Below are 115,343 nucleotides of genomic sequence, written 5' to 3'. Positions count from 1 at the left end.
CGCAGCTTGCTTTCTCTGGCCGCAGCTTCACGGCGGATGCGGTCGGCATCGCGGTCTGAGCGGTTGCGGTCATCGCGATCACCACGACGGCGCTCGTCTTGCTCGCGTTTCAGATTCACGAGATTGGCATGGCGGGCTTCGCGGTGCTTGCGCTCACCTTTGTCCCAATCACTGCGGTGGAAGCGGTTCTTGGTCAGGCTGCTGTTGTCATCCTTGTACTGGGCACGCAGTTTGTCTGCGTAGTCCTTGCGGCGCTCCAGACGGACTTTGTCCAGCTTGCGCTTCACGCCATCAAGCTTCTTGCGGTCGTGGTCGACTTTGAGCTGCGGGGCGTACTGGTGGACGACTCCATTCTCCACACGGTGGCGACGGTCTCCGCGCCAGTCATGGCGGTGCTCACGGTCCAGCCTGTAGTGGGCTACCCTGCGGCCTCCGTGACGATGGCTCAGCCAGTCCAGACGAGGACCACATTCGTGATAGTGGCGGCGGTTGCCATGCAGGTGGCGGGTCAGCCTGTAGAGCAGACTATTGCGATGGCGTGAGATCCTAGAGTACTTGCGGCCGACACCGAAGTAACGGGTCTCCACGTAGCAGTAAGAATTCCAGCTCAGGCCGTAGTCATTGTAAGTGACGTAGACATTGTAATCGAGCGTCTCCGGAGGCAAGGGTGCCCAGCCGATGTAGTCATCGCTATAGCGCCAGTCCACCCAGGCAGGTCCCCAGACTTCACCGGGTATCCAGACCCAGCCGTCGTCGACTAACAAAGCCCAGCGGCCATAGTGATAGACGGCCCAGCCGAAAGGTTCGTTAGATATCCAGGTCCAGCCTTCATCGGTCCACACCCAGTAGCCATCAACATAGGGCTGCCATTCAGGGTTCTGCGCCTCATGGGGCTGCCAGACGTAGCCCAACTCATCGGTATAAAACCAGACACCGTAGGGGGCGAGATCACGATAGAACATGCCCAGACCATCCTCGACTACCGGGTAAGTCTCCTCCTCCACGACGATGGCCCGGGGAGGTGTGGGCTCCGGCGCAGGCTCTTCCACGTAAGGTTCAGGCTCCGGCTCTGGAAGTGGCTGCGGCATGGGCTCAGGGAGCGGCTCGCGGTCCATTTCAGCCAAGCGGCTATCAATGCCGTCCAGGCGCTCTCGCTGGAGTCTCAGCTCTTCCTCGAGGACAAGTTTCTCATCTTTCAGCGCATCCAGCTCAGCCTGCTGGCTGGCGATGACTTCCGCTGAGTCGTCCGGGCTGTGACTGTCCTCGGGCAACTTATTGGGCATCTCATCACAAGAGGTCATCAGACCGCCGGCACAGAGAACCAAGGCAAAACGTTTTAAAGGGTACATGGTTGGTTTATTGGGTTTCGTTGTCACTTGGACGCAAAACACAGCAGATCCATTCACAATGTAGCACTCTTTTTTCTGTGCCTCCACAAATCCCCTGCTCCCAGACGCAAAGAAGGCCCGGAACCCTGTTCAGGTTCCAAGCCTTTTCTCACACAACCCATATGTGTACTAAAATGATCTATACCATGGCTTAGAAGAGCGTGACGAGGGCTTCCTTGTTCGCCTTGGTCAGCATGAGGTAGGCACGGTCCTCTTCCTTCCAGCTGACGATATTGAACTTCGTCGTGCTGCAGGATTTGCAGGACTTCATGCAGATGGTCTTCTTGCTGGCGAGCTTCTCAAAGCCATCGATGTTTTCCTGGTCGAAGACGAAGAGGTGGACAACACCCACGCCTTCTTTCTCAAAGCAGAGGAGTGAAGCCTGGGCACCGCACTTCAGGGTGACTTCCTTACAACCGATGATAGTGGCATTCTCCAGACCAGCAGGAACCTGTCTTGGTACCGGGAGGGACTCGCTCTCCAACCATGCGTAGGCGTCTTGCCTACTGAGGCCCTGGGCCTCCAGCTTCACCTTGGTGGTGCTGTTCATCACCTGGGCCAGCTCGATCTGAGCCGACTGCATAGGGATGCGCGGGGCGATGCTCACCGGAGTAGTGGTAGCCACGATCGGGTCACTGTCATTGATGGCTCCGCCCGGAGTGTCCAGGCTGACAAAGACACCGACAGCCAATACGGCGGCTACTGCAGCGGCCGTGATCCAGCGCCACATGGAAATGTCTGAAACCTTGTCTGCCACGGAAGGCTTTTCTGCGGTCTCCATTTCCATGGCAGCCACGAGCTGCTCACGGAATCCTGCCGGCGGTGCGATGCTGGCCAGCGCTCCTACGAAGGAAGCATCCAGGTCTTCATCCAGATTCGCCGGACTACCGTCAAATTCTAACACAGCGAGTATTTCCTGCCTCAGGCCCTCGGGAATCGGTGCTCCGCTGAGAGCAGCGGCAAACTCCGCATCCTGGGCGCGTTCATGGGCTAACCAGTCTCCGAGCTCACGGTCCTCGACCGCCAGCTTGAGAGCCTCTGCAAATTCAGGGGCATTGGCATCCGCACCGTCCGGGCGGAAACACTGAAGCATAAATTTGGCTTTCTCCTTATCCATGGCTTTTTTTGTTGGTTTGCTGTTGAATGGAAATGATTTTGGTCGGGACGTCATTAGCCTCGTCACGCATTTTAGAGCGAAGCTGTTCCTTACCCCGGGAGATACGGGACATCACGGTGCCCATGGGCACGTCCAGAATCTCGGCGATCTCCTTGTAGCTATGCTGCTGGAGATAAAAGAGCGTCAAAGGCGCACGGAAGGTCTCGTCAAGCTGGGAGAGAAGCTCCACGGCACGCTGGCCGTCCATCTTTCTCGCCGTCTCGCGTTCACCGTCATCCGTGGAGAGCTGGTAGTCCACATCATCCAGATCAGTCTCTGGAAAACGGGTCTGTCTCCGCGCATGGCCCAAGTGCTCGCGGTAAAGTGTGGTGAAAAGCCAGGTCTTTGCCTTGGACTTGTCCTTGAGCTGGTGCCCCTTCTGGGCCCAGATACAATAGGTCTGCTGGACGAGGTCCGCCGCTCTGTCAGGGCTCTTCGCCAGAGAATAGGCGAAACGATAGAGCGCCTGATAATGCTGGTCGACTAAGTCTTGGAATTCACTGTTACTCACTGCTTTGATGAGAGTACCTCAAGCAGGAGTTTATTCCATCCTATTTGAAAACTTATCCGACGTCAGGAACCTCCAGTCTGTTCACGACCGTAGAAAAACGTCTCTTCCACCTACGGGACCCTGAAAAGGTGGGTCTCATCGGGGTCCGCAGGATCACGGACCAAGGTCATCGACTGGATGTCCCTGACGTCGACCAAATTTCCCGTGTAGGGATTCAGCACAAAGCCGGGTCTGCCCTCCACAGCCACGGCTACCGGGTACTTTGGCTTATCGACCGCAGGATTGCCTGGATCGACAGGCTTGTCTCCGTCAGGTTTATTCGGTGGATCGACGATGCCAGCCCCCGTGGTACCATGACCACTAGGCTGCGTACCGTGGGGATTTTCCCAGGTATGAGCCGGGTAAGGTCTGAACACTTTGCTCAGCCAGGCACACGAGTTCAGGCCAGTCAGCATACAGACTGCCAGCGCTACATTTCGTACGACGATCCGCTTCATGTGCTACTTTTACAACACTTGATCCAGCAGCACAAGAGCGAATGTTAAAAATCCAGCATTTTAAATAACACACTTCCCTGTTTACGAACGGGGCGTATTCCCCTATTTCGAGCGTATGCCGACTGTCCATGTGAACCTGGGAGACCGCTCCTACGATGTGATCTGTGAATACGGGGTCCTGAATCAGGCCGCCGAACTCATCTCTGCCACCGGCCTGAAGGGCAAGGTAGCCGTCATTTCTGATAGCAATGTGGCTCCTCACTATTCCGACGGTCTACTAGCGAATCTAAAGACCGCTGGCTTTGACCCGAGCCTGCACACCGTACCTGCGGGTGAGGCCTCCAAGTCGATGACTCAAGTCGAGTTGCTCTGCCGCGAAATGACCCAGGCAGGCCATGACCGCAAGTCTTTCGTCATCGCGCTCGGCGGTGGCGTGATCGGTGACCTGGCCGGATTTGTGGCTTCCATTTTCTACCGTGGCGTTCCCTTCGTGCAGATCCCGACGACCATCGTTTCTCTCGTGGACAGCTCTGTGGGCGGCAAGACCGGTGTCAACATCGCCGAGGGCAAGAACCTCGTCGGCGCCTTCCATCAGCCGCGTCTGGTGATTGCTGATCCGGCCACTCTGGCTACTCTGGAAGACCGCGAGTACCGCGAGGGCTTTGCCGAGGTGATCAAGCACGCCGCGATCCGCGACGAAGCCATGCTGGCTGAGATCGACAAGCTCGACCCCGCCGACAAGGCACCACCAGCTGAACTCATCGCCCGGAACATCGCCATCAAGGCCCGCGTGGTGGAAGAGGACGAACAAGAGACCTCCGGCACACGCGCCCTGCTGAATTTCGGCCACACCATCGGCCACGGAATCGAGGCCTCAGTGCCCTACGGCGAGCTTCTCCACGGTGAAGCCATCTCACTGGGCACCCGCGCCGCGCTGCTTCTCTCCGTGAAGCACAGCACCCTTTCCCAAGAAGATGCCGACCGCATCCTTGCCCTCTTCGAGAAATTCCAGCTTCCGCTCGTGCTCCCGCAGCACATCAGCACGGAGACCGTGATGGAGAAACTCCTACGCGACAAAAAGTTCAGCGCCGGTGCCATCCACTTCGTCCTGCTCGATGCAGCAGGCAGCGCCTTTGTGAGCCCAGACCTCACCCTCGACGAGCTCCGCGACACCGTGGAGCTACTGCGCTCCTAGTCGATCATCTGCCATCACCTCGCAGTCTAACACTGCGGGCTGAGCGTACTTTCCAGACACAAAAAAACCCGGGCTATGCGGCCCGGGTTTTTGCTTTTGAAATCTTAGTAGTCAGCGTGCTCACTATCCATGACGCGTTGTACCACGACGAGCCAGTTCATCAGGTTGATCGGTGGCAGCTCCGCCGGGTGAGTAATCTGAGTCAGGTTCGCCTTGATCTTGCTTGCCTTGACCTGCTCAGTGGTACCGAGCTTAAAGTCGAGCACATTGATACCAGCTGTTGTTTCATCACCAAAGGAACCAACCTGGCCTGTGAGAGTGAATCGGGTATTGGAGGCATCCAAACCGACACGCATCTCGGGACAAAACAGGGAGAATGGAGGTCTGAACTCTCCAGTCAAACCAGAGTTAAGTGGAGGTGTTGTAGTTACCGTATTTACATCACTCATCAGATAGGTTCTGAAATTCGTGACAATAGAAAGACCTGTCGCAAAATCGGTGAAATCATCAGCCTCTGCTAACAAAAGTGAAATGTCTCCGCTTTGTGTCGGAATATTAGGAACGGCTACATTGTTGCCAGACTGAGTGTAATCCGCGTTGATGACGATCGAGTTGTTCACACTGGTAGCATCTGGAGCTGATGCCAAAGTCTGCATCCAAGGCCAGAGTCTAGCCATATTCAGTTCCAGAGAAGGTCTACCTGGCACCGTCGAGAGAACATGGAACGGGAACGCATCCCCTTCGTCTGTTCCAGGCTCAGGCCAGTTGCCATCTGTTTTGGAAAATTTGTACGAGACATCAGAACCTCCGGATTTGTAGGTGAAGAGAATTTCGGTAGGTGTCTGATCAGTCGAATCACGAACGGTAATCACATCGAGCTTCATTGCACAGCGATGACAACCCATGGAGTACTGGTACCAGCTCTCGGCACTCAGACGGCTGCCTTTGCCCGAAACAGGAGATTCCTCAAAATCATTCACTGTCGCGTAGCGGTCAAAGAACTCGTTTCCAGGATTGATGGCAATGAACATAGCACGTGCCGTGTCTGATGATTTAGAGATTGGGTAGAATCCTTTAGAAGTAGCCTCGAAGGTTTCTCGGTCTACCCCACTACCCCCTGTATAAGTCTCACCGTTAGTACCCAGAGTTGTCCCACCAGAGATGGTGGCACCCTTCCTAACAGCCAAACGATCAGCTGTCACGGTATTGACGGTTGTGACCTTGTTGGCTGAGATACCCCCAGAGATCGTCACATCCGCCCAAGCTTCTGCGCCAATCTGTCCAAGAGTAATCGCTGTCGCTGCGTTGATGGGCAACTGAGCTGGCAGTTCATAAATAGATAGGACATACTCGCGGTCCAGGTAGTAACCGTTATTGACTTCACGAGTGAGCCCGGTCGCATTCATGTGCTTGATCTCCGGATGAAGGAAAAGCCTCCACCAGTTGTGCTTGCCCACAATAGGTTTTCCTGCCTCACCATAGCCAAAGTGAATGTTTGGATAGTTGATGACGTTATACTGATTGTACACATCGTCGTTAGCAAACAGGCCTTCATGTGGAGTACCCGTGGTGCTATACGCCAGAGCTGAAGACAGCAAAAGATTGTTTGAGGCGTATGTCTTGGAAGACGTGTCCACGGTAGTACGACTCGTCAGACCGCTGGAGCCTTGTCCACGAGCATAGAGTGGCGGAGGGTAGTTTCCCTGGGCCGTGGATTCCACTGCACCGGGAGTACTGTAGCTATCTGCTGCCGCACCTACGTAATCGAGTACCGAAGTGTAAGTTGCATCTGCTACGTTCAGAGACCGAGCTTCAGTCAGGTTTAGCTTGGTCTTGATAGCCGGGTAACTGTCCGTATCGATGGTTTTGGCAAAGCTCGAGAGTTTGCCTGCCTCAGTGTACAAGGCCTCAAAAGAGGTCGCGTTCTTCGAAAAGGTTGAATCCTGTGAACCGTCTACCATGGAGTTTGCAGCAACGACGGGAGCTAAGCTCACTACAGCCCTGAGAAAGGCCTGCTCTCGAGCCTCGTAGTCCAACTGCAGCTGAACCTTACGCTGGGTATCTAGGCTGCGGACCGTAGACTGGAATGTAGCCGCCATGAGGCCCAAACAGAAAATCCCGACAACGACGACAACGGTAATGTTTACAAAACCTTTTCGCTGAGTCTTGAATGGATAAGTGGTAATCTTCATAGCGATGAACTTGCTGCGTATTGAATTTGTCCCCCGTAAGGGCCTGTCAAAGTCATGATCAGAATCCCGTTCTGGATTCCAAACGTAACGTTACTCGCACCACCGGTGATGGTCCAACTGGAAATAATGGTAGAAGCGTCCGGGCTCAACTTATGGAACTTTAATGTCCCCGTGCTAGCTCCGTCAGCCTTGGTAAATTCGATAAGTCCAAATTCGCGCGAGCCGTCCGGCTGGGCAAAACCAATGACCATGGTGGAACCATTGGCGACCAGGCCATTTGTATCAGACAGCGCATCCGCCTGACTGCCGTGAATGCGGAACGCATCTGCCTGAGAGAGGATGCGCACCATCATGCTGTTGGCCACAGGAGCCTCTTCAAGCACGAACTTCTGGGAGTTCAGCATGGTATAGAAATTGACCTGCTGGCTGAGCATCATGGTGCTCGTCGTAGCCAACAAGAGTCCCAGCATCATCACGACAACAAGCTCGATGAGGGTGTAGCCCTTGCGCAGACCTCTCATTAAGCGGGTGTTTTTTTGGCATGAAATTTTCATTGCGATCTGATGACTATTCTGGATTTAACAAAAGTATCACCGTTGACGGTGTACACGAGGTGACTCTGAAGCTTCCATACTTGGATACCTAAGTCAGTGAAGCTGATGGCGCCTGTCCCCGTAGGAGTCCAATCATAGGCACTTCTGGTACGGCGGACATCCCCAGTAAGCACGATACCGGAATTCGGCAAGGTTCCCAGATTGACTTGGGTTTCTTGGTATAGCGGATACTCAGGCCACTCACCGCTATCACTGATGCTGTCAAAGTCCACTCGGTTTGCATAGGCAAGCTCGTAGGATAGATAGGCGTCTGCCATGTTGTGGCCAATCGTTTGGGCTCGAGGTTTTACGATCGTTAGGGAGCCCTGCAGCATGACAAGCATCAGAGAAACCAGTACGAAGAGAGCAATCGTGCCTTCTACCAGAAAGTCACCTTTGCGCTTTCTTAGGAGCGCGCGGCCAAGCAAATCCTTCCGCTGGCCGCGGTTTGTAGGGTTTTGAGTGTATCTCTTCATTAGACGGGAAAAATATACATTGGGATTCCAGCAGACTTCCTCAAAGTTTCAATGAAAAAATTGTAATCTTTCTTCACATTTAGAAGTTCATCCACTAATCACCAAGGGGTTTAGCATATCGCTAGGGACTCATTTTATAGAAAATTCTGACGCGAGAGTCAATCTATTTCCCCTAGGCCTCGATGGTCTCTCCACCCACGTGGAAGCCGATGGTACGCCTAGGCTTCTCCTCCTCAATGGTACGAGTGTAGCAGAGAATCTGCAAACTCGCCTGGTGCGAGATGAACATGCAGGGGGAATCCCCCACCATACCTTCGATCACCACACCTGAGTGGCCATCTTCACCGATGGTCATGACTTCCACCACGTCTCCTGTCTGCAGGAATGTCAGTACGACGGGCGTCTCTCCCTCAGGCAGGCTATCGCGCCATTTCACCACACGGTCAGCAAGACGGCGGATAAACTCCCCGGCCGACTCGAAACGGTGCTCCCTTTCCTTGGGCACCGAAGAAAGGATGTCTTTCAAATTAGGGATACCATGGGTGGCCCCAGGAAGACTGATATAGGGTTTTCTGAAATGCTCGTCGATGCGGTCTTGCTCCATACCTTATGAAACAAGACCAAATCTGATATCAACGAAAGCCCTTTTGATAAGAACTAAGCAAAAGCACTACTCCGCGTGCTTCTCGATCATCGCGTAGGCATTGTGGTTGTGGATAGACTCAAAGTTCTCCGCCTCCACGCGGTACCACACGATGTTATCCTGAGCGTTTGCCTTACTGGCCACGTTACGCACCAAGTCCTCTACGAAGACTGGATTATCGTAGGCACGCTCGGTCACGTACTTTTCATCCGGGCGCTTCAGTAGACTATAGAGCTCACAGCTGGCTGAAGACTCTACGAGGTCAATGAGGTCTTCCACCCAGATCGGACGCTTGGCACGCACAGCGAAAGTCACCAGACCGCGCTGGTTGTGGGCACCGTAGTCGCTGATCGCCTTGGAGCATGGGCAAAGCGTCGCCACAGGCACCATCACGGTGCAGACGAAATCTGAATCACCGTTAGCACAGGCCTCGACCTCGAAACGCACGGTGTAGTCCAGCACGCCACCTTTGCCCGTCACAGGAGCCGGCTTGGTTCGGAAGAACGGGAACTCAAATTCCACGTGAGCCTTGGAAGCTTCCAAGCGCTCTAGAAGTTCCTCGGGAACCTTCTTCATTTCACGTACATCCAGGCAGTTGCCATGGGAGTTCAGCACCTCCACGAAGCGGCTCATGTGTGTGCCTTTGAAATGTTCCGGCAAGTCCACGGCAAGCGCGGTGGTAGCCACGGTACGCTGGGATCCGCCTTCTTTCTCTCGAACCTCTACAGGAAAGCGAAGCGCTTTCACCCCTACCCTGTCGATCGCGATATTGCGGTGATCGCGCTCGTTCTGGGTATCCTTCAGCGGCATGATTTGTTCTGGCATCTTAAAAACTAGATCTTGGTTTCTCAGTAAACCGATTTCACAAAGCCATTAGGGAAACAAAACGAGCCTGCCCAGAATTGACTAGGCAAGCTCGAAAAACCATCTATGTGAGATCAGCATCCCGTCTTCCAATTATGGAAGAAGGTTGCAAGAACGTGCACGCTTGATCTCGCGTGTAATCTTGCGGTGAAGCTTGGCGGAAACTCCAGTCACACGACGTGGGAGGATCTTGCCAGTCTCAGAAGTAAACTTGCTAAGAATCTCTGTGTTCTTGTAGTCGATCTGCTCTGCAGGAAGGTCGATACGACGACGTGGCATCGTACGGTTGGCCTTACGGAAGGCGATGCGGCGTTCGATTGTTTTAGGCTCGGACATAATAAGAAAATCTGTGATGTATCTTGAATGCGTGATTAGCGAAGCTCGCGGTGTACAGTACGGCGCTTGAGAGCTGGGTTGAACTTAACCTTCTCAAGGCGGCCTGGTGTACGAAGGCTCTTCTTGTTGCGTGTAGTCACGTAGCGGGAAGGAGACTTACCTTCGGCGCGTGCTTCGGTGCATTCGAGGATGATGATATCGCGTGGCATGGTTTCTTAAATGGTTGAAATCGGGAGGCGGAAGCTACTCAATTTGGGGCCAGCGTCAAGCCAAACCGTGATTTTTTTAACACTCTCCCTCGCCTTATTGCCATTGAAACTGCCTGCTGAGAGTAAAAAACCTCCACCCTTCACGAGCGGAGGTTTACGTTTCCTAATGATATTCTAAGCCTTAGAAACCCTCCAGACCACCAATGTAGCCTGGCTCGTCTTCACGGCGATAGCGCTGCTTGCCGTATTTTTCTTCCCACTTTTCCTGACACTCCACGGTCAGACGACAGAACGGGATGGCTTCCAGTCGTGCGTTCGGGATACGCTTTCCGGACAACTCACAGATGCCGTAGACACCCTTCTCGACCCTGCCCAGCGCATCTTGCACCTCATAGAGGGCGTCTTGCTCCTTGGAGAGGATATTCAGGGCCAAGTCGCGGTCATAGGCATCGCTACCCGCATCACCTTGGTGCATTCCCGAACCGTTTGCCTCACTACCCTCAGGGCCGGACTTCAGGGTGTCCTGGGCCATGCCATGAGTCGTATCCAGCAACTCATCCAGAAGCTCCAGCAAACGTTCGCGCTGCTTCTTCACAAACGCACTCAGTTTCACTGGCTTCTTAGGATCAGCTTTCGCTGGGGCCTTCTTGGCTTTGGCAGCCGAGCTCTTGGCTACCACCTTCTTCGCTACCTTTTTAGGGGCTTTTTTTTCTGTCTTACTCACAACTTTCTTCGTGGCCTTTTTGGCGGGCGCTTTCTTAGCCACCTTCTTGGCGACCTTTTTCACTACCTTCTTGGCAGCTTTCTTAGTCGCCTTTTTGACCACCTTCTTCACCGCTTTCTTTGCGGTCTTCTTAGCAGGCTTCTTCACCACCTTCTTTTTAGGAGCTACCTTTTTGGCTTTCTTTGCCACTTTCTTGGCTGCCTTCTTCACCACTTTCTTGGCTGATTTTTTGGCAGGAGCTTTCTTGGCGGTCTTTTTAGCGGCTTTCTTCACCGCCTTTTTAGCCACCTTCTTGGCAGTCTTTTTCACCGCTTTTTTAGCGACTTTCTTAGCGGCCTTTTTCGCAACCGTCTTCTTGGCTACTTTTTTTGCTGCAGATTTCTTGGAGGTTTTCTTTGCAGGTGCTTTCTTGGGAGCTTTTTTAGCGCCCTTTTTCACCTGTTTCTTTTTGGCTGCCATGGACTTAGATGGTTCAGTAGTTTGGTTTTATTAGAAATATCGCCCATTACATTAACACAATAGGCGAGCTTCAAATAGACATTCTTTTATTATCTTCAAGCTAAATCGACTGTACCCAAGGAGTTTTGTGACATTCCTAACCGATTTTCAGGTATTTTTTTAGCTTTGAAAAGCTGCGTATTTGACACACTCCCCCGCGCCATCCAATCTGCCGTCATGACTTGGAATGACCACTTTCTGAAACTGTTCCGCAGATGCCTGGAAGCCTACCGTGGAGGCAACTCCGACTTTAACACTTACTACAGCGATGACGACCTCACCTTTCTCGCTTCTATCGGCTATAAGCCACGCGAACTTTTTGACTTTGTCGAAGACCTAGCAGATGACGGCGAGCCTACAGAGTCCACCGCTCTGCTCATCGCCGCAGTACGCCGCGACTACCTCATGGTCGTTCAAAACAACATCCTCAGTGAGTACGAAATCACCATGGATGAACTACCAGGCAAGCAGGAAGAGACGGATGGCATCGCCTATCTACCACGCATCATCGCCAAGGCTGAGCACAAGCTGCGCGGCGAACTCGATCCTAACATCATGTTCGGCTGCGGCGGCGACCGCAATTTTTTCCGTCGCCATGGGAACATCCACCCCGCTGACTTCCTCCGCCACGTCTGGGCCGCTGATGGCGACCACGACCACATTCTGGATTACGTGAAGTCCCAGCCAAACCAAGACTAGTAGCACCCATCTAACATTTTTAACACAATGTCCAAATACGCAGGCGAACAAATCCTCGTCATCAAGCGCGAACTCTTCGACTCCCTCGGTTCCTTCCAAGGCATCCAGACAGACGTCGAGAAGTACCTCTCCACCATCATCAACCCATCCAATAACTTCTTTATGGACAGGGCAGAGGCCGAAGAGGACCCAACTCACAAGCAGCTCATTCCTTACGCCCTTTTCCGCCACAACGGAAAAATCATCAACTACATGCGCAGCAAATCAGGCGGTGAAGCCCGCCTGCACGCCAAGCGCTCCATGGGTATCGGTGGCCACATCAATCCAGAGGACGAACGTGAAGACCACCTCGGCATGGAAACCTACCTAGCCGGCGTGGAACGCGAAATAAACGAGGAGCTTAATATCCAGGGCAACTACACCCAGAAGATTGTGGCCCTTCTCAACGATGACTCAAACGAAGTAGGCAAGGTCCACCTCGGCGTCGTCCACCTCTTCGAACTCGAGACGGACCAAGTCACCTCCAACGAGGAAGCCATTGCCGATCTCAAGTTCAACACCATCGAAGAACTCCAGGGCGAAATGCACGAAAATCTCGAGAGCTGGTCTCAGATTTGCGCTGATATCTTGAAGGAACTTTAATTATCACGAATCCTATCCTTTTAACCAAACGCCTCCTATCAGCAGGAGGCGTTTTTTTATTCAGCACGCGTAGATGCCACCCCTGCAGAAGTGAGCGTAATTTGATAAAGTTTTTTGTAACCTTGGCCCATTTTGTGCCAGTATACCCTGATGGGTATATTCTCCGGCAGCACCGACGATGCTATTGTCACGCAAATAGCAGTCCACCAGGCAGAACTGCTTGCCTATATCCATTCGCTCCTCCCCGGTGACCCCTCAGTGCAAGATGTGCTTCAGCGCACTAATCTCGTGATATGGAAAAAGCGTAAAAACTTTGAGAAAGGCACCAATTTCCGCGCATGGGCATATAGCATTGCCCGCTGGGAGGTAAAATCCTACCTCAAGGAGTGTCAGCGCAAGGACTGGCTGGTGATCCATGATGATCTAGCGAAGAAAATCACGGAGTCCATGGAAGAATCCACCGAGGAAACCCCCACACACGATCTCCGTGTCGCCCTAGACCACTGCCTCCAAAAACTAAACCCCAGCGAGCGCGAGCTGATTACCCATCGATACTACTCAGAAACCCCCCTCAAAGAATACGCACAAAGCTCAGGTAAAAGCGTAGGCTCTCTGAAAGTCACCCTGAGCCGCCTGAGGACAGCACTCAGACGCTGCATCGACGAACGACAAACTTTAGACAAGATTATCCCAAGCTAATGCCCATGAGCCCTATTCAGCTGGAAACTCGCATACAGGAACTCCTAGATGGATCCCTGTCAGAGGAACTATGGCCGGAACTCATGCATGAGCTAGATAACTCCGAGGAAGCCCGCGCCCTCTATTGCAAGCACGCACGCATTCACAGCCTTCTCGGTCAGAACGCGAAGGGCATTAGAGCCCTGACCACTCCCGTTCCGACCATCTCCGTACAGGAAATCATCAAGAAAAGGCGCAAAAAGCTTGTAGCCTACTCCTCAATGGCAGCCGCAGCGATGGTTCTCCTGACTTTGGCAGTGATGCAGTTCATCTTTGTCTCCCCAACGGACAGACCCCTCACTTTGAGGGCTTCCCCTGGAACCGACTTTGCCATCACTCATGCGGACAACGCCCAAAAGCACCATGAACTAACCCTCAAACCTGGATCCAGACTCATCGTGAACCAAGGCACCGTCGAACTCAATTTTGAGAGCGGTGTACAATCCATTCTTCAGGCTCCAGCAGACATCACCCTTCTCACAGAGAACAGCATCCAAATGAGAGAGGGCTCTGCCTGGTTTAACGTTTCCAAACAAGCCAAAGGCTTCAGCGTCATCACCAATGACCTGAACATTGTTGATTTAGGCACCGAGTTTGGAGTCATCAACACCCCCGGCGGCCAGGAAGAAGTCCACGTATTCAAAGGCAAAGTCCAGGTAAGCGCCAGACACCACCGAAAAGACTCACAGAAACTGATCGCCGATGAAGCCTGCCGAGTCAGCAATGTTGGCACTCTTGACTCCATCACCACACAACCCTCCCGCTTCCTCACAACCCTTCCTGATCAACTTCCTTACATGCACTGGTCATTTGATGGAGACGATCAACTAGCATGTTCTGGCACCCACCCATCCGCCGCCAACACCACAACCAAAGTCATTGATTCCTATGACGGGAATGACTTCCAAGCCGTTGAAGGCAAATTCGGCAAAGCGATGCAGGCTACAGGCACATGCGCCTTTATTGAGACCGACTGGAAAGGCATCGGTGATGACTCCCCTCGTACGATGGCCTACTGGATCAAGCTACCTAAGGAAGAAAACTACGGTATCAGCTATCAAACTATCGGCTGGGGCAGATTCTGGGGACACCACGATCTCACCACCAATCAATTCTACTCTTACATTTGCTCTTTCGATGACGGAACCAGTATCAGCGGAGTCTCCCTGGGCGGCCACTGGGTGGGGGGATACACCAATATTGGAGATGGAGAGTGGCACCACATAGCCCATGTATTCACAGGTAAACACCTGGAAGACGGAAACCCTGAAATCTACAGCTATGTCGATGGAGAACCTGAGCACATCCAACGCAACACAAACGAACACCTAATCAGGCACAGCAACGGCAACATCCCAGTCAATACCAACATTTACGACAAAGACTCTAAACCACTCTCTCTTCTAGCACATTCTTGGGACGACACTCGCCACGGCTGGCCCTTCCAACCCAGCATGGATGAGATCTACATTTTCGCCGCCGCACTCTCAGCTGAGCAGATCCAAAACCTCTACCGCTACAATACCTACGAGGGACCACAATAGACCAAGCTGACTACCAAAGGCGAAGCCCGAAACACTTTCAAAAACACTGCATTAACCAACCAGCACTGCGGATCTCGCGGTGCTGGTTTTTTATATCATTCGGCAGACGATCAGCGAGAATAGTTCCTAGCCCCAAAGATAGAACTCCCCACACGCACCATCGTAGCGCCCTCCTGGATAGCCACCTCAAAATCCCCACTCATTCCCATACTCAGCTCAGGCAGATTCATCCCATACTGCTCCTGAAGACGTACACGCAATGCCACCATCTCTTTAAAATAGATTCTAGCATCATCCGGATTCTCCACCGCAGGCGGAATACACATCAATCCCCTGAGGTCCAGATGCTCCAACTGCAGGATTTCAGCGAAGCTGTCCTCCAACTCATCAACCTCAAATCCTCCCTTGCTCAACTCGCGGCCAATGTTCACCTGCAACAGCACCTTCGGACGAATTCCCATGTCTGTAGCCACCCCGTTCGCATAACGGGCCAGCTTCAAGGAATCGATACTGTGTACCCAGTGAAAAAGACCAAAGACTTTACGCACTTTGTTACGCTGTAATCCACCGATGAAATGCCACTCCAGCTCATCACTCATCGCCGGAATCTTGTCTTGGCCTTCCTGAAGCTTGTTCTCACCAAAGACACGTTGCCCGGCATCCACCGCCTGCTGAACATGCTCGGCAGGCCAAGTCTTGGAGACAGCCACCAAACTCACCTCGTCAACTCCACGACCACTGCTCTGCGCCGCAATTGCCATCCTCTCCTTCACTTCCGCCAAGTTTTCAGCAACTTCATTCATAGCCCAATCCTCCAACCTAACGAACAAAACTCAATTCTAAATCCAAGTATAAGCTGCAGGCATCACAAAAAGCATTGCAAGTCTGACAACGCACCCCCTCTATATAACCTCACCATAAACCTTAACCTTCATGCATCGCACAAACAAACTCAACTCCCTCTCACTCCTCTCTGCCAGCTGTCTTCTACTGACGCTATCTTCCGTCAAAGCTGAATTCCAAGATTGGACTAGAGAAAAAGACTCCGCCACCATCTCTGCCGAAATTATCAAGTACGACACCGAGACCGGGAAGCTAACTCTGAAGCTAAAAAACGATAAGGAAGTCGTGATCGAGAAATCCGTACTCATTGCTGAGCACCAAAATCGCCTCGAGGAGTACGCAAAAGAAATGGCGAAACACGCCGAGGAGATGGCTAAAAAAAGAGAAGCCGCCAAAAATGGCAGAATGGAGACCTTCACCCCTGAAGGTGGCGGCGGACATAAGATTCACATCTACTATCCAGCTGGTTACATCAAGGGCGACGAATCTAACAAGAAGCGACCAGCTGCATACGTCTACTCCCCTGGAGGTCACTCCAAGAGCCTTGTGAACATGATGAAGCCTGGAGCGGACGAGCTAGGCTGGGTACTTATTGGAGTTGATTGCTATCGCAACAAAAAGGACAGCGAGACCATCAAGAAAGAAAATCTCGCTGCACAGGCTGAAGCCAAGAAGCAGGTCAGCTATGACACCACACGTGTAGTCTTCGGCGGATTCTCTGGCGGAGGATCATGGGCATTCATCAGCTCCAGTTTTTTGAATACTGAAGCCGCTGGCATACTCTCTTTTGGTGGCTGGATGGGCAATCACTACGACCTCAAATATTCCAAGAAAATGGCCGTCGCGATGATCAACGGAGACTCCGACAAGAATGCCCAACACTACGAAGAGCCCGATGGAGATTTCCTAAGAAAGAAAACACGAGCAAAAATCAAAGTGTTCCACTTTCAGGGAGGCCACAAACTTCCAGAACCCAAAACAGCCACCGAGGCCATGCGCTGGGTACACGAAACCAAGGAATTCCCGGAAAAATCCTCCTACTAGATCCAGCCCCGCTCTCACCAGCGCAGAAGCCCTCTAGCCCCTGTTTTTTGACGTAAAGCGAAGCGGTATGTGAATATGTGCCCATAAGCACAAACTGCCACAATTCCTTCTTTCCAAGGCTATACAAGCGCATTACATTCGCTCCCCCGGGCAGCAGCCCTAGCGGGACCGCAAGACATTTTAGAAATTTTCAAACCGTAACCTTCTAAATATCAAAACATGAAGTCACCATACGACTCTCAATACACACCGGATACCACCGGATCACTCCACTCATTTTCCAACGAACGCGACAACTGTGGCATGGGCGCCATCGTCCAGATCCACGGCAAAGCGTCGAAGAAAATATTGGATCTAGCGGTAGAGTCCGTCTGTAACATGACACACCGTGGTGCCGTGGACGCAGACATGAAGACTGGTGACGGTTCCGGTATCCTCTCCCAAATCCCTCGCAAACTTTTTGCTCGCGAAGCCGCAGCTCTTGGTAATTCAAGCGTAGCAGCTGAAGACATCGCCGTTGGCGTATTCTTCATGCCACGTGGCAATGCCGATGCTGAGACCCAGATCAAGAGCCTCGCGGAAAAGACAGTTAGCGACCGCGGTATTGCAATCATCGGCTGGCGTGAAGTCCCCGTTGTTCCTGAGGAACTCGGTGAACTCGCCCAAAAGACCCAGCCCCACATCCTTCACCTCCTCATGGCCAAGCCATCAGGCTGGGATTCACTTCAGTTTGAGCGCCAGCTCTACCTCTGCCGCCGCGCTGTCGAGCACGGCACCAAGGATATTGATAACTTCTACATGCCTTCCTTCTCTGGCCGCCTGATCTCCTACAAAGGCCTTGCCATGCCAGCCACCCTGCGCGCCTTCTACAAGGACATGCAGGACGACGACTTTGAGACAGCAATCGCTCTCTACCACCAGCGATTCTCCACTAACACTTTCCCAGCTTGGCCACTCGGTCAGCCATTCCGCATGATGTGCCACAACGGTGAAATCAACACCGTCCGCGGTAACCGGAACTGGATGGCTTCCCGTGAAGAATTCTTCGAATCAGACGTCTGGGGCGACGACGTAAACCTCGTCAAAAATCTCCTTTCTGATAACGAGTCCGACTCCGCGTCTCTCGACCATGCGCTCGAGCTACTCACCCTTTCCGGCCGCTCCATCGAGCACTCCATGTGTATGCTCGTGCCACCGGCCTTCCGTAACGACCCGGACATCTCCGATGAGCTTCGCGGTTTCTACGCATACCACCGCTCCTTCGCAGAGCCTTGGGACGGCCCAGCTGGTCTCGTCTACACAGATGGCACCAAAGTCTGCGCCTCTCTCGACCGTAACGGCCTGCGCCCATCCCGCTACGCCCTCACTGAGGACGGCCTACTCTATATCGGCTCCGAAATCGGCGCGGTCGAGCTCGATCAGTCCACCATCATCCGCAAGGGGCGCCTCGGACCAGGCCAAATGCTTCTTGCCGACCTCTCCACTGGCGAGCTCAAGAATGACCGTGAAGTCAAGGAAGCCCTCGCCAAGCAGGCTCCTTACGCTCGCTGGGTAGATGAGAACCAACTCAACCTCCGTGACTACATTTCCCCGGACCCTCAAGTCCCAGCTGTAGATTTTGATGAGACAACTCTGACACGCCTTCAGATCATGAACGGCATCAGTGAGGAAGACCTGGACATGGTATTTCCTCCTATGATCAAGGGAGCTCAAGAAGCCGTCTTCTCCATGGGTGATGATATCCCTCTGGCAGTTCTCTCCACCTACCCGCGTCTCCTCTACACATACTTCAAGCAACTCTTCGCACAGGTAACCAACCCACCGATCGATCCGATCCGTGAGTGGGCCGTCATGTCCTTGGCTGCCGGCCTTGGAGCAGAACGCAACATGCTTGATGAAACTCCAGAGCACGCCGCGGTCCTCGAACTCGAGTCCGCTATCCTGCTCGAACAGGAAATGGAGAAGATCAAACAAATGGGCGAGCATGGCTACCCATCCCGCCAACTCGATACCACCTGGAACCTCTCTGAAGGTGCCGATGGCATGCTCAAAGCTATCCAGCGCGTCTGCAAGGAAGCAGAAGAAGCCATTGAGGAAGACATTTCCATCCTGATCCTCTCCGACCGCGCCTCAGCCCCAGAGCGAGTCGCCATTCCAACACTTCTCATTACAGGCGCCGTACACCACCATCTCAACCGCGCACGCAAGCGTCTCCGCGCCTCTCTCGTGATTGAAACAGCAGAAGCCCGTGACACCCATCAGATTGCCTGCTTGTTCGGCTTTGGTGCTACCGCCGTCTGCCCATACCTTGGCTATGCGACTGTCCGTCAGGTCATCGCGAACGATACCAAAGGCAAGCTCGAAGGCGTCACTCCAGAGATTGGCATGGCCAACTACCGCAAGGCACTCGAAAAAGGCCTACTGAAGATCATGTCCAAGATGGGTATCTCCGTACTCAACTCCTACCAGGGTGCTCAGATCTTCGAGGCTGTCGGCATCGGTTCCGATGTTGTCGATACCTGCTTCACTGCAACCAAGTCCCGCATTGGTGGTATTGGTTTCGCAGAAATCGCGGAAGAATCCATCATCCGCCACAAGGCTGGTCACAGCGACCTCACTGAAGGCGAGCCACTCACTCTCGGTGACCCAGGCTACAACCGCTACCGTAAACAAGGTGAGCGCCACGCTCTCACCACAGACGTGATCAAGAATTTCCACACCTTCGTAAAGACTGGCAAAGCTGAGGACTACGAAGACTACGTGAAAGCCTCCCTTGAAACTACTCCGGTAACCATCAAGGACCTCTTCGACTTCGTGCCACTTTCCAGTGGCCCAGTACCGATCGAAGAAGTTGAGCCAATCGAAGACATCCGCCGCCGCTTCACCACAGCAGCGATGTCCATCGGCGCTCTCTCCCCAGAAGCTCACGAAACGCTTGCCATCGCCATGAACCGCATTGGCGGCCGCTCTGACTCTGGTGAAGGCGGTGAAGATCCTAAGCGCTTCACTCCATACCCGAACGGCGACCTCGCGAAGTCCCGCATCAAGCAGATTGCATCCGGTCGTTTCGGTGTCTCCGCTCACTACCTCGTGAATGCGGACGAACTGGAAATCAAGATGGCCCAGGGCGCCAAGCCTGGCGAAGGTGGCCAGCTGCCAGGTCACAAGGTGAACGGCATCATCGCCCGCCTGCGCAACACCCAACCAGGTGTCCAGCTCATCTCACCTCCACCTCACCACGACATCTACTCCATCGAGGATCTGGCTCAGCTCATCCACGACCTGAAGGAAATCAATCCGAAGGCCCGCGTAACTGTGAAGCTCGTTGCCGAGAACGGTGTTGGCACAGTGGCAGCAGGTGTTGCCAAGGCCAGTGCAGACGTCATTCTGATCTCCGGTCACGACGGAGGTACAGGCGCTTCCCCGCTTTCCTCCACCAAGCACTGTGGTCTCCCATGGGAACTCGGTCTCTCAGAGGCACAGCAGACACTCCTACTCAACGGCCTCCGCAACAAGGTCACCCTGCGTACAGACGGCGGCCTCCGCACAGGTAAGGACATCATCACCGCAGCTATCCTCGGTGCTGAGGAATACAACTTCGGCACCATCGCGATGATCGCCATGGGCTGTGTATACGTCCGTAAGTGCCACCTCAACAACTGCCCAGTGGGCGTAGCCACTACCGATCCGAAGTGGCGTGCCAAGTTCAAGGGCACCCCAGAGCAGGTCATCAACTTCTTCAACGCAGTTTCCCAGGAAGCTCGTGAGATCATGGCCTCTCTCGGTGTACGCAAGCTCGACGAGCTCATCGGTCACCCCGGATTCCTTAAACAGCGTCACGTACCTGAGCACCCGAAAGCCAACATGATTGACCTCGGCCCTGTGCTCAAGGACGTCACTCCAGAGCTCTCCAAGATCTCAGGCACCCCTGTGGACCAGATCTCCCGCATTTGCACGCAGGAACGCAACGACGGCTTGGACAAGCCAGCCCTCGACCTACAGATCCTTGAAGACCTCAAGAAGGAACTCGCTACTGATGATTTCAGCGCCCTGATGGACCGCGCACCTATCTGCCTGGACTACAAGGTGGTCAATACAGACCGTAACATCGGCACTCGCCTCTCCGGGCGCATCGCCGAGGTCTATGGCAACACCGGCCTACCATGCGGCACCATCACACTCAATATCAGCGGATCAGCAGGTCAGTCATTCGGTACATTCCTAGCAGGAGGCATCCACCTCAACCTCGTAGGTGAAGGCAATGACTACGTAGGCAAGGGCATGGCTGGCGGCCGCATCACCGTCCGTCCTGTTGAGAACCACAAGTTTGAGGCTGCGAAGAATTCCATCGTCGGTAACACCTGTCTCTATGGTGCCACTCACGGTAAACTCTTCGTCAACGGCCGTGCTGGTGAACGCTTCTGCGTACGTAACTCAGGAGCACAAGCGGTTGTCGAAGGCGTCGGCGACCACGGTTGCGAGTACATGACCAACGGCCTCACCGTGATCCTTGGCAAGACTGGCAAAAACTTTGGCGCTGGCATGTCCGGCGGCACCGCCTACGTCTATGACGAAGACGGCCGCTTCCAGTCCCGCATCAATACCGAGATGGTAGCTCCACTACCAATCAAACGCCCTGAGGACATCGCCGAGTGCAAGGCCCTCATCGAGGAGCACGCCGAGCTGACTGGCTCCTCACGCGCCAAGGAACTTCTGGCCGACTGGGAGAACACCGTACACAAGATCGTACGCGTCATTCCTAAGACACGCGCCATGCTGGAGCTAGCCGAGTCAGAGCACGAGGCAGCCTCTACACCGAAAGCAAAGGCCTAAGCTTCCTTACTAAAATTTGTTTTTTACATCCCCGTCAGCTAGCTGGCGGGGATTTTTTCATCTCATATTAACGGCAGCAAAGTTCATTGACCCAATTATCAGGAATATTTATCCATTAACTTGTTCACTTCGTCCCACAAACATGTCTCTGCTTAGAACCCTAATTATCCCCACCCTCATTCCACTAGCTTTGCTAACAAACTCCTGCATGGAGCAAGACCCTGAAAAGAAAGCCAGACTCGAAGAAAAAGAGGCCATTCGCGAGGAACGCAGACTCGAAACGAGCAGAGGCACCAACGAATATATTGAGAGAAAGTATACTCAGATTGCTGAGCGCAAAGCGAAAGCACAAGCTAAAGCTGAAGCCGAGAAGGCCCAACGTGAAGCAGAGCGTATCTCCAAAGAAGAGCATATCAAAGAGCTCGCTGCCATTGAAGCCGCTATCGACGCCAAGCAACAAGCTGAAGCCGAGAAAGAGGCCAAGCGCCTAACCGCTTGCCAAAATTACAAAGGCACCACATTTGAAACTCTCACCCTTAAAGACGGAACTGAGTACAAGGACGCCAAGGTCACCAGCGCAGATGCCATCGGTGTAAGCATCATGTACGAGCATGGTCTCAAACGTATCCCGTTCACCAATCTCCCTGATGAGATTGGCAAAATATGTCACTACGATCCGGAAGCTGCAACCCGACGACAACAACTCGAAGCCAGAATCATCCAGAACCAATACGCTACCATGGAGGCCATCGAAGAACTACAGGCTATGGCCAAGAGAGAAGCAAACTCCTCGTCCCCCGACAAGAAACCCAGGCTGCGCAAGAAACCCCATACTCAAAATAGCCAGAAAGGAAGCATTTCAGCGCACATCACTAGCGGAGAACAAGACATCGTGTTGAACAATGGCCAGAACATGCGCATATACACCAAGCCTCGGCTTATCATTTACGCCACGTCCACTGTAGAAGCAGTTGTCTATCTGGATAACAAAAGGATACTTGGATCTGTCACCCCAGGCAAAACGCGTACACTCAAAACCTCCATCTTCAACAAAAGCGGTTCTGTAGTAACCCTCAGAGACAGGAGGACTGGGGACATCCTAGCCAAGGCGCTAACTCAATCGTTAGACTCTCCTGGTGAATAGGCTCCATAAGAAAGCACACACGCCCCCCTAAAAGCCGGTATGCTTCTCCCCTTTAGTAGATGTAAAGTTTATTGACCTCTCCATCTCCCCCTTTTAGCAATAGTGCAACTTACTTTGCTGATTACCTATGTCGTTGCGTAAACTTTTACCTATCACCCTGCTCCTCCCTGCTATCTTGATCAATTCCTCATGTATGGAGGAAGACCCCAAAAAGAAGGCAAGACTGGCAGAAAAAGAAGCTATCCGAGAAAGACGAAGATTAGCCAGAGAGCAAGCGAACAAGGAATATGCTGCTGAACAAGAAAGACTAGCCGCCGAACGTGCGGCAGAAGCAAAAGCCCGAGAGGAAGAAGCAAAGGCCCAAGCCGAAGCTGAGCGCCTGGCTGAAGAAGAACGTCTCAGAGAACTCGCAGAGATTGAAGCTCAAGAGAAGGCAGAAGCTGAACGGGAAGCCCAGCGCGCCGCCGCCTGCAAAAGCTACAAGGGAACCAAACTCAAGAAACTCGTTCTCAACGATGGAACTGAGTACAACGACGTCAAGGTGACGAGTGCCGATGCCATCGGTGTAAGTATCATGTACGAGCACGGCCTGAAACGCATTCCTTTCACGAATCTCCCAGAAGAGATTCGGGAGCGCTGCCACTACGACCCGGATGCCGCTGCCCGCAGAAAAAAACTCGAGGCCAAGCGTATTGCTAACCAATACGCCAAGGTGCACGCCATCGAGGCAAGCAAATCAAATCGTCCTCAGAGCTCCCCATCAGAGGATTCCTCATACTCACGCCCCTCTTCGGACGACACGAAAAAGAAGAAAATCATCCCTCGTGGCTCCATTTCCGTCAAAGTGACTCGGATGTTCAAGAAAAGATACCCTGAGTATAACGGCGCAGAGTTCCACACAAAAACTCTCTCCGTGAAGGTTGTAGCCAATGTAGATGCCAACCTTTATTTTAGAGGATCTATGCTTGGCAGCATTAAGGCTGGTGAGAGACGCACCTTCACCACGGATTCCTGGATCAAAGGGCAGTATGAGCTCGTTCTCAAAGACAAGAAATCCGGCCGTGTCCTCGACAAAGAAACAGACAAGTCCAAGACGAATCTCTGATTCACGCTGACCATCATTAGTATATGCATATCCCAGCCATCCCAATGGCTGGGATTTTTTGTACCCACGCACGCTTTTATTGCACGTCAGTCATCCTGACGGCTTTCCCCATGATACTATCTTCGTCTCCGGACTAGTAGACCTGCGCCAGCCAGACCAAGCATTGTCAACTGACTCGGTTCAGGAATGATAACCACTGTCCCTGCTTCACCAAGATCATTCTCAGGGCTATCCGCACGAAAAAACCTAAGCTCCGAACCATCGGCCGTTTTTAAGTAATCTATCTGAGCCTGACTGAGATTATTAAAATTGATACTATAAGTAACTCCATTACCTGTGACTGTGATCTGAGAATCACGATTACCAGGCCCATCATTATCAATAATATCAACGACTCTAACTCCAATCAACATAGGAGAGTCATCAACATAGATTCGTTCAGAATTTGGAGCCTCAGAGATACTTCCATTTGATATACCGTTAATAGTCACATCAACGGCGAAACTACTGGGATCATTATCGATATAACCTGCAGTCACAGGTATATCAAGCTGAGAACTAGCTATGTAGATATTAGCAACATCGCCATCAAGTGTCCTAATATCTAAAACGGCAGAACCAGTCCAAGTCGCGGTCAAATTTTCAACATCTAGCGTCAATGTCAAAGCCGACCATGCCATCTGAGATGATGTGGCCAATACGCCACAAAAACACAGAACATGCCGTACGCTTCTAGGGGGGTGCAGGGTAGACATAGCTTTCAACATACAACAATCACCCAGCAAGAGTCAAAAACATAATCAACTCTATTTGTTATCATTACAAAACAACTACTCCCTCTGAATCCCTAAGCCTTGGAGACCCGAATCCAGTCTAGGCAGCCTCACTCTCTCCTTTAGAGGTATCGCTTTTTTGCCCAAACTTCCCTGTTTCCTGTACCACTGAATGGACCGAGCAATACCATTCTCATAGGCGCGGCTGATCTCTAGCATAAAGGTATTCTTCACGCTGCACTCAAAGAAATAAGAACGCGTGTACATTCTATCTTTAATGGCACGCGTCTGGCGCTGAGTATACGCCAGGCAATCGCGATAAGCTGATGAATAGAGCTTGAGTAGATCCATGTTGCTTATCCGGACTCCCCTGTTCCCCTCCCGGATCTCTTTATCGAGTTTCAGCAGACGTTTGACAATGTAATGATCGGGAGACTCTGCTAACAAATCCTCAATGGTAAACCCACCCATGACCTCAACAGAGGTATCCACAAACAAGCCCTCGGCGCTCGGCACCAGTGCATCCATCAAGCCTAACAACCTGACACTACTTTTCATTCGGTTGATCAAGAGACGCTCTTCATAAAGCTTATCAAATGAGGAACTGGAAAATGTGATTCGCGAGAGGGAAGCTCCACTATTAATCCCTTCACGCTCCTCTTCCCCGACCTTGCTCCACACTCTTCGCACTGGATCAGGAAGGCGCATCCCCCAGGTGAGTATCCCAATCACCTTCATACTATCCAGATCGATAATCGGACTACCACTATTTCCCGGCTCAGTACGCGCATTGTGCATAATGATATCATGTTTCTCTACCGCCGTGAGCTTGCCAGTTAGCTTGGTAATCGCACCTCTTCCCCCCTGATTGCCAACCACGGCAATATCCTTACCCACAAATCTCGTACTCAATAACGTGCGATCCAGTTGCAGGGCTTGAGGGTAAAATTTTCTCAGCCGAATCCTGACCACATCACCACCCCAGCCATGCGGTAACCCATAGGACTTCACAAACAGACCATACTTGCCGTCCGCCACCTCCACTCTCCCCAAATGAGCTTCAGGAATCACCCTGCCGTCCTGATAGACAAATCGAAATTCCTTGGCTCCGAAAAAATTGTGCAGGTTACTGTAGATATAGGTCACCCCCTGCTCATTGCACAGAAAAGCCGACCCCACCCATTTGACTTTTCTCCCAAACTCATCAACTCCTTTGCTGATCTCAACTTTCAGGCAAACCGTCACTATATCATTCAGTGATTTTGGCGCCCACTCCAGCGGCAAATCCTCCGCAACCAAGGCCTCCAGATCTGGGTGACTGACCTCTCCTTGCTTGATCGACTCTTCAGAGGCGATCTCCCTCTCAGCCTCCCCCGCTGCTGTATCAAATTTCCTGAAAATATGCTCGTATCCAGGAAGCTCGGCCCGTGGAATCCTCGTGACCCCTGTACTAGAAATGACCGTTACCCCCTTTGCGGAAATCGTCGAAACCCGGACATCCTTGTGGACCTTGCCCGACTTCGTAGTCAACTCACTAACCTCATCCCCCTTACGCAAAAAGATCGGATTTGCGAGAGAAGGCAATATCAGTAGAGCGGAAAACACGAGGGCAAGCAAACGCATGTCCGGATACCAAGCTGGGCCAAGGTTTTGATCAAGCCTATTCAATCAATATTCTACCTCTCCGTAGACTCATTGAGTTTCTCCCCCCAACCGAAATAAATATAGTTTTCATCTTCATCAAAACGGCTGGGAATATGATCATAGCCTTGATCAACCGCTGACGGCCCCACAGACCATAACAAGGGCGCTCCCTTTTCATCTATCCTATACTGAATCACATCATCAGAAAAAGGGTCGCCAAGTTCAGCATTCAGATACTCAGGTATGAGTTGAGATAGCTCATCTGGATACCTGCCATGATTCAGATAATATTTCTCTGCTGCTAAACTAGCTTTCACGATCTGCTGAATCGCGAGAGCTCTGTAGGCAGTCATCTCTTGCTTCGCCAAAGCTGTATACAATGATTCCGCCATATCATCATACCAAGCCCATTGCTGTGCACCTCTATTACGATAATCCACAATGGAACGATCATTCTGAAAACTTTCGAAATGAGACAAGAGGAGACTGTACACCTTACTCGTTTGATCCATTGAGTAATTTTCAGGGACCAAGTGGAGCATCATATCTGCGATAAAATATTCAAGCCCATACCCCTCTTCTACTACCTCTTGATCGAACACAGCCGCCAGCACTTCATCCCGAGTGTCCTTAAATGACTCATGAGCCATCTTCAGTAGCTTCTTTTGTCCGTGCTCCCGAACCAGAGCCATCATATCCTTGGTATGGTAGTATTCACCTTTGATCGACTCGATGAAGTAAGCGTGCCAATCACGCGCTGGTAGAAGCTTCTCCAGCCTATTCAGCTGCTGCAAATCCCAGACATGGGACTCAAAGCCAATCTCTAACACATCCATCCACCCCGCATCCAGTGAGGCCGTGACAAGATAAGCAACCAGATTACCCTCCTGCCTCTGTAAATCTGACACCTGTGCATGTCTCCGCATATCCTGAATAGCAGCTTCACCATCGCCCACATATATATGTAGCCTAGCACGACTCTCGTAAAATCTGCTGAGCGGCATCAGAGCCATGGAAGCCATTCTCATGTCCACTATTTCTCTCACATCCATCTCATCAGCACGGTTAGCCCGTAACTTTACCCGAGTATCCAGGGCTTCCTCTATCCCCATGATCTGTTCTTCCTTCTCCTTGAGTGCATCCAGCAAAAATTGAGCCGCTTCCCTGCGTGAAGAAAATTCCTGGCCCTCCACCATATACTTCCAATCTTCCTCTGATCTCGGACGGAAATAGTCATCGCGATAATCAAAGCCCTCAAACTTCATATCCCAGATAGTCGCCAAACCTGCTTCGTCAGGCTTTAATTGAGCAATAACCGCAGGGTGCAGGAGAAAATCCTCTTCCGCTTGCACATCCGGGAATCGCTTCTCGCGGTCTCCTTCACCCAAATACTCAGACCACGCCTTCTCCGTCTCCACCCAGCGCTCTTCCGCCTGTTTATTGAATACCACATGTGTGATCACCACAGTCGCCACCAGCAGCAGAAGCAGACAAGCCGCCGTCAGAAGAAACCGCTTACTAAAGACCTTTCTCAACACCCATTTCACGCCTGCCCAGAGCTTCTTAACGAACATGAAAATTAAGCTATTATAAGCCATCTGGGAGGACAATTACGAATCCCCTCGGCGATTGTAACCCAGCACATTCTCGCAGGATTTACTGGACAAATCGCTAAATCTGGCGAACACACAACACCGTGAGCCTTAAGCAACAACCTCTCCCGGGCATCCTCGGACTGACCCAAGACGACCTGAACGAACTCTTCGCAGAATTCGGTGAAAAGCCGTATCGAGCCAAGCAGGTAATCGAGTGGATCTACAAGCACCGCACGATGGAATTCGACGAAATGTTGAATCTCCCTGCTGCTCTGCGTGATACGCTGAAGGAGAGATTCCGTCTGCGCACCGTAGAACATGTCCGCACCCAAGGCTCAGAGGACACTACCCGCAAGTTCCTCTTTAAGCTTCATGACGGACGCTATGTCGAGACCGTCCTCATTCCCGCTTCACCGGCTCTCTATGGCGAGAAGTCAGACCGCCACACCGTCTGTGTCTCCTCGCAGGTAGGCTGCGCCTACGGCTGCAAGTTCTGCGCCTCCGGCTTGGACGGTTTCACCCGTAACCTCACTGCGGACGAAATCGTCGGTCAGCTAATGGCCATCGAGGAACTGGCCGATCGTCGCATCAATAACATCGTCTTCATGGGCATGGGAGAGCCTCTCGCCAACTTCAAGAACCTCAACCAGGCTCTGGACGTCATCACCGGCCAGTGGGGCATGAACATCGGCGCGCGCCACATCACCATTTCTACCTCTGGTCTGGCTCCTATGATCAAAAAGCTTGCGGACCGCCCGCAGCAGATCCGCCTAGCTATTTCCCTGCATGGTGCCACAGATGAGACACGGGATAAGATCATGCCTGTGAACTCCAAGTGGAAACTCGCCGAACTCACCGAGGCCCTGCAATACTACAAACAACGCAGCAAGAAGCGCATCACCTTTGAGTACATCCTGATCAAAGGCATCAATGACAATCTCGACGAGGCCCATATCCTTGCCAAGAGAGCCAAGGCTCTCGGCTGCCTGGTCAACCTTATCCCTTATAACAAGGTTGAGGGGCTCGACTGGGAACGCCCCGCGGAGGAGCATTGCTACAAGTTCCGCGATATCGTGCGCAGTCACGGGGTGGTCACCACCTTACGCATCGAGAAAGGTCACGATATCGATGCCGCCTGCGGCCAGCTCCGCCTCAAGCAGGAAACTGCCGAAGGCATCATCAAATCCGTCTAAGCAATCATGGCTGAGGAAAACGAAAGCCCCCTCGCACCTTACGCCACCCCGTCCTCGGATCCAGTCCACCAATCGCTGGAGCAAAAGGAGGTACCCCTTGCCGTGATCGAAGCCTTGGGCGCCACCAAGATCACCACGATGATCTGTTCGGTTGCGGGCTTTATCGCTGTGGGGCTGATGCTCTGGGCCGCCTTCACAGCCATGCCCTATGACGCGCCTGGATTCGCCATCCTTCTCCTGATCGCCACCGTCAGCTTCTTCGCACCCTATTTTGCATTCCGTTACTCCAGATCTGTCACCAGAGTCACCAAATCATTAAAGGAAGAAGATCTCGTTAAGGCGCTCAAGAACCAAAGCCTATTCTGGGGCTACATCTGTATCCTGGCATGCCTCTGGGGCTTCCTCATGCTGCTCGCGTTGCTCGGCGCCATAGCTTAACCGAGTAGGATAAAGCTAGCGCCTACGGCGCAGGATAAAGCCGAGCCCACCCAACCCGATCAGGGCAAAGGAAGAAGGCTCAGGAATGGCACGAAGCTGGTAGGCATTGAGCTGGGAACCTGCGGAAGATCCGCCAACATTGAAGGTCTGGATGGAAATTTGCTGCGTGGTCGCATCCGCGGTAAAGGTGCCACGAATAATCCGAGCCGGCCAAAAAGTATCATTCCCATTGTAAGCAAACTGGATCGGGTCCTCGCCATCCACCACCACTGTACGGCCCTCCTGGGCTGCTCGTGCATCAGCCAACACCAATTCCACCAGATAAGTCTGATCAATCACCAAACCACTCAGGTTCAAATTAGCGGCGCTTCCAGAATAGGTACCCGTATCAAACAGCTGGTTGGCTGCGCTATTATTGTAGAAATCAGCATAGGTACTCCCAAAGCTCGTCGTCCCAGCGGCAAAATCTACTCCATCCCAGGTAATGGCATTCCCGCCGAGATTCTCCGCTACTACCAGAGTACCTGCCGTAGAAATGGCACCCTCACCCTCATCAATGAGTCCATCAATTGGGTTATCCTCCGCCAAGAGCGAGCTCCAGCTAATGGAAGCAGCCTGAAGAGAGCACACCGCTCCAAAAGAAACGGACAAACATAGAGGGATAAAGCGGGATTTCATAGTGATGTGATTGAGTAGTAGCCATCTACTCAAGAGCAAATTTCTGTGCACTTCAATCTAAAACCCACCCATCTCAATCTTTAGTCCAAATCCTGGTGTTCAGATTCATCTGCTCCACGATGCCACAGCAGTACTGCATCTCACGCACAAACTGAGCCAGCTGGCTAAAATCCCCGCTGGGCCTGAAGTAATCCGGCTCGAACCAATTTCCGTGATTCTCAAAGCTGAGATGCAACTTCGAATTTCTGAAAGCCATACATAGGCTGCCACCCAGCACCGATCTCAATTGCAAAATGCGCTCCTGCATGTCGGGCGTCAGGATATAGCGCGCTTCTACCTGATCACGACCTCGCACCACGAACTCCCGCTCAAAGTCAGGGCTCTCCAGACGAATTACATTGCCCCCGATGTTCTGCATCATCTTACCCAGCCAGCCAAAATGCTTCTCGCCCACATCTGGCATCACGGTCACATCGGAGGCAAAATGCTTGTGGAAATCCGCGATGAACAAAATGCCTTCGAAGATCGTCACCCAATAGGTTTCCGTATTCCCTTTGGAGTTTGTACGGGTGCGCTTGTCCTCCGCTTTCACCTCTGCAAACCACACGTCTGTGTCCCCGATCTTTCCACAAAAGAGATCTTCGGTATGATAACGATCGATATCCCCGCTGTGTAGCCCAGCTGCCTCAAAGACATATTGGGGCAGGCCCTCACCAGGCCTATATTCCAGCCCCGGCTGCACCTCCTTGGTCAGCTGGGTCAACACCCGGTACTTGAAAGTCTGTTCATAGTCTTTACGAAAACTCGCAAAATACCTGCTGTAGATGACCGCACAGGCTATCGCCGTCACAATCCCCCCGAGCACCAGCCCAAAAGGCCCCAAGATAAGCAAAGGCAAGCAGCAGAGGACCGAGATCCACATGTACTTAGTACCCTTGGCACGCTGCCCCAGCGCATGCACCCGCATCCGCTCTAACTCCGAAAGCAAGGGATTCAGATTCGCCACGGCGCGGCTAAAGACATCCGATCTAGAGCTGGACATTTCTTACCCCCCTCTCACTCGCATCATTATCAAAGTACTCCTTACGCTCAAAGTGGAACATTCCAGCCACCAGACTCCCTGGGAACATTTGTATCCCGTCATTATAGGCATTCACGGCAGCATTGTAGGCACGTCGCGCTGCAGAAATCTGACTCTCGATTTCAGTCAAATTCCTCTGTAGCCAGAGAAACTGTTTGTCCGCTTTCAAATCAGGATACTGCTCCGCCAAGCCGATCAGATTCGGCAAATCTCTGGAAATCTCACTCTCGTGCATGAAGCGCTCTCCCATGCGATGCTCGGCCACCTTGGCCAGCTGCCTGGCTCTCACGATCCGCTCCAAGGTCTCTTTCTCATGCTTCGCATAGCCCTTTACCGTCTCTACCAACTGAGGCACCAGATCCCAGCGCTTCTTCAGCTGGACATCGATCGAGCTAAAGGCGTACTCCACCGCATTGCGGCGGCTGACGTGGCCATTGTAAATGATCACCAGCACCAGCAAGGGCGCAGCTAAGATGACGAGGAAGAAAATCACGCACATTCTCATACCTCATCTCTCTGGATCTCGGCGATGATAAGTTTTCTTTAAATTTCTACCGCACTAGCTGGCGCACCTGATAGAATACTCTGGCGCACTAGCACACACAGACTCCTCACCCCGCACCGCTAAACTGGAAACAACACACCATGCCAGAATCTCGTAACGCCAAGCCCACTGCTCTCAAGCTCCTCCAGTTCACCACAGGCCTCTTTATTACGGCCTGGGGCTTCAGGGCCTTTCTGATGGAGAATTCCATTCTCTCTGGTGGGGTACCAGGCCTCTCGCTACTACTCTTCCGCTTGTTTGAGCTCAGCCCATCTATTACCCAATGGCTCATCGGTATTCCTATCCTTGTCATCGCCTGGCCACTCCTCGGGAAAAAGGCCGCACTCGCCTCCATCGCTGGATCCATCCTTCTTCCTGCAGCCATCTACATCGCCCAGTGGCTACCCGTCGTCCCATGCCAAGAGCCCATCCTCGCTTCACTTTTCGGTGGCTTGATCATCGGTCTCGGTCTAGGCATGATCTTCGCCTCAAACTTCACCGTAGGTGGCTTCTCTCTGGTCGCCCGTATGCTCAACCGCTACCTCGGCATCACCATGGCCAACAGCATGCTCATCCTGGATGGGCTGGTCATCATCGCCACCGTATTCTTCTTCGGCCCTGAAGCGGCTATGCTCGCCATGCTCAGCATTCTCGCCATCAGCAAAGCTATCGATATCGTCCTAACTGGTCTGGGCCTTGCCAAGTCGATCACCATCATCACCGACAAAGCGGATGAAATGCGTGAAATGCTTCTGGAAAAATTGGACTCAGGCGCCACCGAGCTACCTGCCACTGGCGCCTACTCTGGTCAGAACAAAACCGTCTTCCTCACCGTCATCCCCAGAGCCAAGGCTGCCCGCTTGCGCCGCAATATCCTGCGCGTCGATCCTCAGGCCTTCACCATCATCTCGGATGCCTCAGAGGTTCTCGGCTACGGCTTCTCCCACCACGCTTAATTAAGCCTCCCCGCATCCCCGGCTTTAGGGCAAAAAGATGGGCCGCCTGCCCCGTCTACTAGCAAGCGGCCCTTGACATACAATCAAGTCCCCATTTGGGAGGAGCTTGATCCCATGAAATTTTTAGATTCAGTCGATAAACTTGATCTTCGCTCCGCCTTCCGGGAACTCGCCGCGGGCCATTGCCTCGTGCTGTTCGTCAGTGCAGGCTGAGTTGGTAGGCGCATCTGCCTCCGCATCGCTGCCTTGCAGAAGACCTTGCTCGATCATCCAGGCCTCCACTTCCTCACCAGAAACATCGGCAAGCATCGTGCCATTCACCTCCACACAGGGGCTCAGTGGCTGTCCGCTCTTTTGTTCCATTTCCCAGCGAAGTGCAGGATTCTTGATGATATCCTTCTCCTCGTAGTCCAGGCCATACTTGCGCATGATCGCACGGACTCCTTCACTCCACCCACAGTAGGTCTTCAAATAAGCTACAATCTTGATCTCTTGGCTCATATTTCGGTATAAAATCTTCAGGTTATATCTCTATAACCAAGCTTTGTTTCACGCACACTATAACCTATATAACGAAGCGCAACCCCTGATTTGTCCAATATCAAACGCGATTTCTATGCTTTCATAGAGGGCTTATCTCACACCCATGGCATAACAAGCTATCTTCACCCCATTTCGACAAAGCAGCTCAGCCAAACTACTTCAAACTCTTATTTCCAGAACAGTCACAAACCATCTATATGGAAGTCTCACACCACGCAGATGCTAAAAAAATCAACATTTCTTCGGTTTCCCTACCGATTTCACAAAAAACCAGTTGCATTTCCCCTAGAAATCCTATAGCTATCCGCCCCCGCGAAGTGCCATCCGGCACAAACGACTAATTTTCAAAGTAGGACCAGACCGATGAACATCATTGATAAAATCGAAAAAGAGCAGCTTAAGGATGAAGTTGCTGACTTCAACGTAGGCGACACGCTCAAGGTTCACACCCGCGTTGTCGAGGGTGGTAAAGAGCGTATCCAGATCTACGCTGGTCTTTGCATCGGCAAGAAGGGCTCAGGCGTAAACGCTTCCTTCACAGTTCGTAAGATTTCCTATGGTGAAGGTGTTGAGCGTGTATTCCCAGTACACACTCCACGTATCGCCAAGATCGAGGTTACCAACAAAGGTAAAGTACGTCGCGCTAAGCTTAACTACCTTCGTGACCGCGTTGGTAAGCGTGCTCTCCTCGTAAAATCCGCTGAGAAGAAGTAATTCCTCTCGCAGATCAGATTTAAAAGATCTCCCCGGAGTAAACTATTCCCCTCAAAAATGGCCGCAGCCTTCGAGTCGCGGCCATTTTTTATGCCCTCATCCAGGCCAGCTAGCAAGCTGGCCTTCTTTTTTGCATAAACCAGCCCCTTCCCGCACGTATGTCCTTTTAGCATGCACGGGAACTTGCTACATCATCCCCGCCCGCCAATCATTCACTACTAGCCACCACGCCAGACATCCTGAAAACAGAACGCTCCATACGCATCCCAAAGTATCTCGCTATACCGCTGCTGATTGCGGTTCCTCTGCTTGTACTCTGGCTGGGAGCCAAGGACAAAGACTTCACCACGCCACCCAGTGATGAGGAATTGGCGGACACGGTGAAAGACTGGCGCCGCAAGCACCCTCCATTACCACCTCGCAAGCGCCCGATGGAGCCCATACCAGACCCCGTCAAGGAAGCAGAAACTCCGGAGGAAAAGACCCCTGTCATCGCTACGGTTCCTCGAGGCGATCTGGAAATTTCACCAGCTCTGGATCACTTCATTGAGCACGCCAAGCTCGGCGCAGCCTCCTACATCCAGCTGGCCAAGCAACTAGAGGATGACAAGCTGAGCGACTTTGCCCTGCTGGCCTGGGAACGCGTGCTAGACTCCACCCAGCCCAACTCAGAGGAACTCTCTGTGGCAGCTCTCGCCAACCTACGCCTCCGACTGGAAGCCCCGATCTGGAATGCGGATCCGGAGAACAACATCGACATCGTTCTCCACCTCAATGTGCCGGAGGCGGTGAAAAAAGAAATCTCTGGCCTGGTGGAGCAAATGACCACGGAGATGCGCAATGCTTCCTCCTATCAGATTGCGCCGCAAATCCTCCTCACCACGGCAGAGCAGCGCCCGGGCTTCCCCCCTCCTCCCATGGCCATCTGGCTCAGCGGCACAGGGAAAGATGCTCCTGAGACTCCCAAACTAACCACCCCGCTGATTCCCGCACTGGGAACCGAGCAGTCACTCACACCACCAGAGCTAGAGGCCAAGGTCTACTCAGCTCTCTACCGCAGCATCACCAGCCACCTGAAGCAGCAGACACAGCTCACCCCACCGGCCGACCTCACCGCTGGCACCTCTCCCCGCCAGGCCCTCACTTCCCACATCACCCGCCTGCACTGGCACAAGCTCGCCCACACTCTCAACGGCGACTTCAAACCTAAGGCCCGCAAGAAGGACAAAGAAGAGGATCAGGAGGAACAATAAGACCTCTTGTCCTGCACTCATTTTCTCCCATTTACACATCCGATTACATGTTCCCAGATACCACTGCCACTTGCCACGTACTCGATAACGGACTCACCGTCATCCTCAATGCCGATTCCTCAGCTCCAGTCATCTCCACCCAGGCCTGGGTAGAAACTGGAAGCATCCACGAGGGCGACTTCATGGGCGCTGGTATCTCCCACCTGCTTGAGCACATGGTTTTCAAGGGAACCAAATCCTTCACTGGTGAAGAACTCTCCCAGACCGTGCAAGCCGCTGGTGGGCAATGGAACGCTTACACTTCATTCGACCGCACCGTCTACTACATCGACGGACCAGCCGAATCGGCCAAGACCTTCCTACAGGCAGTACTGGAAATGGTCTTCATGCCTTCCTTCCCGGAGTTCGAATTCGAGAAGGAAAAAGACGTCATCCGCCGCGAGATCGACATGGGCCTCGATGACCCGGACTCCCGCGCTTCCCGGCTGCTCTTCTCTACCGCGCTTTCCAATGATGGCCGGGCCGAGCCAGTCATCGGCCACCTCGAACTCTTCAACAAAGTCACCTACGAGGACATGTGCGCCTACCACGCCGCGCGCTACACCACTTCCAATACCTTCCTCACCATCTCCGGTGACTTTGAGGAAGAGGCAATGCTGGCCACACTCAAAGAACTTACCAAGGACATTCCCCGTTCCTTCACCAAGCACGCCTCCGTACAGAGCGAACCTCGCCAGCTAGGCCAACGCACTCGCCGCGACACCTTCGCCATTCCCGTCTCCAAGCTCGCCCTCTCCTGGCAGGTCCCTACGCTCGATCACCCGGATGCCCCGGCGCTCGACCTCCTCTCTACCATCCTCGGTGGAGGACGCTCCTCTCGCCTCTATCAGCGCCTGCGTGAAAAGCGAAACCTCTGCCTCCACATCGCCTCCTGGTCCTGGATCACCGCCATGGGGCCCGGCCTCTTCTCCGTTTCTGCGGAAGTCCCCACAGAAAAGCGCGATGAACTCCAGGCCGCCATCCGTGAGGAGATCAGCCATCTTCTCAATGACTCGCTCGACGAGGAACTCACCAAGGCCAAGCGCATGGCCCTCTCCTCCCAGTTCAAGACACTCACTTCCGCTTCTGGCCGCGCATCCGATCTCGGCTCCAACTGGCACGAAGCTCGCAACCTGAACTTCACCAAGGACTACCTCACCGCAGTCGATAAAGTCACCCAAGCCGACCTTCGTCGCGTCTGCGAAACCTATTTGTTAGATAGCACCACCCTCACCGTCACCTCCCTTGACCCTGAGGACAAAGTCGCCAAAACCGTTACTAACAAGAAAGCTCAATCTACCCGGGAAATCACCTCCCACACACTGAGCAACGGCCTCACACTACACCTTTGCCCGGACAATCGTCTGCCTACGGTTTCTTTGCAAGGAGCCATGCTCGCCGGCATGACTAGCGAGACCCCAGCAACCGCCGGTATTTCCGCCTTCCTTGCCAACATGCTGAGTAAAGGCACTACCAGCCGTAGCGGCGAAGAGATCGCTACAGCCCTGGAAAGCCTAGGAGCCTCACTCAAAGCCGGAGCTGGCAACAACACCGCTTCCATCGGCGCCTCCTGCCTCAAGCCGGATCTCGAAACCGTTCTCGAGATCATGGGCGACACTCTCGCCAACCCGGCCTTCCACCAGTCGAATATCGACTTCGAACGCCAGACTCAACTCGCCGCGCTACAGGAGGAAAATGAGGACCCAGCCTCTCTGGCCTTCCGAACTCTGCGTTCCACCATCTTCGAAGGACAAGGCTATGGCATCAATCCACTCGGCACCGAGGAATCACTCGCCGGCATCGACCGTCTCGGCCTCACAGCGCATCACGCACTCTACTACACCGCCTCTAACACCAATCTCTGCATCTTCGGCGACATCGATCCAGACGCCACCGTCGCCCTCGCAGAAAAGCACCTTTCCCAGCTCAAGACCGGAGAGAAGCAATCCCCGGCAGAACAGCCCCTCGGCAAACCGCAGGAGATTCACCGTACGCTGGACAAGCAGCAGGCCGTGCTCGCCATCGGCTACCCCGGTGCAGACATCGCCTCACCGGATATCCACGCGCTCGATCTCATCCACGCCTGGTGTGCAGACATGGCAGGCCCACTCTTCACGCGTATCCGTGAGGATCTCGGCCTCGCCTACTATTGCTCCGCCACCCAATTCCACGGCCACACCACCGGCCTCTTCGCCTTCTATCTGGGCACTTCCCCAGAGCAGCTTGAACTCGCTAAACACGAGCTTACCAACACCATCCACGAAATCGCCGAGAAAGGCATCCCCGCCAAGACGCTCGACTCCGTCAAAAACTCCTGGCTCGCCAAGCAAGCCCTCGCCAACCAGTCTAACGCCGCGATGGCCCGCCTTTGCGCCGTAGACACCACCCTCGGCTTCTCCCCCACCCATCACCGCGAAACCGCTGAGAAGATCAAAGCCATCACCGTGGAAGACACCCTCAAAGCCGCCCAAGCCTACTTCGCTAAGCAGCAACCAACGGTCGTCACGGTCACGCCCTAACAGTTTTTATTATCAACCACAGAATACACAGAAGCCACGGAATGCATTTTCCATGGAACGCAGGCACGAGGCGAGGCCTTGTGATGGATAACTGGTCTTACCACGAATAACACGAATCTCACGAATACCTACTAGCTGAAGCCTCACTAAATGCTTCAGTCACAGGAAAATACTGACCACAAGACCCACTCCAGTTGGACTGCGGAAGATCTTCTGGTCGCCTTAGCCATATCTTGAACTTCAGAGGAGGTAGGATTACAGTTTACTCCTCCTTAAGAATTGCTCCGGGATCAATGGCTTTAAGGTTCAATTTCACAACTTCCCTCCCCCCCTTCTCAGTAGTCACAACAATTATCCCATCCTTGAAGATTATCTTATAATCATCGTTCTGAAGCGGTGCCAAATCTATTAGCCATTTCCTCTTCTCCTCATCCTTCTCGTACCTATCAGTCGAATAACCAATGGAACAGTGATGCTCTGTCCAACCAGACTTTTCTTGGGAGTTATAATTTGAAAACACCTCGAGCTTGGTGCCTGGAATATTCACAATGGTGCATCCAACAGCGCTTTTACTTTTTCCCGTCTGCACTCCACAAAATAGAAAATCCTGCACCGCTAACAATCTCTCTACTGGGATCGACCTTGCTACCCTCTCTGTCAGTATACTTACTCAGCACAGCAACAAAACGCAGCTGGCGTTTCGCTTAGGCAACTTTTACAGCCTCTTCATGCTTGTACTTCACCTCCTCTGCCTGCACTGAACCAAGCTGTATAAGTACGCAGCCAATAAATCCCATCACCTTCATACCACCCTTACCTTAAGCCCCTCCGAAATCTCAAACAACGCAAAAAGCACAGCCTAGCCCAAAGCATATCTATCGCGTCAACCAGTGAATCCCTTGCTTAAGCAATGGCTGCGCATTCTCTGACACCTCCGCCACCTCACGCCAGTCGGTACTAGGATTCAGATCACCTGCCTGCACCCTCCCCAAATTCCACTGGATAATCCGCTTCCTATGCTGACCTCCACCATACGTAGCTACAAAGATCCTCCGCCACTTTCCCTTCTTCACCGCCTGCGGCTCCACCGCCAACTCCTTCACCAGCGTACTCCTTCCCATCACCTCCCACTCCCCTTTCACTTGCTGGCACACATACAGGCTCATACCTCCACTCCCGCCAGGAAACAGCATCAAAACCTCCCTCACACCATCTTCGTTCAGGTCCAGATACACCAGCGCATAACGCTCCCCCTCTCCCACACCAGCAACCTTCTCCAGCTCAAGGCTCCGCTCACGCGCAAACCCCGGCACTGCCGCGTTCTTCTCTGCACCCTCAGCCACCTCCACCATCAGTAAAACCGCCGCCAACTTACAAAACAAAATCTTCATACTCATTCTCATACTAAACTCCACTACTCCCCACATACTTTCATCCATCACCCAAAAAACCCTCCTCGATCAGCAACCGGTCTCTGCACCCTCCACACTCACCACCAGAGGCCTGAGCACCGTACGCTCCGCCCCTTTCACTAATTGTGTATCACTAGCCAGGGCAAACACAAGAACATCATAATCAGTAACAAACGCATGCCTCTTGATAACATCCCCGTCACCTCATCAAAAATTTCATCATCATACACCCTATCATTTCCCGCCTCCCCCACCCTATTGTGAATAACTTGGGAAAAGTGCCTTCAAATAGGCGCTTCATCCACTGTGAATAAGCCGTTAAAAACAGCCTTTTCATTGTGAATTAGAAACCTATGTCACTGATTGTCAGCACCCTAAATCTCAAGCCTATCAATCAACAAAATCTCTTCACAGGCATTGTGAATAACTCGTGGATAACCCGCGAATTATACTCCTAAGCCTCACCGAAACCCCTGTTAAATAAGCGTTTAAGTGACACCTACGTCACAACGGCCTAGCATCATGCACAGCCACCCGCAGAATCCACCGATTGTGAACAAGCCGTGGACAAGGCTGCCGGGCTCTGTGAATAAGCTGTCGAACAAGTAAGACCTTCCGTCTTCATCACGATGTGAAGTAGTCTTCTGTTCACAGGTCATCACATGATCGATTAAAGTACCCTAAGCGAGGACTCGAGCCTTTGAACTCAATGCTTGGGCTCAAAGCGATCAGCGATCTACATTGTGAATAAGTGGTGCATAAGCTGAGGAATAGCCTTCTCAACAGGATGTGAACAAGTCTGTGAATAAGCCCCTAGCCCCTGTTGAGATACCTTCCCTGAGTGAATATTCAGACACAAAAAAGGCCGCGTATTACGGCCTGATCAACTGAAGTCTGAACCTTTATTTCTGGTCTAGCGGCGCCTGCGGAAAAGCAGGGACACCCCCCGCCAGACCAAGAAGGCTCACTGATGAAGGTTCAGGGACTGCGACGAACCTGAACTCGGAGAGACCCACCCGGTCGCCACCGACCAGCTCGGCTGCAAAGTTATCGGTCACTGTCAGTCGTACCCGGTCAGCCATAAGAGCATAATCAGAGCTTATGGACCATACACGCTTGGGGGGCGTGGAAACTGGGGATCTATTTCTGGAAGCTCTTCACCGGCTGCACCTCGTGCTGCGCGGTTCTGGGCTTCACTTTGTGGGACGCCCAGAGACAACCTACGCCAAGTAGTGCCACCAGTAGTACCGCAAACCATTCTTTTCCGATTTTCATCACCGTAGATACTTGCATCAAGCGTGCCATATTTCAACAAATCTACGCTGATTTAGGGTGTCAGATTAGACACAAAAAGCAATCACCACTCACAATGAAACACTTACACATCCACTGGAATATCTACTGACAGTAAAAAACAGGCGCTCCAAGAGAGAAAAGCATGCAAAATGGTACCCCCCTATGCAGACACTAACGCTTCCTTCGTTAGCTGAGTAGCTGGAAATTTCATATATGACTCGTCAATTCAACGATGCTCCACTTAAACTAAAGACTTGGGACAGTCGTTTTCTACCAGCCCAGTTGCTTAGCAATTCATCGAAGTCTCTGAAGACCACAAAGCCCCTGCTCTAGTTCTGAAAGCCACAACTATTTTCCGTGAACAATAAATTGCCCACAACCCTACTCTCCATTCTTATACTGTCAGCCGTCATCTGGCTTTTGATCATCGCGAGGTCGGGGCACGTGATAGGCTATGTTTCTCATAAGTTCCGCTTCGATCTCTTGTACCAGGGTGAGCAAAGTGACAGCTGGGGCGACTTCTCCATCAGCGGCAAGTCTCCAAGCCAATTTACTACGAACCGCAAGAACGCTCCCCCCTTCCAGACAGTCAAGCTGGAGTGGATCTTCAAATTAAATGACCACGAAACCGTCGAGGGGTCACACATCATCGACCTCGAGAAAAAGGTAATCGAAACAGGGCAAGGCCAAATCCCTCTCAACCAGAGCAATCTTGCTCACCTGCTTCATCTACCGGCAGACTACGGCTCCGCCGACCATCTCGCCCAGTCACTGTTAGACATTCTCTCTGACTGCCACGAAGGCAAGATCCCTCCCCCGAGCCACCATAATTACACGAAGCTTCAAACTCCCCCCTTCCATAGCACCTTCAAGCACTTCACCACTGGCCCCACCCTGGCCGTAGGCCCAACCACCGCCTGGATCATCATCTTGAGCCTCCCTCTCATAGGCTGGAAATTCCGTAAATACTGGTTCAAATAATCCTACGCTTCACTCCTCAATCACACGTTGTTAGATACCGTTGAAATCCCTACTTATCATACTCGCACTCCTAGGTCTGGCTTGGGGAGTCACGTACTACCACTACAATTCGCTCATCGGTGAAGTCGATGCTTCAGAACTAGACTACACAAAGAACATCATTCTCACGAAGAAGGCTCAGTACGTAGAAGTGAAGCTCACCTGCATGCCCTATACGGGAGAGAACTACAACTTTGCTGGAGTAGACACCACAGAGCCTCCAGCATTTATCCTTTCGAAACTAGAACTTACCATCGAGGGTAAAGCTATAGAGATTCCCTCCAAGTACTACCAGAGACTTTCCAGACTCGTGACCATCATCCATGACCAACCACAGCTACTCGAAAACTGCTGTGAACTGATTCTGGATGACGGCGACCTCAGCGCCATTCAACTACGTGGCGGAGATGGCGCTACCGCATACCTAGCCACTTTCCATTTCAAGAACCGAAAATTCACACACAGAGAGTTACAAAGACTCTACTAGAAACAACTCTTCATCGTATGTTTCAAACTACGCCCACTTTCTGCACTCTGTCTATCCCTATACTCATGCGCTTATTAAACCTACAAAGACGACAAAGCCATTCTCTCGTCCTCTCCATCATCACATGGCTACTCAGTACTATCATCATTGGGAGCACTTCGAACCTTGCTTGTTAGCCTAATAGGCACCATCCGCCTGACCCCTCACTATACATAGCTTCATCTAGCCCAGTATTCGTTTGATTCGTGCCATTCGTGGTTCAAAAAAACGAACCAACCCCTGCACTTCGCCAGAGACACTTTCTGTGTATTCTGTGGTAGAAAACCTATCCCCTAACAGAATCCAAGATCACCTGAAAGACATCCTCCGCTTTCGTGATCTCGCCATGCTTGGCACTTGCAAGGATAGGCATTTCATCTTCACGTACTTTGTCACGACCATGGGATCCTTTCACGAGGGAAGCATCCAGCGGAATCACATCTAACAAACCACGGAAACCGAGTTTCTTCTTCAGAAGGAATTTTGCGGCTTTGACTTTTGGGTTCTTGATCGCGGGATCAAAGAAAAGCTCCACGGGGTCATAACCCGGCTTGCGGTGGATATCGATACAACGGGCGTAGTCCGGTGCCACGGCATCATCCGTCCAGTAGTAGTAGGTGAACCAGGCATCCTCCTCACTCACCGCCACCAGGTCACCGCCGCGCTCCGCGCCCGGTGTCCCTTCGCCCCACAGCTCCTTGCCCATGCGGACTTCCTCTACTCCCCCCACCTCTAACAAAGTTTTCTTCACCTCCTCCAGCAGGCTCATGTCATTCAGGTAAACATGCGCCACCTGGTGATCTGCGATCGCAAAGACCTTGCTCGCACCGCAGTCCAGCTGCTCCAGACCCAGCTCGTCCTTGATGGTGATCCAACCCTTCTCGCGGAAGATGCGGTTCAGGTGAATCGGCTTGCTCACCTTGGAAATACCGTACTCGGAAAGGAGAATCACCTCGATGCCGCGCTGCTCGTAGTACTCGATCAGTTCGCCAGCCACACGGTCGATATCCTGTAGCTCTTTCTTCATCTCCGGCGCACCCGGGCCGTACTTCTGCAGACCGTAGTCCAGATGCGGCAGGTAGACCAGACTCAGAGTCGGCTGATGTTTCCTCTCCACCCAGCGTGCGCTGTTGGCAATCCACTCGCTACACGGGATGCCCGCCATCGGCCCCCAGAAAGTCGGGAACGGGAACTCTCCGAGGTCGGCCTTGATCTCCTCACGCATGTCCATCGGCTGCGTGTAGACATCGAACACCTTCCTTCCATCCGCCGGATACATCGGGCGCGGGGTGATGCTCCAGTCCGCCGTAGAGTACATGTTGTACCACCAGAAAAGCTTCGCACAGGTGAAGCCCGGCAGCTCGCGCCGCAGCACATCCCAGACCTTCTCCCCCTTCACGATGTGGTTGCTCTGCTTCCAGAACTTATGCTCCGCTGCCTCGCGGTCATACCAGCCGTTGCCCACAATACCGTGCTCCGCCTCGCTGCGCCCGGTGACATAGCTTGACTGCGCCGTACACGTCACGGCAGGAAAGGCAGGAGGGAAGGCTGAGAGAGTACACTTCTCCACAAAAGCATTCAGCCTCGGCGTATCTTCGCCCAGCTGGCTCTTCGTCAGCCCCACCACATTGATCACGGCAACCCTGTTCATGCCAAAAACCTAGCACCCGCTAACACGCTGGCAATCGGGAAATGAGGCAGCCAGAAGCTACATCGCTACAGTGGTTGGGTCATCCTAAAAACCTTCCTCCCTGTAACAGATACAATCTAGCTCAGCTAAGAGCTAGATTGCACCATCAATGATTATGGTAGATAGCTTTCGCTGCTCTACTTTGAATCTTTCTCCAGCTTCACTTCATCTACCACCTTGTAAATGATCGGCTCGTCAATCTTGTAGAGCACCCGCACCTCCTGTTGGGGTACAGGTATATTCTTCTCTGTGTAAATATACTTCACCATGGGCCCCTTCATCGCCTCTCCGTCAGCATTCTTGATCCCAGTAGCCTCTGTCTCAACTATCTTGTAGCTCAGTTTATAGCCATAGGTACCCTTTGACACCTCCACGACATCCCCAATCGTCGCAAAGGCCAGCGCATAGCCTTCCGGGACATCCACCTTCTTCCGCTTCACCTCTTTCTCAGCTTTCTTTGCAGCAGCTGGCTTAGTGGCTGGCACTTCATCAGCCTGAGCAAGGCTCAGACCTAGCCCACCAAGGGCAACACTTAATAGGAGTAACTTGTGAGTCATAACAATCTCGTTATAAACCAACCGCAGACTTTCCAGTAATTAAGAATCTTAATGAAAACATCAAGTAGATCGATGATCCCCTCGTCTCGTCGAAACACTACATTTTACTTCAGCACATTCTCCACGATCACACGCTCCACTAAATTACCTGCATAGAGACTTCCGTACAACAAAACTGGGGTCAACAAGGCGATGACTAAGGCCTCCACCTTACCCGCCTTCAATAGCCAGCCCCCTAACATATACATCACCCATACCGCTATCGCTCCCGCCACAATCATCCCAGGAAGAGTCATCCCGATGGTAACTGCGAGCCCCACAAGGAGACAGGATAAAAGACTGAACGAAATATTCATACCCACTGAAGAGTCCACCTCCCAACGCTCCAGTAAATCGATCAACAGGTTAACGAGCAAGAAGTACAGAAACGCAGCAACAATAGCTGCAATTCCCATACGGGCACCGCCAAGCGAGGTGATAGCTACGATGTTGATTGGGTAATGCACAATATGTATCACTTTGTTTTCTGGCGAAACGGTCATGAAACAAAACCCTGCCATCAGGGCAAATTGTGGTTACGGGTGGCCTTATGATGCCAAGTTTCTTTGCCTTCTCTTTGAGCGCGTTCAAATCAGATCTCGCTGTATCAGCCTGTGGGACGAAAGCATGTAACCAATAGATGGCCATGTCCACCATCTCAGGGCGTGATTCGATACACGACTCTATTACTTTTACAGTTCGCCTAGCCCCAACCTTCTTTACTCCTAATTTCACTACAGCTCTGACCCTCTGAGAAAACACCTCATCAATCGCATCAATAGCCGCATTCAATATAGCAAAATTTTCTCTACGATCATTTACAACAGATATCGCTAAACGATATGTTGGTAAGAAATCCAAATGAGAGGTAATAAACCTTACACGTTGCTCACTCTCGAGTCCCTTCAACCACAAAGCAACCCTGTCAAAATCCCGCTGATGTAGTGGCTTTTGTACCAGACGGCTGGCTTCGGCTTCATCCATTGTCATAGTCTACCACTACCCCTCCACATAATAAATCCCATGCTTCGCGCTGATGTCGATGAGCTTGGGCATGTCAGGTTCGTCGCCTTTGTCGAATTCCTCGGCGCACTCGGCGAAGAACTTGTCGAAGCCGCCGGGCATGGTCTGGATCAGCATCTCCAGTGGCTCGATGTTAGGGTTGCGGAAGGTGTGGATGCTGCCGCGCGGCATAAAGACCGCTGTCTTGGCCGGCACCTGGCGCCACTCGCCATCAATAAGAAACTCCGCCGGACCACTCAATGGCCAGAACCATTCATCCTCGTTCTCATGGTAGTGCGGTGGCGGCCCACCGCCGGGAGGCGTAAAGTTCGTCCACATCGTAAACTTCCCCCCGGTATCCTCCGCGCTCAGGAGAAGATGCATTTCATCCCCAAAGGCCCGGATCACCCGCGCCTCGCCAACAGGATTCATCACTGCAAGATGCTCGTTCATCAATAGAGGTTGTTTCTAACTAACACTCCTTAGAGCATGTGAAAATGCAGTCAAGGTGTAAGGGCCATACCGCTCAATGAACACACCTCCCCTTGTTACGTCACCCCAAACCCATTCAGCCCCTGCACCGCAGGATCTCCTAATCATTCTCTATAGATATGCCCACCTCTGTATCCGTGTAATCCGCATGATAGTGGATCTCGATGCTCAGACGTGCACAATCACATGAAGGAACTAGTTCTCTTTTTGCTCCGGCCAATATTTCTCAATCAAAGCGGGGGGCAATTTCTCTCTAATCTGAATCGGCAGCTTTCGCCTACTAGGTTCGTGTATACCCGTGCTATCTATTTCCAGACGCTCCAATAAAAGCTTATCCTTGCCGTCAAATATCCAGAACCACACCCCGTCTTCTGTGTAAATCCACCAATCTTTCGTTGGCTGCCAGTCATCTCCTGGTGAAATCTTTGCGCTACCTTCCGCGCCCTTCTTACTGAACCATCTCTCGTAAGTATACACAGGAACCCCCTCTCTTTCCTCAATGATCAAGTGGTCAACACTACTGTGTAGAAAATATCGCCCCTCAGTACTAAATGGCTCAGAAGGAACAGCCTCATTCGACTTTGAAATTGTCACCCGCTCAGATCCGAGAAGCAACATTGCCACAAAACACACCGCTACTCCTGCAATCAATCCAACTATAAAACGCCCCATAAGATCTAACTCTTTAGTCGAGTTGACGCTTCCGAGTCGAGACTAAATACTGATACCCTACTTCCAAACAAGCCCAGCCTTGTCCTCTGCCTTGGAGTATCCCTTGAGCATTTCCATGCACTTCTCCATAATGATTGCTGGCTAGATCACTACCGCATACCTAACAACATCCTGAGCTAGAAGAGCAAGATGAGCTCTCAGATTGGGTGGAAGCTTCCGGTATCCCGCAAGACTCTTGAGCCAAGCAGGCGGTCTGCTTGTTAATGAGGATAAAATCCTTACCGTCGAAACTCAGGCCGAACTTACCGATCGTACTCTGCTGATATTCTACTTCGATCTCGTAGTCTTCTTCACCTAGCACCTTTTGACAGACATCCAGAATATGAAGAAATTTCTTCGGAGCAAGCCTGTGGTCGTAGTCGCCGGCTTCCCAAAGCTGGAAGTTCGCCACGGTCTCCTTGCGCTCCGTACCCCCGCAATCAATGAAATGCTTGGTCACCTTTCCCACTTCCGTCACGTGGAAATGCGACGGCAAAATGGTGCCGTCCGGCAGTTTGAAATTAACCGCGTCCAGCTTCGCCAACACTTCTTTCACTTCAGATATTTTCATAACTTTCTTTTTTAATATTATATCAGCTCTATCACTGAGCCTCCCTTTTTCTTATCTTCACGAATACTGGCGAACTCCTCGCTGCAGCAGTCTTTCACCATAAATCCTATTATTTTGCGGATGGCATCATAACTCGCCGAGTAAATGACTGAGCGCCCTTCCTTGCGCGATGCTACGACTCCCGAATTCGATAAATGGTTCAGGTGAAAAGACATCGTATTATGTGGTATTCCTAGTTTCTCGCTGATAGCACCAGCTGGGAGACCCTCAGGCCCCGCCTTCACCAGCAATCGAAATGCACTCAAACGCGTCTCTTGAGAGAGAGCTTCGAATACATGAATAGCCTCATTCATTTCCATATGTCCGGAATATTGGACATATTTAAACAAACGCAAATAATATTACTAAAAAGAGGAATTTTATTTCCAAACAAGCGCCGTCTTGTCCTCGGCTTTGGAGTATTCCTTGAGCATTTCCATGCATTTTTCTAGCAGGACTTCGTCCATGGCGTGGACGTCTTCGCCCTTGCCGATGGCGCGGAGGAGGAGAACGGTGAGTTCACCGCCGAGGTGCTCGCGGAATTCCTCTAGGCCGTTGAAGACGCGGCGGCGACCGTCGGCATTGCGCAGCTCGAAGCCTTCGTGCCAGAGTGGCAGCTTGAGTGCATCTAACAGGCGGAGCACACGGCGGGCATCCTTCTCAGTAAGGCGGCCGGTGCAGTAGGAATAGAGAGTATCCAGAGCTACGCCGATACTGACCGCCTGCGCATGAGTAAGCTCAAAGTCGGTCAACTGCTCGAGCTTGTGAGCAGCCCAGTGGCCGAAGTCCAGCGGGCGGCTGGAACCGTTTTCAAAAGGATCTCCACCGAAGGCGATGTGCTCGGCGTGCAGGGTGGCGGAGCGCTCCACGGCTTCCTCCAGCGCATGAGTCCGCAGCTGGGCAAGCAGCTGAGCATTGTCCTCCAGCCAGTCGAAGAAGGCGCCATCGCGCACGAGTGCCACCTTCACAGCCTCCACCAGACCATCCCTGCGGACGTCCTCCGGCTGGGTGTGCAGGAAGGCGAAATCATTCACCACCGCATAGGGAACGGCGAAGCTGCCGATCCAGTTTTTCTTCCCGTAGGCATTGATGCCATTCTTCACGCCCACGCCGCTGTCATCCTGACTGAGGGTGGTAGTGGGGAAACGGACGAGACGCACGCCGCGGTGGGCCGTGGCCGCACCGAAACCGATCACATCCAGAAAGGCGCCGCCGCCGATGGCGAAGACGTAGGAGTGGCGGTCCACTTTCTTTTCCTCGATGGCGTCCCAGACGCTGCGCAGGACTTTCTCGTTGCGCTTGCATTCCTCTGCTCCGGGAGCGATGCAGGTGGCCACGTGGTTCAGCCCAGGAGTGCTGGCGAAGTATTCCTCGATCTGTTCCTGCAGCTTGGGAAAAGCCTCGGCTACGGCATCCTCCAGGAAGACCAGCACCTTCGCATGGCCGTTGCTTTGCAGCAAGGTAGCCAACATGCGATTACCCGGCGAAAAGGAGTCTCGGGTGAAGCGGATGCGGTGTTTAAAATTGAGAGTGATGTTGTAGTCGTTTCCGGCCATAGCGTGTGTCTGAGAACTGGTAGTGCAGTAAACGAACTCATTCCACCCTTTCTTACCCTAAACTTGCGACATACATTCTTTTCAATCTACGACAGGACAATTTTTATCCACCCCTTTTAACCAGCAAATCTGGCTCAACTTACTCCCATTTTGCGCCGTGAAAGGCTTTTACGAGCAAGAGCTAACATCGTTTTTCTCTGGAAATCGCCAGGGAATCAGGCTATAGAATGTAGGATAACGCAGTCCCCCCCACCGCTGACGGAAACAAGAAGAAACATTCTATGCGCTCCTATCTCGCCATACTCCTGGCCTGTAGCCTAGCCTCCTGTGATCAGAAGGCTCAGCCGGATGTGCAGCAATCACCCGAGACCAAGGACATCGTTATCCAGGACCCTCAGTTCCAACAGCCCTACGCGCTCACGCTGGAGGAGGATACCGGCATCTCCGCCCACCTGCTTCCCCCCTACTGCTATCTTTCTATCAAAGAGAACGGCAGCCATGAGTACATCTATGTACTGGATGAGGAAAAGCGTCCTCAGTGGTCCATTCTCGTCTACAGCAGTGCGAACGCCAGTGGCGAAGCCTTCCAGATTTTCAAAGAAACCCCCACGGAGAACGGCGTCAAACGTTCCCCGATCACCGATAAAGAGCTTTCCACCCATCTCGACATTATTGAGCGCAAGCTCATCGCCTTCTATGGTGAGGATATGTACCTCCGCTACTACACGGGCGGACTTCCCTCTGAGAACGGCGATGCGGACGACGATCCCCTGCTCATCAGCATGGCCGATGACAGCAGCCTGGATGCCATCGAGCAACGCATGGCATCCGCCTTCGGCGAGAAGACCCTTTATCATATAGCCCATCTCATTCATTACCTCAGAGCCACCCTAAACAAGTGAACTGACCTCCCTCCCCCCCCCCAATAAAACAATGATGAGACCCGAGTCGTTTCGTCTGCTTGTAGGAGCAGGCGTCCTCTCAGCATGTGTATTCGGATACACGCTGAGCCTCAGGCCCGCTAACGAGCCTGCATTCGTGCATGATATTGTCACGAATATCGAGGAGTACAGGAAGGACAACCGTCTTCTCCCTGATCCGGCAAATGCCCACACCCTCCAGGAACTGGAAATTCTAGGTAACAAAGAAGGCGTCATGAGCTATCAGCTCATCGATTTCCAAAACTACCTTCTGATCAAGTACAACAAGAATGGCATAGGCCCCAGCTGGTACTATGATTCCCGCAGAAAGAAATGGTTCTACGGCACACCGAGTAATCCAGGCCTGGGTGCGCTGACGGCCCATAGTCAATTCGATTAAGGTCAGCCGCCATTTCACGATCTGTAGCAGCGTGCAGATCTGCCTGAGAATGGCTCCTGCCAGAACCGAAAAGGCTTCTGGACAGGGATGTTTTGTCTTTAGACACGTGGATTATCTTTTTGTTGGAGTAAGATGGCACTTTCGCGAAGCCACAAAAAAACTGGTGCTGTCCAACACAGGAGACAGCACCAGCTCATACTCACAGGCGGTTAGCAAGCTTAGTTACCAACCGTGATATTTTGTGAAAACACACAAATGAAAGCTTAGTTCCTGCGGCGTCTGAAGAGCATGCAGGCAAGGCCCAAGAAGCCCATCGTAGCAGTGGTAGGTTCAGGCACACTGGCGAAGGTCACGGAATTGACCACACCCATAGTACCCTGGGCGCTACTTAAATCAGCATCTTCTACACCGTAGTAGAAGTACTGCATGCCTGAAAGATCCGCATTTACAGTCTGCTCACTGCCGCCATAGTTGATCGTCACTTCCGCGTCGGTGAGAGAGTTGGAGTTGATCGTCATGCTTACGACGTAGGACGCATCATTGAAGTCAGACATGGTGGCATTGACGATGGTCTGGCTATTTGCGCCACCGACGCGATTCCAGATAGCCACGTCCTGGTCATTGGTAAACTCACGAACGCGAATCGCAAAGTTGTTAGAACCTTTAGTCTGTGCAGTAGAATCAGTTAAATTGGTAATAGGGTCTGGAGTGCTCACATCAGAGAAGCCCAAGAAGATGGCAGATTGCTCCAGTTGGCCGAAGTCAAGAGTCACCGTGTAGGTGGTATTGGTGGCAAAGATTCCAGTGCCAACATGAAGAAAGGCACCACGGTCTACATTGTTACTGTCTCCCGCTTCATCGAGGAGGCTACCGTCGGCACGCAGGTAGTTGATGCTATCAGCTTGCCAAGTGTTCGCGTTGTAAATGTTAGTATCCGGTGTCGTGCCGTTTACGTTATCAGCATTGTTGCCGCTGAAGTCGTCATAGATCAGGACTGCCGCATTCGCCTCAGTCACAGCCAGGCTCATCGCGCATGGGAGCGCCAAAAGCAGGGGTCGGTATGATTTCATAATCTCAGTGATATGTGGTTTTGGGTTCTCGCGGACCGCCATCATCACTTGGACAGGCTGCTTATCCGCGTTATGTAGGGGAATTCCCCACCACGGATTGGATGTGACATAAAAGTGAAATAAATTTTTTCACTCGATCACCAGCACCACACCTTTCACCACTGGATGCCTTTACTGAGGCTCAAAATACCCTATTCAAAAACAGGCTCTACGATGACCGCCGCGATGTTTGAACGCGGCTGATTCAGATCTCCCGACTGCGGAGGCACAGTGAGCAAAATCCGGTCATTGGTGAGCGTGAGAGGAATCTCCTGGTCCGCAATTCTCCCGCCAAGATGTTCTTCCGCACCCGGTAAAATCACCGACTTGGAATCAAGCACAGGGAAGGTACCCAGCAGGTTACCATCTGCGGTACCGCCCGCATGGATACTCAGTGGGGTGAAAACATAATTGGATCGGGATCCCGCACGCAGTACGATCAGGCGATAGCCTTTAGCCCCCATGCGTTTATACCAGCCATTTAGTCCTGAAAGGCGAATCCCTGCACCGTGCTTGGTCTCATCTAGCTTCATCTCCCGGTATAGCGGGTCACGTGTCCTTCTATCCAGATAACAGCGCAGATGGCTGGCGTATGGTTTGAGCTTATCCTCTACGCTACCTTCCCGCAGGTGGAGACTCTGACCCAGCCATTCCACCCCTACACCAGTGCCCGGAGGCACAAGAAAACCACGCGGCTTAGTAGCCTCAGCCCAGCTGGCCTGGAACGGCACATCCCCGCTAATCGGCTGGGCATCCTTGTGCCTGAAGTTCACCGCAAAGCCCGAATGAGGGTTTAAGGTATAACGCGAGCGGTCTGCCTTTTCTTCTGCAGGTGGCCAAGTCTTGTTGGAGAAGACCCCGGCCACACCTCCTGCGAGCGCTAGTGGCTCCTGATTCTCCCGGGTAATTTCTACACTTCCTTCAAAGACATCCAGTCTGGTTTCGCCATTCTCCTTTTGCTGGACACCATAGGTGGTGCCCAGATTGCGCAACTCCCCGGATGCCGTCTTGATCAACAATGTATCTCCACCTGAAATGGTGTAGAGTGAAGCCTGGTTGACCGTAATCGCTCCAGAGTCATGAAGCTCCACATCTGCGGGACCAGTGATCACCATATCCAGCCCATCGGCATTGCGCAGCTGGAGTGAGCCAAGCTCAAATGACAGATGAGTCCCATCCTTTAGTTCCTGTCCCGCCTGGTAGACTCCTCCCTTTACCGTGGACTGGACTACCTGGAAAGCAGGCTTGGGCACCAAGATCGTATACAGCCCCATCACGAGAAGCACTGCAGCCACAGCAGCCGCAGATCCCATGAACCAAGGCTTGTAGTTACGCTTCACTGGCGTTTTCTCGACAAATGGCACGATGACTGAAGCCTCTTCTCCAGCCAGCTTCTGGGCCAGTCGATCATTGAGCATCTGCATTTCTATGAAGTAGCGGCACGCCTCTTCATTCTCCGGCAAAATGCGGTTCAGCTCGGAAATCTCATCATGGGTCAACTCATGGTTCAGAGCACTCTCGACCAGAGCATGCAGGTCATGCCCGCCTCCCTTTTGATCTTTACCATTTTCGTGATTGCCCATGCTCTAGTTATATTCCGTTTAATTTTCAGACTGTGACAAAAAACTTTTCATTTTAAGCGCCTCTCGATGCATTCCTTCAACGACTTGCGGAGACGGGAAATATACTTCCGCATCGCCACCGCGCTTTTCTTCAGCTGCTCCGCAATCTCTTTGATCGATTCTCCCCGCTTGTAGAACTCCCGCAGGACGTCCCTATCCTTCTGCGGCATGCTTTGCAGGCAGATTTCCAGTAACTCATAGCGCTGGTCCATCTGCTCATAGTGCTGGATATAGGTCTCCTGTAGCGCATCCAGCGCCTGCTCGGACATGTCCAGATGAGGTCTGCGCTGCTTGTCCCGGAAATAACTAAGACAGGTGAAGCGGCAGACACTGGCCACCCAAGCCTTAAAATTCGTGCCTTGCTCATACTGCTCCTGCATATTGAAGAGCTTCACATTCACCTGCTGTACCAGGTCATCCGCATCATGCCTCAGCACACCCAGAGAGATCACCATCCCGCGGATAAATCCTTGGTGGGCGACCAGCAATTCTTCGAATGTTCCAGAGTCTGACATTGATGCCATGAGTGTAGCTCTCCTTCATCCAGCATATCATCCGCCAAGTGGGCAAGTCCTATTGTGAAGGAATATACAGAAAGTCCTTAGCTACCTCATCTCTGAAACCACTCTCTTAAACCTGAGTCTATCCTCCAAAAGACGCAGCCAAATGACTTATGACCGAACTTCATTAACAAAAATCTCGAGTTGAAATGTAATACCTCACTTCAGGAGTTCATTCAATGAACGAGGAGTAAAACAATAATCAACTAGCTTCTCATTTTAACTCTGACTTACACACAATGAAAACACCCATTACTCTAATCACTCTCGCATCCCTATCAACCCTAGGCCACGCAGCAACCATATCTCTGGATGCTGGTGGTAACGCAGGGGATTCCGCTGTGAGCTCCGGCTCCATCAGCTCAATTGTTGGTAGCGTAGACTCTGACAGCGTGGCTGATGGTCCAGGACCGCAGACACTCACCTACACCATCGATGGTCTTGATATCGACGGCATTGGCGGAACGAATGATCAACTCGTTGTCTCAGTAGTACTCAGCACAGGCGATGCAGGCCATGAACTTGAGACGAATCAGGCGGCTGGAGGCAACTGGATCGCCGTAGATAGCCTCATCAACACGAACTCGGCTCAGACTAACTACATCGACCAGACAAACGAAGTCCTTATCTTTTCTCTGGGTAGCGCCACTGCCAACCTCAACGGAGGCAGTGATAACGGTACAGTGAATTTCATCGGTTTCACGGGTGGTCAGGTACTGAACTATGATGGGGGCACAATCAGCATCAATGGCAGCTCATTTGGTAATACAGACATCGATGGTAGCCAAGAGTTTACCCTTGGCTCTGCGAGCTCCACGCTCAGTTACGGCTTCACATCTGGAGACGAAGACTACCGCGTAGAAATGGGAACTCTTGAATTTGATGTCACTGCTGTGCCTGAACCGAGCAGCACCTCTCTGCTCGGCCTCGCCGGCCTTGGCCTCATCCTGCGCCGCCGCCGAGCATAAGTAGCACTTCCCCCCTCTAAAAACACCACTAAGCCGCTTTCCCGCTGGAGAGCGGCTTTCTGCTTATCAAACAGATCATCCTCCATTGACGTGGCTCTTGGCTTACTGGATAGTCGCCTTTGCACCGTCCGTCATGCATCGCTTTCTTTTATTCTTATTCATTTCCATTCTCAGCACGAGTTGCAGCACTCTACGTATTGGCAGAGAGATTGATTACTCACCGGCTTCAAGCGTGAGACGCATCGAAACACTACGTATCGCCGAGTCCTACCGTAGACACCTGTGGACCCCAACGGAGCAAAATATTCTCCACGGCCAGGACGCAGATGGCATCCGCGTGGATACACCGGACAGCACACTGAGTGTCTCCAGAGCCGGAAGACCTGGGTGGTGGAAGCCCGGAAAAATGAACCAAGGGATGCCCTACCAATGGGGAGGTTTTGACACCCCTGAAAGCTTTGATCAAAAAATCAAACAAGGCTTTGCTGCTGGAGACGTCTACACCTCTGACAAAAGACGCCACCTCTATGATGCCGTCAGCAACTATGCCTGCGGGGTCGATTGCTCGGGATTCATCTCCAGATGCTGGCTGTTAGACCGACCCTATTCTACCCGCGAACTACCTAAACTCTGCACACCTCTAACAAACTACAACGATCTCAAAGCAGGAGATATCCTGAACAAACACAACACCCATGTGCTTCTCTTCTACAAATTCATCGATAAAGAGAAGACCCGTTTCCTAGCTTACGAAACAGGCTCGCCTCCTACATGGAAGGTTCTGCTCCACCCGATCAAGGTCGATTACGTCAAGGGTCTTGGCTATAAGCCTTACCGTTACAAGAGGATCATCGATTAGAGCTTGCTAAACCTAACAAAGTTTACTTTCCCCATAATCCCTTGGGAACGGTACAAGGTGGCATCTTCTACCCCGTAATAGAATGTCTGCAACTCACGGATATCGACACCTTTGACCGTGGCTTCCTTACCTTCATATTTGATACTGAGTTCTGCATCCTTGAGAGAGTTCGTCTTGATCGTCATGGTCACCGTATAGGCATCCTTATGAAAACTCAGCTTCTTCCCATAGACTGAGATGTACTCTGTGTTGCCACCCTTGCGGTGTGAAATAGAGACAGCATTATCCTTACCAAAAGTTCGCACACGTATAGCCAAGTTATGCTTTCCTGTGTCCTGCATGCCATCGAAATTGGCAGGTGGCTTAGCTTCGCTATGAAAGCCCAAGAACAATCCTGCACTATTGAGTTTCCCAAAACCAAGAGATATCTGGTAAGTACTGTTCGTCGCAAAGAGGCCCTCCCCGATGTTCAAATAGGCTCCTCGATCAATGTCCACCTGCCCACCTTCGGCATCAACAATGGAACCGTCCGCTCGGAAACAGGAAGGCTTATCTTCAGTAGAAGCCACCCAGGCATTGGTATTAAACACATTCACGGCAGGCTTCCTTCCTGCCAAGCCCTGATCAAAGCGTCCTTGGAAATAGTCGTGAATCAAATCGGTCGAAAATCCGCTGTTCGTTGAACTGATGAGGGCACATGTCACCACGGAGGCAACAGATAGAAATCTGGGCATGAGAACTTGAATGGTTATTGCAGTGTTATGAGTCAATGAGCCTCAGCAAAACTGGGGAGACTCAATGCGGAATTATAGAAATGCAGCCTCCACTCCTATTCTTTTTTGCGCTTTTCGACTTCACATAATGCGCACTGCAAAGATGTCGCCCCAGACTACTGGAGCAAACCGCCATGATAAGATAGAGCCCCCTAGACATCGACTTTTTACAAGGTTGAATACTTCGGTACAATTCCGGCCATTTTAAAATTCCCCATTCAACAAATCTCCTCTAACTTTCCCCTATGCTTTCCGTCACCTGCCAGCAAATGCAAGACATAGAAGCCGCTTCCTTCAAACAAGGCCACAAGCCTGAATCTCTCATGGAGCAAGCGGGCGCAGGCATCGCAAAGACTATCCTCCACTACTTCCCTAACAAGAGGAGCGCGATTGCCTATCTCGGCAGAGGTCATAATGCGGGTGATGCGCTGGTAGCCCTGCGTATTTTACGTGATCTAGGCTGGCAAGTTGGTATCCGCTGTGAAAACGCGCTCCATGAGCTGGCCCCTCTCACTCGCCGCAAACTTCGGGAGCTTGGCGATGACTTCTATTACAATCAGAACCGCCCGGAGAAGGACTCGATTATCTTAGATGGCTTACTCGGCATCGGCGCAAGAGGGCCTCTGCGAGAACCACTGGCCCTCCTTGCCGGGGAAATGAATCACCACCGTGTCCAAGGCCGCTCCAACACAATCGCCATGGACATTCCCAGCGGCATCAATGGAGACACTGGAGAAGTCTATGATGGTGCCGTCATCGCAGACCTTACCATAACTATAGCCATTCCCAAGACTGGTCTACTCTCACAAAACGCGGTCAACCATGTAGGTTCGCTAGCACTGGCCCCTCTGGAAGCACTCACCCCGGAGAACATACAATCAAACCAGCCACGTCCACTCCACCTCACCACCCGTCATAGCATCAAACGCAAGCGCCGCTCATTCGACACCCATAAGGGACAAGCGGGGCGCGTGGGTATCTGGGCCGGCTCTGAGGGCATGTTAGGCGCGGCCTCCCTCTGTGCGGAGGCTGCCATCCGCTCAGGAGCTGGCTTGGTGACTCTATTTACGCCGCCAACACTCTATGCGGCACTCGCTTCGATCACTCCCCGGGAAATCATCATCACCCCCAGCATCAATCCCCAGGACCTCCTCAAGAGCCGCTTCGACGCTCTCGTGATAGGCCCCGGCCTTGGCTCTCCTGTCGCCTCTCTGGCCGAGAAACTCTTTGCAGTCATCCAGGAAACTGAACTCCCCTGCGTACTCGATGCAGACATGCTCAACCTGATCGCCCGCGAGAAGCGGCAGGATCTCTTCCGCAAGAATACCATCCTCACCCCTCATCCCGGTGAGATGGCTCGCATCTACCCTGCCAGCGAACACTTCAGCCGTGTCCCTACGGCAGACAACTTCACCTCTGAATATTCCTCTACGCTTCTTTACAAAGGTGCGCGTACCCTTGTCGCCTGGGAAGCCTCCCCGATCTACCATAATTCTACAGGCACCCCAGCGATGGCTACTGCCGGGCAAGGCGATGTGCTCTCAGGATTGATCGGAGGGCTCTGCGCTCAGGGGTATCCCAACCTGGAAGCAGCCCGGCTTGCTGCCTGGCTGTGTGGAGAGGCTTGCCAACTTGCCCTGAGGGAATCTCATATCACCGAGGAAACTCTCGTGGCCTCAGATACCATTGCCCATCTGGCCCAAGCCTTCGACGCCCTGTCTTAGGATTTCCCCTTGCCTGGCTTTGTGCGGTGATCACCAAAATATTTCTCACTGCGGTAGCGCAGCCAAACACGCAACTCCTGAGGCACCTTTTCACGCTGCTCCTTGCTCAGTGTCTCATAGAGCTCTAGTGCTCGGTCGCGCTCACGCCGACACGCCTTGTTTCGGTGGGCATCCCAATAGCCGCGTGCCACACGAATGCGGCGGTTCACCTCTTTAATGAGGGCTGCACCTTCCAAGGGCTTGTTGAGCTTTTTCTTCGCCGGCATGCTTCCTAGGGTGACAGTTTTCCGCTAAGACTGCACGCTTCGAATTTCATCCGCTTGTACCACAGCTTGTACCACACCGTTCATCTCCACCAGCAAGTGCCCTTCATCATTCAGTCCGCGCACCACGCCCTCACAGGGTTCACCCTGCCACAACATCCGAACCAGCTGATTTCTGAATACCAAACGCTTCTGTACCTCCGCAATGACCTTCTCGTAGCCGCCCCCCACTAGACTCCCCCAACGAAAAATACCCTGCACCACACCAGCAAGAATTTCTTCTCTGCTTGGCTTAGGCACACCCTCCAGCAGCAGCGAGGTTGCTTCCAGCTCAGCCGGGAAAGACCGCACACTCACATTGAGGCCAATACCAATGACCAAGCGGTCAGCCGCCCCCTCGACGAGGATGCCTGCGCATTTCTTCTCTCCAATCCAGACGTCATTTGGCCACTTGATACCAGCCTCTAAACCAAAGCCCTCTATCACCTCCGCCACTGCCAATCCAGCGACCAGAGCAAAGCGCGACCAGAGCTCTTTTCCCACATCCGGATCCAACACCAGCGAGAAGAGTAAGCCTTCTCCCTCTGGACAAGCCCAACGACTCCCCCGCCGTCCACGCCCTTTTGTCTGCCTCTCAGCCATCACGAGGGTACCTGACGGAGACCCCGCCTGCCCCAATTCCAAGGCACGGTCACTCGTGGATTCCATCACCTCCGCATACTCTAACAATCCATTCAGAGCTGGGATCTTCGTGTAAAAAAGCTCTCTGTCGAACATCTCCCTTACAGCTTGAGACGCCCCTAAAAAAAGTCGAGCCGTAATGATAACATCAATTCCCGCTAGATGCTAGAAAATCGGATCTAAAAAGCGGTTTTTCAGCCACTTCCAACGATCTAGCAGAAAAAAAGTTCAAAAAACTGCAGACTTCTCGACACCATTTTTAACAAATGCTAGTTTAATCTAGTAAACCCTCATAAGTATATGCAAGCAGTCATCAGATCACCCCGTAATGCAGCCCTGTGTGCCCCTCTCACCACAGGCAGGCACATCGGCGACTGTCTAGTCGCCAACATCCCCCTCAAAGATCTCATCGGTACCGAATTACGCCGAGCAGGATTCGAGATCGCAGAACACAAAGATGCTTCTGGCCGCACCGTTCACCTCCCGCTCGACCACTGGATTGACGTCGGAGCGCTCTGCATGCTCGCTCGCCAAGACCCTGGCACCTGCCTCTATGACAGTGATGGCGATCTCGTTGCCTGGAAAGGTTGCGATAAGCCAGATCAATGCACCAAGAAAATCATCACCGAGGCCCCTTGCTTCCGGATCTCTTATCCATGGGAATTCATCCAGCTCAATGAGGATGTCTTGGAGGCGATCAACGAGTCAAACATCGAAGGTGATGTCAGCCCGCTCGCCTCTGTAGAAGGCACTCTCATCCTAGGCAAAGGCTCAAAGGTTCTGCCAGGTGTAGTGATTGAAGGCACCGTGGTCATTGGGGACAACTGCAAGATCGGCCCCAATGCCTACATTCGTGGAAACACTAGCATTGGTGACAACTGCGTGGTTGGTAATGCCGTAGAAATCAAAAACTCTGTGATTTACCACCATACCAGCATCGCACACCTCAGTTATGTAGGTGACTCAATCATTGGCAGCCATGTCTATCTGGGTGCTGGCACAGTCCTCTCAAATAGACGCCATGATGGCAGGCACCACCGATGCAGCGTCAATGGAGAACTCATCAACACCGGTCGGGAGAAACTCGGAGCCATCATTGGTGACGGCGTCTGTACAGGGGTCAACACCTCTGTCTTCCCTGCCAGAAAAATTGGCAGGGGCCGCACTACCCGCCCCGGAGCCATCGTCGAACGCGACATGATGTAGCGATTCTACTCACTCTATCACCAAACGGAGACCTGGCGCCCGCATTAAGATAATGCGGGCGCTTATTCATAATAAACTTTTCCCAATTTCGTACCCCGATGCTCCTTGACAGGCATCTAGGAAACCTTCAGACCGAAGAAGCTATTTTAGTGACAATATCGTCACCCAACCACCGCTCATCATGATCTGGTCCACCATCACCTCCATCCTCGGCATCCTCGGCGCACTCGGAATTTTCCTTTTCGGCATGAAAGTCATGTCTGAAGGCATCCAGAAAGTCGCCGGAGACAGCATGCGTAAAGCGCTTGCCACCATGACGAAGAACCGCTTCAGCGCGGCCTTCACTGGTTTCTTTACCACCTGTATGGTGCAATCCTCCTCAGCAACTACAGTTCTGGTGGTGAGCTTCGTCAACGCCGGACTCCTCACCTTGGTGGAATCCATCGGTGTTATCATGGGAGCGAACCTCGGTACCACCATCACGGCATGGCTGGTAGCCTTCATCCCCAAGTTCAGTGTATCCAAGATAGCACTACCCGTGATAGGCATCGGCCTCCCTATGTTCTTCATCGGCAAGAACAAAGGACGCGCCTTGGGCGAAACTCTCATCGGTTTCGGTCTTCTCTTCTTCGGCCTCAGCCAGCTCAAGAACGCAGTTCCTGATGTAGATAACCTTATGGCTACGAATGCTCAGCTAGCGGAATTCATTCAGAATGCCGTCTCCAGCATTCAGAGCTTCTCATTTGGGTCCACCGTCATTTTCCTAATTCTCGGCATCATACTCACCGTAGTCGTTCAGTCATCCTCCGCAGCTATGGCCATCACCATCGCATTCGCATGGAACGGCTGGCTCGGTGACGACCCTCAGCAAGCCTTCATGAGCTGTGCCGCCATTGTACTGGGTGAAAACATCGGCACCACCATCACCGCATGGTTGGCCTCTATCGGGGCCAATGTGCACGCCAAGCGAGCCGCTCGGGCCCACTTCATGTTCAACGTCATCGGTACGATCTGGGCCGTCATTCTCTTCGGACTTTTCACCAAGTTCGTCTGGAACATCCTCGGTATTTTCCCTGACTGGATGGTGGAAATGAAAACTAAAAAGGCTGGAGCTGACGTCAACGAGCAGCTCATCATTGTGGCCTTCGCAGTTGCCATCTTCCACACCACCTTCAACTTCGTGAACATCCTTCTCCTCATCCCATTCGTGAAGCAAATCTCGAACGTCGTAGTCAAGATGGTTCCAGATAAGGACATTCCTGAAGAAGACCGTCGCATCCGCTACATTTCCCAGACACTCATCGACCTTGGCGAACTGAATATCGTAGAGGCTGAAAAAGCCGTAGAGAGGCTCTCCACCCAGTGCCAGGAAATGTTCAAAGGCTACATCGAGGTTTTCGAGAATCCACACCAGGACATGTCCGCCCAAGTCAACAAGCTCAAGGAAATGGAAGACGAGGCAGACGAAATGATGCAAGACCTCACCGAATACCTGGTACGCTGCACCTCCAAGGAAGCGAGCCCCCACCTGTCTGAGCGTATCGCCGCCCTGCTTCGCATCACTGCCGAGCTAGAGGAATGCTCTGACGCCATTTACCGCCTCATCAAGATTGCTGAGCGCAAGTACAAGAAAGGCCGCCAGTTCACTCCGGATCAGGTGGAATCCATCATGAAAATTGCGAATGTGATCGAAGAATTCATGCAGTTCACTCACGCGCGACTCCTGGTTGGCCTCAGCGACGAAGATTCAGCCCAGGCGCAAGCCCTGCGTGACAAGGTCGTCAGCCTGCGCAAGAAATACAATAAAGTAGCTATGGCGCGCATGGCAGAAGGCAACGTCAAGGTAGAGATGCTCAATATCGATACCAATACTCAGCTAGACGTGGTCTCCAACCACCTCTTCCACGTGGCCCAGACCAACGCAGAATTGGCGTAACTCAGGCGCTTTCATCACGCCTTCAAAAGCTTACAGAAATGCCACACGCCTTGATTGGTGTGTGGCATTATTGACACGCTCTTTCGCTACCACCTTGATATTCTGTGGATAACGTCGCCACGACTGCCAGCAAAGAGTAAGATCTTCAGCCAAGATTAAACTTCAATTCTAGCAGAATTAACCACAGACTATTCCATGCAGAAAATTCTCATCATTGAAGACGAAGCTGATATCTCAGACCTCATCGCCTTCAACCTTCAGCGCAACCAGTTCGAGACGATTCAGGCATACGACGGTAATGACGGCCTGAACAAGGCCCTCACGACACAGCCAGACTTGATCATTCTCGATCTCATGCTGCCAGGCATCGATGGACTGGGAGTACACAAAGAACTCAGACGGGATGCACGCACACGTAATATCCCTGTCGTCATGCTGACAGCCAAGGCACAGACTGAAGACCGCATCAAAGGCCTCGAATCCGGAGCAGACGACTATCTGACCAAACCATTCAGCCCGAAGGAACTCATTCTTCGCGTCCAAGCAGTCCTCAAACGCTCCATCAACAAGAGTAGCGGCTCTACCCTACAGGTGGGCCCGTTCCGCTTTGACAAGAACTCCCTGAGCTTCTTCTCTGGCAGTGAGCAAGTGGATCTGACCTCCACCGAGTTCAAGCTCATGCTCTACCTCTGCGAACGCGCAGGAGCAGCACAAGACCGCAGCGATCTTCTTCGTAAGGTCTGGGGCTATAGCGATGAAGTGCATTCTCGCACTCTCGATACTCACATGAAGCGCCTCCGCAAAAAGCTAGGCGAAAATGCAAATCACCTGGAAACTGTTCGTGGCGTAGGCTACCGCATCACTAAAGATGCCGTGGCAGACTAAAACCATCATTCGTTTGCGTTCAGATTCATGAAAATCGTCCTGCTGATCCTCTCTATTGTTCTCACTCTAGCCTGCTTCCTCCTCTACAGGAAACTAAGTCAGGCGAAGCTACAATGCGCCAAAATCAAGAGAGAGAGCGAAGACCGAGTCAAGCAGACGCATCAGGAACTCGAGGGGGAACGCTCGGAACAAAGACTGCTCTTGGATGCTATAGGAGATGCTTTCCTGATCGTAAACGGATCCCTACGAGTCAAATTAAACAACTCCAGAGCTCAGCAGCTTAGCCGCTACGACTCACTGATTGACCGCACTCTGCAGGAAATCTTCATGAGCGAAAAGCTCTCGGCCACAGTCGCCAAGCAGATCGCCAAGAATGAGCCTTCACAGAAACGTATCATTATCAGCTCTGGAGCTCACGGCATCGGCGCCACCAGCACTGAGGGAGACACCGCCTGGATCCTTCAGGTAACCCCTCTCCCCAACCATAAAGAGGATCCACTCTACTGCCTCATTCTCCGCGATATCACTGCTGAGTATCGGGCGGACCAAGTGCGCACCGATTTCGTGGCCAACGCATCCCACGAGTTGCGCACCCCACTGGCGATCATCAATGGCTACCTAGAAAACCTTATTGATGATGACGTCGTTGAATCACCAGACATGGCTCGCCGCTTCCTGACCACCATGCGCAAACACGGCGACCGTTTGTCGCGCCTGGTCGATGACATGCTCGTCGTCTCCAGACTTGAGTCTGGAGAAGCTGCTTCCATCAACCCAGATCCCTTTGATCTCGCAGAATGCGTCTCAGATGTCGTCGAACGTCTTGACCATCTTATCCAAAACCAAGGCGCTCAGATCATCACCAAGCTCCCCAAGGATCCTCTGATCGTCACGGCTGACAAATTCTATTACACCCAGGTGCTCTTCAACCTCGTTGAAAACGCTCTTAAGCAGAACCCGGGCAACAATATCACCGTCACGGTGACTGCGGAGAGAATCGGCTCTGATCGATTCAAACTGGCCGTCTGTGACGATGGGATCGGAATCCCCTCTGCCCACCTGCCATTCATCTTCAAGCGCTTCTACCGTGTCGACAAGCACCATACCCAGTCAGACATTAAAGGCACAGGTCTGGGACTCTCTATCGTAAAACGAGCTATTGAGGCACATGGCGGCACTATCGAAGCCACCTCCAAACCAGGTCTGCAGACCTGCTTCATTATCCAATCCCCGATCGACTCCTCTCAAGTTTCTCCAGAAGTAAAACCTGAGATATAAGAGACTTAGAGAGAATCTATGTCACCGCGCTATTTCGTAAGTGACTTTAGCCCCCACTTCACCCAATTCTGGCAACAATGAGTTGGGCACCACGTCAGTCTCCCCCCTCATCTTCCCCCCCGGATGAAAGGCAATTACCAAGCACTATTGGTTTGGTGAAAAAGTGGCTGCTTGCCCTGATCGTACTGATCGTTTTACCTGTCTGGGGTTTTGAGACCTTTATCGCATGGTATTACCAGCGATCCCCAGATCAACAGACTGCGGTTTATATCCAAAGCTTCAGCCATAGTGAAATTCAGCTCGCAGAAGCCGCATCCCGGATGGAACTCGGTGACACGACTCGCTGGATCCTCTCTATTTCCAGCCAAGAGCAAGCCGTAGGCAGGGCCATCGTTCTACTGGAGCAATACAACGAAGAGTACCCCAAAGAAGCTGCCTACGAAGGTGCCGACCTTTATCTGGCATCTCTCTATCTGCGAGCAGGACAGCAGGAGAAGGCCATCGAGATCGCCAGGAAGAGTAAAAGCCCATACGCTGACATCATCTTTTCACTCGCCAGGAACCATCCACTTAACCAAAGCCAACTCGCAGCCATCGAGGAACATCAGGACCGCTACCCTCACTATAGTGAAGCAGGATTCTGGTACACGCTGCACCTGGATTTACCGGGCAACAGTCCTATCGATGATTCACTCAATGACATCCTCGATACCGATAACGCCGACAGGAAGCTGCTCTTCCGTGCGATAAGTATCGGCTTTTGCTACACCTGCCTGGCCATTGGACTCATCTATGTGCTTTTCAATATTCGCACCCTTGACCGTCTCCAGCCCTCAGCAATCGAACCAGGGATCATCGCTGGCCTCTTCATGTTCCTCCTGCTGGAGTACGCATCCACGTACACCTACCTGTATCTTCATAAAATCTGCCTCTATATCCTCCAGCTCTCAGACCAAGCAAGCTTCGTCATCGCTGACGCCCTCTACAGAATAGTTCCGGTGACAGCTGCCTTGATCTACCTGCACTTCTGTAAGAGGAAAGACAGCTGCTCGCCTCTACGCTCCTTTAAGCTCACTATCCCAGCGGTCTCCCTCTGCCTGGGAATCGGAATCTTCTCGTATTTCTTCCTCCACAGATATCTCGCCCCCCACAGGATAGGAGACTACATTACAGGCTTGGAAGGGATAGGCTCAGCCTCGTCCAAACCACTGATTTTCATCTATTCGATCATCGCCTCTGTCATCATCGCCCCATTTACTGAGGAACTACTCTTCAGAGGTATCCTACTAACCGCATTGAGACGGAAACTGGGCACCTTCATCGCACTCTTCTTCACCTCACTTCTCTTCTCGCTTGTGCACGTGCAGGGCTTCACGGACTCCATCCACGTATTTATCATGGGCATGCTTCTGGGCCTCGCCTACCTCAAATCCAGGACTCTCTGGCCGAGTATTATTGCTCATGCAGGATTCAATGCCTGGCTCTATTTCGAGACTTGGAACGTCTACTTGGCGAACTGATAGATCCTGTGCTATAGTGACAGGATGTCAGATCACATTTACAAAAAAATAGAAATCGTCGGTTCGTCTCCAGACTCCATCGAGAAAGCGATCGAGAACGCACTTGCCAAAGCTTCAGAGAGCATCCGCAACATGCGCTGGTTCGAAGTCACCGAGACACGTGGCCATATTGAAAATCAAAAAGTCGCCCACTATCAAGTGACCTTAAAGATCGGCTTCACGATTGATTAAGTATCACACGGACACTAATGGAGCGTGAGTTCGCTGAAGTAAAGGTCACCCAAATCAGAGGCTCAAGGCTATCTATTTCACCAAGACAATGATTATAGATATTCATTTAGCGCCCCTGCTTCTCTCGCTGACGCTGTAATTCTTCCTGGTATCCCTTTTCAAAGGATTCATCGAATTCTCTTTGAAATTCGTCATTCGTGACATAGAGAACTACGCCTAAAATATGAAGAGTGCACACCAGTCCATACAAAGTCGCTAATATCCATCCTATAACATCCATTTTTTTATGCTCTCCATATCCCGGAGGGCAAGCAAATAGGCGATACCCTACCCAGAGGTTCGCGATTGGGACAAACAAGAGCCAGAAATACCACCCAGACATTCTCAGATTCGTAAATCTCCCAAAAGTTGGGTACAGAAGACCGATCAACAACACTAACAGCACTCCCATGTTTAGTATTATCCTCACAATCGGCGACTCAATATCGCTCGAAAAACCAGCTATTGCCAGAGATAGAGGATAGATCAGTAACAGGGTAAATAACGGATAGATAACATAGCCTAGTCTACCTACACCTGGATATTTCTCGTCAGACCGATGTTTCATGGCAGCCTCTAGCTCCCCTGTATCAGCCCCCTGCGCACGTGGAGTCTGGTAAGGACTAGTCGACTCGGCCACTTTCTCAGGCTTCTTGGGTTGTTTAGCAGGTGGCACTGCTGCTTGCTGAGCTGGCGCTGAGAGTGACGGTGCTACGGCAGGCTTCGCAGCTGGCGCAGCTGTCGGGTCCACTTTAACTTTGGCCAACTCTTGCACACTGCCAGCCAAAGTCCACTCAGGCATCTCAGGGTTCCAAACCATATCCTTCTGCAAATCCAACCTACCTCTGCTGACCAGAGTCTGTAGATTCTCCAGTGTCACTGGGCCTTTACGTTGGTTCTGGGAAGTATAGTGCCATACTGGCTCTGTGGATGCTGCACTCATTGGGTTGGTATTTTAGGTCAATGCTCTGTTGAGGTTTTGAGGAAAGCCCGTTCACCGCTGAGGGGAAAATCGGGAGAAAGTGAGGAGCCTTTGCCCTGAAAACGTGAAACGCTACCCTAGGACCTAGGGTAGCGTTCAAGCTAAAAGACGATTCTTTTGCGATCTTAGTAGCGGTAGTGGTCTGGCTTGTATGGACCTTCCACAGGCACGCTGATGTAATCCGCCTGATCCTGGCGAAGTGTCGTCAGCTTGGCACCGATCTTACCGAGGTGGAGACGAGCTACTTCTTCGTCGAGATGCTTAGGAAGCACTTTCACTTCACCAGCCTTGTACTCATCCTTGTTCAACCAGAGGTCAATCTGAGCGAGTGTCTGGTTTGCAAAGCTGTTGGACATCACGAAGGATGGGTGACCAGTCGCACAACCGAGGTTTACAAGGCGACCTTCCGCCAGCATGTAGAGGCTATTGCCTGCCGGGAAGGTATACTTGTCTACCTGAGGCTTGATGTTAGTCTTCACCACGCCTTCTGCATTGTTGAGCTTGTCGATCTGAATCTCATTATCGAAGTGGCCGATGTTACAAACGATGGCCTGATCCTTCATCTTCTCCATGTGCTCGAGGCGGATGATGTCGTAGTTCCCAGTGGTGGTCACGTAGATGTCACCCCAGCCGAGTGTATCCTCAACAGTGAGAACACGGAAACCTTCCATGGCTGCCTGCAGCGCACAGATCGGGTCGATCTCAGTCACAACGACCTGTGCACCCTGACCACGAAGAGCCTGAGCACAGCCTTTACCCACATCACCGTATCCGCAAACCACGGCCACCTTGCCGGAAATCATCACGTCGGTCGCACGCTTGATACCGTCCACGAGGGACTCACGACATCCATAGAGGTTATCGAACTTGGACTTGGTCACGGAATCGTTCACGTTGATCGCAGGAACAAGAAGCTTACCTTCCTTGGCCATCTGGTAGAGACGGTGTACACCGGTGGTGGTTTCCTCAGAAACACCCTTCCAGTCAGCGATGATCTTAGCAAAGATTCCTGGCTGCTCTGCATGGACTTTCTTGAGAAGATTCTTGATGACCTGCTCTTCCTGGGAACCAGACGGCGTATTGACCCAATCGGAACCATTCTCCAACTCGTATCCTTTGTGGATAAAGAGAGTCGCATCACCACCATCGTCAACGATGAGCTGAGGGCCTTCGCCGTCGCGGTTAACGATCGCATTCCAAGTGCACTCCCAGTATTCCTCGAGAGTCTCACCCTTCCAGGCGAATACAGGCACACCGGAAACCGCGATAGCCGCAGCCGCGTGATCCTGTGTAGAGAAAATATTGCAAGAGCACCAGCGCACGTCGGCACCGAGAGCTGTAAGCGTCTCGATAAGAACAGCGGTCTGGATGGTCATGTGCAGGGAGCCCATGATACGTACGCCTGCGAGCGGCTTGTCTGCTGCGTACTTTTCACGGATGGCCATCAGGCCAGGCATTTCGTGCTCGGCGATCTCGATTTCGCGGCGACCAAAGTCAGCGAGGGAGATATCGGCCACCTTGTAATCGGTTACTTCTAAAGTAGTGGACATAATGTTTAAGTGTTAGGTGTTAAGTTTTACGTGTTAGGAAATTGCAGCTTTAAGATCATCCACCTTGTTCTTCTTCTCCCAAGTCAGAGCGGAGAGATTGTCTTCACGGCCGAAGTGACCGTAGTTGGTGGTGTGACGGTAGATTGGACGCACCAGGTCGAGTTGGGTAATGATATCTGCTGGCTTGAAGGAGAATACTTCCTTCACTGCCGCTTCGATCTTCGCCTCATCGACAGTACCGGTGCCGAAGGTATTCACACTGATACTCACTGGGTGTGGGTAACCGATCGCATACGCCACCTGGATCTCAGCTTTCTCAGCGAGTCCTGCAGCCACAATATTCTTAGCGACCCAGCGGCACATGTATGCCGCAGAGCGGTCCACCTTGGATGGATCCTTACCAGAGAATGCACCACCACCATGACGACCAGTCCCACCGTAGGTATCTACAATGATCTTACGTCCTGTTAGTCCTGCATCACCCTCAGGGCCACCGATCACAAAGAGACCGGTCGGATTGATCAGGAGTTCTGTGTCGTCGGTCAGGAGGTTAGCTGGAATCACACGCTGGATGAGGTCCTTCTTCAGAATCTGGCGAATTTCACCTGTGGTGATATCTGAGGAGTGCATGGTGGAGACCACCACAGCAGTCACGCGACTTGGCTTACCATCAACATACTCCATGGAAACCTGAGTCTTGGAATCAGGACGAAGCCATTTGTGCTGGCCACTCTTGCGGAGCAGTGTCAGTTCACGGCCCAATTTGTGAGAGTAGCTGATAGGTGCAGGCATCAGCTCAGGCGTCTCGTTACATGCGTAACCAAACATAATACCTTGGTCACCGGCGCCTTGTTCTGCGATGAGTTTGTCCTGCGCGGCAGCTGCATCCACACCTTGAGCGATGTCTGGAGACTGCTGGCCGATCAGGTTGACGAAAAAGAAGCTATTCGCGTTGAACTTGCAGTCGTCATGCACATAGCCGATTTCACGAATCGCCTTCTCAACCAGACTACGGCTGTCAAAGTCTGCGTGAGTCGTAATCTCACCAGCCAAGCCAACCACGTTGTCTTTCACAAAAGTTTCACAAGCCACACGGCTATTGATGTCCTGCTCAAGGCAGGCATCCAAAATCACATCGGAAATCGTATCACAGACTTTGTCTGGATGACCCTCAGTAACGGACTCAGAGGAGAAAATGTATGGTCTATTCATAAAATTTTAGAGTTGCATCAACAAATCTTGATGCGTTGATATAAACCAGCTTCAGATGACGTCAATTCTCAATTCGCTAAAAATCCTGTCCGATCCGACCCGCCTTCGCATCCTCATGCTTATTGATGAGGAAGAGCTTAGCGTGGCCGAGCTTCAGAGTATTCTCGGCATGGGCCAAAGCCGCATTTCCACCCAGCTAGGCCAGCTAAAAACCAACCAGCTTGCCACTGATCGCAGGGTCGGCAAGAACAACCTCTACTCTGCAAGCGCCCCTCCAGACCTGATGCAAGTCGCCCGTCAGGCAGCCGAGGAAATCCCGGAAATTTCTGCCGACCGTGCAGCACTCCGCCTCACTCTACGAAAACGCCGTGACCGAGCCCGCGCCTATTTTGACGAGCTGGCGGGCAAGTTTGGCCGTCAGTATGTCCCCGGCCGCTCTTGGAAAGGCCTCTCCGAAGCTCTGCTCAAGATTCTCAACTACGAGACGGTGGCCGATCTCGGTGCGGGTGAAGGTACCCTTTCCCAGCTGCTCGCCCAACGCGCCAAGAAAGTCATCGCGATCGACAACTCCGAAAAGATGGTCGAGTTCGGTAAAGAACTCGCCAAAGAAAACAAACTCCCGAACCTTGAGTACCGCCTGGGAGATATCGAGTCCCCTCCCATCGATGATGCCTCAGTGGATTTGGTAATTTTCAGCCAGGCCCTCCACCATGCACAGAAGCCTGAGCGCGCCCTCGTATCAGCCGCCCGTATCCTGAAACCGGGTGGCACCATCGTGGTCCTGGATCTTCTGCAGCACCAGTTTGAGCAGGCCCGGGAGCTTTACCACGACGTCTGGCTGGGATTCTCCGAAGTCGACCTCGCCACCAAACTAGAACAGGCTGGCTTCTGCGATGTAGATACCGCCATCGTGGATCGAGAAGACGAAGCCCCACACTTCCAGACACTCCTTGGGACTGCACGCCTCCCTGCTTGATCATTCACCACGCAAGATTATCCTGCGCTTAAGCGTATGGATGGTGTGCCGAAAATTTTCATGACCTTGTTTGTCGCCTTGACTTGTCTCAGCTGCACCAAGGCCGATGAAGCGAACCCCAAGCCCAAGCAATCCATCCTTCCCCTTGCATACCATCAAGTCAGCTCCGAAGGCGTGACCCTCCACCTGATCAGCTTCGACAGTCGCCAATATCATCTCGAAGTCGCCGATCAACCAAAGGGCCCGGGTTCACTCTGGCCTGATGCCAAATCCTGCGGCACAGCCAAACAAGCCCTCGCCTCTATCAATGCAGGTTTCTTCACCCCAGAGGGCAAACCCCTAGGACTCGTTATCGAAAACGGCACCAAGCGCGGCTACAACAACCCCTCCTCACTGGGTTCTGCATTTTACTACATCGATACAAATAAAAAAATCACCGCCATAGCCCGGCGCAAACACCTCAGCAATCTCACCAAAAACCTGACACCCAACCATCTCCTCCAGGCCGGCCCTATGCTATCTGATGGCGGCCATACAGTGAAGGGCCTCTCCAAGCAAAACGCACGCAAGCGCTCCTTCATCGCCCACGACGGGGCGGATCACTGGCTCATAGGCTACGCGGACGCCTGCACACTGGAGCAACTCTCCAAAGCCATTGCTGGCAAGAAACTTGCCGGATGTCAGATTTCAAATGCCATGAACCTTGACGGAGGACGCTCCTCGGACTTATGGATCAGCGCAGCAGTCCCTGGGGGAGAAAAGACATTCCGCTCGTTTTTCAATAAACCTGTGCGAAACTTCCTTATACTCAAACCTACCCCCTGACACCCAATTTCCCAAATGGTACGTTATATTCAGATGATCTGGCTGGCATTGCTGCTGCCTCTGGCTGCACAGCACCAGACGATACACGCCCACATGAATCCTGAAGGTCGTGTTGTCACCCTGAACCTCTACCACTTCTCCGAAAATCGTCTGGAAAGTAAAATCAGCAATGGCCACAAGAAGCTAGGAGACATGATGGACAGGGACGGAGAAATGGCAGGCGTTTCTATAGGTCTTGGTAAGAACGGCCACCCCAAAGGAGTTCACCTTGATGTCATCAATGGCAAAATCAGCCTCCATGATCACGCGACTGACTCATCGATCAAAGTCGGCCCCTACCTCCTCCGCAACAGCTCCATGACAGGTAGCCTGGATGAGACTCTTCATGAGCGTAGAACCTTCCTACTCCATGACGGTAAATCACGCTGGATACTGGGCTATGCACCCGTCATGACACGTCAGCAACTCGCCTATGCTTTAGACTGGATACTCAAGCAAAAGAAAGCCAACTTCGTCACCGCCATCGAACTCACCAATGGCCTTCAAAGTGGTTTTTGGGTAAACCGTGGTGACAACTTGCATCTTTACCTCAAAGAGCTCAACGCAGCTCCATGCATTCTCAGCGTGAAGCTTGCACGCCAAAATTAGTGCCAGCCTCTGGGCTACGTCTAGGTTTCTCAGGACTTATTGAAGGACCCATCAGTATACTCCTCCAAAGCTTTTTTTTCCTCCGGAGTCACCAGCTCCTCCTCACCGGGCTTCGGCTCGGATTTACTGAACTCATCGCAAGACACCAGTGCCAGGAGTGAGATAAGAGATAGTAAAGAAAGTCTCATGACTTTGGGAACTGTAACCACGATACCAGCACATGCAACACTGGAGCCCCCTGAGTATTCAGCCTTCCACTTTGCTCTTGCCACCACGTCTATGATACAAATCAAAAATGCCATCCCTTCCTCCACAACACAATAGAGTCCTTCTCGCAGCGGATGCCCTGAAAGAGGAAATTCAGCACGGCAGACTGTCGAAAGTTCTCCCCGGAGAAAGAGAGCTAGCCAAGAGGCTACAAATCAGTCGCAACACTCTGCGTAAAGCTATCGAGCAACTAGAAAAAGAAGCTTGGATTAGCCGCGCAGAACATGGCCGTAGGCGTCAAATCCTCAGCCCACCACCTTTCGGCACTGAACTCAACATCTCTGCAAACAGCATTCAGGGAAGTAACGTTGTCACCATGGCTCCCTTGCCACTGGATCACATGGGTGGCGCTGAGAGACTACTTCAGAGTAGATTGAGCAGCTATTGCTCCAAGATAGGTGTCACCCCTATGCACCGAGCACTGGATATCCGGCACATCGAGCGCCCAGCATTTCGCCTCAGCCAATTTATCCAACAAAACCCAGCCGACCTCTATCTACTTCAGCACTCGAGCCTTCCCATCCAGAAGTGGTTCAAGGAACAACACATTCCCTGTATTGTGCTCGGCAGCACTTGGATAGACATCAATCTCCCCTGTGTAGACATTGATCAAGCTGCCGTGGGCGTGCACGCAGCCTCAGTCATACAAAGACTGGGCCATACACAGATTGGGCTTATCCACCCCGTACCCGAGAAACGGGGCATCCAAATACTCACTGATACTTTGAAGCTCAATCTAGCAGACTCTAATATCCATATGGCTGGTCATCAGGACACACCTGAGTCCATTGCTAGAGCGGTGACACAACTCCTCAATAAAACAAAAGACACCCCAACCATTCTACTCTCTCCCACCCCTTATGCCATAATCACAGCATTCACCACTGCTGTTAACATGGGATACCGAGTACCAGAAAATCTATCACTTCTCTGCCTCTCCTACGACAAGGTGCTCACTTACTTGAATCCTACTGTGGCTGGTTATCATATACCTATTGACGACTACCCAAAAGCCGTCTTCAAAAGTATCGTCGAATACCTAACGCACCCAAATTCTCAATCTGGCTCTCAGCGTCTGATCACGCCTGATTTCGTCAAGGGAGGAAGCATATCACAAACTAGTTAAGAGCAGGATACCAGAGAGACACAACTGGTACCTCGGTATACCACATGGAGCAATTTGCATGGCACCATTGTGCTCATCTAGCTTGCGTTTGTACTCGGGAAGACAACAGCTTCATTTTATCAAGCAAAGTGATTCGTGAGTTTTCCCTACTTAACCAAACGCAAAAATATGAAACTCACCTTAACCCTCGCAGCACTCGCTGCATCATGTCTGACATCCCATGCTGCTATCATAGCCACTACCAGCTTTGAAACTGGCGAAGGATTTCCCACCGCCGTCACTGGCGGCTTTGACGTAACCACCTCAGACGGCGCCCGCTGGATCGCTGGTGATGCTGGTAACTATGCTGGAGCCTGGGGCGGACAAGCCCTCACAGGCACCCAATCCGCTGTCATCGGAAACGTGTCTACTGTCGACCAATACATCGCCGTGGATCCCAGTGGCTCTGCAGGCATTGGCACCATCGATTTCAATTGGGAACGATTCACCACTAGTTCAGGTAATCTCCTGGTCCAGTGGACTACAGACGCCCTGAATGGCTCTGAAGCTTGGAATACTGTCAGCACAATTGATATCACTGGTGGCCCTCAGGGTGGATGGACTAGTGAATCTATCGCCATCAATCAAACTGGTGATGTTAAAGTACGCTTATTCTTGGAATCAGCCACATCGGGTGGAGCTAGCTTTGATGACGTAACTGTATCCGACTTCACCGCCGTTCCAGAGCCAAGCTCCACCGCGCTCATCGGTCTCGGAGCCATCACTTTCATACTCAGACGCCGCAGATAGGCTATGGACTGACAAATTTTCATCACAAGTCGAAGAACGGTCACTCTTTGCGGAGTGGCCGTTTTTTGCGTTTCCTAGGCTTCATAGCCTCATCAACACTCCATCCACAGAGAGTTACCATCTATGCACTGGTTCGTGAAATAATAGACGATAGCCTTCCACGCCTTCTCAAAACCCACACAATGATTGACGGGATAATAAGACTCATCGCCTATAAATAGGGTTATAAAGTCATCTCCTTTGTCAGTACTTGAGACCAACTGATGAAAACTCAAATTATTCATTGTGTAGTAAACTATATAAAGGTCTGGCCCTCCCCCTATGCACATATGCCCATAACACTCTGCTCCCAGTATTCTCAATGTCATGATACTATGTCTCTGCCCATCCAATTTTTTGATACATTCTTTCAACTCCCCAAGAGAGACATTTGTCCGCGTAACTAAATCACCACTCTGTAGATCATCCATCTCTATGCTTACACCACTCATAGAAATGTTTTTAAATTACTCCTTTGAAATATAACAACCAACATTTTCAGCCAAAGCTACACACAAAAAAGCCAGTACCTTCCGGCACTGGCTTTTTGCTAGATTAGTCTATCCTTTCGCAATTAGCGAGGAAGTGGGAAGGCGCGGTTGAACTCGAAGACGCGTTCGCGGATTTCGTGAAGCTTGGCTTCGTCATCGTGAGACTGAAGAGCCTCGTGGATGAGGTCAGCCACTTTTTCGACCGCAGCCTCGTCCATGCCACGTGTGGTGACGGCTGGAGTACCGATACGGATGCCGCTTGGCTTGAATGGGCCTGCGGTGTCGAATGGGATGGAGTTCTTGTTCACGGTAATGCCAGCCTCGTCCAGAGCGTGCTGGGCGATGCCCCCGTCGATACCCGCAGGGCGGAGATCAACGAGCATGAGGTGGTTATCTGTACCACCGGAAACGATGCGGTAACCGTGGGACGCAAGGCGTGCAGCCATGGCTTTGGCGTTCTTCACGACCTGCTCACTGTAGGTCTTGAAGTCATCCTTGAGAGCCTCACCGAAGCACACTGCCTTGGCAGCGATCACGTGCATGAGAGGACCACCCTGGATACCCGGGAAAACGGTCGCGTCGATCTTCTTGGCGTATTCTTCCTTACACAGGATGATGCCACCACGTGGACCGCGGAGGGACTTGTGAGTGGTGGAAGTGACGAAATCTGCGTGTGGTACTGGGTTCGGGTGAACGCCTGCGGCTACGAGACCAGCGATGTGCGCCATGTCTACAAAGAGATATGCACCTACTTTCTTGGCGATCTGACCCATGCGCTCAAAGTCGATGACACGTGGGTAAGCACTCGCACCAGTCGTGATGAGTTTTGGCTGAAGTTCAACAGCGACTTTTTCGAGAGCATCGTAGTCGATTGTCTCGTCTTCTTCAGTCACACCATAGTGAGTCACTTCGTAGAACTTTCCGGAGAAGTTGGCTCTATGACCGTGGGTCAAGTGACCACCGTGAGCGAGATCCATAGTGAGAATCTTGTCGCCTGGCTTCAGAACGGAGAAATAAACAGCAGTATTTGCCTGAGAACCACTGTGTGGTTGAACGTTGGCGTGGTCTGCACCGAAAAGCTCCTTCAAGCGATCGATAGCGATCTGCTCAACAACGTCCACGTTCTCACAACCACCGTACCAGCGGCGGCCTGGGTAACCTTCAGCATACTTGTTGGTGAGGAGACTTCCCTGCGCTTCCATGACGGCGCGGCTGGTGAAGTTCTCGGAAGCAATGAGCTCAATGTTCTGACGCTGACGGCGTCCTTCTGCATCGATTGCAGCTAACACTGCTGGATCACTCACAGCAATCGCACTACCGGAAGCCTTGTGTACACGTGGCACGTGGCGACCTTCAGCAAATTCGGTGGAAAGGAAAGCATCTACCATAGCGAGAGCGACGGACTCTTCCACCGCCTTCTGGCCGAGGCAGAGGATGTTCGCGTTGTTGTGCTCACGGGTAATGACTGTCTCTTCGACGTTACGGACGTTAGCGGCACGGACACCCTGGAAACGGTTTGCAGCCATGCAAACACCGACACCAGAAGTGCAAACGAGGAAGCCATACTCATACGTACCAGCACCTACCTCGATAGCCACTTCATTGGCAAAATCTGCGTAATCTACTGACTCCTTGGAATCAGTGCCATAGTCGGTCACATCATGACCGGCAGCCTTAAGGTGGCTGACGATGGCATTTTTCAGTTCTACTCCGCCGTGGTCGGCGCCAAGGGCAATGCGGTATTTGGAAGTACTCATCAGTCTGTTGCTTTGTCTGCAAGGCACTTATTCCGTGACGAGCCTAAAAACGCAACCGTCAAATGACTACAGACGTAAAAAGACGCCCTCGCCGAAGCGGGGGCGTCTATCCTTACACACCTACTGATTGTAGTTAAAAATTCTTGGGCACCTCATCTGGAGCAGGTCCACGCGGGCCTCTTCTCTCAGCAGGAGGACCATCACCTCTTGGACCACGGCCAGGCTTATCCCCCTTTTGACCGCGAGGGCCCCCCTCTCCACGATGACCATGCTTATGGTCATGATGCTTTCTCATCATGTGATGCATGATACGGAACGGGCGGTTCTCCAGCATATCATCAAAGGCAGCCTGACGTTCTTCTTTGTTCAGCTCGCCATCACCATCCTTATCAAACTTCTCGAGCATCTTTTCCTTCTCCTTATCACGGGCGGTCTGACGCTCATCCTCTGAAAGCTTGCCGTCTCCATCTGCATCATAGAGCTTCACCATCTCAGCTTTGAAGGCTTCATAAGCTTCGGTCATGGCTGCACGGGCTGACTTCCTCTCCTGCTCTGAGAGCTTGCCATCTCCGTCTGTATCGTATTTCTGAACAAACTTAGCATGTACGGCAGCTTCGCGCTTGTTGCGGTCTTCACGGCGCTTGGCCCAGGCCTCACGAGCAGCTTTTTTCTCTTCATCGGAGAGCTCCCCATCGCCATCTTTATCAAACTCTTTCAAGAGCTTTTCGCGCATTGCTTTATGGCGGTCACTATCGCCATCACGGCTCCAGCCACGCTTGCGCTCTGGACGATCGCCTGACCTCTCTTGCCTAGCCTTGCGGAGCTCAGCCTTCTCTTCCTCAGAGAGTTTCCCGTCACTGTCCTTATCGAAGCGCTTGAGCATGGCTTCACGTCGGTTCTCAGGCTTGTCTTTGGCATCCTCCGCAAAAAGATTTCCCGCACCGACAACACTTGCAACCGTCACACCTGCGGCGAGCCATTGTCTTACGTTTTTCATCTTCATAACTTTATATCTTTGAGAGTTCATGAGGCTCATCACTCGCCTCTTCATTAGCTGAAACCCTCCTCTACATACAAAGTTGCAAAAATACAGAAACAAGGTGCAATTTTTACAAAATACCCGCTGATCAGTCCGCCCAGCAGCGCTCATCCATCATCCACACCTCCTTGGCATGCTTCACTTCCGTTAACTCCAGAGAGTAGATTTTGGACATCTTGGAGACGAGAGTCTTGCTAGCTCCAGCCGAGGACTGTAGCGGTTTGATCTCTCTGCGGAGCACATCCGCTTCATTCTGAGCCACCTTCATCCCGCGCCAACTACGAATCAACGTACGCACGGAATTACGCACACTCTGCGTGTCTAGCTCGGCATCCAGCTTGGTATCGCCATCATTCACCATCATGGACAGCTTGTCCTTCAGTACGTCCGTGCCTGGTATAGCCGGCTTACTCTTCTCATGCTCCTTTTTGAGAGCTCCCGCCAGAGACTCCACACGGCTGAGCATCCCCCAGCGCTGCCATTGGGCAAAATCTGGTTCAGCAATGTTCCTGTAATCAGGCATATCATTGTCACCTTGGACAAATTGCACATCAAAGTACTCGGCATTGAAATAATCCCTCACCTCTCCGAGCCAGGCCTTACGGTCGGCTTTGAGCTTGGCCTCAAATTTAGCCAATTCTTTCTTAGCCTCAGCATCCAGCTCTTTTTTGGATTTGGCATCCTCCACCCAGCTCATATGCTTCTCAATTACAGCACTTCTGCGGAATAGGAGCTGAAGATCCACAATCTGTTCACGCATCTTCTTTTCCGCAATCACCTCCTTCTCTTTCAGCTCCCACTCTTCCTGAGCCATTTTGTGACTCACATCCTTCAAGGAACTGATAGAACTGAGCTGCTTAGGCAACCCAACGGATGGCTCTTTAAAAGTCTGAGCCAGATCTTTGGGATTTACGATACCCTTGACGGTATCTTCAATCGATCCCCCCATATGCGTACTGAAGTTCTTCACTAGGGAAGTGGAAGTCGTCGCCCGGTTATAACTGAGAGCTGCAGAGCGATAATGAGGGTTTCTCTCCTTCATCAGTTCGCGGGCTTGCCCCCAGCTGAGCTTAACTGGCTTGAAAGGCGACTGAGCCATCACCTCTCTTGAGTACACCCGGCCTTCATGCTCCGAGTGCTTACCCATGCTCCGATCCACCTCTTGAGTCGCACAGCTCACACACAATGAGGCCGTTAGTAGACTAGTGAAAATCCATGGTTGCCATTCCATGATAGCTTTTTACGTGAGGGCCTTTCATGATCTTTCTCCGGATTTATTCATAATTTCCCACAAACGCCTCACCTTTCTCCAAAAAAAACGGGTGATGCTTAGCAGTATCACCCGTTTGTAAGAATCTGTCAGTAAACCTAGTGACCCAGAAGCTCCTTGGCGACAGCAACTACATTGTCAGCAGTCATACCAAGCTCCTTCATCACCGTGTTACCTGGAGCCGAGATACCGAAGCGGTCGATACCAATCACGCGACCTTCGAAGCCTGTGAACTGGTGCCAGAGATCGGAAACACCGGCCTCAATGGCGATACGCTTGGAGCAGCAGCATGGAAGAACACTCTTCTTGTAATCAGCACTCTGACGGTTGAAGCGCTCGATACATGGCATGGACACCACACGAACACCTTCACCAAGCTGCTCAGCAGCCTCGATGATGTGACCAACTTCAGAACCGGATGCCATGAGGATGAGCTTAAGGTCGCCCTTCTCCTCACGGAGAACATAACCACCCTTGAGGGTACCTTCACGGCGAACTGAAGCAGGAGTCTCCACATTGGAGCGAACCTTCTGACGTGAGAAGATAAGAGCCGTAGGACCATCCACGCGCGCCATGGCAGCTGCATAGGAAGCGGCTACTTCTTCAGGATCTGCCGGACGAATCACATCAAGACCTGGAATCACGCGGAGACCGCTTACTGTTTCCACAGGTTGGTGAGTAGGGCCGTCTTCACCCACACCCACGGAATCGTGTGTGAAGATGTAGGTCACAGGAAGGCCAGCAAGTGCCGCGAGGCGGATAGATGGACGAAGGTAATCAGCAAATACCAGGAAAGTAGCACCACTTGCGCGGAAGATACCATCATAGGCGATACCGTTGCAGATCGCACCCATTGCGTGCTCACGAATGCCGAACCAGATGTTACGTCCACCAGGATCAGTAGCGGAGAAATCACCACCATCCTTGATGTAGTTCTTAGTGGAACCGAAAAGGTCAGCTGAACCGGTGAGAAGCTGAGGAACTTCCTGAGCCACTTTGTTGATGACTACACCACCGCTGTTACGAGTAGCGTCTGCATAATCAGCATCGAACTCAGGGATGCGGTCGAGAAGGTCGCTAGGAATGATATTGCCTACGCCGTTTGCAAGCTCTTCAGCAAGCTCTGGGTTAGCAGCACTCCAAGCTTCGAATGTCTTTTGCCACTCTTCGAACTGGGCGATTTGCTTTTCCTTCTGCTCTTTGAAGTAGGCATAAACTTCATCAGAAACATGGAATGTCTCAGCTGGAAGACCGAGGCCTTGGCGTGCCTCGACAGAGAATGCAGCACCGCCTTCACCGTGTGCCTTCTGGGAACCTTCAACCTGAGGAATGCCCTTACCAATAAGTGTCTTGGCAATGATGATCTTTGGTTTGCCGTTGTTGTTGCTCTTGGCATTTTCAACAGCACCATGAACTGCTGCAAGGTCGTGGCCATTGATCACTTCTGCATCCCAACCTTGGGAAGCGAAGTAAACTTCAGCCTTCTCACCCTGAGTGACGTTAGCCATAGCATCGAGAGTCACGTCGTTGCTATCGTAGATGAGGATCAGGTTATCGAGACCGTTGTGACCGGCATACTCGATCGCCTCGCGAGCCACACCTTCCTGGAGACAGCCGTCACCAGCAAGTGCAACTACGTGGTGGTCAAAGATGGTGTGCTCAGCAGTGTTGTACTTGGCAGCAGCACGCTTGCCAGACATCGCATAACCAACAGCATTGCCTACACCCTGACCAAGTGGACCAGTGGTCGCCTCGACACCAGGAGTCTCAAAGTTCTCTGGGTGACCTGGAGTCTTGCTGTGAAGCTGGCGGAAATTCTTAAGATCTTCCAAAGAAAGGTCGTAACCACTCATGTGCAACCATGTGTAGATGAACATGGAGCCATGACCTGCAGAGAGAATGAAGCGGTCACGGTTGAGCCACTTAGGAGCATCTGGGTTGAAGCTCAGGGACTGACCGAAAAGAACGGCGCCGATCTCGGCACATCCGAGTGGGAGGCCCAAATGGCCAGATGAACATGCATGGACAGCATCAATGGCCAGTCCGCGTGCTTGGTTCGCTGCTTGACTTAGAATTTCCTGATTCATAGATGGCGGAAGAGTCTACTAAGCAGCCGTGCCAGACAAGTAGCAATTGCGTTCACTTACAACACAACTTGCGACAACATTGACATATCAGGCCAGACAAGCCGCCTCAACGGGACAAATCTTCCTGATAAAACACTTTAAAGCCCGCACGTGTCAGCACCTCTCGCCCAAACAAGTGATCCTCAAGATGAAGTGCTAGTAGAGATTGCCGCTGAGGGTGAACCAACAGACCGTAGGCGAAATCTACATTTGTCTCAGCAGCCATCAAGGTGTCCAAGCAGCGCCCCAGGCCCTCACCCGTCTCTTTTAGGGCAACCACGACGAGTTCACTCGTAGTAAAGCTGATACCGCGCTCCATGAATAAGCAGGAAAGAGCCCCTGGATCAGTAGAAACCATCCTGACCATGGTAGCATCCTTGGAATCCTGAACACTCAGCCCAATGATCTCTATCTTGGCGTTCCTCACCATTCTGACCATGGAACCTAAAGACCCTGCACGGTTCTGCAACATCACCGTGTATTGCATCACAGGCTCCCCTTCTGGTTTTACGATAGCTTCATCCACCATATCAACACGAGATGTCTACACCAAGAACAAGCTCATAGTCAAACAGGTAAACAACTTTCTAACACCCAACCTCAGCTCTTGGACACAAAAAAACCGCATCAGGATCTGATGCGGTTAAAAAAATTGGCTTTATCCAATATCGTTTATCGAGTGTTGGAAACGGCGAGGATCACCTTGTCACCAGCTTGGATACGCACACCAGGAGCAAGACTCTCATAATCGATGTCTGCGATGATGCGGTTTGGCTCGATGGAGTTGATCTTGAGGCGACCAACGTGCTGAGCACCACGAACAACGATCAGCTTGGACTCTTCAGTGATGCTGGCGTTTGGATGAGGCTTGATGATCACAAAGCCCCAGCTGTTGTTGACAGCAGTGATGGTAGAAGAAGCCGCGTTACCACGAAGAGATGTGGTACGGTCGGAAGCACGGCGCTGAAGTTCACCGAGTGTTTCCTGATTCTTAGTCACCTGGTTAGTAAGGATCTCACTAGCAGCAGCAAGCTCTTGGTATTCTCTATCAAGCTTCTTGCGCTCATTTTCAAGCTTCTCTACGAACTCAGGTACCTTAGTGAGGTCGATATCAATACCGTCGAACTGCTTCTCGATTTCCTTCTTAGTCTTCTGGAAACCTTCAAGTCTTTCGTCAAGGCTAGCAATCTCGTTCTTAATCGTGCTGAGGGAACGGTTGATGTTAGTTACCTTGGATCCAAAGTTATCAGTTTCAGCTACCAAATCAGCCTTGGCTTTGTTGGCTTGATCAAGAAGCTCTTTCTCAGACTTGAGGTCATCCTTGGCTTTTTTGATGCTGACCTGAAGGTTGGCGTTTTTGGAGCTTACTTCTTTAGTCTGCTCCAGCTGCTCTTCTTGCTTACCAGCATTGCTGTATGAGAAATAACCAGCCGCACAGGAGATAACTATCGCAACTACGTATAGAATGGATTTCATGGTTTTGGGTCCTTTCGAATTTTTAAAGTTATCTGCGTTGATTAGTTATTAGCTTGAGTGGCTTCAGCAACTACACGGTCACCGGAACGAAGGCTGATGGATGGCTGAGAATCATCAACGATGATATCAGCAGCAGCTCTGTTTGGCTCGACTGTGGTTACTCTGAGTTTAGCAATCACTTCTCCATTACGGACTACATCAAGTGTAGACCCTGGAACAACTCCTTGGGAATCTCCGCCATTGAGAGTCACAAACCCCCAGTTACGATAGACAGAGCTAATAGTGGTGGAAAGATTTGGCTGGGACTTACCATCAGCGATGTTGCTGTTGACAGACTGCATTGCAGCAATCTGAGAATTGGTAGTTTCTTTCTGAGACTCGAGGGTGGCAATCTTGTCCTTCTCGTCTACGATGTCGCTTTTCAGCTGAGTGATCTTATTGGTGGTCGCCTTGATCTGTGGAACGAGAACTTCTGCATCAGGGAGATCCTTCATGATCTCTTCCTGGCTAGCCACTTCGGAAGCCTTGGACTTCTTCTGGTCTTCGAGAGAATCAAGCTGGCTCTGAAGAGCGTCTACTTTGCTTGCGAGTTCATCGCGTTGCTTTGCCTGTTCAGCATTTTCTGCCAATACCTTCTCCTTGCTGTCGATAGTATCGTTCAGATCGCTTTTGCGTCTTTCATACTCTTCGGAGCTGGTTTTGAGTTTTCTTTCAGCTGTTTGACGAGCTTCAATCTGAGCAGAATACTCAGTCTTATTCCTGAATCCGATCCAGAGGGAAAGGGCAAGAACAACGGCAGCTAGTGTTCCAAATAAGGTAGCCATGGTTTTTTAGTGTTGGGATGTGTAGGTTTTCGGTGTGATTAGCGAACACTAGCTATACCAAACCGCAGTCGACAACCCTAAAATTCATAGATTTCTCGCTTGTCTTTACATTCTCAATCTTTGGCTACACAGTCACGCCGCCCGATGAAGACCATCCGACGCATATTTTCCTACTACGGCCGATACCCGAAACTCGCAGTTGCTCAACTACTTTGTGCTATTCTCATGACCGTCATGCTCCCCGTTTTCTCGGAGATGTCTGGACGCATCTTCAAGAATGTCATCGAGTCTCACAAACAAGCTGAGCAAACCGAAAAAATAGCTCAGCGAGTAATTGAAACCCCTGTTGATGCCTCTGGCGAAGAAATCAGATCCCGCATTGCTGAAGATATCCGCTCTGAGTCTCCAGACACTCAGGCTAAGGAGTATAAAAAGAATAGCACCAGCGAACTCATCATCTATACACTGATCGCTCTGGCGGCCTTTTTCGGGAGAGACCTGTTCAACTGCCTGCGCATTCTCATCAATAATGTATTCGAGCAGAAAGCAATTTTTGACCTCCGCTCTGAACTCTACTCCAAACTCCAGCGACTGCCTCTGAAATGGTTCGATTCCAAGCGCACTGGTGACATCATGACCCGTGTAGCCGAAGACATCCCCGCCATGGAGAGACTTCTAATTGACGGCGTAGAGCAAGGACTGATTGCCATCTTACAAATTGTTGGCATCTCGGCCTTCCTCATCTGGAAGGACCCCATACTCGGCTTTACAGCACTGGCACCCATTCCCTTCCTGGCCATCGGTGCCTGGATTTACACCAAGAACGCACGTGAACGCTATCGTGACCTCAAGCGCTTCACTGGTGACATGAACGCCCTGCTCAGCGACAACATCTCCGGCGTACGCCAGATCAAATCCTATGCCGCGGAGGAGGACGAACATAAGCGCTTCAACAAGCTCTCCAACAAAGTTCGCCAGGCAACCCTCAAGGTCATGAAGTACTGGGCTGTCTATTCCCCCACCATGTCTTTCGTCAACTCATGCGGCTACGTACTCGTCCTTGGAGTCGGCGGGTACCGCATCATTACCGACCCGGCGGTGGGCACCGAGATCTATCTCTATTTCTTCACCATCATGTGGGCCCTTTATGAACCAATCGGACGTCTCCATGGCCTCAACCAAATGGCTCTCTCATCAAAAGCGGCTGCCGAGCGCGTATTTGAGATCCTCGATACTGATGATGAGCTCCATGCCGATGAAGGAAAGATGCTTCCACAACCTCTTAACGGAGAAGTCATCTTCAAGAACGTCAACTTCTCCTATGAGGACGAGCCTACCCTGCATGACATCACTTTTACCGCCAAGCCGGGTCAAACTATCGCTCTGGTTGGCTCCACTGGTGCTGGAAAATCGACCTTGGTTAACCTTCTTACCCGTTTCTATGAGTATGATGACGGCTCCATCACCATCGATGGCCGCGAATTAAACACCCTCAACAAACCGTCCCTGCGCTCCTCTATTGCCTACGTAACCCAGGACTCTTTCCTCTTCAACGGCACCGTCCGTGAAAATCTTATCCTCGGCAAACGCGATGCCACAGATGAAGAGCTCTGGCGTGCGCTGGATGCAGCTAACGCCTCCCCATTCGTCAAAGAACTACCAGAACTACTCGATACCAACGTCGGCGAACGTGGCGTAAAACTCTCCGGTGGAGAAAAGCAACGCCTCTCGATTGCACGCGCCCTGCTCAAAAACCAGCCCATCCTGATTCTGGATGAGGCCACTGCCTCTGTAGACTCCAAGACTGAAAAGCTCATTCAGGATGCACTGGATAACCTCATGCACACACGCACCGCCTTCGTCATCGCACACCGCCTCTCCACCATCCAGAACGCGGATGTCATCCACGTACTCGACCGAGGCCACATCATCGAATCCGGCACGCACGCCGAGTTGCTGGCGAAAAATGGCAAATATGCCGCACTTTCGAAACAGGCATTCCTCAACGATACGAGCACAGACTAAGTACGCAGCCTGATTAATGCTTTCCCATCAGCTCCTGATAGGCTTAAACATGCCCAGGGAGCACTTCCTACTTTTTACGAATAGACTAACTAGATACATCCCATGCTCGACATACGAGAAATCCGCGACAACGCCGAAGAGATCAAAGAACGCCTTGCCACACGCGGAGGCGATGCACACACGCTTATCGACGAGGTCCTCTCCTGCGACGAATCCCGCCGCAGCATTGAGACCGAGAAGCAGCAGCTTCAGTCCCAGCGCAACAGTGCATCCAAAGAGATCGGCGCATTGATGGGACAAGGTAAAAAGGAGGAAGCCGAAGCTGCCAAGGCAGCCGTGAAAGAAATCGGCGAGAGAATCAAGGAACTCGACGCTGAGAGTGACACCCTTACCAGCCGTCAGGAAGAACTCCTGATGAGCATCCCTAACGTGCCTCATACAGCCTGCCCAGTCGGCGAAGACGAAACCGCCAACCCGGAAGTACGCGTCTGGGGAGAAAAGCCTGAAATCGCCGATCCCAAAGACCACGTCGCCCTTGCAGAGCAGCATGGACTGATCGATTTCGAGGCCGCCTCAAAGGTTTCAGGATCTGGTTTTGCCGTTTACAAAGGCACCGGCGCTAGAATTGAACGTGCACTGATCAATTTCTTGCTCAATCTCCAGACGACCGAACATGGCTACACTGAAGTCAATGTTCCGCATATCATCCGCCGCTACTGCATGGAAGGTACTGGCCAGCTGCCAAAATTCGAAGACGACATGTACGGCTTCGAAGAAGGCGCCATGTTCCTGGCACCTACCGCCGAGGTTCCTGTAACCAACCTTCTTCGCGAGACCATTCTCACTGAAGACGAGCTTCCTATCAAAATGACTGCGCATACACCATGCTTCCGCCGCGAAGCCGGCAGCGCAGGCCGTGATAACCGCGGCATCATCCGTATGCACCAGTTCGACAAGGTCGAGCTCGTTCAAGTGGTACATCCAGACAAATCTTTCGAGGTGCTCGAAGAGCTCACCGCACACGCCGAAACTGCTCTCCAGCGTCTCGGCCTGCACTATCGCACTATTGAGCTCTGCACTGGCGATATCGGATTCTCCTCAACCAAGACTTACGACATCGAAGTGTGGGCACCCGGCCAAGGCAAGTATCTTGAAGTCTCCTCATGCTCAAACTTCGGCGACTATCAGGCACGCCGCATGAAGCTCCGCTTCAAGGATGCCGATGGCAAGAACCAGTTCTGCCACACCCTCAACGGTTCCGGCACAGCTCTCCCACGCCTCTATGTAGCCCTGCTTGAGCAAAACCAGAATCCTGACGGATCCATCAACATCCCCGCCGCCCTGGTCCCATACATGGGCATGGAGAAGATTGGCTAACATCATAGTTAATCCTATAAACTTTAAAGCCGCAGCAACCACTGCGGCTTTTTCATTCTCTGGCTTGCGGTGCTTGACCACTACGCTAGAGTGCCTGAAACGTGAAACCGTCCACCCGCAAAGAATTATTACCCACACCATCCCGCCTCTTCCAATGGTATGAGGAGGGAAAAATCACCCGTGCCCAGTGGGTTGCTGCGATGCACCTCCACCTCGCAGATCTACTCGAGGAGATCGACTACGATGACAAGCATCCTGCTATCGCCAAGATGGACACGGTCACCAGCAAGCGTGCTGCCAAAAAACTCCTTAAGGACACGACCGAACCACAACTGCGCGAGGTCTTCCTCGCTCTGGCTGAGCTGGACGACTTCCCCCCTTCCAACTATCTGTGGAATGCCAGTCAGTGGGATATTCCGCTTCACTGCTTTGTAAGGCAACGCCGTGAGCCAGTGTTCAAGATTCACGAACTCCGCATCACTCGCGAGATGGCCCGGCTGCGCGTTGAACACGGTTCTGCTAACAAGAAAGAAGCCACCCACGAGATTATCACCCTTCGCCGTGACTACATGGGCAAACTCATCCTGGAAACCAGGACCCCAGTTTAGTACTCGAGTGCTATTGCCAGCGGACCGTTCTCAATGACCCTCCGGCACCTAGCGCCCGGATGGCCTCCTCTAGCTTTTGCTGTAATAGGGCGTTCCCATAGAAAGGCCCCGCCCCCCACCCTCCGGTAGTGTGGGTCTCTATCAGGACAGGCTCCCCTCCAATCATCACAAACGAGGGGTTACCACTATCTCCGGAAACCAAGCGCTTCCCAAAGCCGATCTGCTTTTTCTCATCAAAGATGAAACGAATATTCGTGCCACGCACTGACGCCACCTCATGCACAAAGAGACGGCGGTTCTGATCGGTCACGATCACCAATTCCCCTAGCAAGCTCTCTTCCAACTTAGGCTCTGCCACCAAGAGAGGATATACCTTATAGCTTGCTGGCACTGGCTCATTCAGAAGCCCTATGGCGACATCACCATTGACATCTAGCGACTTGGCAATGGTGCGCTGACACCACCGCCCTCTTCGATCATGAAATACCACGGGCTCTCCTACAGACCTTTTATAATGACGCGCCATCACAACATGCTGTCTGGTTACCAAAGTGCATGTTCGCTTGTCATTGAACGAGATGCCGGATGCGTCAAACTTTCTCGTCCAACTCTTCTTTAAGGCCGACTTACCCTTGGGATCATATTTTTCATAGATGTTAGGACTATCCCACGCCACTGGCATATCCCGCACCCGTGCGTGTTTATCCACATTCGACAAAGCACTTTGATCCGGCGTTAGAGTTGAAGAGCAAGAAACCGCTAACATCATCAAAGCCGCTGTAAACGCGTATTTCCACATGAGGCTTGAGCATCTCACGTTAGAAAATCAGTTCAACCACTCTTTTTCACATTGGCTTCATCAAGACTTCACACATCTCTGAGAGTCTTTTCATGAAAGCCAATGAGCCAGATATCCATTACCAACATACGTAGCTTCATTCCGGCGTTGTGCCGTGGCGACCATCTACTACTAACCCGGTGGCTCACCAAAACACCTCGCCAGATGCTCAGCTCCACCATTCCTTTGGTTATTCTGGGGTGTAGCTCCTATGGCATCAGTATGGGGCTCTGGCAGGGATGGGAAATGGCCGCCTATGTGGCCATCAAGCTGCCGCTATTGATTTTTTTCACCCTCATCGTAAATGGACTCATTAATGGGTTTCTGGCACAAGTGTTAGACAGCGGAGTCAGTATGCGCCAATCGCTTCAGTTCCTCCTTAGCGGCTTCGCCTGCATGGCCATCATTTTGGGATCCTTGTCCCCTATCACCATAGGAATGGCATTGCAGGCACCAGAACCAGAAGCCCCCAATGCCCAGCAGTACCATTCCATCATACTTCTCACGCATGTGTGCCTGATCGCCTATGCCGGTATCGTCTCCCACCTCTCGCTACTAGCCTTCTTGAGACACTTCGCCACCTCCACTCGGGCAGCGACCACCACCTTCATCGCCTGGATAGCTGGCAATCTTTTTGTAGGCGCCCAGATTTCCTGGATCCTCCGCCCCTTCTTCGGTTCACCGGGACTCGAAGTCGCTTTTCTCAGGGACGATCCATTGCAAGGCACCTTCTATGAGACGGTCTGGAGAGCCGCTCAGAACCTGATTTTCTAAACAACCAAATCCACATCATGAACGAAGACAATGATAAGCCCGAGCAGGAAAATACTGAGCAAGAAACTCCTGCCACCCCACCCCCATTAGAGCATGCACAGCCTGGGTTCAGCTATGCCCAGCCTCAGCCGGAACCTCCGGTGGAGCCCGGCAAACCGATCCAAGAATACCTTAATTTCTCCAGCCTGCTGAGCCATCTTCTAAAAAGGCCCATGGATGTGCTCGCCACCATGGAATCAAAGAAAGCTGTCCCCTGGGCACCGCTTCTCACACTGGCGTTCTGCTGCCTGCTCATCTTTGGACTCGTCATCGGCACCTTCAGTGCAGGCACCCAACTCTGGGCGGCCCCACTCAAGATCATGGGAGGTGTAGCCTTCAGTGCTATCATCTGCCTGCCCAGCCTCTATATCTTCTCCTGCTTGGCGGGTATCGAATCCCGCTTCCAGACCATCAGTGGCCTTCTAGCTAGTGCGATCTCCCTGATTGCCCTGCTCCTGGTGGGCTTTGCTCCCGTCATCTGGCTCTTCTCCACTTCAAGCGATTCTCTACCCTTCTTTGGGTTCCTCTGTCTGGCCCTTTGGTTGATCTGTCTGGGCTTTGGGTTTCGCTTCATCAGCAATGCCGCGAAGATCCTAGGCGCCAAGAACGGATTCCATCTCAAGGTCTGGTGTACGGTCTTCCTCCTCGTGACTTTGCAGATGCCCGTCACCCTGCGCCCCATCATCGGCCAGTCAGACGAACATAAACTCCTTAACCTCGAAGAGAAGAAATTCTTCCTCACCCACTGGGGAGAGCAAATCACCGGCGACTTCGACCGCCCAGAGCACTCATCTCGCAATATCAAATACAACGACTCCGACAACCCCCTGCAAAGATAGACAAGATATCTAAATTAATTCCCTCCCCATGTGTGTGTTAACCTCTTCCTCTCTAGCAGGGGGAGAGGCCTTTACTTACTTACAATGAATCGCCTCCACAATTTCCCCGAAACGATCTCTAAAGAATAGTATCGACTTACATTAGCCAGCCACTTACAATTTACAACTCACTGGTAATAGGAAACATAAGCTCGTTTTGTTTTTTTTGCAAAAAAAAGTGAATTAACTCTACCGCTCGTGCATCCTATATTGTGAACAGCGATTATACATTGTGATTACATTTTTTTAGAAAGAAATCTCAATTTGTAACGTTGTTTTACTAGGAAGTGTCGTTTACGCGATTAACTGACTGGACATCTGCCTAAAACTTAGACAGAATATAGACCATTAAACTAGACATTAAGAACCATGGCAAAATTCGATACAGACAACTCTCTTCGCATCTACTTGCGTGAGATTTCGAAAACCGAGCTACTTACCCCTCAGGAGGAGGTGGAGCTAGCTGAGCGCATCAAGCGCGGTGACAAGAAAGCTCGTGCACACATGATCAAGGCGAACCTTCGTCTCGTCGTGAAAATTGCCCAGGACTACTCAAATTACGGTCTCCCACTTAACGATTTGATTTCCGAGGGCAACATCGGCCTGATGAAAGCCGTAGAACGCTTCGATCCCGAAAAAGGCGGTAAGCTTAGTACTTACGCGGCTTGGTGGATCAAGCAGTCTATTAAACGCGCCCTCGCCAACCAGAGTAAAACCATCCGTCTCCCGGTCCACATGGTGGACAAGATCGCCCGCATGAGGCGTATCTCAAACATCCTGACCGAGGAACTAGGACGCGAACCAACAGATTCCGAACTGGCAGAAGAGCTCGGTATTCCACGTAAGAAGCTAGCCATGCTCAAGCAGGCAGCTCAGCGACCAGCCTCTCTGGATGCTCCAGTCCACGAAGGTGAAACCAGCGACTTCGGTGAAATCATCGGGGATGAAAGAGCTGTAGACCCAGCCTTGGCCCTCCAGAGCAAGAATATGCATTCCCAGCTCGATGGCCTGCTCGATGTACTCGACGAGCGCGAGCAAAGAATCATTGATGCCCGCTTTGGCCTTGGTGGTCAAAAACCGATGACTTTGGAGGAAGTTGGCCTCGAATTTGGGGTCACTCGCGAAAGAATTCGTCAATTACAAAATGTTGCGCTTGCCAAGATGCGTAAAAGTTTGCGAAAAAAAGAACAGCCACTGCCAAAACCTCTTTCGGGAGGTCTTGCGGAGGCTTCATAATAACAATCCAAAGCGATTGGGATCGTAGGTGTGAGAGCGGCAGATTCATTTCTGCCGCTCTTTTTCTTTGGCCCGTTTTGCAAATCATTTCAGCAAGGCGAAATGTTTTCGCGATCCATGATGACAAAACATAACTGCTTGAGGTAATATGCACCCTGCTACCGTTATGCAAAATTTCCATTCGTTTCGCTACCTTCGAGGGCTCGCCTCCCTACTTGTCCTTTTCGCACTGGGATCATGCACCGGCGTGGGCCCCCTGCCTTGCCATCACCGTCATACTGGTCACAACGCTTTAGTCGGCCAACCCACTGAGCAATTAATGCGTGATGCGAACCACTATTACCAAAAACTCAGATACTCCAAATCCAGCAACACCATCTCCAAGTACAACGAAACTTGCGAGGCCCTGCTGCTCCAAGATTCCTGCAGAGACAAAAACCTGACTAGCCTGCCACCGGAGATCGGCACTTGGCTCGAATCGAAAACAAACGGCTACATCACCCCATCCTATTTCGACGCCATCTTTCCAGCCACACAGGTCTTCACTGAAAAATTCTATGAAGATCACTACCGCAAAGGCGGAGTTGGCGTCCCTTTGGTAGGCTGGAAGAAAAACGGCAAAGGAAAACCCAATCCACCCGACTTCATGGCTCCATCAGGAAGAGCCTTCAATCTGACTGCCATTCTCTCGTTTGAGAACGGCAAACCTCTGTGGAAACTCTATCAGGCGAAGCACACGGAATCCGTCACCATCGGCCAGACCTCACACACCCTGTCCGGTGACTTCACCGCAGCTGACGCGATTTTCTGGGACCGAAGCATCCTGAAGAAAAACATCCTAGAGGGCCTCATCCTACCCGACAGGATCTTTGGTGAGACCGGCCTCTATATGGATGCCCCATATGACCCGACCAAAATCCCGGTCCTCTGCGTGCACGGACTTAAATCCAGCCCAGACGCCTTCATGTTCATGGTGAACGACCTGCGCCAGGACCAACTCATCCGCCAGCACTACCAATTCGTCTACTTCTATTACCCCACCGGAGCACCATGGATGTATACCGCCGCGACCTTCCGGGACAAAGTGCGTGAACTTGAGAACTATGCGCGCGCCATGGGAGGAATAGACAACTTCAACCAAATGGTCATCCTCTCACACTCCATGGGGGGACTTATATCCCGAGCCTCCACTTGCGTGAGCCCGAAACCCTTCTACGACGCCGTCTATGACAGGGAAATCCACCAACTACGAGGCTCTCAACGCAATCGCAATCTCGTTAAAAGACTTCTCTACTACGAGACGCTAAAAGCCCCTAAAAGAATCGTCTTCATGGCCACCCCTCACAAAGGGTCGAGCCTGGCCGACTGGAGAGTAGTCAACTTATTCTCCAGACTAATCCAACTCCCCACCGAACTCTCCTATTCAGTGATCAACGCCGCCTTAGACACTGGAGCTAACTTTGTGGAAGGCAACATCGATAACTTCAACATTCCCACCAGCCTGGATCAATTATCGCCAAACAACAGAATGATCCTTGCCGTTCCCAAGCTGGAGTTCCCTCTAACCATGAAGATTCACTCCATTATCGGAGCCCGCAAAGGCAATCCAAAAAGCGACGGTGTTGTAGAGTACTGGTCTTCACACCTGCCCCCTAGACAAACCGAGTCCGAGCTGATCATCAACTCGGACCACAGCGTGCCCTTCAAAAAGGAAGCTATTCAGGAAGTCAACAGAATCCTCCACCTACACCTGAGGGAAGCAGGCAAGAACTAGATCAGTCGTTGGCAATCTGCTCAGACTTCTTTGCTAGCTCAAAGGCATCCTTCTGCGTCACTGGGGTACCCAGCAGCACACCGACAAGAATTCCTCCGCGAGAAGTAGCCGCAGGAATCAACTGCAAATGGCATCCACCGGAAACCCTCAAACGAATCGAACCTTCTTCCGGCTTTTCAGCCATTGCCGCAGAAGCAATGACCAGGTTCTGCCAGGCACCGTTATCCATTCTACTGAGTAGCACATCGCCATCGCGGTCGACTACACAGACACCCGTCGCCTTTGTTTCTTCTCGAATCCATTGTTCGAGCTTCTCAAGGGCCCCATGTGCCTCCACCTGCTGTTTGTGATTATCCTCAACAGGCACCTGCACTTCAGGAGAAGCTTCCACCTTGACCGCTGGCTTCTTCTCCCGAGAAAGCATACCGGAAGTACTGGCCAGCTTACTAGCCTCCGCAAGGGACTTCTCCGCGGATAGACGAATAACATCCTTGGCTCCGCCTTGCTTCTGAGCACTGACGGTAACCGCCTGGGTGTGATCCGCCTCCCAATCGCCTTCTTGCTCTACGTCAGCCATCAGGCTTTCCGCGATACGCTTGACCTCTTCTGGATCAACCCATGAATTGATAGAATCCATACTATTCTCCCACTACTACTTTGTCCTCCTGCGTCAGGCCGAGCTTGTCCTCGATCTCACAGCGGATCTGATTAAAACGATCTAAAATATCTGCAGCTCCCTGCAGCACCCCTACGGGCACTCCCTTGGCGCTGGCCTTCAAGAAGAGAACATCCCTTGAGACATCATTCTTGAAAACCAAGCCTTCCGGCAAAAGGTGACGTAAACCACTGACGGCATCGGTACTCTCTTCTACGTCCTGCTGCACCATCGTCAGTAGAACACCGAGAATCTTCAGCTTGGCGTTGTATTTGCGTAGCCTAGACAACTCCTCAAGCATCTTTGGCACAGAACGGATACCCAGTGGCTCAGCCTGCTGAGGCACCATCACCGCATTAGAACAAACCAAGACATCCTTGGTAACCCCGAAGAGGCCTGCTGCGGTATCCATGATACAAATATCATATCCGGCTTCCTCCACCTGGTTCAAAAAGCGCTTCACCTGAGAGTAGCTGCTGGTGACATTACCAGAACCAGCCTCATACCCTCCACTGTGTCCAGCTGGAATCATGGACAGAGTTTCCATCCGGGTAGGCACAATCAAGCTACGCACAGAGCGGCTTGGGTCATCCAGGAAATCAAAAAAACCTGAAAGCTTGCGTGACTGGCGGGTCAGGGAGAGACCTACGGAACCCTGTGGATCAGCATCCACGAGCAGGACCTTTCGGCCCGCCCGAGCAAAGGCAAATGCCAAATTGATCGAGACGGTCGTTTTCCCAACTCCTCCTTTTTGACTGGAAATGGCGATGGTTATCATCTGGTTGGTATCTTCACACACCTCTCGGTGCAGTAGTGTTAAAAAATCTGGTTATAGGAGTAATTTCACTCCTTCGAATCCTCGCAGAAACTAATCACGCGAACCACTGATTAAAAAGGATTTTTTACCAGCCTCTGACAGTTCTCTGACTTATCTCCCCACCAAGGAAGCCACAATACCCTGCAAGCCCCATAAAACCTTACTTTGGGACTCACAATCCACTTGACCAGCCCCCCATCAGGCTAAATAGTCGCTAGCAACATCGGGGCATTCTGCCTTTTTCCCCTGATAATGGTTCCCAAATCCTGACGTAAGACAGGTATGGCACCCGCCATCTATCGCAATGAATTTCAATCTTCAGCAAGTTTCACAAATCAATGTTTTCCAAACTCTTCGGTGGTTGGTTCTCGAATGACATCGGGATCGACCTCGGCACCGCAAACACCCTTGTAAATGTAAAAGACCACGGCATTGTCCTCAGAGAGCCCTCAGTAGTCGCCGTTAAGGCTGGCACCAACGTCGTTCTCGCCGTCGGTGACGATGCCAAGCGCATGCTTGGGCGTACCCCAGGAGACATCGTGGCTATTCGTCCACTCAAAGACGGGGTAATCGCCGACTTCGAGGTCACCGAGGCGATGCTTCGCCACTTTATCCGCAAGGCGAACAACAAGCGCCGCTCCAACCCTCGCGTGGTGATCGCCATTCCATCCGGCATCACTGAGGTAGAGCGCCGCGCCGTACGAGAGTCCGCTGAGCAAGCAGGCGCTCGCGAAGTCTTTTTGATCGAAGAGCCTATGGCAGCCGCCATTGGTGTAGGACTCCCTGTGCAAGATGCCTCCGGCAACATGGTGGTTGATATCGGTGGTGGTACTACCGAGGTGGCCCTTATCTCCCTCGCAGGTATCGTCTACTCCCGCTCGGTCCGTACTGCTGGAGACGAACTAGACGAGGCCATTATTTCCTACATGAAGCGCGCCTACAACCTCATGATCGGTGAACGCACCGCTGAGGAAATCAAGATCCGCCTGGGCTCAGCTGTACCTCTACCTAAAGAGCTCACCATGGAAGTAAAAGGCCGTGACCTCGTCGCAGGCCTGCCGAAGACCATGAAAATCTCCTCAGAGGAGATCCGTGAAGCCATGGCAGACCCTCTCTCCACCATCGTCGATGCCGTTCGCACCACACTGGAGCGCTGCCCCCCCGAACTTGCAGCAGACCTCGTAGACCGAGGCCTTGTGCTAGCAGGCGGTGGAGCCCTCCTCAAAGGCCTTGATAAACGCCTCAAACAGGAGACTGGCCTCCCCGTCCACGTCGCTGATGATCCACTCAGCGCCGTAGCCGAAGGCACCGGAAAAGCACTGCAGGAAATTAATTTCCTTCGCCGCGTGACCAACATGGACTAGTCTCGCGCACTACCAATTTCTTTGATGGAGCAATCCATCTCTACTGCAGCGTATGAAGCCACTTAATCTCATCACCCTTCTACTATTCCTGGCAGGCGCCGCTTGGGCGCTCACCAGGAGTGAGGAAGGCGTGCGCCAGATTCAGAGAGGCTACTACGCCACTATCGGCCCCTTCTTGAAAAGCGGAGCGGAACTGGAAACCAAAGCTCGGGAATTCACCAAAGAAGTCGAGCATTCCGAAGCCCTTAACGCCAAACTTGAACAAGCCGAGGCAGAACTCGTGAAACTTCGCACCGAAGTCTCACACCTACGTCAGCTGGAAGACGAAAATATCCAGCTTCGTGCTGCGCTGCGTTTCCAGCAGCGCTCACCTTTCAGCGTCACCGCTGCAAAAATCATCCGCCGCAAACCCGCGACCTGGTGGCAAACCATCACCATCGACCGGGGTCAAAAGCACAATGTAGGAGTCCAACTCCCAGTGCTTGCTGCAGAAGGACTCGTCGGTAAGGTAGACCGACCAGACGACGAGACTTCCACCGTGATTTTGCTGACCGACGAGAAGTGCCAAGTTTCAGCCCGAATCGAAGGCACTCAGGAGGTCGGCATCCTCAGTGGACAACGCGCCCAATACGGAAGTACACCCGTATTGCGCCTGCGCTACTTGTCCAAAGAGGCGAAGATCAAGCCCGGCGCTAAAGTCGTTACGACTGGCCGAGGTGGACTCTTCCCTGCCAATATTGAACTGGGAACCGTGACCTCATTTGAGGCTGGCTCGTTCGATGCGGAGGCACAGGTGAAACCGGCAGTAGACTTTGCGGCGCTAGAAACCGTATTCGTCTTAACCGGCCACCAATAACTTGTGATCAGATACCACCTCAGCATCCTGTTCCTCGTCTTGGCTGCCTGCATCTTGCAGCAGTTCCTGCCGGCCATTACCGCGCTATATGATGCGCGCATCCTTTTACTGCCACTCGTTTTTCTCTGCTGTGCCGTGACGGTCAGCTTCTCCCCAATGCTTGTGCTGGCATTCATTTGCGGCTTCCTCTGGGACGCCCAAAACTCCCTGGGCCCACACGGCGGAGACCCGGAAATCTACAAAACCCCGGTAGACACCATCCATTTTGGTTATTCCATCATCCTTTACGGACTCATGGGGGTACTCATGCAGGGCATTCAACCCCTTTTCAGAAGAGGCATTTGGCAAGTATCTGCCATCCTCACTGGAATCGCGATCTTCCTCTACCTTTTAGCAGAATATCTGCTCATCAATTTCATCCGAGGGGAATTCATTTTCCCAGCCCGGGTCTTCTATCAGATCTGGATTACCGCAGCCCTCACGATGATCTGCTCCCCCTTTGTCTTCGCGCTCCTATTCAAACTAGCCAAGGCCTTCAATCATGTCATCAGCTATGACGGCCTGAAAAGGCGCTACTTCAAATCAGACCCTTACACGTTGGACATCTAACAAATTTTTGATCTAAGATATTTTTTCATGAAGCAACCACGTTACAGATACCGCCTCTACCTCCTCACCTTGTTGGTGCTGGTCGGCTGTGGCGTACTGCTAACAAAGCTCTATGAAGTTCAGATCGAGCGCCAGGAAGAGTTCCGGGAGCTAATGCCTGACAACTACGAAGTACGCATCCGCGAACCCGGCGTACGCGGTGAAATCACCGATAGGAATGGAGTCACCCTCGCCAAGAACCTCATCGATTATCAGGTCGTCTTCGACCTTGAGGAAATTCACCGCGACTACCTCGAGCACAGTAAATCTGAAAAGACCGAGGAAGAAGAGGACACGCCCGAGGAAAAAAAAGACATCGTGGCGATCATCAACGAGTGGGTTCGACCCAGACTCGCCGTCCATGGCCTGGACACAAGCTACAGCGCGCGTGCGCTCAGCGCCCACTACAAGACCCATGGAGGATTAGTCCCCTATGTCTTCCGTGACGATCTCACCTACGAACAATTTGCCCATTTCGCAGAACACAACCTGGAACTACCAGGTGTCTATGTACGTGTCGCGCCACGCCGAGTCTACCCGTTCGGAGCTCTAGGCTCCCATGTAGTCGGCTTCCTCAAGCAATGGGAAAAGGGAGATGTCCCTCCTGAGTTCAAACACTACATTGGCGACGCCAGAGGCATCGAAGGCATTGAAGCCACCCTGGACCAATATCTCAGAGGCAGCGAAGGCATTCGCACCATTCTCAAGGATGAAAAGGGGAAAACTCTACGTGATGTCGACTACATGAGACCAGGACCGGGCTCCGAAGTCGCTCTCACCATCGACGCACGTGTTCAGTACCTGACAGAGTCTGTACTCAGACGCGCAGGTCGCGCCGCCGCAGTCGTCATGGATCCCCGCACCGGAGAAGTACTGGCCATGGCCTCCGTGCCAGATTTCGACCCTAATGATTTTATTCCGGCAATCACGACAGAGAAGTACCAGAATTACCGATCAAACAAGGGAGCACCCTTCCTCAACCGTGCGATCAGCAACTTCCCTCCCGGCTCCACCTTTAAAATCCCTACAGCGATTGCCGGCTGCCTCAATGGCCAGCACGGTGCCTACTGCAACTGCATTGGTTATACTGCATACGGCAAAGCCAAGATCCGCTGCTGGAAGACATACGGCCACGGCAACCTCGGGCTGGCTGAAGCTATTCAGCGCTCCTGCAATCCATACTTCATGAAGATGGCCAACACCATGGGCCCTGAAAAAATGGTAGAAACCTTCCAAAACCTGGGACTCGGCAAAACCACCGGCATCCGACTCCCGAACGAATCTCCCGGGATCCTGCCCGGAAGTATCGAATGGCAACGCCGATTCAGGGATAAGAGCATGACTCCGGCCTTCACCGGCATGCTATCCATTGGCCAAGGTGATAGTGAAGCGACTCCTCTGCAGATGGCCAGCATCATCAGCGCGGTCGCCAATGGCGGAAGGTTTTACCAGCCACGCATCGTACGCAGCGTCACCCACCCTACACTCGGAGTCCAAATTGCTGACAGAGCCAAGCTCAAAGCAGATCTTCTCAAAGAAGGGCTCGACCCAACTCATCTGGAAACTATCAGGACTGGCATGCGACTCGCCGCCAACAAAGTAGGCGGAACAGCGCGACGAGCCTCTCTAGCAGACATCGTCATTGGCGCTAAAACAGGTACTGCACAGACTGTCGACTTGGGCATCAAAACTCACGTGGCCTGGACTGTCGCCTTTGCACCGTACGACTCACCACGCTACGTAGTCGTAGTCGCCGTAAAACGCGGATCAAGTGGCGGCGCCGTAGCAGGCCCTCTAGTCAAGCTCATCCTAACAGGACTCTTCGCACAAGAAGAAGGACACAAACTCCCCCTCGCAAAGCTTTCCCCCTACCAAGGCAACCTCGATATCATCGATGCCATTTCACTCCCAGATGACAACCAACTGGCAGCCACATTCTCTGACAACGGAGAAACTGGCGACGAAGCCTCTTCGATTGTCATCGTTAAACCAGAACCTGAAGTACCAGAAAATCTACCTAACCCCACAATCAAACCCGAAGTGGACCAGCGTGGATCCGTGATTCCACGAGCCATTCCCGTCCAAGAATAATTTCTAACAAAACAATCTACACAACTTAACTTATCAAACTACATGATCAGTCGTATTAAAAAAGCTTTAGGCTTTGGCGAGCCGGATCCGAATCAAGGCGTCACGCTCGTAATCAATGCTGAAAAGCTGGAACGTCGTGTCGCCCTCATCGAAAACGGAAGTCTAGAAGAATACAACGTCGAGCGAGAAGGTGATGCCAATATCGTTGGCGGCATTTTCAAAGGCACAGTCAAAAACATCGAACCCGGCCTCAAGGCCATGTTCGTAGACATCGGTATGGAGAAAAACGCCTTCCTCCACTTCTGGGATGCCATCCCTGCCGCCCTAGATAGCGGATTGGAAGAAATCCAGCGTGAAAACAAGCCAAAGAAGCAGCAGAAGAAAATCACCTCCAAGGATATTCCTAGCATCTACCCGATTGGATCCGAAATCATGATCCAGGTCTCCAAGGGACCAATCGGGAACAAAGGCCCACGCGTAACCACCAACATCTCTTTGGCCGGGCGCTATCTCGTCCTGATGCCGTTCTCCGAGCAGTTCGGTATTTCACGTAAGGTAGATGACCCGAAGGAGCGCCAACGCCTGCGCCGCATCATGCAGAAGCTTAAAGTTCCGGATGGAATGGGCATCATCATGCGTACCGTGGCTCAAGGACAACGTGCACGCCATTTCGTCCGCGACCTTGCCATGCTGCTTGAGCAATGGGCCGAGGTAGAACGTAAACGTGACTCCAAGCCCGCACCAGTCATCACCTTCCAGGAGCCTGGCCTCATTGAGCGCACTGCACGTGATTTCCTTACCGACGAAGTAGACCAAGTCATCTGTGACGACCTGGAGACCACAGAGTTCATGCGTGATGTTGCAGGCCGCATCTCACGCCGCGCCAAGAGACGCATCCACTACTTCCCTAGCCGTCAGTCCATCTTCAACAAGATCGGTGTACAGAAGCAAATTGACGAGGCCTTCCACCGTCAGGTCTGGCTGCCATGCGGCGGATATCTTGTCATCGACGAGACTGAAGCCCTCATCGCTGTAGACGTAAACACCGGCCGAAACAAAGGCGCCAAGGATGTCGACAAGATGATTCTCCAGACAAACATCGAAGCTGCTGAGGAAGTTGCCCGTCAACTCCGCCTCCGCAACATCGGTGGTCTCGTAGTAGTCGACTTCATCGACATGCGTCACAGACGTGACCAGCAGACCGTCTACCGCGCAATGAAAGAGCGCCTCAAGCGTGACAAAGCCAAGACTCAGGTCATGCAGATCTCGCCGATCGGCTTGATGGAAATGACACGTCAGCGCCTCAATGAATCACTGCGTGACACGATGTACGAGCCATGCCCGTACTGCCAAGGCCGCGGCCGCGTGAAAACTGTTTTCACAATGTCAGTTGAGATTCAGCGACAGCTGAATACAGTAATCCAGAGAAATCAGGACACGAACCTCGGCGACCTCGTCATCGTGGTGAACCCGGACGTCCTGAACCGCTTCAAGAAAGAGGACTCCAAAATCCTCATGGAACTGGAGCGCAGCCACAAGGGACGTCTCATCTTCCGCACAGACTCAGGCATGCACCGTGAGCGCTTCCTGATCATTGATGCGGCAACCGAGAAGACCATCTTCCAGACAGCATAGGTAAATAATGGATCCCGAAGTCATCGAAGTGGAGGTAGACGAAGTCGTCACCTCCACAGGCAAAACAAAGACCAAAAAGCAAGCCGCGCCAGAGCAGGAACAAGCTTCCATGCCGAAGATGAACCTGCGCACACGCATCACCCTGAAGATGCTGCAGCTTGCCGCTAACCCGAAAACAGCCCGCTTTTTCAAAAAGGCCTGGTGGCCGCTGTGGGCCATTGTCGGGGTCTTTGTGGTTGCCTTAGGCATTGTCTTCGGGATCGTATTTCTCATCTGGAAATTCCTTGTCGCTTTGGCACGCCCTTACATGGAACTCTTCAGCAGAAAGAGCTGATCTGAACCTATGAATAAGCAAACCCGCATCATACTCGTTCTCCTCTCCCTTCTCTGTGTCTTCACATCTTCTGTGAATGCGCAGGCTCTCCTTTCACCACCATTCGGCTTAAAGTGGGGAGACAACCCATCCAAACTTCTGGACTGGGCTGATCAGAGCGACCTGGACATCACGATCAACCTTCCCGGCAAGGAAAGAGACAAACGACACGTCGTCATCTCCAACCCCAACGCCGACACTCTGCCCGGGCATCAAGCTACCTCCATCGAGGCGCGCTATGAGAAAGGCATGCTCTACGAGGTAACACTTCACTATGCGGACCCGAAGCTGAACGTCATGCAAGCGAAGGCTAAGTTCCTCAACGCCAAGAAAGCCCTAACAGCGAGACACGGACCCTTCAAACTTAGCGCCAAAAGGCGAGACAACGATGATGGCTTCCTGACAGAATCCATCTCTTATCACATCGAGCCAGTATCCGGCCTATTCCTCATGCTGACCTATACCGAGATTACAGACACCATGCGTAAAAGCGGAAAATCACGCTTCTCGCTGATCTACCGCAACGACAACTTACTTAAGCACAAAAAGTAGCATCAACTCTGAGGCAGCAACCAGTCTGACCAAGGCCCTTCCCTCACCTGGTCCACTTCGACAAACTTCCAAGAGACTTGCTGCCCACTTTTTACTCCTAAGAAGTCTCTTACGGCTGGGCTGATATCGAGTCCGGCGTTTCCATTACGGTTTGGTTTGGGGCTCTTGCCCAAGAAAACGTAATTATAATCATCTGTGTAGAAGGGGCCACAGTCCTTCCACTGCGCATAGCAAACCTTCTTACCAAAATGGATCGCAATCCAGCGGTTGTGGCAAACTGACTGACCTGGCGCCTTGGCTGCACGCCAGAACCAACGGATCACTCGGGAAGCCTCTGGCTTGTGCCGCCCACCACCTCTGGCCACATCATTATAGGGCAAGGCAATATAGAATGGGTTCTGCCTTGGAACAAACCCCGCCGGAAAGTAACCATTCCTGCGATTCGGGTCGTCCACACCTCCAAAATTTCTTACCCAGTTTGGATCCCATGAGCTGGCATGGTTATGTACCGGATTGTTCTGGGAGGCATCCTCGCCTACCCAGAATATCGTCACCGGGATATTACGCCTCCAGCTATAATCAAAGGTCTCCCAGGCATTTGGACCCTCCAGCACAATTTTGACCTTTGGCGGAACACGGTAGGGATCGCGGATATCATCAAATGACTCACGTTGCCCCTCCAAATTATGCTGATGCTCGCTCTCCAGCTTATCCCAGAGCATGTTCGCATGCGCGCACTGCAAAGCACTCAAGCCCAATACGGCTCTCCATATCCCAGAGCGATAAGATGAAAAACTATTCATAATAGACTGCAGCGGAGGCTAGCAAACTATGGACGATAATCAAGATACAAAAAGCCCCGTGGAATTACTCCACAGGGCTTGCATGAATTGTTTAGCTTCTAAAACTCAGAGTATTTACTCCTCACCAGACTCAGGGGACTCATTTTCGGCACCATCTTCTGTTGCAGCTGGAGCCTCTTCGGTGCCCTCTGCATCGTCAGCCTCTTCTTCATCGGCATCTGGTACTACTCGGGCAATGTCCTGAAGCTTCACGCCATCTTTCATGGTCACCAGCTTCACACCCTGGGTGTTTCGACCAGCTTCGCGAATATCAGCACAGCGGATACGGATAGACTGACCATCGGAGGTCATGAGCATCAGCTCGTCTCCCGGAAGCACCATCACCGCACCAGCGACATCGCCAGTCTTCTCGGTACACTTCATCGTAATGATACCCTTACCACCTCGAGTCTGCGCACGGTAGTCACCGAATGGTGAACGCTTACCGATACCATTCTCGGAAGCAACAAGCAGCGTACCTTCATCGTCTACGAGAGCAAGGCCAACCACATAGTCATCACCGACAGGCTTGATCCCCTGCACACCAGCAGTGTTTCGACCCATAGAGCGAGCCTGCTCCTCATTGAAGCGAAGGCTGAGACCCTTACGGGTTACGAGAATCACCTCATTGGTACCACTGGTCAGACGGCAGTCGATGAGCTCGTTACCTTCTTCCAGCTTGATGGCGATAATGCCGTCCTTACGATAGTTACGGAAATCACTGAGAGAAGTTTTCTTCACCTTACCACTACGGGTAGCGAAGAGCACAAAGCCATTGTCTTCCCCAAATGTCACATCATCACCTTCTTCATTGGTCTTACGCTCAAGACGCAATGTGGCGGCGATTTTCTCTTCCGGCTGAAGATTGAGAACGTTCTTGATGTTACGCCCCTTGGAGGCACGGGAACCTTCCGGCAGACCATAGACACGTTCAACATAGACACGGCCTGTGTTCGTGAAGAACATCAGGTAGTCATGAGCCTGAGCAGAGAAGAGGTGCTCGACGAAATCCTGCTCCTCATCATTCTTTGTCTTGGTCTCCATACCGCGGACACCTTTACCACCACGTGCCTGCACACGGTATTCGGCACTAGGAGTACGCTTAATATAGCCGCGGTTAGACAGTGTCACGATCATGCCATCATTAGCGATCAGATCTTCAATCGCGATCTCACCTTCGTCTGGAAGGATTGGGCAACGGCGTGGAGTCGCGTGCTTTTCTTTGATCTCAAGAAGCTCATCTTTGATGATGGTTAGAACACGCACCTCGGAACCGAGAATATCGATGTAATCCTTAATCTCATCAAGGAGCTTGTCGTATTCCAGTTTAACCTTGTCCTGCTCCATACCAGTGAGCTGGTAAAGGCGGAGTTCTAGGATCGCATTGACCTGACGGTCAGTGAAGATGTAACGGTCGCCTTTGATACTTGGCTGCTCACGGATGAGGATACCAAGACTCTCAGCAGTCTTCACTGGGAAGTCATAAGCTTTGAGACGATCACGAGCTTCCTCACGGTTCTTGGAATCACGGATGATCTTTATAAAATCATCGAGATGACCCAGCGCCAGCAAGAATGCCTCAAGGTTCTCCGCACGAGCTTCTGCCTTCTTAAGCAAGTAGCGTGTACGGCGGATCACCACATCACGACGGTGCTCAATGAAGGCATCCAGAGCATCCATCAATGATAGCTGCTTAGGACGGCGCTCATGGATCGCCAGCATATTCACACCGAAGGAAGTTTCCATGGAGGTGAGCTTGAAGATCTGGTTCACCACCACCTGCGGGCGTGCGTCGCGTTTCAGCGTGATCTCGATCCGTGTTTCCTCATCGGAAAGGTCACGCATACCAGAAATATCAGTAAGCACTTTTTCACGAACAAGCTCGGCGATACGCTGCTGCAGGGTAGCACGGTTCACGCCGTGTGGCACCTGAGTGATAGTCAGCACGGCTATACCTGAAGCCTTTTCCTCGATTTCAATCTTACCGCGCATTTTGATACTGCCGCGACCAGTGTGGAAATAGCTATCGATGCCCTTGTACCCACGAATCTCACAGGCAGACGCGAAGTCCGGCCCTTTGATGAATTCCTTCATTTCATCGATCGTGATATGCGGGTTATCAATGCGCGCACAGACACCATCGATCACCTCGCCCATATTGTGGGCAGGAATGTTGGTAGCCATACCCACCGCAATACCCGTACCACCATTCACCAGTAGGTTCGGAATGGCAGCAGGGAGAACAACGGGCTCATCACGAGTTTCATCGTAGGTTGCCACGAGGTCGACCGTCTCCTTTTCAAGGTCGGTCATCATCGCTGTACCCATATGAGTCAGGCGGGCCTCAGTGTATCGCATCGCCGCGGGAGCATCACCCTCCACGGAACCGAAGTTACCTTGCCCGTCCACCAACGTTTCACGCATGGTCCATGGCTGGGCCATGTTCACTAGAGTCGGATAGATGGCACCATCACCGTGTGGGTGATATTTACCCATCGTGTCACCTACGATACGCGCACACTTCAAGTGCGCCTTACTCGGAGACAAACTAAGGTCGTGGTGCATCGCATAGAGCAAGCGTCTTTGCGAAGGTTTGAGTCCGTCCCTCGCATCCGGCAAGGCACGGGAAATGATTACTGACATCGAGTAATCCAAGAATGACTTGGACATCTCATCTGCCACGTTAATCGGTCTAATTGCGTCAGACATGATTATAGGAAATTAGGTTAAAGGGTTAAACGTCCAGGTTACGTACGTTAAGAGCATTGTCCTCGATGAAACGCTTGCGCGGCTCAACGATATCGCCCATCAGGACGTCGAACATTTTGTCAGCCTCAAGAGCATTTTCCTCATCGAGACGGACACGAAGAAGCTGGCGGGTCTCTGGATCCATGGTGGTGTTATAAAGCTCTTTGGCATTCATCTCACCAAGACCCTTGAATCGCTGGATTCGCATCCCGCGGCGACCAATTTCTAACACTTTATCAAGGAGCTCGAAGAGGTTAAACACCGGAAGTGCTTCCTCCTGATCACCTGCACCTTCACACAAATCAAAGAGCGGCTTATCATCAGAATAGAACGGTTCAGTTGGAACACCGAGCTCATTAATGCGACCGAGAATCTTCTGGATAGCATGCGCTTCATGTAGTTCATGCTTCATCGCACGGCGCTGGACACCAGCATACTTCTCTTTGTATCCAGCTTCCTCTTCTTCTGTTAGTTCTTCATCAAAAAGTCGAAGGTCACGGTTGTTAGCCGCGAACTCAAGAAGATCTTTCTCAGTATTAAGATAGTGAATAAACTCTTCATTACCTTGGCGCACACGCACCATATACTCTGGCAAATGACCCTCGACACGGGCTTCAAGTAAGTCACGGAAATTACCACCGTGCCCTTCGAGAGCACCGATGAAACGCTTCAGCTGCGCGAGAGAATCAAGTACGCCACGAAGAACCTCACCATCAGTGACGGCATCTTTACCATCCTTGACAAGACGCACATCCTCGGAACCAAGCTCGATGAGGATCTTGTTCAGTGCTGGATCGTCTGCAATGTACTCCTCACGCTTCTTACGCGTAATCTTATAGAGTGGCGGCTGGGCGATATAAAGATATCCAGCTTTCACCAACTCAGGCATATGACGGCAGAAGAAAGTCAGCAACAGCGTACGAATGTGCGCGCCGTCAATATCAGCATCCGTCATGATGATAACCTTGTGGTAACGCACCTTCTCAAGATTGAACGCACCTTCTTGGTCACCCTCACCGATGCCAGCACCAATCGCCGTAATCATCGCCTGAATTTCCTTGTTTTGCAGCGCCTTATGAAGACGTGCTTTCTCCACGTTGATCACCTTACCACGCAATGGCAGAATCGCCTGAGTAGTACGGTTACGACCAGATTTCGCAGAACCACCAGCGGAGTCACCCTCCACAATGTAGATTTCAGACTTGGCCGGATCTCGCTCGGAGCAGTCAGCCAGCTTACCGGGTAGACCACCACCAGACATCACAGACTTACGCACGGTTTCACGCGCCTTGCGAGCCGCTTCACGTGCACGGGCAGCATTCACTGCCTTGTCGATGATCATCTTCGCGAGATTCGGATTCTCTTCAAAATACTCCTGAAGACCCTCGTAAACAATGGAACTAACCACACCCTCGATCTCAGCATTCACCAGCTTGTCTTTAGTCTGGGAACTGAAACGCGGGTTTGGCATCTTCACACTGATGACACAGACGATCCCTTCACGGACGTCGTCACCGGAAAGTGACGGATCCTTGTCTTTCAGGATCTTGTTAGCCTTCGCGTACTGGTTAATGGAGCGGGTCAAGGCGCCACGGAAACCTGTCAGGTGCGTACCACCGTCTGCGTTTGGAATAGAGTTCGCATAACACAGGATATTATCTTGGTAGCTATCATTGTATTGGAAAACAACATCTGCAAAGACATCATCTTCCATGGTCTTGCCATCGTAATCAATCTCGACTTTGCGCTTACCTGTGAGGACTACCGGAGATTCATGCACTGTCGTCTTATTAACCCCAAGCTGCTCCACGAATTCCTCGATACCTCTCGCATAGAAGAAAGTCTCTTTGCGAGATTTTTCAGGGTTCTCATCTTCAAGTACGATGGTGAGACCTGGGTTTAGGAACGTCAACTCACGTAGGCGAGTAGCCAAACGATCAAATTCAAACTCAATGGTATCAACAAAGATAGTCGCATCCGGGAAGAAAGTGATCTTGGTGCCAGTCTTGCTGGATGGAGCTTCACCGACAACCTCCAGAGGCTCAGTGGTCTTACCGCGCTCAAACTGAATCTGGTATACTTTACCATCTCTGGTAACTTCAGCACGGAACCAATCTGACAGAGCGTTCACACACTTGGCGCCCACACCGTGAAGACCGCCGGAGTACTTGTACGCACCCTGGCCAAACTTACCACCCGCGTGCAGGCTCGTAAGCACCAGTTCAACGGCCGGAATACCAAACTTAGGGTGCATATCCACCGGGATACCACGACCATCATCAGAGATGGAAATGGAGCCATCCACATGGATGGTCACTTGGATCGTACTACAATAACCAGCAAGATGCTCGTCAATGGAGTTATCTAGAACTTCAAATACACAGTGATGGAGGCCTCTGACATCAGGGTCACCGATATACATACCGGGACGTTTACGGACGGCTTCAAGACCCTCCAGTTTATCGATTTGTGAGGCGCCATACTCCTGTTCGTTTGAGACATTTGTTTCAGCAATTTCAGGCTCTTTAGGCGAATCAGACATGAGTGGAATGAAGGTATAATTCTCCCCCCTAAAGACAAGAAAAAGACACCCTAAAACTGAGTTTTTTGCGTCCAAAAATGGACTCTCAAAACAGCAGAAACAGGCCTCAACCAAGAATCCTCGTAATAGACTCTATATAAGAACGTTAGATAAATCCAACTAGAGTCCCAGAAGCTCCACCTGCCACTTCATCAAAACCTCTTCAGGCCCAACCTCGTTCGCAGCCAAGGATTCAATCACAGCACGTGCAATAATCAGGGAAGAATCAATGTCCAACTCAGCCGCAACAGCATCCCTTTTCTCCATCAGCACATTCACTCGATCATCAAAACCATCATCTTTGATACGCTTAGGACCCGCCTTTTTGCGCTGCGGCAACTTGTTGTCTGGCAATTCCTGCACCTCAGTAATCGCCTTGAAGAAATTCTTTCTGCGCTGGGATCGGAAATGCTTGGGCAATTCCGGAGTCTGCCCTTTGAGAACCTGATTCACCCAAGCAATCAATTGCTTGTTGCCGCACACCATAAACGATGGTCTATCCCACTCAGCAGCCTCAGTATCACGCCAGTACCAGAGAGCACGTAGATATGCCAGCCCCTTAGGGTTCATCTTCCCAGAACCAGAAATCCTCCACGGATCCTCCTTACTCTGTGGTCTCTCCAGAACCTTTTCACGGGCATTATCACAACTCTCTACGAACCACTCATAGCGCCCCTTCTCCTTGAGAGATGCGATCATGATCTCCGCCATAGGCTTCAGATACCTGACATCATTGATCGCATACTGCTCCATCTTCTCCGTCAGCGGACGCTGAGACCAGTCAGCTTTCTGAGAGGCCTTGGAAAGCTCGATATCCAGATAGTGCTGAACCAAGTTCGCGTAACCGAACTGGCGAACCCCGAGCAAGCGCGCCGCTATCTGGGTATCCCAGATTACAGGAGGCACAACTCCCAGATCACGGCGCATCATGACGATATCGTAGTCCGCACCATGCATCCAGATACTCGCAGTCTCCAGAAACTTTGTCAGTGGACTGAGATCTTCGATGGCCAATGGATCGATCAAGGCGTGATTCTCCCCATCAGTGAACTGCAGAAGACACAATTTCTCGTGATATCGATGCAAACTATCAGCCTCCGTATCCAAGCCACGAAAGTCACCCTGACAGTTATCCAAATATTCTGCTAATTCTTGTGATGTTTGAATCATACTCTGAACAATAATCTTAGGGAATCATCCCAGCCGCCTACAGACCCTTGAGTAATAGTTCTGCGTTATTTTGCGTCTGATTGAGAGCCTTCAGCAAGGTTGTCACTGCGTCTCCTACTGGAAGCGCTGCGACAACACGTCTGATCTCTAACACCCTCTGCATTTCATCAGGATGATAGAGTCGGTCATCATTACGTGTTCCACTTTGAGGGATATGGATCGCCGGGTAAACACGTTTTTCTGCTAATTCTCTATCAAGACGGATTTCCATATTACCAGTTCCCTTGAATTCCTCAAAGATGACTTCATCCATACGGCTTTCAGTCTCGATCAAAGCGGTGGCTAAAATAGTCAGGCTTCCCCCTTCTTCTACGTTACGCGCAGCTCCGAAAAACTTGCGACTCTTCTGCAACGCTGCTGGGCTAACACCACCACTACCTATAGGTCCACCTTGGTTAGCATTGTTGTGACCACGTGCCAGACGAGTCAAGGAGTCTAGCAGAAGCACTACATCCTTACCAAGCTCAACGAGACGCTTAGCCCTCTCTAACACCAAGTCTGACACCTGGGCATGACGGCGTGATGGCTCATCGAAGGTAGAACTAAAAACTTCCGCATCCACGGTCTCCTCGAAATCAGTTACCTCCTCAGGGCGCTCATCAAGCAAGAGAATGATTAGCTCAACCTCAGGATGGTTAGACTTGATGGACTTGGCAATTTGCTTGAGCAGGATCGTCTTGCCCCCACGAGGAGGAGCCACGATCAAACCACGCTGCCCCTTACCTAGTGGAGCAATCAAATCAACCAAACGTACACCCAGACCACCTTCCTTACCATTTTCCAAGATGATACGCTCATTCGGGAAAAGAGGGGTGAGTTTATCAAAATCTTTCGGCTTGGAGTACTCCTCTACAGGAACACCCTCAACCGCCAGAACCTCCAAAGCAGACAAGTATTTATCGCGCCCTCTTGGAGCACGCATCCTTACGGTAATTTTCTGACCAACAGCCAAACCGTGCTTACGAATCAGATCTCCACCAATGTAAAGATCGTCCGGAGAGGTCTTGAAAGAACGCTTTGGATCACGCAGCATTGCGTAATTATCCTTAGCCTGCTCCATGAAACCATAGCCCTCCAGAATCGTGCCATGCTTGGCATAAAAGCTCAGGATATCAAAGACTAGCTGGCTCTTGGTAGCCGTAGTCTGTGTCCGGATTGGCAATTTCTCCACGATCTCGTGCATCTCAGCAAGAGGCAGCTCACGAAATTCGTTCACATTCACCTTTTCAGGGACATCATACTTCGGCTCCTCCTCTTCGGCTGGCTGAGTATCACCTCCTTGCTGATCAACTTCAGCCTCAGGCTTAATTTCTTCGGCTTCTTCGTTCGGCAGTTCTTCGCTCATGATCTTAAATCTTCTATAAATCTTTCTATCTGTGACTTTAACACAAATTTAGGACCTTCATTCCATAGCACAACATCGGCACATTTCACCTTATGGGAAATGGGGAGTTGAGCCTCAAGAATGGCATGGACCGTAGCATCATCGAATCCGCTCCTCATTATCAGCCTCTGCACCTGCGTCTTACGCGATACAGCGACCACCAGATTTGCATCCTGACCGAAGTCAAAGCCACCTTCAAACAGAAGCGGCACATCTGCAATAAACAATGACGCTGACGAAGTATGCTCCGCCTCCGCCATTCTGGCAAGACATTCTTTTCTTACCATGGGGTGGATCAAATCCTGGAGCTTTTGCTTCTTCCGCTCATCCCCAAAGACCACTTTCCTCATCCACGGTCTATTCAGCTCCCCCTCTTCAGTCACAGCCCCCTCGCCAAACAAGGCTTTGACCTTATCCAAAACCTCCCTGCACTGATACAACTCCCAGACACAGGCATCACAATCGAACACAACCGCACCAGCCTGCGTGAAATACTCACAAGCCGTGCTTTTGCCGGTGGCTATCCCACCCGTTAGACCAAGTTTTTTCATACTCTCTCTAACCTAGAAAAAAATGAGGCGGAGTAGCCGCATCGTGCTACCCCGCCTACATGGAAATAAGTGTCAGTTACTGATTACTTAGGCATTGATGGCAGTACACCTTCAGCGCCACCACCACCAAGGCTTGGTGATGATCCACCACCAGCGTATGCTTGGCGGATTGGCTGACCAGTCGCATCAATGATCTGAGCAGTCACGAAGATGATCAGGTTGCTCTTGATGTGGTTCTCAGACTTGGACTGGAACAAACGTCCAACAAGTGGGAGATCACCAAGTACAGGCACCTTGTCCTCTACGTTCTGAACATCTTCACGCATGAGACCACCAACTGCCACTGTGTGGCCGTCGTAGATTGTCAGACCAGTGTTCACACGTCGTGTGGAGAATACTGGCATTTCAATACGGTTCTCAGTAATGGTGATAGTCACTGGATTACCAATTGCATCCTGAGCTGTAGTTTGGATCGGGGAACCATAGTTAATGAATCCTTCGAATTCTACGATTTCAGGAGCGAAACGGAGATCGATAGTGTAACCATCTTCACCGAGTGTTGGCTCAACCTCAAGTGTCACACCAGTATTGCGTGTTTCGAACGCTGTTGGTGTAGCTGGAGTAACTGGGAAGGCACCACCACCTTGAAGACCACCGTCGTTGTTCAGACCGCCGGTGATACCGCCAACCTGGTTTGGAAGTTCTGGTGGTTCGTACTCAGTTGGGTAAATAAACTCACGAATGATCTCAATCGTAGCTTTTTCACCGGAGCGGGAAACGATGCTAGGAGCAGTCATTACGTCAGCACCCTTCTTCTGAGAGAGGCCGCGCATAATCATCTGCACCTGTCCATCTGAGAACAGACCCGTAAGGGAAAGGATACCAGGAGCAACACTGCTGTTCTGGGATGTCCGATTAGGGTTGTTCAGGAAGGCATCAATACTGTCACGGTTGATAGCGTAGTCACCGGAGCGAAGGCCACCTGTTGCGATGTTTGATACATTCAGATTCTGAGCGGTTGGAATTCCAGGAATACCAAAGCCTTTAACAGGACTATTAAAGTTCGTTGAAGTACGAGGCGAACCATTACCGATGGTACCGCCACCCAGGAACATGGTGTTCGCATCAAGACCGAATGGAGAAACTACCCAGTCAAAGCCGAGTTCGTCTGTGTTCTCCTGAGAGATCTCAACAAACTTCGTAAGCATTTTGATCTGCTTAGGCTTCTGCTCACGCAGAGATTGAACGAGTGCCTCAACGAGGTCGATATTGGTAGCTGTGTTACGCACAGTAAGTACGGAACGTGCCTTGGAGAAGGTAGCAGTTGCACCTTCCGGGAATACGATACCGGACTTCTCGAGACTATCCTTAACTGGAGGAGCAGCCTTGAGACCTGTATCGCCACCACCAGTATCAAACGGATCGTCGGATACAGCACCTGCACCGGAGCTACCTTCACCGATGAGTGTCAGGAAGTCTGGTGGTACAGTGAAGGAACGTGTGAAGAGCTCTGCATCATCAACGTCAGTTGCTGGCAGAAGCACCACTGCGTAATCTTCTACGCGGTAGCGAAGGCCAGTCTTCTTACAGATCTGGTCCAGAACTACCTCGAGAGGCACGTTGCGGAGCATGAGGGTATCGATGCGCTTGGAGCCTGGGGCTGCAGCGTCGCCACCGAATCCACCGGCATCGCCGCCTGCATCACCACCAACAACGGCTGGCGTACGGACAACGAAGTTGATGCCTTTCTTGTTTGGATCAAGCTCGTCACGGTCGAGTTCACGTGAACGCATGCGGAGGAAATCAACCGCTTCGTTTACAGAAATGTTGTTAAAATCAACTACTGGAATATCGATGTTCTTGAGCTTACGGCGCAAATAGAGAGCACCAGTCACTTCTTCCTCGATTGGGTTATTAGGGCCATCAAAGACACCTGCAGGAGGAACGGCGATTTCCCATGCCTGATCCACCTGGCGAAGCATTTCTGCGCGGGTGTGATCGTAGGCAGCACGGTAGTAGTCAGATTTCACCTTAGCGATCTTCTCCATGCCACGTCGCGCTGCCTGGTTGTAGCGGTCGATGCGGAGAACTTCCTTGTACTCGCCTTCAGCCTCGTCGAATTGACCAAGGTTGAAGTAACCCTCAGCACGGTAAAGGAGCTTACGCACGGAATCTACGTTCGTGGTGTGCTCATAGGTAAGTACTGGGTTTGTACGAATAGGATCGTCAAGATACTCAAGCTGTTGCTTGGCTGCGACGTTGTTAGGATCTTTCTCAAGAACATCGTTCAGAAGTGAACGTGCTTCCTGATAGCGACCTGTACGTCTGTATTGCTGGGTAAGGGCGATCACGCCATCCACCAGGTGTCCGGTGTAAGCGTGACGGCGCTGAGCTGCTACTGGACCAGTTGGCAGCAGACTGATCGCTTTGCGATACTCTGCTACAGCAGTCTCGTAGTCATTTTCAGCGTAGGCCTTACGACCTGCGAGGAGGGCCGCGTCAGCTTCCTGAGTTCTTGCAGCACGCTGAGCGATTTCTCTCTTAACGAGATCACTCTGGGCGTAGGCTACATGGGAAGCAAGCGGCACGACAGCTGCCGCTGCCATGAGCATGGCTGCTGTGCGGCTGGATCGATGCGTAGGTGTTTTTTCCATGATTGGTGTGTAGGTTCTGTCAATTAGATGGGGTTTGTGAAGCTCTTTTTTCGGATTTTTGCACTTTTCCTTGGCCTAACATTTGACATTAGGCCAAGTTGTGCGGGTTCTGTCGTCTATTTACCTTTTCCAGGAATGGTGTGGGTTTTCTTCTGACCATCCTCTTCATACTCAAACTCAAGCTGGTACGAACCACTGCCGTCAGGCTTGATAGACTTCAGCTTATATGGCTTTACAGCCGCCTTAGGATCATACGGAAGTGAGAATGACTCACCCTCCTCAAGCTTGAAGGTCTCGCCACCTTGGCCAAGAGCATTTAATCTGAGATTAGCACTATAGTCAGAAAACTCGTTCTCACCGGAAGCCTTACCGCGCTTGAGAAGCAACAATGTGCGCCCCTGCTTCAGCGGATGAAGATCCTTAAGCTCGTAAGCATCCTGTGTCATACCACGATCATCGTCTACCTGCTGTTTCTTACCCAGCTGGAAGCGCTGATTCATAGGCTCCTTATCAAAGAGTTTGTCGCCAGGCTTCACCTGCTGATTCATCCTATTACCGGCAATGTCACGATAGTAGACGGAAATATCATCACCACCGAGGGCACTCCACTTCATGCGGTACTTGAACTCCTCGACACTATCTGCAGCGATCTTCTTAATCGGCAGAGGATGTGCTTTTGCGTCGTTAGGGTCGGTTTTTGCCGTAGCCTCATCCATGTTGGTGAAACCATCGCCATCCGGATCTCTCTCAGGAGCATTCGCGTAGCCGGGATCTAGGTTGTGCTCAATCCACCAGCGGTTAGGAATACCGGGATGAACCTCTTCCTCTGTACTGTAGAGATCGATCGGCTGTTCACTGCCAGTCTTCACGTAGAGACGCTGCCCTACAAAGATTCCAAGCTTCCTGCCGTCAGGATCAACGATGTCATCAATCTTGATACCTGCATCTCTCAACTCAAGAGCAGAGTCAAGACGACCTGCAGCTGCCACACTGGCGTCATTGTTTGGCTCTGGAACGCGCCCACCCCCTTTTGAGGCTTTATCGCCACCAAACAGAATTATTGCACCAACAGCGAGAGCAACGACTGCCGCTCCACCTACTGCTGCTTTTTCGTAATTTTCTTTTGCCCAAGACATTGTATTTTTTCTGGTTTGGGATTCAAATTATTCTTCGTTATCAGCGGCACTACCGCCCTTACCCGGAATCTTCACATCACTCTTTGGCTTGAAGACCAGTAACTCCATCTGCAGATACACATTCACCTTCTCATCACCAAGAATCGGCATTAGGTCACGTGTATCATCCATCGCTGCTGGTTGAGCAGGCTCAGGAGTCGCATCAGCTGCGGCGGCGCCATCAGCAGCACCTTCTTCTCCATCACCTTCAGCAGGAGCAAAGAAGCCACCATCACCGGCCGCATCAAATCCTCCGAAACCACCATCAGCAGGGTCTGCCGGCTGGGCTGCAGCAACTTGCGCATCAGCTTTGGTCGGCGCCTCAGTTTTGTCATTCAGCACACGAATGGTGCGAATGGCGAAGAAGTACTTCTCAGAGTTTGCAATGGACTCGAGCACCTTCTGCGCCTGCGCTTCAGTACCACGGAAGGCAATCTCAAGAGTTTGCGCTTCGTATACTGAGTCATCCTTAGCTTCTCTACCATTACGCCTGTCGTTAGAACCAGGCTTCT

Annotated in this window: 108 protein-coding genes (2 of these 108 cut by a window edge); 47 read left to right on the top strand and 61 right to left on the bottom strand. The window is 51.9% G+C overall.

Annotation, left to right across the window (positions count from 1 at the left end):
* From BUB27_RS11750 to BUB27_RS11730, 4 genes are all read right to left on the bottom strand, one after another.
* Positions 1 to 1,349: the 5' portion of a DUF6600 domain-containing protein gene (locus tag BUB27_RS11750; protein ID WP_200797116.1), read on the bottom strand. It extends 1,162 nt beyond the left edge of the window; the window shows 1,349 of its 2,511 coding nt (coding positions 1-1,349); the start codon lies at positions 1,347 to 1,349; its stop codon lies beyond the left edge, outside the window.
* 190 nt (positions 1,350 to 1,539) lie between these two features.
* On the bottom strand, positions 1,540 to 2,505 hold the full coding sequence (locus tag BUB27_RS11740; protein WP_143184041.1) for a hypothetical protein: 966 nt from the start codon (positions 2,503 to 2,505) through the stop codon (positions 1,540 to 1,542).
* Positions 2,498 to 3,055, bottom strand: a complete 558-nt coding sequence (locus BUB27_RS11735) for an RNA polymerase sigma factor (RefSeq protein WP_143184040.1) — start codon at positions 3,053 to 3,055, stop codon at positions 2,498 to 2,500. Before BUB27_RS11735 ends, BUB27_RS11740 begins: the two co-directional genes overlap by 8 nt.
* A gap of 110 nt (positions 3,056 to 3,165) precedes the next feature.
* Positions 3,166 to 3,552 carry a hypothetical protein gene (locus tag BUB27_RS11730; protein WP_143184039.1) on the bottom strand — a complete coding sequence of 129 codons (387 nt, stop codon included), beginning with the start codon at positions 3,550 to 3,552 and terminating at the stop codon, positions 3,166 to 3,168.
* A gap of 115 nt (positions 3,553 to 3,667) precedes the next feature.
* Between BUB27_RS11730 and aroB the strand changes: the two genes are divergently transcribed.
* The gene (aroB, locus tag BUB27_RS11725; RefSeq protein WP_143184038.1) at positions 3,668 to 4,747 is read left to right on the top strand and encodes a 3-dehydroquinate synthase; all 1,080 of its coding nucleotides are present in this window, start codon (positions 3,668 to 3,670) and stop codon (positions 4,745 to 4,747) included.
* 104 nt (positions 4,748 to 4,851) lie between these two features.
* Here aroB and BUB27_RS11720 read toward each other — a convergent pair whose 3' ends face one another.
* The 8 genes from BUB27_RS11720 to BUB27_RS11685 all read right to left on the bottom strand — a co-directional run bounded on the left by BUB27_RS11720 (position 4,852) and on the right by BUB27_RS11685 (position 11,243).
* Positions 4,852 to 6,939 (bottom strand): hypothetical protein, encoded by a 2,088-nt coding sequence (locus BUB27_RS11720; protein WP_143184037.1) that lies wholly within the window; start codon positions 6,937 to 6,939, stop codon positions 4,852 to 4,854.
* Complete coding sequence (locus tag BUB27_RS11715; protein ID WP_159434930.1) at positions 6,936 to 7,460, bottom strand: PilW family protein; 525 nt, start codon at positions 7,458 to 7,460, stop codon at positions 6,936 to 6,938. Before BUB27_RS11715 ends, BUB27_RS11720 begins: the two co-directional genes overlap by 4 nt.
* A gap of 29 nt (positions 7,461 to 7,489) precedes the next feature.
* A complete protein-coding gene (locus BUB27_RS11710; RefSeq protein WP_143184035.1) occupies positions 7,490 to 8,008 on the bottom strand; it encodes a hypothetical protein in 519 nt (172 codons plus the stop codon).
* Positions 8,009 to 8,180: 172 nt separating this feature from the next.
* Positions 8,181 to 8,612, bottom strand: a complete 432-nt coding sequence (locus tag BUB27_RS11705) for a hypothetical protein (RefSeq protein WP_143184034.1) — start codon at positions 8,610 to 8,612, stop codon at positions 8,181 to 8,183.
* Positions 8,613 to 8,678: 66 nt separating this feature from the next.
* Complete coding sequence (folE2, locus tag BUB27_RS11700; RefSeq protein ID WP_143184033.1) at positions 8,679 to 9,476, bottom strand: GTP cyclohydrolase FolE2; 798 nt, start codon at positions 9,474 to 9,476, stop codon at positions 8,679 to 8,681.
* Between the two features lie 132 nt (positions 9,477 to 9,608).
* On the bottom strand, positions 9,609 to 9,851 hold the full coding sequence (gene rpsR / locus BUB27_RS11695; RefSeq protein ID WP_327289746.1) for a 30S ribosomal protein S18: 243 nt from the start codon (positions 9,849 to 9,851) through the stop codon (positions 9,609 to 9,611).
* A gap of 35 nt (positions 9,852 to 9,886) precedes the next feature.
* A complete protein-coding gene (gene rpmG, locus BUB27_RS11690) occupies positions 9,887 to 10,060 on the bottom strand; it encodes a 50S ribosomal protein L33 (protein WP_143184032.1) in 174 nt (57 codons plus the stop codon).
* A gap of 181 nt (positions 10,061 to 10,241) precedes the next feature.
* Positions 10,242 to 11,243: a TraR/DksA family transcriptional regulator gene (locus tag BUB27_RS11685; RefSeq protein WP_143184031.1), complete on the bottom strand. Its 1,002-nt coding sequence runs from the start codon at positions 11,241 to 11,243 to the stop codon at positions 10,242 to 10,244.
* Positions 11,244 to 11,408: 165 nt separating this feature from the next.
* Between BUB27_RS11685 and BUB27_RS11680 the strand changes: the two genes are divergently transcribed.
* The 4 genes from BUB27_RS11680 to BUB27_RS11665 all read left to right on the top strand — a co-directional run bounded on the left by BUB27_RS11680 (position 11,409) and on the right by BUB27_RS11665 (position 14,905).
* A complete protein-coding gene (locus BUB27_RS11680) occupies positions 11,409 to 11,981 on the top strand; it encodes a hypothetical protein (RefSeq protein WP_234991741.1) in 573 nt (190 codons plus the stop codon).
* Between the two features lie 27 nt (positions 11,982 to 12,008).
* The gene (locus BUB27_RS11675; protein ID WP_143184030.1) at positions 12,009 to 12,623 is read left to right on the top strand and encodes a hypothetical protein; all 615 of its coding nucleotides are present in this window, start codon (positions 12,009 to 12,011) and stop codon (positions 12,621 to 12,623) included.
* Positions 12,624 to 12,773: 150 nt separating this feature from the next.
* Positions 12,774 to 13,322, top strand: coding sequence for a sigma-70 family RNA polymerase sigma factor (locus BUB27_RS11670; protein WP_143184029.1), 549 nt, complete (start codon positions 12,774 to 12,776; stop codon positions 13,320 to 13,322).
* Positions 13,323 to 13,327: 5 nt separating this feature from the next.
* Entirely contained in the window at positions 13,328 to 14,905 is a 1,578-nt protein-coding gene (locus BUB27_RS11665; protein WP_159434929.1) for a FecR domain-containing protein, read from the top strand.
* A 110-nt stretch (positions 14,906 to 15,015) separates the two neighbouring features.
* Here BUB27_RS11665 and BUB27_RS11660 read toward each other — a convergent pair whose 3' ends face one another.
* Positions 15,016 to 15,708 (bottom strand): YggS family pyridoxal phosphate-dependent enzyme, encoded by a 693-nt coding sequence (locus tag BUB27_RS11660; RefSeq protein ID WP_143184027.1) that lies wholly within the window; start codon positions 15,706 to 15,708, stop codon positions 15,016 to 15,018.
* Between the two features lie 130 nt (positions 15,709 to 15,838).
* Between BUB27_RS11660 and BUB27_RS11655 the strand changes: the two genes are divergently transcribed.
* From BUB27_RS11655 to BUB27_RS11640, 4 genes are all read left to right on the top strand, one after another.
* Positions 15,839 to 16,792: a hypothetical protein gene (locus BUB27_RS11655; protein ID WP_143184026.1), complete on the top strand. Its 954-nt coding sequence runs from the start codon at positions 15,839 to 15,841 to the stop codon at positions 16,790 to 16,792.
* Positions 16,793 to 17,011: 219 nt separating this feature from the next.
* Positions 17,012 to 21,625, top strand: coding sequence for a glutamate synthase large subunit (gene gltB / locus BUB27_RS11650; protein WP_143184025.1), 4,614 nt, complete (start codon positions 17,012 to 17,014; stop codon positions 21,623 to 21,625).
* Positions 21,626 to 21,767: 142 nt separating this feature from the next.
* Positions 21,768 to 22,769, top strand: a complete 1,002-nt coding sequence (locus BUB27_RS11645; RefSeq protein WP_143184024.1) for a hypothetical protein — start codon at positions 21,768 to 21,770, stop codon at positions 22,767 to 22,769.
* 127 nt (positions 22,770 to 22,896) lie between these two features.
* Positions 22,897 to 23,874, top strand: a complete 978-nt coding sequence (locus tag BUB27_RS11640) for a hypothetical protein (protein ID WP_143184023.1) — start codon at positions 22,897 to 22,899, stop codon at positions 23,872 to 23,874.
* A 116-nt stretch (positions 23,875 to 23,990) separates the two neighbouring features.
* Here BUB27_RS11640 and BUB27_RS11635 read toward each other — a convergent pair whose 3' ends face one another.
* The 3 genes from BUB27_RS11635 to BUB27_RS11625 form a co-directional block, all read right to left on the bottom strand.
* Positions 23,991 to 24,554: a PEP-CTERM sorting domain-containing protein gene (locus tag BUB27_RS11635; RefSeq protein WP_159434928.1), complete on the bottom strand. Its 564-nt coding sequence runs from the start codon at positions 24,552 to 24,554 to the stop codon at positions 23,991 to 23,993.
* 150 nt (positions 24,555 to 24,704) lie between these two features.
* Entirely contained in the window at positions 24,705 to 26,270 is a 1,566-nt protein-coding gene (locus tag BUB27_RS11630; protein ID WP_143184021.1) for a S1 family peptidase, read from the bottom strand.
* A gap of 53 nt (positions 26,271 to 26,323) precedes the next feature.
* A complete protein-coding gene (locus BUB27_RS11625; RefSeq protein WP_143184020.1) occupies positions 26,324 to 27,865 on the bottom strand; it encodes a hypothetical protein in 1,542 nt (513 codons plus the stop codon).
* 122 nt (positions 27,866 to 27,987) lie between these two features.
* Here BUB27_RS11625 and rlmN point away from each other — a divergent pair, with 122 nt between their 5' ends.
* A complete protein-coding gene (rlmN, locus tag BUB27_RS11620) occupies positions 27,988 to 29,079 on the top strand; it encodes a dual-specificity RNA methyltransferase RlmN (RefSeq protein WP_143184019.1) in 1,092 nt (363 codons plus the stop codon).
* Positions 29,080 to 29,085: 6 nt separating this feature from the next.
* Positions 29,086 to 29,517 carry a hypothetical protein gene (locus BUB27_RS11615; protein WP_143184018.1) on the top strand — a complete coding sequence of 144 codons (432 nt, stop codon included), beginning with the start codon at positions 29,086 to 29,088 and terminating at the stop codon, positions 29,515 to 29,517.
* A gap of 15 nt (positions 29,518 to 29,532) precedes the next feature.
* On the opposite strand, the gene BUB27_RS11610 is transcribed toward BUB27_RS11615, so the two are convergent.
* From BUB27_RS11610 to BUB27_RS11600, 3 genes are all read right to left on the bottom strand, one after another.
* Complete coding sequence (locus BUB27_RS11610; protein WP_143184017.1) at positions 29,533 to 30,195, bottom strand: PEP-CTERM sorting domain-containing protein; 663 nt, start codon at positions 30,193 to 30,195, stop codon at positions 29,533 to 29,535.
* Between the two features lie 73 nt (positions 30,196 to 30,268).
* Positions 30,269 to 31,237, bottom strand: a complete 969-nt coding sequence (locus BUB27_RS11605; protein ID WP_143184016.1) for a DUF3137 domain-containing protein — start codon at positions 31,235 to 31,237, stop codon at positions 30,269 to 30,271.
* Positions 31,224 to 31,775 carry a LemA family protein gene (locus BUB27_RS11600; protein ID WP_200797115.1) on the bottom strand — a complete coding sequence of 184 codons (552 nt, stop codon included), beginning with the start codon at positions 31,773 to 31,775 and terminating at the stop codon, positions 31,224 to 31,226. The genes BUB27_RS11605 and BUB27_RS11600 overlap by 14 nt, the downstream gene beginning before the upstream one ends.
* Positions 31,776 to 31,921: 146 nt before the next feature.
* Between BUB27_RS11600 and BUB27_RS11595 the strand changes: the two genes are divergently transcribed.
* Positions 31,922 to 32,776: a YitT family protein gene (locus tag BUB27_RS11595; RefSeq protein ID WP_143184014.1), complete on the top strand. Its 855-nt coding sequence runs from the start codon at positions 31,922 to 31,924 to the stop codon at positions 32,774 to 32,776.
* A gap of 129 nt (positions 32,777 to 32,905) precedes the next feature.
* On the opposite strand, the gene BUB27_RS11590 is transcribed toward BUB27_RS11595, so the two are convergent.
* The gene (locus BUB27_RS11590) at positions 32,906 to 33,277 is read right to left on the bottom strand and encodes a glutaredoxin family protein (protein ID WP_200797114.1); all 372 of its coding nucleotides are present in this window, start codon (positions 33,275 to 33,277) and stop codon (positions 32,906 to 32,908) included.
* A 405-nt stretch (positions 33,278 to 33,682) separates the two neighbouring features.
* On the opposite strand from BUB27_RS11590, the gene rplS reads away from it, so the two are divergent.
* From rplS to BUB27_RS11575, 3 genes are all read left to right on the top strand, one after another.
* Positions 33,683 to 34,033 (top strand): 50S ribosomal protein L19, encoded by a 351-nt coding sequence (rplS, locus tag BUB27_RS11585; protein WP_143184013.1) that lies wholly within the window; start codon positions 33,683 to 33,685, stop codon positions 34,031 to 34,033.
* Between the two features lie 380 nt (positions 34,034 to 34,413).
* Positions 34,414 to 35,286 carry a hypothetical protein gene (locus BUB27_RS11580; protein ID WP_143184012.1) on the top strand — a complete coding sequence of 291 codons (873 nt, stop codon included), beginning with the start codon at positions 34,414 to 34,416 and terminating at the stop codon, positions 35,284 to 35,286.
* 47 nt (positions 35,287 to 35,333) lie between these two features.
* Entirely contained in the window at positions 35,334 to 37,844 is a 2,511-nt protein-coding gene (locus tag BUB27_RS11575) for a M16 family metallopeptidase (protein WP_143184011.1), read from the top strand.
* Positions 37,845 to 38,106: 262 nt separating this feature from the next.
* Here BUB27_RS11575 and BUB27_RS11570 read toward each other — a convergent pair whose 3' ends face one another.
* From BUB27_RS11570 to BUB27_RS19185, 4 genes are all read right to left on the bottom strand, one after another.
* The gene (locus BUB27_RS11570; RefSeq protein WP_159434927.1) at positions 38,107 to 38,457 is read right to left on the bottom strand and encodes a hypothetical protein; all 351 of its coding nucleotides are present in this window, start codon (positions 38,455 to 38,457) and stop codon (positions 38,107 to 38,109) included.
* A 262-nt stretch (positions 38,458 to 38,719) separates the two neighbouring features.
* Positions 38,720 to 39,235: a hypothetical protein gene (locus BUB27_RS11565; protein WP_143184009.1), complete on the bottom strand. Its 516-nt coding sequence runs from the start codon at positions 39,233 to 39,235 to the stop codon at positions 38,720 to 38,722.
* Positions 39,236 to 40,158: 923 nt separating this feature from the next.
* Positions 40,159 to 40,338, bottom strand: a complete 180-nt coding sequence (locus BUB27_RS11560; RefSeq protein WP_143184008.1) for a PEP-CTERM sorting domain-containing protein — start codon at positions 40,336 to 40,338, stop codon at positions 40,159 to 40,161.
* A gap of 58 nt (positions 40,339 to 40,396) precedes the next feature.
* Entirely contained in the window at positions 40,397 to 40,531 is a 135-nt protein-coding gene (locus BUB27_RS19185) for a hypothetical protein (protein ID WP_268793972.1), read from the bottom strand.
* A 378-nt stretch (positions 40,532 to 40,909) separates the two neighbouring features.
* On the opposite strand from BUB27_RS19185, the gene BUB27_RS11555 reads away from it, so the two are divergent.
* Both BUB27_RS11555 and BUB27_RS11550 read left to right on the top strand, forming a co-directional pair.
* Positions 40,910 to 41,533 (top strand): hypothetical protein, encoded by a 624-nt coding sequence (locus BUB27_RS11555; protein ID WP_143184007.1) that lies wholly within the window; start codon positions 40,910 to 40,912, stop codon positions 41,531 to 41,533.
* 40 nt (positions 41,534 to 41,573) lie between these two features.
* Positions 41,574 to 42,059: a hypothetical protein gene (locus tag BUB27_RS11550; protein ID WP_143184006.1), complete on the top strand. Its 486-nt coding sequence runs from the start codon at positions 41,574 to 41,576 to the stop codon at positions 42,057 to 42,059.
* Between the two features lie 325 nt (positions 42,060 to 42,384).
* Here the strand turns inward: BUB27_RS11550 and BUB27_RS11545 are convergent, their stop codons facing one another.
* The 8 genes from BUB27_RS11545 to BUB27_RS11510 all read right to left on the bottom strand — a co-directional run bounded on the left by BUB27_RS11545 (position 42,385) and on the right by BUB27_RS11510 (position 48,755).
* On the bottom strand, positions 42,385 to 43,749 hold the full coding sequence (locus BUB27_RS11545) for an alkaline phosphatase family protein (RefSeq protein WP_143184005.1): 1,365 nt from the start codon (positions 43,747 to 43,749) through the stop codon (positions 42,385 to 42,387).
* Positions 43,750 to 43,925: 176 nt separating this feature from the next.
* Complete coding sequence (locus BUB27_RS11540) at positions 43,926 to 44,345, bottom strand: hypothetical protein (protein ID WP_143184004.1); 420 nt, start codon at positions 44,343 to 44,345, stop codon at positions 43,926 to 43,928.
* 104 nt (positions 44,346 to 44,449) lie between these two features.
* Positions 44,450 to 44,887, bottom strand: coding sequence for a hypothetical protein (locus BUB27_RS11535; RefSeq protein ID WP_143184003.1), 438 nt, complete (start codon positions 44,885 to 44,887; stop codon positions 44,450 to 44,452).
* Between the two features lie 496 nt (positions 44,888 to 45,383).
* Positions 45,384 to 45,839, bottom strand: a complete 456-nt coding sequence (locus BUB27_RS11530; protein ID WP_143184002.1) for a cupin domain-containing protein — start codon at positions 45,837 to 45,839, stop codon at positions 45,384 to 45,386.
* Positions 45,840 to 46,073: 234 nt separating this feature from the next.
* A complete protein-coding gene (locus tag BUB27_RS11525) occupies positions 46,074 to 46,550 on the bottom strand; it encodes a hypothetical protein (protein ID WP_143184001.1) in 477 nt (158 codons plus the stop codon).
* A 160-nt stretch (positions 46,551 to 46,710) separates the two neighbouring features.
* Positions 46,711 to 47,160, bottom strand: a complete 450-nt coding sequence (locus BUB27_RS11520) for a DUF6428 family protein (RefSeq protein ID WP_143184000.1) — start codon at positions 47,158 to 47,160, stop codon at positions 46,711 to 46,713.
* 17 nt (positions 47,161 to 47,177) lie between these two features.
* Complete coding sequence (locus BUB27_RS11515; protein WP_234991740.1) at positions 47,178 to 47,513, bottom strand: ArsR/SmtB family transcription factor; 336 nt, start codon at positions 47,511 to 47,513, stop codon at positions 47,178 to 47,180.
* Between the two features lie 66 nt (positions 47,514 to 47,579).
* The gene (locus BUB27_RS11510; RefSeq protein ID WP_143183998.1) at positions 47,580 to 48,755 is read right to left on the bottom strand and encodes a 3-dehydroquinate synthase; all 1,176 of its coding nucleotides are present in this window, start codon (positions 48,753 to 48,755) and stop codon (positions 47,580 to 47,582) included.
* Between the two features lie 281 nt (positions 48,756 to 49,036).
* Between BUB27_RS11510 and BUB27_RS11505 the strand changes: the two genes are divergently transcribed.
* Entirely contained in the window at positions 49,037 to 49,657 is a 621-nt protein-coding gene (locus BUB27_RS11505) for a hypothetical protein (protein ID WP_143183997.1), read from the top strand.
* Between the two features lie 31 nt (positions 49,658 to 49,688).
* Positions 49,689 to 50,075 carry a hypothetical protein gene (locus BUB27_RS11500; protein ID WP_143183996.1) on the top strand — a complete coding sequence of 129 codons (387 nt, stop codon included), beginning with the start codon at positions 49,689 to 49,691 and terminating at the stop codon, positions 50,073 to 50,075.
* Positions 50,076 to 50,338: 263 nt separating this feature from the next.
* On the opposite strand, the gene BUB27_RS11495 is transcribed toward BUB27_RS11500, so the two are convergent.
* From BUB27_RS11495 to BUB27_RS11485, 3 genes are all read right to left on the bottom strand, one after another.
* Positions 50,339 to 51,145, bottom strand: coding sequence for a PEP-CTERM sorting domain-containing protein (locus tag BUB27_RS11495; protein WP_143183995.1), 807 nt, complete (start codon positions 51,143 to 51,145; stop codon positions 50,339 to 50,341).
* Between the two features lie 191 nt (positions 51,146 to 51,336).
* Positions 51,337 to 52,767, bottom strand: a complete 1,431-nt coding sequence (locus tag BUB27_RS11490) for a FecR domain-containing protein (protein WP_143183994.1) — start codon at positions 52,765 to 52,767, stop codon at positions 51,337 to 51,339.
* A 47-nt stretch (positions 52,768 to 52,814) separates the two neighbouring features.
* Positions 52,815 to 53,330, bottom strand: coding sequence for a sigma-70 family RNA polymerase sigma factor (locus BUB27_RS11485; protein WP_143183993.1), 516 nt, complete (start codon positions 53,328 to 53,330; stop codon positions 52,815 to 52,817).
* 275 nt (positions 53,331 to 53,605) lie between these two features.
* On the opposite strand from BUB27_RS11485, the gene BUB27_RS11480 reads away from it, so the two are divergent.
* Together BUB27_RS11480 and BUB27_RS11475 are read left to right on the top strand one after the other, a co-directional pair.
* Positions 53,606 to 54,334 (top strand): PEP-CTERM sorting domain-containing protein, encoded by a 729-nt coding sequence (locus BUB27_RS11480; protein WP_143183992.1) that lies wholly within the window; start codon positions 53,606 to 53,608, stop codon positions 54,332 to 54,334.
* A gap of 232 nt (positions 54,335 to 54,566) precedes the next feature.
* The gene (locus tag BUB27_RS11475; RefSeq protein WP_143183991.1) at positions 54,567 to 55,193 is read left to right on the top strand and encodes a hypothetical protein; all 627 of its coding nucleotides are present in this window, start codon (positions 54,567 to 54,569) and stop codon (positions 55,191 to 55,193) included.
* Here BUB27_RS11475 and BUB27_RS11470 read toward each other — a convergent pair.
* Complete coding sequence (locus BUB27_RS11470) at positions 55,190 to 55,927, bottom strand: hypothetical protein (protein WP_143183990.1); 738 nt, start codon at positions 55,925 to 55,927, stop codon at positions 55,190 to 55,192. The genes BUB27_RS11475 and BUB27_RS11470 overlap by 4 nt on opposite strands.
* Positions 55,928 to 56,211: 284 nt before the next feature.
* Between BUB27_RS11470 and BUB27_RS11465 the strand changes: the two genes are divergently transcribed.
* Entirely contained in the window at positions 56,212 to 57,690 is a 1,479-nt protein-coding gene (locus BUB27_RS11465) for an NAD(P)H-hydrate dehydratase (RefSeq protein WP_143183989.1), read from the top strand.
* On the opposite strand, the gene BUB27_RS11460 is transcribed toward BUB27_RS11465, so the two are convergent.
* The gene (locus BUB27_RS11460; RefSeq protein WP_143183988.1) at positions 57,687 to 57,956 is read right to left on the bottom strand and encodes a Precorrin-3B methylase; all 270 of its coding nucleotides are present in this window, start codon (positions 57,954 to 57,956) and stop codon (positions 57,687 to 57,689) included. The two genes, BUB27_RS11465 and BUB27_RS11460, sit on opposite strands and share 4 nt — an antisense overlap.
* Positions 57,957 to 57,980: 24 nt before the next feature.
* The gene (locus tag BUB27_RS11455; protein ID WP_143183987.1) at positions 57,981 to 58,730 is read right to left on the bottom strand and encodes a biotin--[acetyl-CoA-carboxylase] ligase; all 750 of its coding nucleotides are present in this window, start codon (positions 58,728 to 58,730) and stop codon (positions 57,981 to 57,983) included.
* Between the two features lie 204 nt (positions 58,731 to 58,934).
* Here BUB27_RS11455 and BUB27_RS11450 point away from each other — a divergent pair, with 204 nt between their 5' ends.
* From BUB27_RS11450 to BUB27_RS11425, 6 genes are all read left to right on the top strand, one after another.
* Positions 58,935 to 59,840, top strand: coding sequence for a DapH/DapD/GlmU-related protein (locus BUB27_RS11450; protein WP_143183986.1), 906 nt, complete (start codon positions 58,935 to 58,937; stop codon positions 59,838 to 59,840).
* Positions 59,841 to 60,021: 181 nt separating this feature from the next.
* The gene (locus BUB27_RS11445; RefSeq protein WP_143183985.1) at positions 60,022 to 61,776 is read left to right on the top strand and encodes a Na/Pi cotransporter family protein; all 1,755 of its coding nucleotides are present in this window, start codon (positions 60,022 to 60,024) and stop codon (positions 61,774 to 61,776) included.
* Between the two features lie 195 nt (positions 61,777 to 61,971).
* Positions 61,972 to 62,661 (top strand): response regulator, encoded by a 690-nt coding sequence (locus tag BUB27_RS11440; RefSeq protein ID WP_143183984.1) that lies wholly within the window; start codon positions 61,972 to 61,974, stop codon positions 62,659 to 62,661.
* 27 nt (positions 62,662 to 62,688) lie between these two features.
* A complete protein-coding gene (locus BUB27_RS11435; protein ID WP_143183983.1) occupies positions 62,689 to 63,939 on the top strand; it encodes a sensor histidine kinase in 1,251 nt (416 codons plus the stop codon).
* 77 nt (positions 63,940 to 64,016) lie between these two features.
* Positions 64,017 to 65,459, top strand: a complete 1,443-nt coding sequence (locus BUB27_RS11430) for a type II CAAX endopeptidase family protein (protein ID WP_143183982.1) — start codon at positions 64,017 to 64,019, stop codon at positions 65,457 to 65,459.
* A gap of 24 nt (positions 65,460 to 65,483) precedes the next feature.
* Positions 65,484 to 65,690 (top strand): dodecin, encoded by a 207-nt coding sequence (locus BUB27_RS11425; RefSeq protein WP_143183981.1) that lies wholly within the window; start codon positions 65,484 to 65,486, stop codon positions 65,688 to 65,690.
* A 106-nt stretch (positions 65,691 to 65,796) separates the two neighbouring features.
* Here the strand turns inward: BUB27_RS11425 and BUB27_RS11420 are convergent, their stop codons facing one another.
* From BUB27_RS11420 to metK, 3 genes are all read right to left on the bottom strand, one after another.
* Positions 65,797 to 66,672, bottom strand: a complete 876-nt coding sequence (locus BUB27_RS11420) for a DUF4339 domain-containing protein (RefSeq protein WP_143183980.1) — start codon at positions 66,670 to 66,672, stop codon at positions 65,797 to 65,799.
* A gap of 164 nt (positions 66,673 to 66,836) precedes the next feature.
* Positions 66,837 to 68,261: an adenosylhomocysteinase gene (ahcY, locus tag BUB27_RS11415; protein WP_143183979.1), complete on the bottom strand. Its 1,425-nt coding sequence runs from the start codon at positions 68,259 to 68,261 to the stop codon at positions 66,837 to 66,839.
* Positions 68,262 to 68,294: 33 nt separating this feature from the next.
* On the bottom strand, positions 68,295 to 69,473 hold the full coding sequence (gene metK, locus BUB27_RS11410; RefSeq protein ID WP_143183978.1) for a methionine adenosyltransferase: 1,179 nt from the start codon (positions 69,471 to 69,473) through the stop codon (positions 68,295 to 68,297).
* 55 nt (positions 69,474 to 69,528) lie between these two features.
* Here metK and BUB27_RS11405 point away from each other — a divergent pair, with 55 nt between their 5' ends.
* Genes BUB27_RS11405 through BUB27_RS11395 form a run of 3 tightly spaced genes read left to right on the top strand, consistent with a single transcriptional unit; the run spans position 69,529 to position 71,922 of the window.
* On the top strand, positions 69,529 to 70,449 hold the full coding sequence (locus BUB27_RS11405) for an ArsR/SmtB family transcription factor (RefSeq protein ID WP_143183977.1): 921 nt from the start codon (positions 69,529 to 69,531) through the stop codon (positions 70,447 to 70,449).
* A gap of 45 nt (positions 70,450 to 70,494) precedes the next feature.
* Positions 70,495 to 71,274, top strand: coding sequence for a phosphodiester glycosidase family protein (locus tag BUB27_RS11400; protein WP_159434926.1), 780 nt, complete (start codon positions 70,495 to 70,497; stop codon positions 71,272 to 71,274).
* A 15-nt stretch (positions 71,275 to 71,289) separates the two neighbouring features.
* Positions 71,290 to 71,922 carry a hypothetical protein gene (locus BUB27_RS11395; RefSeq protein WP_143183975.1) on the top strand — a complete coding sequence of 211 codons (633 nt, stop codon included), beginning with the start codon at positions 71,290 to 71,292 and terminating at the stop codon, positions 71,920 to 71,922.
* Positions 71,923 to 71,951: 29 nt separating this feature from the next.
* On the opposite strand, the gene BUB27_RS18920 is transcribed toward BUB27_RS11395, so the two are convergent.
* Positions 71,952 to 72,110, bottom strand: coding sequence for a hypothetical protein (locus BUB27_RS18920; RefSeq protein WP_159434925.1), 159 nt, complete (start codon positions 72,108 to 72,110; stop codon positions 71,952 to 71,954).
* A gap of 107 nt (positions 72,111 to 72,217) precedes the next feature.
* Between BUB27_RS18920 and BUB27_RS11390 the strand changes: the two genes are divergently transcribed.
* Together BUB27_RS11390 and BUB27_RS11385 are read left to right on the top strand one after the other, a co-directional pair.
* Positions 72,218 to 73,315, top strand: coding sequence for a GntR family transcriptional regulator (locus BUB27_RS11390; RefSeq protein ID WP_143183974.1), 1,098 nt, complete (start codon positions 72,218 to 72,220; stop codon positions 73,313 to 73,315).
* A 168-nt stretch (positions 73,316 to 73,483) separates the two neighbouring features.
* Positions 73,484 to 74,104 (top strand): PEP-CTERM sorting domain-containing protein, encoded by a 621-nt coding sequence (locus BUB27_RS11385; protein ID WP_143183973.1) that lies wholly within the window; start codon positions 73,484 to 73,486, stop codon positions 74,102 to 74,104.
* Positions 74,105 to 74,717: 613 nt separating this feature from the next.
* Here the strand turns inward: BUB27_RS11385 and rpiB are convergent.
* The 7 genes from rpiB to BUB27_RS11350 all read right to left on the bottom strand — a co-directional run bounded on the left by rpiB (position 74,718) and on the right by BUB27_RS11350 (position 83,126).
* Positions 74,718 to 76,391 (bottom strand): ribose 5-phosphate isomerase B, encoded by a 1,674-nt coding sequence (gene rpiB, locus BUB27_RS11380; RefSeq protein WP_143183972.1) that lies wholly within the window; start codon positions 76,389 to 76,391, stop codon positions 74,718 to 74,720.
* A 133-nt stretch (positions 76,392 to 76,524) separates the two neighbouring features.
* Positions 76,525 to 77,388, bottom strand: coding sequence for an EF-hand domain-containing protein (locus BUB27_RS11375; protein WP_159434924.1), 864 nt, complete (start codon positions 77,386 to 77,388; stop codon positions 76,525 to 76,527).
* Between the two features lie 130 nt (positions 77,389 to 77,518).
* Positions 77,519 to 78,577, bottom strand: coding sequence for a hypothetical protein (locus tag BUB27_RS11370; protein ID WP_143183970.1), 1,059 nt, complete (start codon positions 78,575 to 78,577; stop codon positions 77,519 to 77,521).
* Between the two features lie 221 nt (positions 78,578 to 78,798).
* Complete coding sequence (gene tkt, locus BUB27_RS11365) at positions 78,799 to 80,787, bottom strand: transketolase (RefSeq protein ID WP_143183969.1); 1,989 nt, start codon at positions 80,785 to 80,787, stop codon at positions 78,799 to 78,801.
* 106 nt (positions 80,788 to 80,893) lie between these two features.
* Positions 80,894 to 81,355, bottom strand: coding sequence for a hypothetical protein (locus tag BUB27_RS11360; RefSeq protein WP_143183968.1), 462 nt, complete (start codon positions 81,353 to 81,355; stop codon positions 80,894 to 80,896).
* Between the two features lie 143 nt (positions 81,356 to 81,498).
* Entirely contained in the window at positions 81,499 to 82,302 is an 804-nt protein-coding gene (locus BUB27_RS11355) for a hypothetical protein (RefSeq protein WP_143183967.1), read from the bottom strand.
* 41 nt (positions 82,303 to 82,343) lie between these two features.
* On the bottom strand, positions 82,344 to 83,126 hold the full coding sequence (locus BUB27_RS11350; protein WP_143183966.1) for a hypothetical protein: 783 nt from the start codon (positions 83,124 to 83,126) through the stop codon (positions 82,344 to 82,346).
* Between the two features lie 144 nt (positions 83,127 to 83,270).
* Between BUB27_RS11350 and BUB27_RS11345 the strand changes: the two genes are divergently transcribed.
* The 3 genes from BUB27_RS11345 (at position 83,271) to BUB27_RS11335 (ending at position 87,136) form a co-directional block, all read left to right on the top strand.
* Positions 83,271 to 85,151 carry an ABC transporter ATP-binding protein gene (locus tag BUB27_RS11345; RefSeq protein ID WP_143184322.1) on the top strand — a complete coding sequence of 627 codons (1,881 nt, stop codon included), beginning with the start codon at positions 83,271 to 83,273 and terminating at the stop codon, positions 85,149 to 85,151.
* Positions 85,152 to 85,253: 102 nt separating this feature from the next.
* On the top strand, positions 85,254 to 86,528 hold the full coding sequence (gene serS, locus BUB27_RS11340; protein ID WP_143183965.1) for a serine--tRNA ligase: 1,275 nt from the start codon (positions 85,254 to 85,256) through the stop codon (positions 86,526 to 86,528).
* A 101-nt stretch (positions 86,529 to 86,629) separates the two neighbouring features.
* Positions 86,630 to 87,136 (top strand): hypothetical protein, encoded by a 507-nt coding sequence (locus BUB27_RS11335; protein WP_143183964.1) that lies wholly within the window; start codon positions 86,630 to 86,632, stop codon positions 87,134 to 87,136.
* A 10-nt stretch (positions 87,137 to 87,146) separates the two neighbouring features.
* On the opposite strand, the gene BUB27_RS11330 is transcribed toward BUB27_RS11335, so the two are convergent.
* Positions 87,147 to 87,845: a hypothetical protein gene (locus BUB27_RS11330; RefSeq protein ID WP_143183963.1), complete on the bottom strand. Its 699-nt coding sequence runs from the start codon at positions 87,843 to 87,845 to the stop codon at positions 87,147 to 87,149.
* A gap of 192 nt (positions 87,846 to 88,037) precedes the next feature.
* Here BUB27_RS11330 and BUB27_RS11325 point away from each other — a divergent pair, with 192 nt between their 5' ends.
* The 4 genes from BUB27_RS11325 (at position 88,038) to BUB27_RS11310 (ending at position 92,675) form a co-directional block, all read left to right on the top strand.
* A complete protein-coding gene (locus BUB27_RS11325) occupies positions 88,038 to 88,748 on the top strand; it encodes a hypothetical protein (RefSeq protein ID WP_143183962.1) in 711 nt (236 codons plus the stop codon).
* 17 nt (positions 88,749 to 88,765) lie between these two features.
* Positions 88,766 to 89,626, top strand: a complete 861-nt coding sequence (locus BUB27_RS11320) for a Yip1 family protein (RefSeq protein ID WP_143183961.1) — start codon at positions 88,766 to 88,768, stop codon at positions 89,624 to 89,626.
* Positions 89,627 to 90,034: 408 nt separating this feature from the next.
* A complete protein-coding gene (locus BUB27_RS11315; protein WP_143183960.1) occupies positions 90,035 to 90,901 on the top strand; it encodes a sigma-70 family RNA polymerase sigma factor in 867 nt (288 codons plus the stop codon).
* A 319-nt stretch (positions 90,902 to 91,220) separates the two neighbouring features.
* Positions 91,221 to 92,675 carry an esterase/lipase family protein gene (locus BUB27_RS11310; RefSeq protein WP_143183959.1) on the top strand — a complete coding sequence of 485 codons (1,455 nt, stop codon included), beginning with the start codon at positions 91,221 to 91,223 and terminating at the stop codon, positions 92,673 to 92,675.
* A 1-nt stretch (position 92,676) separates the two neighbouring features.
* Here BUB27_RS11310 and BUB27_RS11305 read toward each other — a convergent pair whose 3' ends face one another.
* Together BUB27_RS11305 and BUB27_RS11300 are read right to left on the bottom strand one after the other, a co-directional pair.
* Positions 92,677 to 93,312 carry a hypothetical protein gene (locus BUB27_RS11305; RefSeq protein WP_143183958.1) on the bottom strand — a complete coding sequence of 212 codons (636 nt, stop codon included), beginning with the start codon at positions 93,310 to 93,312 and terminating at the stop codon, positions 92,677 to 92,679.
* A gap of 1 nt (position 93,313) precedes the next feature.
* Positions 93,314 to 94,108, bottom strand: coding sequence for a ParA family protein (locus BUB27_RS11300; RefSeq protein WP_143183957.1), 795 nt, complete (start codon positions 94,106 to 94,108; stop codon positions 93,314 to 93,316).
* Positions 94,109 to 94,485: 377 nt separating this feature from the next.
* Here BUB27_RS11300 and BUB27_RS11295 point away from each other — a divergent pair, with 377 nt between their 5' ends.
* The 7 genes from BUB27_RS11295 to BUB27_RS11265 are packed head-to-tail and all read left to right on the top strand — an operon-like array spanning position 94,486 to position 101,666.
* The gene (locus tag BUB27_RS11295; RefSeq protein ID WP_143183956.1) at positions 94,486 to 95,511 is read left to right on the top strand and encodes a rod shape-determining protein; all 1,026 of its coding nucleotides are present in this window, start codon (positions 94,486 to 94,488) and stop codon (positions 95,509 to 95,511) included.
* 52 nt (positions 95,512 to 95,563) lie between these two features.
* On the top strand, positions 95,564 to 96,367 hold the full coding sequence (mreC, locus tag BUB27_RS11290; RefSeq protein ID WP_143183955.1) for a rod shape-determining protein MreC: 804 nt from the start codon (positions 95,564 to 95,566) through the stop codon (positions 96,365 to 96,367).
* 3 nt (positions 96,368 to 96,370) lie between these two features.
* Positions 96,371 to 96,976 (top strand): hypothetical protein, encoded by a 606-nt coding sequence (locus tag BUB27_RS11285; RefSeq protein ID WP_143183954.1) that lies wholly within the window; start codon positions 96,371 to 96,373, stop codon positions 96,974 to 96,976.
* Between the two features lie 27 nt (positions 96,977 to 97,003).
* The gene (gene mrdA, locus BUB27_RS11280) at positions 97,004 to 99,106 is read left to right on the top strand and encodes a penicillin-binding protein 2 (protein WP_143183953.1); all 2,103 of its coding nucleotides are present in this window, start codon (positions 97,004 to 97,006) and stop codon (positions 99,104 to 99,106) included.
* A gap of 42 nt (positions 99,107 to 99,148) precedes the next feature.
* Positions 99,149 to 100,741, top strand: coding sequence for an Rne/Rng family ribonuclease (locus BUB27_RS11275; RefSeq protein WP_143183952.1), 1,593 nt, complete (start codon positions 99,149 to 99,151; stop codon positions 100,739 to 100,741).
* Between the two features lie 7 nt (positions 100,742 to 100,748).
* Positions 100,749 to 101,075, top strand: coding sequence for a hypothetical protein (locus BUB27_RS11270; protein WP_143183951.1), 327 nt, complete (start codon positions 100,749 to 100,751; stop codon positions 101,073 to 101,075).
* A gap of 9 nt (positions 101,076 to 101,084) precedes the next feature.
* Positions 101,085 to 101,666 (top strand): hypothetical protein, encoded by a 582-nt coding sequence (locus BUB27_RS11265; protein WP_143183950.1) that lies wholly within the window; start codon positions 101,085 to 101,087, stop codon positions 101,664 to 101,666.
* 2 nt (positions 101,667 to 101,668) lie between these two features.
* On the opposite strand, the gene BUB27_RS11260 is transcribed toward BUB27_RS11265, so the two are convergent.
* From BUB27_RS11260 to BUB27_RS11220, 9 genes are all read right to left on the bottom strand, one after another.
* Entirely contained in the window at positions 101,669 to 102,388 is a 720-nt protein-coding gene (locus BUB27_RS11260) for a hypothetical protein (RefSeq protein ID WP_159434923.1), read from the bottom strand.
* A 195-nt stretch (positions 102,389 to 102,583) separates the two neighbouring features.
* The gene (gyrA, locus tag BUB27_RS11255; RefSeq protein ID WP_143183948.1) at positions 102,584 to 105,217 is read right to left on the bottom strand and encodes a DNA gyrase subunit A; all 2,634 of its coding nucleotides are present in this window, start codon (positions 105,215 to 105,217) and stop codon (positions 102,584 to 102,586) included.
* 25 nt (positions 105,218 to 105,242) lie between these two features.
* Positions 105,243 to 107,798 carry a DNA topoisomerase (ATP-hydrolyzing) subunit B gene (gyrB, locus tag BUB27_RS11250; RefSeq protein ID WP_143183947.1) on the bottom strand — a complete coding sequence of 852 codons (2,556 nt, stop codon included), beginning with the start codon at positions 107,796 to 107,798 and terminating at the stop codon, positions 105,243 to 105,245.
* 159 nt (positions 107,799 to 107,957) lie between these two features.
* Positions 107,958 to 109,007 (bottom strand): ribonuclease D, encoded by a 1,050-nt coding sequence (locus BUB27_RS11245; RefSeq protein ID WP_143183946.1) that lies wholly within the window; start codon positions 109,005 to 109,007, stop codon positions 107,958 to 107,960.
* A gap of 37 nt (positions 109,008 to 109,044) precedes the next feature.
* Complete coding sequence (gene rho / locus BUB27_RS11240) at positions 109,045 to 110,412, bottom strand: transcription termination factor Rho (protein ID WP_143183945.1); 1,368 nt, start codon at positions 110,410 to 110,412, stop codon at positions 109,045 to 109,047.
* Positions 110,409 to 111,002, bottom strand: coding sequence for a dephospho-CoA kinase (gene coaE, locus BUB27_RS11235; protein WP_143183944.1), 594 nt, complete (start codon positions 111,000 to 111,002; stop codon positions 110,409 to 110,411). The genes rho and coaE overlap by 4 nt, the downstream gene beginning before the upstream one ends.
* Before the next feature lie 83 nt (positions 111,003 to 111,085).
* A complete protein-coding gene (locus BUB27_RS11230; RefSeq protein WP_143183943.1) occupies positions 111,086 to 113,656 on the bottom strand; it encodes an Amuc_1098 family type IV pilus outer membrane protein in 2,571 nt (856 codons plus the stop codon).
* A gap of 116 nt (positions 113,657 to 113,772) precedes the next feature.
* Positions 113,773 to 114,792: an Amuc_1099 family pilus-like system protein gene (locus BUB27_RS11225; protein WP_143183942.1), complete on the bottom strand. Its 1,020-nt coding sequence runs from the start codon at positions 114,790 to 114,792 to the stop codon at positions 113,773 to 113,775.
* A 27-nt stretch (positions 114,793 to 114,819) separates the two neighbouring features.
* Positions 114,820 to 115,343 carry the end of an Amuc_1100 family pilus-like protein gene (locus tag BUB27_RS11220; RefSeq protein ID WP_143183941.1) on the bottom strand. 538 nt of this gene lie beyond the right edge of the window, so the window shows 524 of its 1,062 coding nt (coding positions 539-1,062); its start codon lies off the right edge, out of view; it ends in the stop codon at positions 114,820 to 114,822.

Origin of the sequence: Rubritalea squalenifaciens DSM 18772 (assembly GCF_900141815.1) — a bacterium.
In the GTDB taxonomy this organism is placed as follows: domain Bacteria; phylum Verrucomicrobiota; class Verrucomicrobiia; order Verrucomicrobiales; family Akkermansiaceae; genus Rubritalea; species Rubritalea squalenifaciens.
Note: the sequence above shows the minus strand (reverse complement) of the source record. Positions and strands in the feature narration are given on the sequence as shown.

Coding starts and splice junctions, on each gene's coding strand:
- BUB27_RS11520 (WP_143184000.1), bottom strand. CDS start 47,160: ATGAAAATATCTGAAGTGAAAGAAGTGTTGGCGAAGCTGGACGCGGTT.
- BUB27_RS11655 (WP_143184026.1), top strand. CDS start 15,839: ATGCATCGCACAAACAAACTCAACTCCCTCTCACTCCTCTCTGCCAGC.
- BUB27_RS11425 (WP_143183981.1), top strand. CDS start 65,484: ATGTCAGATCACATTTACAAAAAAATAGAAATCGTCGGTTCGTCTCCA.
- BUB27_RS11740 (WP_143184041.1), bottom strand. CDS start 2,505: ATGGATAAGGAGAAAGCCAAATTTATGCTTCAGTGTTTCCGCCCGGAC.
- BUB27_RS11560 (WP_143184008.1), bottom strand. CDS start 40,338: ATGGCTGACCGGGTACGACTGACAGTGACCGATAACTTTGCAGCCGAG.
- BUB27_RS11275 (WP_143183952.1), top strand. CDS start 99,149: ATGATCAGTCGTATTAAAAAAGCTTTAGGCTTTGGCGAGCCGGATCCG.
- BUB27_RS11625 (WP_143184020.1), bottom strand. CDS start 27,865: ATGTTCGTTAAGAAGCTCTGGGCAGGCGTGAAATGGGTGTTGAGAAAG.
- BUB27_RS11300 (WP_143183957.1), bottom strand. CDS start 94,108: ATGATAACCATCGCCATTTCCAGTCAAAAAGGAGGAGTTGGGAAAACG.
- rpsR (WP_327289746.1), bottom strand. CDS start 9,851: ATGTCCGAGCCTAAAACAATCGAACGCCGCATCGCCTTCCGTAAGGCC.
- BUB27_RS11345 (WP_143184322.1), top strand. CDS start 83,271: ATGAAGACCATCCGACGCATATTTTCCTACTACGGCCGATACCCGAAA.
- BUB27_RS11705 (WP_143184034.1), bottom strand. CDS start 8,612: ATGGAGCAAGACCGCATCGACGAGCATTTCAGAAAACCCTATATCAGT.
- BUB27_RS11390 (WP_143183974.1), top strand. CDS start 72,218: ATGCCATCCCTTCCTCCACAACACAATAGAGTCCTTCTCGCAGCGGAT.
- BUB27_RS11395 (WP_143183975.1), top strand. CDS start 71,290: ATGGTACGTTATATTCAGATGATCTGGCTGGCATTGCTGCTGCCTCTG.
- BUB27_RS11615 (WP_143184018.1), top strand. CDS start 29,086: ATGGCTGAGGAAAACGAAAGCCCCCTCGCACCTTACGCCACCCCGTCC.
- BUB27_RS11635 (WP_159434928.1), bottom strand. CDS start 24,554: ATGGCATGGTCGGCTTTGACATTGACGCTAGATGTTGAAAATTTGACC.
- BUB27_RS11600 (WP_200797115.1), bottom strand. CDS start 31,775: ATGTGCGTGATTTTCTTCCTCGTCATCTTAGCTGCGCCCTTGCTGGTG.
- folE2 (WP_143184033.1), bottom strand. CDS start 9,476: ATGCCAGAACAAATCATGCCGCTGAAGGATACCCAGAACGAGCGCGAT.
- BUB27_RS11230 (WP_143183943.1), bottom strand. CDS start 113,656: ATGGAAAAAACACCTACGCATCGATCCAGCCGCACAGCAGCCATGCTC.
- BUB27_RS11495 (WP_143183995.1), bottom strand. CDS start 51,145: ATGAAATCATACCGACCCCTGCTTTTGGCGCTCCCATGCGCGATGAGC.
- BUB27_RS11405 (WP_143183977.1), top strand. CDS start 69,529: ATGACGTCAATTCTCAATTCGCTAAAAATCCTGTCCGATCCGACCCGC.
- BUB27_RS11260 (WP_159434923.1), bottom strand. CDS start 102,388: ATGCTCTGGGATAAGCTGGAGAGCGAGCATCAGCATAATTTGGAGGGG.
- BUB27_RS11515 (WP_234991740.1), bottom strand. CDS start 47,513: ATGAATGAGGCTATTCATGTATTCGAAGCTCTCTCTCAAGAGACGCGT.
- ahcY (WP_143183979.1), bottom strand. CDS start 68,261: ATGTCCACTACTTTAGAAGTAACCGATTACAAGGTGGCCGATATCTCC.
- BUB27_RS11310 (WP_143183959.1), top strand. CDS start 91,221: ATGCGTGATGCGAACCACTATTACCAAAAACTCAGATACTCCAAATCC.
- BUB27_RS11485 (WP_143183993.1), bottom strand. CDS start 53,330: ATGGCATCAATGTCAGACTCTGGAACATTCGAAGAATTGCTGGTCGCC.
- BUB27_RS11440 (WP_143183984.1), top strand. CDS start 61,972: ATGCAGAAAATTCTCATCATTGAAGACGAAGCTGATATCTCAGACCTC.
- BUB27_RS11565 (WP_143184009.1), bottom strand. CDS start 39,235: ATGAAGATTTTGTTTTGTAAGTTGGCGGCGGTTTTACTGATGGTGGAG.
- serS (WP_143183965.1), top strand. CDS start 85,254: ATGCTCGACATACGAGAAATCCGCGACAACGCCGAAGAGATCAAAGAA.
- BUB27_RS11295 (WP_143183956.1), top strand. CDS start 94,486: ATGTTTTCCAAACTCTTCGGTGGTTGGTTCTCGAATGACATCGGGATC.
- BUB27_RS11420 (WP_143183980.1), bottom strand. CDS start 66,672: ATGAGTGCAGCATCCACAGAGCCAGTATGGCACTATACTTCCCAGAAC.
- BUB27_RS11490 (WP_143183994.1), bottom strand. CDS start 52,767: ATGGGCAATCACGAAAATGGTAAAGATCAAAAGGGAGGCGGGCATGAC.
- BUB27_RS11460 (WP_143183988.1), bottom strand. CDS start 57,956: ATGCCGGCGAAGAAAAAGCTCAACAAGCCCTTGGAAGGTGCAGCCCTC.
- BUB27_RS11355 (WP_143183967.1), bottom strand. CDS start 82,302: ATGAAATCCATTCTATACGTAGTTGCGATAGTTATCTCCTGTGCGGCT.
- BUB27_RS11370 (WP_143183970.1), bottom strand. CDS start 78,577: ATGGGTAAGCACTCGGAGCATGAAGGCCGGGTGTACTCAAGAGAGGTG.
- BUB27_RS11265 (WP_143183950.1), top strand. CDS start 101,085: ATGAATAAGCAAACCCGCATCATACTCGTTCTCCTCTCCCTTCTCTGT.
- mrdA (WP_143183953.1), top strand. CDS start 97,004: ATGAAGCAACCACGTTACAGATACCGCCTCTACCTCCTCACCTTGTTG.
- rpiB (WP_143183972.1), bottom strand. CDS start 76,391: ATGAGTACTTCCAAATACCGCATTGCCCTTGGCGCCGACCACGGCGGA.
- BUB27_RS18920 (WP_159434925.1), bottom strand. CDS start 72,110: ATGAGACTTTCTTTACTATCTCTTATCTCACTCCTGGCACTGGTGTCT.
- BUB27_RS11730 (WP_143184039.1), bottom strand. CDS start 3,552: ATGAAGCGGATCGTCGTACGAAATGTAGCGCTGGCAGTCTGTATGCTG.
- coaE (WP_143183944.1), bottom strand. CDS start 111,002: ATGAAAAAACTTGGTCTAACGGGTGGGATAGCCACCGGCAAAAGCACG.
- rho (WP_143183945.1), bottom strand. CDS start 110,412: ATGAGCGAAGAACTGCCGAACGAAGAAGCCGAAGAAATTAAGCCTGAG.
- BUB27_RS11470 (WP_143183990.1), bottom strand. CDS start 55,927: ATGCCCAGATTTCTATCTGTTGCCTCCGTGGTGACATGTGCCCTCATC.
- BUB27_RS11665 (WP_159434929.1), top strand. CDS start 13,328: ATGAGCCCTATTCAGCTGGAAACTCGCATACAGGAACTCCTAGATGGA.
- BUB27_RS11350 (WP_143183966.1), bottom strand. CDS start 83,126: ATGGCTACCTTATTTGGAACACTAGCTGCCGTTGTTCTTGCCCTTTCC.
- BUB27_RS11385 (WP_143183973.1), top strand. CDS start 73,484: ATGAAACTCACCTTAACCCTCGCAGCACTCGCTGCATCATGTCTGACA.
- gyrB (WP_143183947.1), bottom strand. CDS start 107,798: ATGTCTGATTCGCCTAAAGAGCCTGAAATTGCTGAAACAAATGTCTCA.
- BUB27_RS11435 (WP_143183983.1), top strand. CDS start 62,689: ATGAAAATCGTCCTGCTGATCCTCTCTATTGTTCTCACTCTAGCCTGC.
- BUB27_RS11670 (WP_143184029.1), top strand. CDS start 12,774: ATGGGTATATTCTCCGGCAGCACCGACGATGCTATTGTCACGCAAATA.
- metK (WP_143183978.1), bottom strand. CDS start 69,473: ATGAATAGACCATACATTTTCTCCTCTGAGTCCGTTACTGAGGGTCAT.
- BUB27_RS11245 (WP_143183946.1), bottom strand. CDS start 109,007: ATGATTCAAACATCACAAGAATTAGCAGAATATTTGGATAACTGTCAG.
- BUB27_RS11630 (WP_143184021.1), bottom strand. CDS start 26,270: ATGCGTTTGCTTGCCCTCGTGTTTTCCGCTCTACTGATATTGCCTTCT.
- BUB27_RS11720 (WP_143184037.1), bottom strand. CDS start 6,939: ATGAAGATTACCACTTATCCATTCAAGACTCAGCGAAAAGGTTTTGTA.
- BUB27_RS11535 (WP_143184003.1), bottom strand. CDS start 44,887: ATGACCGTTTCGCCAGAAAACAAAGTGATACATATTGTGCATTACCCA.
- BUB27_RS11715 (WP_159434930.1), bottom strand. CDS start 7,460: ATGAGAGGTCTGCGCAAGGGCTACACCCTCATCGAGCTTGTTGTCGTG.
- BUB27_RS11710 (WP_143184035.1), bottom strand. CDS start 8,008: ATGAAGAGATACACTCAAAACCCTACAAACCGCGGCCAGCGGAAGGAT.
- BUB27_RS11540 (WP_143184004.1), bottom strand. CDS start 44,345: ATGACTCACAAGTTACTCCTATTAAGTGTTGCCCTTGGTGGGCTAGGT.
- rplS (WP_143184013.1), top strand. CDS start 33,683: ATGAACATCATTGATAAAATCGAAAAAGAGCAGCTTAAGGATGAAGTT.
- BUB27_RS11315 (WP_143183960.1), top strand. CDS start 90,035: ATGGCAAAATTCGATACAGACAACTCTCTTCGCATCTACTTGCGTGAG.
- BUB27_RS11270 (WP_143183951.1), top strand. CDS start 100,749: ATGGATCCCGAAGTCATCGAAGTGGAGGTAGACGAAGTCGTCACCTCC.
- BUB27_RS11595 (WP_143184014.1), top strand. CDS start 31,922: ATGCCAGAATCTCGTAACGCCAAGCCCACTGCTCTCAAGCTCCTCCAG.
- BUB27_RS11430 (WP_143183982.1), top strand. CDS start 64,017: ATGAGTTGGGCACCACGTCAGTCTCCCCCCTCATCTTCCCCCCCGGAT.
- BUB27_RS11575 (WP_143184011.1), top strand. CDS start 35,334: ATGTTCCCAGATACCACTGCCACTTGCCACGTACTCGATAACGGACTC.
- gyrA (WP_143183948.1), bottom strand. CDS start 105,217: ATGTCTGACGCAATTAGACCGATTAACGTGGCAGATGAGATGTCCAAG.
- BUB27_RS11510 (WP_143183998.1), bottom strand. CDS start 48,755: ATGGCCGGAAACGACTACAACATCACTCTCAATTTTAAACACCGCATC.
- BUB27_RS11465 (WP_143183989.1), top strand. CDS start 56,212: ATGCTTTCCGTCACCTGCCAGCAAATGCAAGACATAGAAGCCGCTTCC.
- BUB27_RS11640 (WP_143184023.1), top strand. CDS start 22,897: ATGTCGTTGCGTAAACTTTTACCTATCACCCTGCTCCTCCCTGCTATC.
- BUB27_RS11445 (WP_143183985.1), top strand. CDS start 60,022: ATGATCTGGTCCACCATCACCTCCATCCTCGGCATCCTCGGCGCACTC.
- BUB27_RS11505 (WP_143183997.1), top strand. CDS start 49,037: ATGCGCTCCTATCTCGCCATACTCCTGGCCTGTAGCCTAGCCTCCTGT.
- BUB27_RS11590 (WP_200797114.1), bottom strand. CDS start 33,277: ATGAGCCAAGAGATCAAGATTGTAGCTTATTTGAAGACCTACTGTGGG.
- BUB27_RS11375 (WP_159434924.1), bottom strand. CDS start 77,388: ATGAAAAACGTAAGACAATGGCTCGCCGCAGGTGTGACGGTTGCAAGT.
- BUB27_RS19185 (WP_268793972.1), bottom strand. CDS start 40,531: ATGAAAATCGGAAAAGAATGGTTTGCGGTACTACTGGTGGCACTACTT.
- BUB27_RS11645 (WP_143184024.1), top strand. CDS start 21,768: ATGTCTCTGCTTAGAACCCTAATTATCCCCACCCTCATTCCACTAGCT.
- BUB27_RS11685 (WP_143184031.1), bottom strand. CDS start 11,243: ATGGCAGCCAAAAAGAAACAGGTGAAAAAGGGCGCTAAAAAAGCTCCC.
- BUB27_RS11225 (WP_143183942.1), bottom strand. CDS start 114,792: ATGTCTTGGGCAAAAGAAAATTACGAAAAAGCAGCAGTAGGTGGAGCG.
- aroB (WP_143184038.1), top strand. CDS start 3,668: ATGCCGACTGTCCATGTGAACCTGGGAGACCGCTCCTACGATGTGATC.
- BUB27_RS11455 (WP_143183987.1), bottom strand. CDS start 58,730: ATGTTCGACAGAGAGCTTTTTTACACGAAGATCCCAGCTCTGAATGGA.
- BUB27_RS11480 (WP_143183992.1), top strand. CDS start 53,606: ATGAAAACACCCATTACTCTAATCACTCTCGCATCCCTATCAACCCTA.
- BUB27_RS11325 (WP_143183962.1), top strand. CDS start 88,038: ATGAGCCAGATATCCATTACCAACATACGTAGCTTCATTCCGGCGTTG.
- BUB27_RS11660 (WP_143184027.1), bottom strand. CDS start 15,708: ATGAATGAAGTTGCTGAAAACTTGGCGGAAGTGAAGGAGAGGATGGCA.
- BUB27_RS11305 (WP_143183958.1), bottom strand. CDS start 93,312: ATGGATTCTATCAATTCATGGGTTGATCCAGAAGAGGTCAAGCGTATC.
- BUB27_RS11360 (WP_143183968.1), bottom strand. CDS start 81,355: ATGGTGGATGAAGCTATCGTAAAACCAGAAGGGGAGCCTGTGATGCAA.
- rpmG (WP_143184032.1), bottom strand. CDS start 10,060: ATGCCACGCGATATCATCATCCTCGAATGCACCGAAGCACGCGCCGAA.
- BUB27_RS11530 (WP_143184002.1), bottom strand. CDS start 45,839: ATGAACGAGCATCTTGCAGTGATGAATCCTGTTGGCGAGGCGCGGGTG.
- BUB27_RS11605 (WP_143184016.1), bottom strand. CDS start 31,237: ATGTCCAGCTCTAGATCGGATGTCTTTAGCCGCGCCGTGGCGAATCTG.
- mreC (WP_143183955.1), top strand. CDS start 95,564: ATGAAGCCACTTAATCTCATCACCCTTCTACTATTCCTGGCAGGCGCC.
- BUB27_RS11450 (WP_143183986.1), top strand. CDS start 58,935: ATGCAAGCAGTCATCAGATCACCCCGTAATGCAGCCCTGTGTGCCCCT.
- BUB27_RS11500 (WP_143183996.1), top strand. CDS start 49,689: ATGATGAGACCCGAGTCGTTTCGTCTGCTTGTAGGAGCAGGCGTCCTC.
- BUB27_RS11545 (WP_143184005.1), bottom strand. CDS start 43,749: ATGAACAGGGTTGCCGTGATCAATGTGGTGGGGCTGACGAAGAGCCAG.
- BUB27_RS11610 (WP_143184017.1), bottom strand. CDS start 30,195: ATGAAATCCCGCTTTATCCCTCTATGTTTGTCCGTTTCTTTTGGAGCG.
- tkt (WP_143183969.1), bottom strand. CDS start 80,787: ATGAATCAGGAAATTCTAAGTCAAGCAGCGAACCAAGCACGCGGACTG.
- BUB27_RS11525 (WP_143184001.1), bottom strand. CDS start 46,550: ATGGGGCGTTTTATAGTTGGATTGATTGCAGGAGTAGCGGTGTGTTTT.
- BUB27_RS11320 (WP_143183961.1), top strand. CDS start 88,766: ATGAACGAAGACAATGATAAGCCCGAGCAGGAAAATACTGAGCAAGAA.
- gltB (WP_143184025.1), top strand. CDS start 17,012: ATGAAGTCACCATACGACTCTCAATACACACCGGATACCACCGGATCA.
- BUB27_RS11675 (WP_143184030.1), top strand. CDS start 12,009: ATGTCCAAATACGCAGGCGAACAAATCCTCGTCATCAAGCGCGAACTC.